Annotated in this window: 93 protein-coding genes and 1 pseudogene; 48 read left to right on the top strand and 46 right to left on the bottom strand. The window is 70.9% G+C overall.

The window, feature by feature from the left end; genetic code table 11:
* From VFA06_RS04955 to VFA06_RS04940, 4 genes are all read right to left on the bottom strand, one after another.
* On the bottom strand, positions 1-1,029 hold a 1,029-nt coding region (locus VFA06_RS04955; protein WP_324839195.1), incomplete at its 3' end, for an ABC transporter permease.
* Positions 1,022-2,056 (bottom strand): ABC transporter permease, encoded by a 1,035-nt coding sequence (locus VFA06_RS04950; protein ID WP_414639825.1) that lies wholly within the window; start codon positions 2,054-2,056, stop codon positions 1,022-1,024. The genes VFA06_RS04955 and VFA06_RS04950, both read right to left, overlap by 8 nt.
* A gap of 35 nt (positions 2,057-2,091) precedes the next feature.
* Complete coding sequence (locus VFA06_RS04945) at positions 2,092-3,678, bottom strand: sugar ABC transporter ATP-binding protein (protein WP_349260051.1); 1,587 nt, start codon at positions 3,676-3,678, stop codon at positions 2,092-2,094.
* A 275-nt stretch (positions 3,679-3,953) separates the two neighbouring features.
* Positions 3,954-4,979 carry a LacI family DNA-binding transcriptional regulator gene (locus VFA06_RS04940; RefSeq protein ID WP_349260049.1) on the bottom strand — a complete coding sequence of 342 codons (1,026 nt, stop codon included), beginning with the start codon at positions 4,977-4,979 and terminating at the stop codon, positions 3,954-3,956.
* A 274-nt stretch (positions 4,980-5,253) separates the two neighbouring features.
* Here VFA06_RS04940 and rhaI point away from each other — a divergent pair, with 274 nt between their 5' ends.
* The 6 genes from rhaI to VFA06_RS04910 are packed head-to-tail and all read left to right on the top strand — an operon-like array spanning position 5,254 to position 12,733.
* On the top strand, positions 5,254-6,420 hold the full coding sequence (gene rhaI, locus VFA06_RS04935; protein WP_324839192.1) for an L-rhamnose isomerase: 1,167 nt from the start codon (positions 5,254-5,256) through the stop codon (positions 6,418-6,420).
* On the top strand, positions 6,417-8,498 hold the full coding sequence (locus tag VFA06_RS04930) for a bifunctional aldolase/short-chain dehydrogenase (protein ID WP_324839191.1): 2,082 nt from the start codon (positions 6,417-6,419) through the stop codon (positions 8,496-8,498). Before rhaI ends, VFA06_RS04930 begins: the two co-directional genes overlap by 4 nt.
* Positions 8,495-9,895 (top strand): rhamnulokinase family protein, encoded by a 1,401-nt coding sequence (locus VFA06_RS04925; protein ID WP_324839190.1) that lies wholly within the window; start codon positions 8,495-8,497, stop codon positions 9,893-9,895. Before VFA06_RS04930 ends, VFA06_RS04925 begins: the two co-directional genes overlap by 4 nt.
* A complete protein-coding gene (locus VFA06_RS04920) occupies positions 9,886-10,605 on the top strand; it encodes a (Fe-S)-binding protein (protein WP_324839189.1) in 720 nt (239 codons plus the stop codon). Before VFA06_RS04925 ends, VFA06_RS04920 begins: the two co-directional genes overlap by 10 nt.
* Positions 10,602-12,086, top strand: a complete 1,485-nt coding sequence (locus tag VFA06_RS04915) for a lactate utilization protein B (protein ID WP_324839188.1) — start codon at positions 10,602-10,604, stop codon at positions 12,084-12,086. Before VFA06_RS04920 ends, VFA06_RS04915 begins: the two co-directional genes overlap by 4 nt.
* Positions 12,083-12,733 (top strand): LutC/YkgG family protein, encoded by a 651-nt coding sequence (locus VFA06_RS04910; protein WP_324839187.1) that lies wholly within the window; start codon positions 12,083-12,085, stop codon positions 12,731-12,733. Before VFA06_RS04915 ends, VFA06_RS04910 begins: the two co-directional genes overlap by 4 nt.
* 50 nt (positions 12,734-12,783) lie before the next feature.
* On the opposite strand, the gene VFA06_RS04905 is transcribed toward VFA06_RS04910, so the two are convergent.
* Positions 12,784-13,836, bottom strand: coding sequence for a LacI family DNA-binding transcriptional regulator (locus tag VFA06_RS04905; RefSeq protein ID WP_324839186.1), 1,053 nt, complete (start codon positions 13,834-13,836; stop codon positions 12,784-12,786).
* 102 nt (positions 13,837-13,938) lie between these two features.
* Here VFA06_RS04905 and VFA06_RS04900 point away from each other — a divergent pair, with 102 nt between their 5' ends.
* From VFA06_RS04900 to VFA06_RS04885, 4 genes are all read left to right on the top strand, one after another.
* Entirely contained in the window at positions 13,939-15,708 is a 1,770-nt protein-coding gene (locus tag VFA06_RS04900; protein WP_324839185.1) for a cellulase family glycosylhydrolase, read from the top strand.
* Between the two features lie 215 nt (positions 15,709-15,923).
* Entirely contained in the window at positions 15,924-16,940 is a 1,017-nt protein-coding gene (locus tag VFA06_RS04895) for a zinc-dependent alcohol dehydrogenase family protein (protein WP_324839184.1), read from the top strand.
* Positions 16,937-17,062: a hypothetical protein gene (locus VFA06_RS04890; protein WP_324839183.1), complete on the top strand. Its 126-nt coding sequence runs from the start codon at positions 16,937-16,939 to the stop codon at positions 17,060-17,062. The genes VFA06_RS04895 and VFA06_RS04890 overlap by 4 nt, the downstream gene beginning before the upstream one ends.
* Complete coding sequence (locus tag VFA06_RS04885) at positions 17,059-17,826, top strand: SDR family NAD(P)-dependent oxidoreductase (protein WP_324839182.1); 768 nt, start codon at positions 17,059-17,061, stop codon at positions 17,824-17,826. Before VFA06_RS04890 ends, VFA06_RS04885 begins: the two co-directional genes overlap by 4 nt.
* A gap of 7 nt (positions 17,827-17,833) precedes the next feature.
* Here VFA06_RS04885 and VFA06_RS04880 read toward each other — a convergent pair whose 3' ends face one another.
* A complete protein-coding gene (locus VFA06_RS04880) occupies positions 17,834-18,613 on the bottom strand; it encodes a maleylpyruvate isomerase family mycothiol-dependent enzyme (protein WP_324839181.1) in 780 nt (259 codons plus the stop codon).
* Between the two features lie 153 nt (positions 18,614-18,766).
* Here VFA06_RS04880 and VFA06_RS04875 point away from each other — a divergent pair, with 153 nt between their 5' ends.
* Positions 18,767-22,021 (top strand): ATP-binding protein, encoded by a 3,255-nt coding sequence (locus VFA06_RS04875; protein ID WP_324839180.1) that lies wholly within the window; start codon positions 18,767-18,769, stop codon positions 22,019-22,021.
* Here VFA06_RS04875 and VFA06_RS04870 read toward each other — a convergent pair.
* From VFA06_RS04870 to VFA06_RS04835, 8 genes are all read right to left on the bottom strand, one after another.
* The gene (locus VFA06_RS04870; RefSeq protein ID WP_324839179.1) at positions 21,999-22,787 is read right to left on the bottom strand and encodes an ABC transporter permease; all 789 of its coding nucleotides are present in this window, start codon (positions 22,785-22,787) and stop codon (positions 21,999-22,001) included. The genes VFA06_RS04875 and VFA06_RS04870 overlap by 23 nt on opposite strands.
* Complete coding sequence (locus VFA06_RS04865; protein ID WP_324839178.1) at positions 22,784-23,848, bottom strand: ATP-binding cassette domain-containing protein; 1,065 nt, start codon at positions 23,846-23,848, stop codon at positions 22,784-22,786. The genes VFA06_RS04870 and VFA06_RS04865 overlap by 4 nt, the downstream gene beginning before the upstream one ends.
* Positions 23,849-23,951: 103 nt before the next feature.
* Positions 23,952-24,728, bottom strand: coding sequence for an SDR family oxidoreductase (locus VFA06_RS04860; protein WP_324839177.1), 777 nt, complete (start codon positions 24,726-24,728; stop codon positions 23,952-23,954).
* A 17-nt stretch (positions 24,729-24,745) separates the two neighbouring features.
* Positions 24,746-25,474 (bottom strand): SDR family NAD(P)-dependent oxidoreductase, encoded by a 729-nt coding sequence (locus tag VFA06_RS04855; RefSeq protein WP_324839176.1) that lies wholly within the window; start codon positions 25,472-25,474, stop codon positions 24,746-24,748.
* Positions 25,475-25,504: 30 nt separating this feature from the next.
* Positions 25,505-25,765, bottom strand: a complete 261-nt coding sequence (locus tag VFA06_RS04850) for a hypothetical protein (protein ID WP_324839175.1) — start codon at positions 25,763-25,765, stop codon at positions 25,505-25,507.
* 29 nt (positions 25,766-25,794) lie between these two features.
* The gene (locus VFA06_RS04845) at positions 25,795-26,811 is read right to left on the bottom strand and encodes an RNA polymerase subunit sigma-70 (RefSeq protein WP_324839174.1); all 1,017 of its coding nucleotides are present in this window, start codon (positions 26,809-26,811) and stop codon (positions 25,795-25,797) included.
* Between the two features lie 53 nt (positions 26,812-26,864).
* The gene (locus VFA06_RS04840; RefSeq protein ID WP_324839173.1) at positions 26,865-27,608 is read right to left on the bottom strand and encodes a class I SAM-dependent methyltransferase; all 744 of its coding nucleotides are present in this window, start codon (positions 27,606-27,608) and stop codon (positions 26,865-26,867) included.
* Between the two features lie 87 nt (positions 27,609-27,695).
* Entirely contained in the window at positions 27,696-28,721 is a 1,026-nt protein-coding gene (locus tag VFA06_RS04835; protein ID WP_324839172.1) for a hypothetical protein, read from the bottom strand.
* Positions 28,722-28,882: 161 nt separating this feature from the next.
* Here VFA06_RS04835 and VFA06_RS04830 point away from each other — a divergent pair, with 161 nt between their 5' ends.
* Positions 28,883-31,543 carry a LuxR C-terminal-related transcriptional regulator gene (locus VFA06_RS04830; RefSeq protein WP_324839171.1) on the top strand — a complete coding sequence of 887 codons (2,661 nt, stop codon included), beginning with the start codon at positions 28,883-28,885 and terminating at the stop codon, positions 31,541-31,543.
* A gap of 41 nt (positions 31,544-31,584) precedes the next feature.
* On the opposite strand, the gene VFA06_RS04825 is transcribed toward VFA06_RS04830, so the two are convergent.
* The 4 genes from VFA06_RS04825 to VFA06_RS04810 form a co-directional block, all read right to left on the bottom strand.
* Complete coding sequence (locus tag VFA06_RS04825; protein ID WP_324839170.1) at positions 31,585-32,988, bottom strand: NAD(P)(+) transhydrogenase (Re/Si-specific) subunit beta; 1,404 nt, start codon at positions 32,986-32,988, stop codon at positions 31,585-31,587.
* Positions 32,985-33,323, bottom strand: a complete 339-nt coding sequence (locus VFA06_RS04820; RefSeq protein ID WP_324839169.1) for an NAD(P) transhydrogenase subunit alpha — start codon at positions 33,321-33,323, stop codon at positions 32,985-32,987. The genes VFA06_RS04825 and VFA06_RS04820 overlap by 4 nt, the downstream gene beginning before the upstream one ends.
* Positions 33,320-34,537, bottom strand: coding sequence for an NAD(P)(+) transhydrogenase (Re/Si-specific) subunit alpha (locus VFA06_RS04815; RefSeq protein WP_324839168.1), 1,218 nt, complete (start codon positions 34,535-34,537; stop codon positions 33,320-33,322). Before VFA06_RS04815 ends, VFA06_RS04820 begins: the two co-directional genes overlap by 4 nt.
* Positions 34,538-34,602: 65 nt before the next feature.
* Positions 34,603-34,869 carry a DUF1876 domain-containing protein gene (locus VFA06_RS04810; RefSeq protein WP_324839167.1) on the bottom strand — a complete coding sequence of 89 codons (267 nt, stop codon included), beginning with the start codon at positions 34,867-34,869 and terminating at the stop codon, positions 34,603-34,605.
* A gap of 241 nt (positions 34,870-35,110) precedes the next feature.
* On the opposite strand from VFA06_RS04810, the gene VFA06_RS04805 reads away from it, so the two are divergent.
* The 3 genes from VFA06_RS04805 to VFA06_RS04795 all read left to right on the top strand — a co-directional run bounded on the left by VFA06_RS04805 (position 35,111) and on the right by VFA06_RS04795 (position 40,180).
* Entirely contained in the window at positions 35,111-37,900 is a 2,790-nt protein-coding gene (locus VFA06_RS04805; RefSeq protein ID WP_324839166.1) for a cation-transporting P-type ATPase, read from the top strand.
* Between the two features lie 74 nt (positions 37,901-37,974).
* Complete coding sequence (locus tag VFA06_RS04800; RefSeq protein ID WP_324839165.1) at positions 37,975-38,589, top strand: CBS domain-containing protein; 615 nt, start codon at positions 37,975-37,977, stop codon at positions 38,587-38,589.
* 217 nt (positions 38,590-38,806) lie between these two features.
* Positions 38,807-40,180: a hypothetical protein gene (locus VFA06_RS04795; RefSeq protein WP_324839163.1), complete on the top strand. Its 1,374-nt coding sequence runs from the start codon at positions 38,807-38,809 to the stop codon at positions 40,178-40,180.
* Between the two features lie 43 nt (positions 40,181-40,223).
* On the opposite strand, the gene VFA06_RS04790 is transcribed toward VFA06_RS04795, so the two are convergent.
* The 5 genes from VFA06_RS04790 to VFA06_RS04770 all read right to left on the bottom strand — a co-directional run bounded on the left by VFA06_RS04790 (position 40,224) and on the right by VFA06_RS04770 (position 43,311).
* Entirely contained in the window at positions 40,224-40,691 is a 468-nt protein-coding gene (locus VFA06_RS04790) for a DsrE/DsrF/DrsH-like family protein (RefSeq protein WP_324839162.1), read from the bottom strand.
* A gap of 93 nt (positions 40,692-40,784) precedes the next feature.
* Positions 40,785-41,102 carry a TusE/DsrC/DsvC family sulfur relay protein gene (locus tag VFA06_RS04785; RefSeq protein WP_324839161.1) on the bottom strand — a complete coding sequence of 106 codons (318 nt, stop codon included), beginning with the start codon at positions 41,100-41,102 and terminating at the stop codon, positions 40,785-40,787.
* Positions 41,103-41,137: 35 nt separating this feature from the next.
* Positions 41,138-42,379, bottom strand: coding sequence for a type III sulfide quinone reductase, selenoprotein subtype (gene sqr, locus VFA06_RS04780; protein WP_324839160.1), 1,242 nt, complete (start codon positions 42,377-42,379; stop codon positions 41,138-41,140).
* 194 nt (positions 42,380-42,573) lie between these two features.
* The gene (locus VFA06_RS04775) at positions 42,574-42,846 is read right to left on the bottom strand and encodes a metal-sensitive transcriptional regulator (protein ID WP_324839159.1); all 273 of its coding nucleotides are present in this window, start codon (positions 42,844-42,846) and stop codon (positions 42,574-42,576) included.
* 66 nt (positions 42,847-42,912) lie between these two features.
* Positions 42,913-43,311: a DUF302 domain-containing protein gene (locus tag VFA06_RS04770; RefSeq protein WP_324839158.1), complete on the bottom strand. Its 399-nt coding sequence runs from the start codon at positions 43,309-43,311 to the stop codon at positions 42,913-42,915.
* A 131-nt stretch (positions 43,312-43,442) separates the two neighbouring features.
* Here VFA06_RS04770 and VFA06_RS04765 point away from each other — a divergent pair, with 131 nt between their 5' ends.
* Both VFA06_RS04765 and VFA06_RS04760 read left to right on the top strand, forming a co-directional pair.
* A complete protein-coding gene (locus VFA06_RS04765) occupies positions 43,443-44,108 on the top strand; it encodes a hypothetical protein (RefSeq protein WP_324839156.1) in 666 nt (221 codons plus the stop codon).
* A gap of 653 nt (positions 44,109-44,761) precedes the next feature.
* On the top strand, positions 44,762-45,199 hold the full coding sequence (locus tag VFA06_RS04760) for a hypothetical protein (RefSeq protein ID WP_324839155.1): 438 nt from the start codon (positions 44,762-44,764) through the stop codon (positions 45,197-45,199).
* Positions 45,200-45,222: 23 nt separating this feature from the next.
* Here VFA06_RS04760 and VFA06_RS04755 read toward each other — a convergent pair whose 3' ends face one another.
* From VFA06_RS04755 to VFA06_RS04740, 4 genes are all read right to left on the bottom strand, one after another.
* On the bottom strand, positions 45,223-45,879 hold the full coding sequence (locus VFA06_RS04755) for a hypothetical protein (RefSeq protein WP_324839154.1): 657 nt from the start codon (positions 45,877-45,879) through the stop codon (positions 45,223-45,225).
* A 21-nt stretch (positions 45,880-45,900) separates the two neighbouring features.
* Positions 45,901-46,671, bottom strand: coding sequence for a polysaccharide deacetylase family protein (locus VFA06_RS04750; RefSeq protein WP_324839153.1), 771 nt, complete (start codon positions 46,669-46,671; stop codon positions 45,901-45,903).
* A 283-nt stretch (positions 46,672-46,954) separates the two neighbouring features.
* Complete coding sequence (locus VFA06_RS04745; protein WP_324839152.1) at positions 46,955-49,612, bottom strand: cation-transporting P-type ATPase; 2,658 nt, start codon at positions 49,610-49,612, stop codon at positions 46,955-46,957.
* Positions 49,613-49,847: 235 nt separating this feature from the next.
* Positions 49,848-50,474: a hypothetical protein gene (locus VFA06_RS04740; RefSeq protein ID WP_324839151.1), complete on the bottom strand. Its 627-nt coding sequence runs from the start codon at positions 50,472-50,474 to the stop codon at positions 49,848-49,850.
* Between the two features lie 296 nt (positions 50,475-50,770).
* Here VFA06_RS04740 and VFA06_RS04735 point away from each other — a divergent pair, with 296 nt between their 5' ends.
* The 3 genes from VFA06_RS04735 (at position 50,771) to VFA06_RS04725 (ending at position 53,414) form a co-directional block, all read left to right on the top strand.
* Positions 50,771-51,250 carry a hypothetical protein gene (locus VFA06_RS04735; RefSeq protein ID WP_324839150.1) on the top strand — a complete coding sequence of 160 codons (480 nt, stop codon included), beginning with the start codon at positions 50,771-50,773 and terminating at the stop codon, positions 51,248-51,250.
* Positions 51,251-51,376: 126 nt separating this feature from the next.
* Positions 51,377-52,396 carry a C40 family peptidase gene (locus VFA06_RS04730; protein ID WP_324839149.1) on the top strand — a complete coding sequence of 340 codons (1,020 nt, stop codon included), beginning with the start codon at positions 51,377-51,379 and terminating at the stop codon, positions 52,394-52,396.
* Between the two features lie 67 nt (positions 52,397-52,463).
* A complete protein-coding gene (locus VFA06_RS04725; protein ID WP_324839148.1) occupies positions 52,464-53,414 on the top strand; it encodes a hypothetical protein in 951 nt (316 codons plus the stop codon).
* Positions 53,415-53,431: 17 nt separating this feature from the next.
* Here the strand turns inward: VFA06_RS04725 and VFA06_RS04720 are convergent, their stop codons facing one another.
* Complete coding sequence (locus VFA06_RS04720; RefSeq protein ID WP_324839147.1) at positions 53,432-53,821, bottom strand: DUF2218 domain-containing protein; 390 nt, start codon at positions 53,819-53,821, stop codon at positions 53,432-53,434.
* 21 nt (positions 53,822-53,842) lie between these two features.
* Positions 53,843-54,502 carry a class I SAM-dependent methyltransferase gene (locus VFA06_RS04715; protein ID WP_324839146.1) on the bottom strand — a complete coding sequence of 220 codons (660 nt, stop codon included), beginning with the start codon at positions 54,500-54,502 and terminating at the stop codon, positions 53,843-53,845.
* 92 nt (positions 54,503-54,594) lie between these two features.
* Here VFA06_RS04715 and VFA06_RS04710 point away from each other — a divergent pair, with 92 nt between their 5' ends.
* The 4 genes from VFA06_RS04710 to VFA06_RS04695 all read left to right on the top strand — a co-directional run bounded on the left by VFA06_RS04710 (position 54,595) and on the right by VFA06_RS04695 (position 57,792).
* Positions 54,595-55,173, top strand: coding sequence for a TetR/AcrR family transcriptional regulator (locus VFA06_RS04710; protein ID WP_324839145.1), 579 nt, complete (start codon positions 54,595-54,597; stop codon positions 55,171-55,173).
* 108 nt (positions 55,174-55,281) lie between these two features.
* Entirely contained in the window at positions 55,282-56,490 is a 1,209-nt protein-coding gene (locus tag VFA06_RS04705) for a low temperature requirement protein A (protein WP_324839144.1), read from the top strand.
* Positions 56,480-56,869, top strand: coding sequence for a thioesterase family protein (locus tag VFA06_RS04700; protein WP_324839143.1), 390 nt, complete (start codon positions 56,480-56,482; stop codon positions 56,867-56,869). The genes VFA06_RS04705 and VFA06_RS04700 overlap by 11 nt, the downstream gene beginning before the upstream one ends.
* 50 nt (positions 56,870-56,919) lie before the next feature.
* Positions 56,920-57,792, top strand: coding sequence for a YwqG family protein (locus VFA06_RS04695; RefSeq protein ID WP_324839142.1), 873 nt, complete (start codon positions 56,920-56,922; stop codon positions 57,790-57,792).
* Positions 57,793-57,835: 43 nt separating this feature from the next.
* On the opposite strand, the gene VFA06_RS04690 is transcribed toward VFA06_RS04695, so the two are convergent.
* The gene (locus VFA06_RS04690) at positions 57,836-58,453 is read right to left on the bottom strand and encodes a hypothetical protein (protein WP_324839141.1); all 618 of its coding nucleotides are present in this window, start codon (positions 58,451-58,453) and stop codon (positions 57,836-57,838) included.
* An 89-nt stretch (positions 58,454-58,542) separates the two neighbouring features.
* Here VFA06_RS04690 and VFA06_RS04685 point away from each other — a divergent pair, with 89 nt between their 5' ends.
* A complete protein-coding gene (locus VFA06_RS04685; protein WP_324839140.1) occupies positions 58,543-59,055 on the top strand; it encodes a GNAT family N-acetyltransferase in 513 nt (170 codons plus the stop codon).
* Between the two features lie 75 nt (positions 59,056-59,130).
* Here VFA06_RS04685 and VFA06_RS04680 read toward each other — a convergent pair whose 3' ends face one another.
* Both VFA06_RS04680 and VFA06_RS04675 read right to left on the bottom strand, forming a co-directional pair.
* Positions 59,131-59,595 carry a MarR family winged helix-turn-helix transcriptional regulator gene (locus VFA06_RS04680; RefSeq protein WP_324839139.1) on the bottom strand — a complete coding sequence of 155 codons (465 nt, stop codon included), beginning with the start codon at positions 59,593-59,595 and terminating at the stop codon, positions 59,131-59,133.
* Between the two features lie 46 nt (positions 59,596-59,641).
* Complete coding sequence (locus VFA06_RS04675) at positions 59,642-60,232, bottom strand: thioesterase family protein (protein WP_324839138.1); 591 nt, start codon at positions 60,230-60,232, stop codon at positions 59,642-59,644.
* Between the two features lie 208 nt (positions 60,233-60,440).
* Between VFA06_RS04675 and VFA06_RS04670 the strand changes: the two genes are divergently transcribed.
* Positions 60,441-61,628, top strand: coding sequence for an MFS transporter (locus VFA06_RS04670; RefSeq protein WP_324839137.1), 1,188 nt, complete (start codon positions 60,441-60,443; stop codon positions 61,626-61,628).
* Between the two features lie 170 nt (positions 61,629-61,798).
* On the top strand, positions 61,799-62,164 hold the full coding sequence (locus VFA06_RS04665; protein ID WP_324839136.1) for a cupin domain-containing protein: 366 nt from the start codon (positions 61,799-61,801) through the stop codon (positions 62,162-62,164).
* 81 nt (positions 62,165-62,245) lie between these two features.
* Here VFA06_RS04665 and VFA06_RS04660 read toward each other — a convergent pair whose 3' ends face one another.
* From VFA06_RS04660 to VFA06_RS04640, 5 genes are read right to left on the bottom strand one after another with little or no spacing between them, the layout of a single operon-like run.
* The gene (locus VFA06_RS04660) at positions 62,246-62,476 is read right to left on the bottom strand and encodes a ferredoxin (protein ID WP_324839135.1); all 231 of its coding nucleotides are present in this window, start codon (positions 62,474-62,476) and stop codon (positions 62,246-62,248) included.
* Positions 62,473-63,834, bottom strand: a complete 1,362-nt coding sequence (locus VFA06_RS04655) for an NADH-ubiquinone oxidoreductase-F iron-sulfur binding region domain-containing protein (protein ID WP_324839134.1) — start codon at positions 63,832-63,834, stop codon at positions 62,473-62,475. The genes VFA06_RS04660 and VFA06_RS04655 overlap by 4 nt, the downstream gene beginning before the upstream one ends.
* Positions 63,831-64,931 (bottom strand): ferric reductase-like transmembrane domain-containing protein, encoded by a 1,101-nt coding sequence (locus VFA06_RS04650; protein WP_324839133.1) that lies wholly within the window; start codon positions 64,929-64,931, stop codon positions 63,831-63,833. Before VFA06_RS04650 ends, VFA06_RS04655 begins: the two co-directional genes overlap by 4 nt.
* A complete protein-coding gene (locus VFA06_RS04645) occupies positions 64,928-65,881 on the bottom strand; it encodes an FAD:protein FMN transferase (RefSeq protein ID WP_324839132.1) in 954 nt (317 codons plus the stop codon). The genes VFA06_RS04650 and VFA06_RS04645 overlap by 4 nt, the downstream gene beginning before the upstream one ends.
* Positions 65,881-66,177 (bottom strand): hypothetical protein, encoded by a 297-nt coding sequence (locus tag VFA06_RS04640; protein WP_324839131.1) that lies wholly within the window; start codon positions 66,175-66,177, stop codon positions 65,881-65,883. The genes VFA06_RS04645 and VFA06_RS04640 overlap by 1 nt, the downstream gene beginning before the upstream one ends.
* Positions 66,178-66,667: 490 nt before the next feature.
* On the opposite strand from VFA06_RS04640, the gene VFA06_RS04635 reads away from it, so the two are divergent.
* From VFA06_RS04635 to VFA06_RS04625, 3 genes are read left to right on the top strand one after another with little or no spacing between them, the layout of a single operon-like run.
* Entirely contained in the window at positions 66,668-66,850 is a 183-nt protein-coding gene (locus VFA06_RS04635) for a hypothetical protein (RefSeq protein WP_324839130.1), read from the top strand.
* A complete protein-coding gene (locus VFA06_RS04630) occupies positions 66,847-67,641 on the top strand; it encodes a cytochrome b N-terminal domain-containing protein (protein WP_324839129.1) in 795 nt (264 codons plus the stop codon). Before VFA06_RS04635 ends, VFA06_RS04630 begins: the two co-directional genes overlap by 4 nt.
* Positions 67,638-68,579 (top strand): hypothetical protein, encoded by a 942-nt coding sequence (locus tag VFA06_RS04625; protein WP_324839128.1) that lies wholly within the window; start codon positions 67,638-67,640, stop codon positions 68,577-68,579. Before VFA06_RS04630 ends, VFA06_RS04625 begins: the two co-directional genes overlap by 4 nt.
* Here the strand turns inward: VFA06_RS04625 and VFA06_RS04620 are convergent.
* Positions 68,542-69,687 carry a zinc-dependent alcohol dehydrogenase gene (locus tag VFA06_RS04620; RefSeq protein ID WP_324839127.1) on the bottom strand — a complete coding sequence of 382 codons (1,146 nt, stop codon included), beginning with the start codon at positions 69,685-69,687 and terminating at the stop codon, positions 68,542-68,544. The two genes, VFA06_RS04625 and VFA06_RS04620, sit on opposite strands and share 38 nt — an antisense overlap.
* 128 nt (positions 69,688-69,815) lie before the next feature.
* Between VFA06_RS04620 and VFA06_RS04615 the strand changes: the two genes are divergently transcribed.
* From VFA06_RS04615 to VFA06_RS04590, 6 genes are all read left to right on the top strand, one after another.
* Positions 69,816-70,412 carry a TetR/AcrR family transcriptional regulator gene (locus VFA06_RS04615; protein WP_324839126.1) on the top strand — a complete coding sequence of 199 codons (597 nt, stop codon included), beginning with the start codon at positions 69,816-69,818 and terminating at the stop codon, positions 70,410-70,412.
* A 133-nt stretch (positions 70,413-70,545) separates the two neighbouring features.
* Entirely contained in the window at positions 70,546-70,932 is a 387-nt protein-coding gene (locus VFA06_RS04610) for a PadR family transcriptional regulator (RefSeq protein ID WP_324839125.1), read from the top strand.
* A 173-nt stretch (positions 70,933-71,105) separates the two neighbouring features.
* Complete coding sequence (locus VFA06_RS04605) at positions 71,106-72,077, top strand: hypothetical protein (RefSeq protein WP_324839124.1); 972 nt, start codon at positions 71,106-71,108, stop codon at positions 72,075-72,077.
* Between the two features lie 105 nt (positions 72,078-72,182).
* A complete protein-coding gene (locus tag VFA06_RS04600; RefSeq protein WP_324839123.1) occupies positions 72,183-72,590 on the top strand; it encodes a YciI family protein in 408 nt (135 codons plus the stop codon).
* 7 nt (positions 72,591-72,597) lie between these two features.
* Positions 72,598-73,743 carry an RNA polymerase sigma factor gene (locus VFA06_RS04595; protein ID WP_324839122.1) on the top strand — a complete coding sequence of 382 codons (1,146 nt, stop codon included), beginning with the start codon at positions 72,598-72,600 and terminating at the stop codon, positions 73,741-73,743.
* 272 nt (positions 73,744-74,015) lie between these two features.
* Complete coding sequence (locus VFA06_RS04590; protein WP_324839121.1) at positions 74,016-74,594, top strand: DUF1062 domain-containing protein; 579 nt, start codon at positions 74,016-74,018, stop codon at positions 74,592-74,594.
* Positions 74,595-74,715: 121 nt separating this feature from the next.
* On the opposite strand, the gene VFA06_RS04585 is transcribed toward VFA06_RS04590, so the two are convergent.
* Positions 74,716-75,192, bottom strand: coding sequence for a hemerythrin domain-containing protein (locus VFA06_RS04585; protein ID WP_324839120.1), 477 nt, complete (start codon positions 75,190-75,192; stop codon positions 74,716-74,718).
* A gap of 43 nt (positions 75,193-75,235) precedes the next feature.
* Positions 75,236-75,586, bottom strand: a complete 351-nt coding sequence (locus tag VFA06_RS04580; protein ID WP_324839119.1) for a DUF7455 domain-containing protein — start codon at positions 75,584-75,586, stop codon at positions 75,236-75,238.
* Between the two features lie 126 nt (positions 75,587-75,712).
* On the opposite strand from VFA06_RS04580, the gene VFA06_RS04575 reads away from it, so the two are divergent.
* From VFA06_RS04575 to VFA06_RS04565, 3 genes are all read left to right on the top strand, one after another.
* Positions 75,713-75,958 (top strand): BON domain-containing protein, encoded by a 246-nt coding sequence (locus VFA06_RS04575; RefSeq protein ID WP_324839118.1) that lies wholly within the window; start codon positions 75,713-75,715, stop codon positions 75,956-75,958.
* 112 nt (positions 75,959-76,070) lie between these two features.
* Positions 76,071-78,173, top strand: coding sequence for a phosphate acetyltransferase (pta, locus tag VFA06_RS04570; protein ID WP_349260050.1), 2,103 nt, complete (start codon positions 76,071-76,073; stop codon positions 78,171-78,173).
* A 184-nt stretch (positions 78,174-78,357) separates the two neighbouring features.
* Complete coding sequence (locus tag VFA06_RS04565; protein WP_324839115.1) at positions 78,358-78,519, top strand: hypothetical protein; 162 nt, start codon at positions 78,358-78,360, stop codon at positions 78,517-78,519.
* Between the two features lie 3 nt (positions 78,520-78,522).
* Here VFA06_RS04565 and VFA06_RS04560 read toward each other — a convergent pair whose 3' ends face one another.
* The 4 genes from VFA06_RS04560 to VFA06_RS04545 form a co-directional block, all read right to left on the bottom strand.
* Positions 78,523-78,882, bottom strand: coding sequence for a hypothetical protein (locus tag VFA06_RS04560; protein WP_324839114.1), 360 nt, complete (start codon positions 78,880-78,882; stop codon positions 78,523-78,525).
* Positions 78,883-78,888: 6 nt separating this feature from the next.
* Entirely contained in the window at positions 78,889-79,632 is a 744-nt protein-coding gene (locus tag VFA06_RS04555) for a 2,3-bisphosphoglycerate-dependent phosphoglycerate mutase (protein WP_324839113.1), read from the bottom strand.
* A 103-nt stretch (positions 79,633-79,735) separates the two neighbouring features.
* Positions 79,736-79,960, bottom strand: a complete 225-nt coding sequence (locus tag VFA06_RS04550; RefSeq protein WP_324839112.1) for a hypothetical protein — start codon at positions 79,958-79,960, stop codon at positions 79,736-79,738.
* A gap of 161 nt (positions 79,961-80,121) precedes the next feature.
* On the bottom strand, positions 80,122-80,613 hold the full coding sequence (locus VFA06_RS04545) for a universal stress protein (RefSeq protein WP_324839111.1): 492 nt from the start codon (positions 80,611-80,613) through the stop codon (positions 80,122-80,124).
* A gap of 190 nt (positions 80,614-80,803) precedes the next feature.
* Here VFA06_RS04545 and VFA06_RS04540 point away from each other — a divergent pair, with 190 nt between their 5' ends.
* A complete protein-coding gene (locus VFA06_RS04540; protein ID WP_324839110.1) occupies positions 80,804-81,526 on the top strand; it encodes a sigma 54 modulation/S30EA ribosomal C-terminal domain-containing protein in 723 nt (240 codons plus the stop codon).
* Between the two features lie 18 nt (positions 81,527-81,544).
* On the opposite strand, the gene VFA06_RS04535 is transcribed toward VFA06_RS04540, so the two are convergent.
* Positions 81,545-81,709, bottom strand: coding sequence for a hypothetical protein (locus tag VFA06_RS04535; RefSeq protein ID WP_324839109.1), 165 nt, complete (start codon positions 81,707-81,709; stop codon positions 81,545-81,547).
* Between the two features lie 494 nt (positions 81,710-82,203).
* Here VFA06_RS04535 and VFA06_RS04530 point away from each other — a divergent pair, with 494 nt between their 5' ends.
* The 5 genes from VFA06_RS04530 (at position 82,204) to VFA06_RS04510 (ending at position 85,133) form a co-directional block, all read left to right on the top strand.
* Positions 82,204-82,791 (top strand): L,D-transpeptidase family protein, encoded by a 588-nt coding sequence (locus VFA06_RS04530; protein WP_324839108.1) that lies wholly within the window; start codon positions 82,204-82,206, stop codon positions 82,789-82,791.
* A 229-nt stretch (positions 82,792-83,020) separates the two neighbouring features.
* Positions 83,021-83,482: an SPW repeat protein gene (locus VFA06_RS04525; RefSeq protein ID WP_324839107.1), complete on the top strand. Its 462-nt coding sequence runs from the start codon at positions 83,021-83,023 to the stop codon at positions 83,480-83,482.
* Positions 83,483-83,718: 236 nt separating this feature from the next.
* The gene (locus VFA06_RS04520) at positions 83,719-83,997 is read left to right on the top strand and encodes a hypothetical protein (RefSeq protein WP_324839106.1); all 279 of its coding nucleotides are present in this window, start codon (positions 83,719-83,721) and stop codon (positions 83,995-83,997) included.
* 131 nt (positions 83,998-84,128) lie between these two features.
* Positions 84,129-84,749 (top strand): nitroreductase family deazaflavin-dependent oxidoreductase, encoded by a 621-nt coding sequence (locus tag VFA06_RS04515; protein WP_324839105.1) that lies wholly within the window; start codon positions 84,129-84,131, stop codon positions 84,747-84,749.
* A 12-nt stretch (positions 84,750-84,761) separates the two neighbouring features.
* Entirely contained in the window at positions 84,762-85,133 is a 372-nt protein-coding gene (locus tag VFA06_RS04510; RefSeq protein WP_324839104.1) for a NifB/NifX family molybdenum-iron cluster-binding protein, read from the top strand.
* On the opposite strand, the gene VFA06_RS04505 is transcribed toward VFA06_RS04510, so the two are convergent.
* Positions 85,122-86,414 (bottom strand): acyltransferase, encoded by a 1,293-nt coding sequence (locus VFA06_RS04505; protein WP_324839103.1) that lies wholly within the window; start codon positions 86,412-86,414, stop codon positions 85,122-85,124. The two genes, VFA06_RS04510 and VFA06_RS04505, sit on opposite strands and share 12 nt — an antisense overlap.
* A 134-nt stretch (positions 86,415-86,548) precedes the next feature.
* Here VFA06_RS04505 and VFA06_RS04500 point away from each other — a divergent pair, with 134 nt between their 5' ends.
* The 3 genes and pseudogenes from VFA06_RS04500 to VFA06_RS04490 all read left to right on the top strand — a co-directional run.
* Positions 86,549-88,363 carry a long-chain fatty acid--CoA ligase gene (locus tag VFA06_RS04500; protein WP_324839102.1) on the top strand — a complete coding sequence of 605 codons (1,815 nt, stop codon included), beginning with the start codon at positions 86,549-86,551 and terminating at the stop codon, positions 88,361-88,363.
* A 1,028-nt stretch (positions 88,364-89,391) separates the two neighbouring features.
* Positions 89,392-89,601, top strand: a pseudogene (locus VFA06_RS04495) (RICIN domain-containing protein); the annotation flags it as partial.
* A gap of 206 nt (positions 89,602-89,807) precedes the next feature.
* The coding region (locus VFA06_RS04490) for an alpha-L-fucosidase (protein WP_324839101.1) at positions 89,808-91,286 on the top strand (1,479 nt) is incomplete at its 3' end.

The following is a 91,286-nucleotide window of genomic DNA, read 5'->3' as shown; positions in this document are numbered from 1 at the left end:
GGCCGCGGGCGTTCGGGCCCGTCGTCGGCGCAACGCCTCGGAGATCTGCCGCCCGGCGCGCGGCCCGAGCACCGAGGCGATCAGCAGCAGGCCGGTGACGATGGTCTGCGAGTCGGCCGAGACGCTCTTGAGGCTCAGCAGGTTCTGCACGGTGCCCAGCAGGAACACTCCGGCTACCGCGCCGCCGATCGTGCCGCGCCCGCCGTCGAAGTCGATGCCGCCGAGCAGCACCGCGGCGATCACGGACAGTTCGAGGCCGGTGGCGTTGTCGTAGCGGGCGCTGGTGTAGTGCAGCGCCCAGATCACTCCGGCGCCGCCGGAGACCAGCCCGGTGACGGCGAACATGATCAGCTTGGTGCGCTTGACCCGCACCCCGGCGAAGAACGCCGCCTCGGGGTTGGCGCCGATCGCGAACAGCCTGCGGCCGAACGGCGTGGCGTGCAGCACGATCGCGGCGACGGCCAGCAGCACGAGGTAGAGCACGAAGATGTTCGGGATCGCGGTGCCGCCGATGCGCCCGGTACCGAAGTCCAGGTAGCTCTGCGGGAAGTCGGAGACCGCGTTCGCGCCGAGCACGATCTGCGCGACGCCGCGGAACAGGGCCAGGGTGCCGATCGTGACCGCGAGCGAGGGCAGGCCGAGCCGGGTGACCAGCAGCCCGTTGAGCAGGCCGCCGGCCAGGCCGACCAGCAGGCACACCGGGATGATCAGCTGGATCGGCCAGTTCGCGTTCCACAGCGCGCCCATCAGCGCCCCGGACAGGCCCGCCATCGAGCCGACGGACAGGTCCACCTCCCCGGCGGCGACCAGCAGCGTCATCGGCAGGGCGACGATCGCGATGGTGGTGGTGTTGCCGAGCAGGAAGGAGATGTTCAGGGTGTTGCCGAAGGTGCTCTCGGTGCTCAGGCCGTAGGCCACGAGCAGCACCAGCAGCGCGGCGACGGCGATGTCCCAGCGCGGGTGCAGGGCGCGCCTGCGTGGCCCGAGGCCGGGGCCTGCGGCCGTAGCGGACAGTCCACGGTCAGCCATGATGCGGGCTCCTCTCGCGCAGCGCGCTGGTGACGCGCCCCGCCACGATCCGGTCGACGGCGATGGCGACCAGGAGCAGGAAGCCGTCGATCGCCTCCTCCCAGACCGAGCTGACATTCAGCGCCGGCAGCACGCTGTTGATCGAGGTCAGCAGCAGGGCGCCGAGGGCCGCGCCGTACACGCTGCCCACTCCCCCGGTCATCGCGACGCCGCCGACCACGACCGCGCTGATCACGGTCAGTTCGTAGCCGCCGCCTGTGGTCGCGTCGACATACGCGAAGCGGGCGACGTACAGCGCTCCGGCCAGGCCGGCCAGCGCCCCGGCGAATATGTACGCTGCGACGACCCGCTTGCGCAGCCCGATTCCGGCCAGGCGCGCGGCCTGCGCGTTCGAGCCGATCGCGTAGAACTCCCGGCCGGAACGGTAGCGGGCCAGGTAGTAGCCGACGGCGACGGTCGCCGCGGCGGCGATGAGCGCCAGGTACGGGATGGGGCCGAGGCCGCCGTGCCCGAAGTCGGTGTAGCCGGCGGGCAGGCTCTGCGAGGTGATCTCGCGCGGACCGACCCAGATGGAGTCCAGGCCGCGCACGACGTAGAGCATGCCGAGGGTGACGACGAGGGCCGGCACCTGACCGAAGCTGACCAGCAGGCCGTTGACCAGGCCGAAGCCCGCGCCGAGCAGGATCGCGGCGGCCACCGCCCAGGCCGGGTTCGCGCCGCCGGCCAGCAGGTCTGCGGCGGCGAAGGCGCTGATGCCGAGCACGGAGCCGACGGACAGGTCCACGTTGCGGGTGATGACCACGACCGCCTGGCCGACCGCGACCAGCATCAGGATCGCCGCGTCGAGCAGCAGGTCCTTGATTCCCTGGCTGCTGAGGAAGCGGTGGTTGTCCAGCTCGGTGGCCAGCAGCAACAGCACCAGCACGACGAGGATCGCGGCCTGGCGGGCGCGGCCGATGAGGGCGACCAGGCGGCGCGGCGCGGTGTCGGCCACGGGCGCGGATGCGGTGCCTTCCGCCGCGGCCAGCGTCCGCGAGGTCCTGGGCGTCGCAGAAGTCGAGCTCACTGGGCCACCCCCGCGCCGCCCTGGCCCGCAGCGGGCTCGGATGCGGACCTGGCGCCGGTGGCGGCGGCCAGCACCGCCTCCTCGGTGGCGCCCTCGCGCGGCAGTTCGGCGGCGAGGCGTCCTTCGTGCATCACCAGGATCCGGTCGGCCATGCCGAGCACCTCGGGCAGGTCGGAGGAGATCATCAGCACCGCGACTCCGTCCGCGGCCAGCTGCGAGAGCAGCCGGTGCACCTGGGCCTTGGTGCCCACGTCGATGCCGCGGGTCGGCTCGTCCACGATCAGCACCTTCGGCGCGGTGGACAGCCACTTGCCGAGCACGACCTTCTGCTGGTTGCCGCCGGAGAGGGTGGCGACCGCGTCGGAAAGGCGGCCGTACTTGAGCTCCAGCCGGGCGGCCCAGTCCGCGGCGCGGCCGCGTTCGGCGGCGCGGCTGACCAGTCCGCCCCGGGTGAGCCCGCGCACCCCTGTCAGGGTGCTGTTGCGCTCGATGGAGTGCATCATCACCAGGCCCTGTGCGCGCCGGTCCTCGGGCACCAGCGCCAGCCCGGCCGACATGGCGGCGGAGGGAGATCCGGGGCGCAGGGTCCGGCCGTCGACCTGCACGCTGCCCGCGTCCCGGCGGTCGATGCCGAAGACGGCGCGGGCGACCTCGGTGCGTCCGGCGCCGACCAGCCCGGCCAGCGCGACGATCTCGCCGCGGCGCACTTGGAAGGAGACGTCGGTGAAGACGCCTTCGCGGGTCAGCCTGCGCACGTCGAGGGCGACCTCGCCGATCTGCGCGTCCTGCTTGGGGTAGAGCGAGTCCAGGTCGCGGCCGACCATGCGCCGCACCAGGTCGTCCGCGCCGAGGCCGGCGACCGGCTCGGTGGCGATCCAGCCGCCGTCGCGCAGTGTGGTCACCGTGTCGCACAGGTCGAAGATCTCGTCGAGCCGGTGCGAGATGAACAGGATCGCGGCGCCCTGCGCCTTGAGCGCCCTGGCCACCGAGAAGAGCCGGTCCACCTCGGCCGGGGTGAGCGCGGCGGTCGGCTCGTCCATGATCAGTACGCGGGCGTCGAAGGAGAGCGCCTTGGCGATCTCCACCATCTGCTGGTCCGCGATGGAAAGGCCGCGGGCCGGCTGGTCGGGGTCGAGCGCGACGCCGAGGCGGGCGAACAGGTCCGCGGTCCACCGGCGCACCTTGGCCCGGTCGATCCGGCCGAAGGACGTGCGCGGCTGGCGGCCCATGTAGATGTTCTCGGCGATCGACAGGTGCGGGAAGACGGTCGGCTCCTGGTAGATCACCGCGATCCCGGCGCCGCGCGCGTCGGCGGGGCCGTGGAAGACGGTCGGCTCGCCGTCCACGAGGACCCGGCCGCTGTCCGGACGCAGCACGCCGGCGAGCACCTTCACCAGGGTCGACTTGCCGGCGCCGTTCTCGCCGGCCAGCGCGTGCACGGACCCGGGGGCCAGAGCCAGCGAGACGGACCGCAGCGCGCGCACGGCGCCGAACGACACGCTCACCGCGTCGAGCGCGAGGATCGGCGCGGTCGGCGCCGCGGACGGACCAGAGCCCGGCGGCGCAGCGGCCGCCGCTTCCAGGTTCACCGCCTCGGGGCCGGCCGCGGTGCGGCTCACCTCGGTTGAATCGTTCACTCGTATCTCCACCTGGGCGCTTGGAGCGCGACTTGCCGCGGGTTTCCGGCCTTTAAACGTTTCATTCAACGTGCGAGCAACGTAAGACCGGGTTCACGGGCCCGTCAAGGGATGGGCGCGGCCCAGTTGGTCACGATGCGATCACGGGCGTGTCAGCGCAGGTCGGCGTATGGACCAGCCGCCCCCGGCTCACCAGACGATCGGCTCACCGGACTGGCGGCTCACGGACGCGAAGGGTGGCCGGTGGACTCGCGCGCGACCAGCTCGGGCTGAAGGACGACGCGCTGGTGGATGTGCGCGTCGGCGTCGTCGCCGGTCTCCTCAAGCAGCAGCGTCGCAGCGGTACGGCCCATTTCGACGGCGGGTTGACGCACCGACGTCAGCGGTACCGCAGCGGCCGCGGCGAACTCGATGTCGTCGTACCCGACGAGCGCGACGTCCTCAGGTACGGCGATTCCGGCGGCATAGAGGGCCTGGAGTACGCCGAAGGCGAGCAGGTCGTTCGCGCAGAACACGGCAGTCGGGCGGCGGGAGAGGGCGAGCAGCCGCGCTCCCGCCTCGCGGCCGGCGTCTACGTCGAGCCTGGGCACCTCAATGTGCGTGAGCGCGTCCTCGGGCAGCTCGCGGTCTTTCAAGGCGGCCAGCGCTCCGGTGCGCCGGTCGCGGCACTGCGCGAGGTGCATCGGTCCGCTCACGTAGGTCAGCGCGGTATGGCCCTTGTCCAGCAGGTGGTCGGCCGCGAGGTGGCCGCCGGCGACGTCGTCCACCGAGACCGAGCAGCACTCCCCCACCGGCGCGGAGCGGTCCACCAGCACGAACGGGATCTCGCGGCGGCGGAAGGCGGCGAGGTTCGCCCCGGTCGGGTCGGCCGGCGTGACGAGCACGCCGCGCACCCGCTGCTCGGCGAACAGGGACAGGTACTCGGCCTCCTCGGACGGGTCCTGCGCGCTGTTGCACAGCATCACCCCGAGGCCCGCGGCCCGCGCCTCGCGCTCGGCGCCCCTGGCCACCTGCACGAAGAACGGGTTGGCCATGTCGAGCACGAGCATCGCCACGATCCGGCTGCGCCCGGCCCGCAGCTGCCTTGCCGACTCGCTGCGCACGAAGCCGAGCAGGTCGATGGCGGCCTGCACTCGCGCTCGAGTCTGCTCGGAGACCAGGTCGGGCCGGTTGATCACGTTGGAGACCGTGCCGACCGACACGCCGGCCTGCCGCGCGACGTCCTTGATGCCCACCATGCGCGCCAAGGCAGCTCCTCACCAGGTCGTCCAGCTCATGCGCGCGCCCGCGTCCGGCGGGTCGCGTCCGCTCACATGGTAGGGCCGGACCCGGACCGGACCGGCCTTTTGAAAGGGTCAAAGCGAAAGAGGCCCCGTAGTCGGCCCGCGGCTCCTTGACAGGCTCGGGCACTGGATCTAGGTTGCGTCACTGAAACGATTCATGCAAGCGCGGCGCAATCGCGGCCTTCGCGACCCCCGATGCGCACCGGGCGGCTTTCGGCGACAGGGCAGGGTGACGGTGATGGGTGACCGGTCGACGGTCAAGGCGCGGCTGGCCGCGCTGCAAATCGAGCTGCCGTCGTGGGCGTTCGGCAACTCGGGGACCCGCTTCCGGGTCTTTCCGCAGCCGGGGGTGCCGCGCGATCCGTTCGAGAAGCTCGCGGACGCGGCGCAGGTGCACCGGTACACCGGGGCCGCGCCGACCGTGTCGCTGCACATCCCGTGGGACCGGGTGGAGGACTACGGCAAGCTCGCCGATCACGCCGCCTCGCTGGGCCTGCGCATCGGGATGATCAACTCGAACACCTTCCAGGACGAGGACTACAAGCTCGGCAGCGTCTGCCATCCGGACCCGAAGGTGCGCCGCAAAGCCTTGCGGCACCTGCTGGACTGTGTGGACGTGATGGACGCCACCGGCTCCTCCGCGCTCAAGCTGTGGTTCGCGGACGGCACGAACTATCCAGGTCAGGATGACATCGCGGCGCGCCAAGACCGGCTGTTCGAGGCGCTGACCGCCGTGTACGAGCGGCTTGGGGACGGGCAGCGGATGGTGCTGGAGTACAAGCTGTTCGAGCCGGCCTTCTACCACACCGACGTGCCGGACTGGGGAACTGCCTACGCCCACACGCTCAAGCTCGGCGAGAAGGCATCAGTGGTCGTGGATACGGGGCACCACGCGCCGGGCACCAACATCGAGTTCATCGTGGCGTTCCTGCTGCGCGAGCGGAAGCTGGGCGCGTTCGATCTGAACTCCCGCTTCTACGCCGACGACGACCTGATGGCCGGCGCGGCGGACCCGTTCCAGCTGTTCCGGATCGTGCACGAGGTGGCGCGCGGCGGCGGGTTGGAGCCGGACGCGAATGTGGCGTTCATGCTCGATCAGTGCCACAACATCGAGGAGAAGATCCCGGCGGTGATCCGCTCGGTGATGAACGTGCAGGAAGCAGTGGCCAAGGCGCTGCTGGTCGACGTGGACGCGCTGCAGACGGCGCAGCAGGCGGGCGACGTGCTCGGCGCCTATGAGGTGTTGATGGACGCGTACGACACGGATGTGCGCCCGTTGCTGGCTGAGCTGCGCGAGGAGCAAGGGCTCGACCCGGCTCCGGTCGCGGCCTACCGGGCTTCCGGCTGGCGGGAGCAGATCGTCGAGCAGCGCGTCGGCGGCACGCAGGCGGGGTGGGGAGCATGAGCGAGGCAGCGCAGGGCCCAAGCGCAACGAAGAACTCGAACACTGGCGCGCACGTCGTCCAGGAGCTGCTGGAGCGCTCCAACCGTCTGGGTTCTGATCCGCGCAACACGAACTACGCCGGCGGCAACGCGTCGGCGAAGGGCACCGCGACCGACCCGGTGACCGGTGCCGACACCGAGCTGCTGTGGGTCAAGGGCTCCGGCGGAGACCTGGGCACCCTGACGAAGGCGGGACTGGCGGTGCTGCGGCTGGACCGGGTGCGCGCGCTCGTCGACGTCTATCCGGGCGTAGAGCACGAGGACGAGATGGTCGCGGCGTTCGACTACTGCCTGCACGGCAAGGGCGGCGCGGCTCCGTCGATCGACACCGCGATGCACGCCCTCGTGGACGCCCCGCACGTGGACCATCTGCACCCTGATTCCGGGATCGCGCTGGCGACCGCCGCCGATGGCGAGAAGCTGACCGCGCAGTGCTTCGGCGAGACTGTCGTGTGGGTGCCCTGGCGGCGCCCCGGCTTCCAGCTCGGCCTGGACATCGCCGCGATCAAGCGGGAGAACCCGGACGCGATCGGCTGCGTCCTCGGCGGGCACGGCATCACCGCCTGGGGCGAGACCAGCGAGCAGTGCGAGGCCAACTCGCTGCACATCATCCACACCGCGCAGCGCTTCCTGGACGAGCACGGCAAGCCCGAACCCTTCGGCCCGACCAGCACGGGCTTCGAACCGCTGCCCGAGCCCGAGCGCCACGAGCGCGCCGCCGCGCTCGCACCGGTCATCAGGGGCCTGGCTTCGAGCGATCACCGGCAGGTCGGCCACTACACCGACAGCGAGGTGGTGCTCGACTTCCTCGCGCGCGCCGAGCATCCGCGCCTGGCCGCGCTCGGCACCTCGTGCCCGGACCACTTCCTGCGTACCAAGGTCCGGCCGCTCGTGCTCGACCTGCCCGCCACCGCCCCGCTCGAGGAGGCGATCGCGCGGCTGAAGGAGTTGCACGCCGCCTACCGCGAGGATTACGCCGCCTATTACGCACGGCACGCGGCGCCGGACAGCCCGGCGATGCGCGGCGCGGATCCGGCGATCGTGCTGGTGCCCGGCGTCGGCATGTTCTCCTTCGGCAAGGACAGGCAGACCGCGCGGGTGGCCGGCGAGTTCTACGTCAACGCGATCAACGTGATGCGCGGCGCCGAATCCGTGTCCGCCTATGCCCCGATCCCGGAGTCGGAGAAGTTCCGGATCGAGTACTGGGCCCTGGAGGAGGCCAAGCTGCAGCGGATGCCGAAGCCCAAGCCGCTGGCCGGCCGCATCGCGCTGGTTACCGGCGCGGGCAGCGGGATCGGCAAGGCGATCGCGCACCGGCTGTCGGCTGAGGGCGCGTGCGTCGTCGTCGCGGACGTCAACGCGCAGAGCGCCGCAGCGGTCGCCGAGGAGCTGGGCGGGCGCGACAAGGCCGTCGCGGTGCCCGCGGACGTCACCGACGAGCAGCAGATCGCCGCCGCGTTCCAGGCCGCGGCCCTCGCCTTCGGCGGCGTCGACCTGGTCGTGAACAACGCGGGCATCTCGATCTCCAAGCCGCTGCTGGAGACCACCGCCGGCGACTGGGACCTGCAGCACGACATCATGGCGCGCGGCTCCTTCCTCGTCTCCCGCGAGGCCGCGCGCGTCATGGTCGGTCAGGGGCTCGGCGGCGACATCGTGTACATCGCGTCCAAGAACGCGGTGTTCGCCGGGCCGAACAACATCGCCTACTCGGCCACCAAGGCCGACCAGGCGCACCAAGTCAGGCTGCTGGCTGCCGAGCTCGGCGAGCACGGCATCCGCGTCAACGGCGTCAACCCGGACGGCGTGGTGCGCGGCTCAGGGATCTTCGCGGGCGGCTGGGGCGCGAAGCGAGCCGCGGTCTACGGCGTGCCAGAGGAGAAGCTCGGCGAGTATTACGCCCAGCGCACCCTGCTCAAGCGCGAGGTGCTGCCCGAGCACGTGGCCAACGCCGTCTTCGCCCTGATCGGTGGCGATCTGAGCCACACGACCGGGCTGCACGTCCCCGTCGACGCCGGCGTCGCCGCCGCCTTCCTGCGATGAGCCAGAGCACCGACGGCGACGGCGCGAAGGCTTTCGCCGCGATCGACCTCGGCGCCTCCAGCGGACGGGTGATCCGGGGCGTGGTGGGACCGGGTCGGCTCGACGTGGTGGAGGTGCATCGCTTCCGCAACGAGCCGCGGTTCGTCCGTGAGGCGCTGCGCTGGGACTTCGCGGCGCTCGAGGCCGGGGCGCGCGAGGGTCTGCGGCTCGCCGGGCCGGTCGACGGGATCGGGATCGATTCGTGGGCCGTGGACTACGGCCTGCTCGACGCGGACGGCCACTTGATCGACGATCCGGTCCACTACCGGGACGCGCGCACGGATGGTGTGCCCGAGCAGGTCTTCAAGCTGATATCGGCGCAACGGCTGTACGAGCTGACCGGGATTCAGAACCAACCGTTCAACACCATTCACCAGCTCTACGCGACGCAGCAGAACGCGGAACTCAAGACAGCCGCGCGCATCCTGTTGATCCCGGATCTGCTGTCCTGGAGGCTGACCGGCGTCGCCGGGACCGAGGTCACCAACGCGTCGACGACCGGGCTGTTCGACACCGACGCGCGCTGCTGGTCCCGCGAGATCTTCGAAGCGCTCCACCTCGATTCCGACCTGTTCGCGCCGTTGCGTGGCCCGGGCGAACCGGCCGGTGTGGCGCGGGATTTCGCAGCGCCCGTGTTCACGGTCGGCTCGCACGACACCGCCTCGGCGGTCGCCGCCGTGCCCGCCGACGGCGAGAGCTTCGGCTACATCTCCTCCGGCACGTGGTCGCTGGTGGGTGTCGAGCTGAGCGCGCCGATCCGCACCGAGGCGTCGCGCGCCGCGAACTTCACCAACGAGATCGGCGTCGACGGCACGGTGCGCTACCTGCGTAACGTCATGGGGTTGTGGCTCTTGCAGGAGTGCCTGCGTGAGTGGGGGCGCGAGGGCGATCTGCCCGCGCTTCTCGGCGCGGCCGCGCAGGTTCCCGCGCGCCGAAGCCTGGTCGATGCGAGCGACCCGGTGTTCCTCGCCCCCGGCGGCATGCCGGAGCGCATCGTCGCCGCCTGTCAGCGCTCTGAGCAGCCGGTTCCGCGCGACCACGCGGAGATCGTGCGCTGCATCCTCGACTCGCTGGCCGAGGCGTACCGCACGTCGTTGATCGAAGCGGCCGAGCTGTCCGGGAGGCGCATCGACGCCGTGCACATCGTCGGCGGCGGTGCGCTTAACGAGCTGCTCTGCCAGTTGACGGCGGACGCGGTCGGGCTGCCGGTGTTGGCCGGTCCGGTGGAGGCCGCCGCGATCGGCAACCTGCTGATACAGGCGCGGGCGGCGGGAGCGATCGCGGGTGACCTCGCGGATTTGCGCGCGCTGGTGGCCCGCACGCAGCCGGTGCGCCGATTCGAGCCCTCATGCGGGTAGCCCTGTTCGTCACCTGCGTCAACGACCTGGCGTTCCCGCAGGCCGGGATCGCGACGGTAACGCTGCTCGAACGCCTCGGCGTTGAGGTGGAGTTCCCGGCGGCGCAGACCTGCTGCGGTCAGATGCACTACAACACCGGTTATCCGGATGAGGCGCGGCCGCTGGCGGAGAAGTTCGCCCGCGACTTCGCGGGATACGACGCCGTGGTCGCGCCCTCAGGTTCGTGCGCGGCGTTCGCCGAGCACATCCATCCCGAGCTGGCCCCGTCGGCGGTCGGCGGAACGCCTCCGGTCTACGAGCTGACCGCGTTCCTGACCGACGTGCTGCGCGTCGAGGACGTCGGCGCCTACTTCCCGCACCGCGTGGTCTACCACCCGACCTGCCATTCGAGTCGGCTGCTCGGCCTCGGCGAGCGGCCGCTGCGGCTGCTGCGCGCGGTGGAAGGGCTGGAACTCGCCGAGTTACCCGGAGCGGACGAGTGCTGCGGTTTCGGCGGGACCTTCGCGGTGAAGAACCCTGACGTCTCGACGGCCATGGGCCGGGACAAGCTCGCTCACGCGGTGGAAGCCGGGGCGCAGTTCCTCACCGCGGTGGACAACTCGTGCCTGATGCACTTGGGCGGCCTCGCGCGGCGCGTAGGCGAGCAGCTGACAACCATTCACCTGGCCGAGATCCTGGCCAGCAGCACGAGATCTGGATCGGGGCGATGAGCGGTACGTTCGTGGGTATGCCGGCGTTTCCGGTGGCGGCGCGGGCCTCGACGCGGGATGCGGTGTTGCGGGCGAACCTGGCCCGCGCGACCCACACCATCCGGCACAAGCGGGAGCAGGCGGTCGGGGAGCTGGCGGACTGGGAGGCGCTGCGCGCGGCCGGCGCCGCGATCAAAGACCGCACCCTGCGCCACCTGGATCACTACCTGCTGCAAGCCGAACAGCAGGTCACCGCCGCCGGCGGGATCGTGCACTGGGCCCGCGACGGCGAGCAGGCCAACCGGATCGCCGCCGACCTGATCCACGCCACCGGGCAGCGCGAGGTCGTCAAGATCAAATCCATGGCCACCCAGGAAATCGGCCTGAACGAAGCCCTCGCCGCCGCGGGCATCACCGCCTACGAGACCGACCTGGCCGAACTGATCGTGCAACTAGGCGGCGACCGCCCCTCCCACCTGCTGGTGCCCGCCATCCACCGCAACCGCACCGAGATCCGTCAGATCTTCCGCGAGCAGATGGGCGCCTGGGGGCGCCCGGCCCCGCAGGATTTGACCGACGATCCCGCCGCCCTGGCCGAGGCCGCGCGGGTGCACCTGCGCGAGAAGTTCCTGCGCGCCCAGGTCGCCGTCTGCGGCGCCAACTTCCTGATCGCCGAGACCGGCACCCTGGCCATCTTCGAATCCGAAGGCAACGGCCGCATGTGCCTGACCCTGCCCCACACCCTGATCGCGATCGTCGGCATCGAGAAACTCATCCCCACCTGGCGGGATCTGGAAGTGTTCAGCCAACTGCTGCCGCGCTCCTCCACCGCCGAACGCATGAACCCCTACACCAGCTTCATCACCGGCACCACCCACGGCGACGGCCCCCAAGCCTTCCACCTGATCCTGCTGGACAACGGCCGCACCCACGCCCTGGCCGACCCGATCGGCCGCCAAGCGCTGCGCTGCATCCGCTGCTCGGCCTGCCTGAACGTGTGCCCCGTGTACGAACGCGCCGGCGGACACGCCTACGGCTCGGCCTACCCCGGCCCCATCGGCGCCATCCTCACCCCCCAACTACGCGGCCTGACCAGCGCCCTGGACGCCTCCCTGCCGTATGCCTCCAGCCTGTGCGGCGCCTGCTACCAGGCCTGCCCCGTCGCCATCGACATCCCCCAAGTCCTCATCCACCTACGCGCCCAAGCCACCACCCGACCCGGACACCGCGCCGAACGCGCCGCGATGCGCGCCACCCGCTGGCTGATGCTGCGCCCCAAACCCTTCGCCGCCGCCGCCCGCCTGACCGCCCGCACCCGCCGCCTGCACCCCACACGCCTGCCCGGACCCGCCGCCGCCTGGAGCGCCACCCGCGCCCTACCCCGCGCGCCCGAGCAAACCTTCCGCGACTGGTGGGCCAAGAACCACACCCCACCGGCCCCGCGGGACACAACCACCCCGACACCCCGGCACGACACCCGGCAACAGCAGGAGGGCGCGTGAACGCCCGCGAGGAGATCCTCCAGCGCATCCGCACCGCGCTGCACGACGTACCCGGCGACGAACAACCCCAGGACGCCCCCGTCCCGCGCCACTACCTCACCACCCACACCCCCCAGGACCCGCACACCCTGGTCGAGCTGCTGGCCGGCAACCTGACCGACTACCGCGCCCACGTCCACCACACCACCCCCACCCAGCTACCCGCCACCATCGCCCACCTGCTCACCGCGCGCGGCGCCACCAGCCTCGCCATCCCCGCCGACCTCCCCGACAGCTGGCTGACCGCGCTGCCCCCCACCCTGCGCATCACCCCCGACACCCCACCCCTACCCCCCACCACCCTGGACCAGATCGACGCCGTCCTGACCGGCGCCTGCCTGGCCATCGCCGAAACCGGCACCCTGATCCTGGACACCGGACCCACCCAAGGCCGCCGAGCCCTCACCCTCATCCCCGACCACCACCTGTGCGTCATCCACACCCACCAGATCGTCGCCTCCCTCCCCCACGCCCTGCCCCGCCTTAACCCCACCCGCCCCCAAACCTGGATCTCAGGACCCTCCGCCACCAGCGACATCGAACTGAGCCGCGTCGAAGGCGTCCACGGACCCCGCCACCTCGACGCCATCATCGTCAACGGAGACTGAGGCGATGATCAAGCGGGCTTCGAGAAAGTTTCGCGCGGGCGCCCGCTGAGTCAGTGCTTCGGCGGCGCCGTGCTCGACCGCACGGTCAGGGTCGTGGCGATCTCCAGCCCGATCTGCGGCGCCTGCTCACCCCGGCCGAGCGTCAGCGCCAGCTCGGTCGCGGCCACCGCCATCTCGGTCAGCGGCTGGTGCACGGTCGTCAGTGGCGGGTCGGCCCACGCGACTACCGGCAGGTCGTCGAACCCGACCACGCTGAGATCCTCGGGGATGCGCAGCCCGGCGTCGCGAGCCGCCTGATAGGCCCCGACCGCTTGCAGGTCGTTCGACGCGAAGATCGCCGTCGGGCGCTCCGGCAGGGCCAGCAGCGTCCGCGCCGCCGAGCAGCCGCCCTCGCGAGTCAGGTCCGCGTGTACGACGAACCGTGATTCGGACGGCAGGCCGGCGGCCGCGAGCGCCGAACGGTAGCCGTCGAGCCGCGCCGCGCAGAACAGCACGTGTTCCGGCCCCGCGATCATCGCGATGCGCCGGTGGCCCAGCTCGATCAGGTGCCTGGCCGCCGCCCGGCCGCCGGACCAGTTGGTGGCGCCGACGAACGGCACGTCGTCCGGCAGTTCGGTGGTCGGATCGAAGACGACGAACGGGATGCCCTTCGCGGTCAGCTCCGCGCGCTCAGCCGCCGAGAGCTGCGCCACCGACAGCACGCACTTCGGCCGCCGCGAGACCGTGTCGTCCCAGCCCGGAGCGGAATCGTGCAGCCCGAATTCGGAGACCATCACCCCGACCCGGTGCTTTCGCGCCGCCCGCTCCACCCCGCGGATGATCTCCACCGCCCACATGCTCTCCAGCTCGCGGAATACGAGCTCGACGACGTTGCTGCGGTTCGATCCGGACGGCTTGCGGTACCCGTGCCGGTTGATCAGCTCCTCGATCAGCGCACGCTTCTCGGCGGAGACCCCTGACTTGCCGTTGAGCACCTTCGAGACGGTCGGCACCGAGACCCCGGCCGACTCCGCGATGTACGCGATCGTCACCGGCCGCGAGGAGTCGCCGGGAACGTTCTCCCGCCCCCGGTCGGCCGCGTCGTCAGGTCCGTGCTGCGCCAAGATCGCCTCCCGGGCCGGTGGTATTCGATTGCGTTCGATGTTACGTTCTCCCGCGCGCCGAGCGAAAGTTTCCCACCACCACTGTCTTGGAAGGTGCGCTCGATGACGAGTCTCGCACGGTTCCTCCCCCGCGAACGCCGATCCTCGCGACACGCCGCGCGGTTCACGGCGCTCGCCCTGACGATCGCGCTGCTTCCGGCGATGCCCGCCGTCTCTCACGCAGCGGCCGCTGCGACCACTGCCGCCACCGACGGTCCGGTCCTGCCCGCGCCTTCGAACGCTGCGATGGACGCCGTGGCCGCGATGCAGCCCAGCACGAACATCGGCAACACCCTGGACGCCATCCCAGACGAGACCTCGTGGGGCAATCCGCCGATCACCAAGGCGCTGTTCGACACCTACCGCGCGCAGGGCTTCCGCAGCGTTCGACTCCCGGTGACCTGGGATAGTCACAGCTCGGCCACGGCCCCCTACACGATCGATCCGGCCTTTCTGGCCCGAGTGAAGCAGGTGGCCGACTGGGCGCTCTCCGACGGGCTGTACGTCGTGATCAACGTGCATCACGACTCGTGGGAGTGGATCTCCAACATGACCACGGACCACGACAACGTCCTGGCCCGCTTCGACGCGCTGTGGACGCAGATCGCCGCCGAGTTCAAGGGCGAGCCGCGCAAGCTGCTGCTCGAGAGCGTCAACGAACCGCAGTTCAACAACGCCACCGACGCCCAGAAGGCGCAGTTCATGGACGAGCTCAACAGCTCGTTCGTCAACATCGTGCGCCAGTCGGGCAGCCGGAACGCGACCCGCCTGCTGGTGCTGCCCACCTTGGGCGACACGCCGGATCAGACGTTGATGGACAACCTGTCCGCCGAGATGGCCGCGCTCAAGGACCCGAACCTGGTCGCCAGCGTGCACTACTACAGCTTCTGGCCGTTCAGCGTGAACATCGCCGGATTCACCACGTTCAACGCGCAGACGCAGCAGGACCTGCTCGACACCTTCGGCAGGCTGTACAACACGTTCATCGCCAAGGGCATCCCCGTCTACATGGGCGAATACGGCCTGCTGAACTACCCCGACTACACCAACCCGAACAACATCGTCGAGCCCGGCGAGGCGTTGAAGTACTTTGAGTTGCTCGGCTACGAGGCGCGGATCAACCACGTCACCACCGCGCTGTGGGACGCGGGCAACTACCTCAATCGCAACACCCTGCAATGGCGCGTCCCCACGCTGATCGACCAGATCAAGTCAGCCTGGCGCACCCGCTCCGGCACGGCGGCCTCCGACCTGCTCTTCGTGCCGAAGTCCGCTCCGATCGCCGCCCAGACCGTCGCCCTGAACCTGAACGGCACCGAGTTCCGCTCACTGCAGGTGAACGGCGAGGAGCTGCGCAAGGGCCGGGACTACGCCGTCTCCGGCGACCAGCTCACCCTCACCGCCGCCACGCTCAGCTCGCTCGTCGGCGACCGAGCATACGGCGTCGACGCGACCCTGGACGTCCGCTTCTCCAAGGGTGTGGCGTGGCAGATCCACGTGATCAGCAACGACACCCCGGTGCTCGCCGCCGCCACCGGCACCACCAGCGCCTTCGAGATTCCGACCCAGTTCAACGGGGACGTGCTGGCGACCATGGAGGCCAAGTACGACGACGGTAGCAACGCCGGGCCTGCCAGCTGGACCTCCTACCAGCAGTTCACCACCGCCTTCGCGCCCGACTACCCGAACAACGCGATCGCCCTGACGCCCGCGTTCTTCAACTCCCTCACCGACGGTGCGCGCGTCACGCTCACCTTCCACTTCTGGAGCGGCGCCCTGGTGACCTACCACGTGACCAAGACCGGCACCGCGGTCACCGGCACCACCGGCTGATCACGCCGCCCAGCCGGCCGGTCGGTCGGCTGCTTGCCCAGCTGGCCGGCCGACTGGTCGGCCAGCTGGGCGATACGCGCGGCGCCCGACCGTACGCCGCCCGCGTCGCGTCAGGGATGCCCTGCCAGTACACCTTTCATCAGAGACTCCCTGTCCGGCGATGAAGCGGGTTTTCTGGGTAAGGGTGGACCGCTCAAGACATATGGAGGACGACTATGCGCGGCGTCGTGATGCACGCACCTGGTGACGTGAGCGTCGAGGACCTCAAGGATCCTGCGATTACCGCCCCGACCGATGCGATCATCCGCCTTTCGGCGACTTGTGTGTGCGGCTCGGACCTGTGGCCGTATCGCGGGTCCGATCAGGTGACCCAGCCCACCCCAATGGGCCACGAATACGCCGGCATCGTCGAGGAGGTGGGCGACGAGGTCAGGAATGTCAGTCCCGGACAGTTCGTGGTCGGCTCGTTCTTCGCCTCGGACAACACCTGCGAGATCTGCCAGGCCGGATACCAGACCTCCTGCGTACACCGCGAACCGGTCCGCGGGGCGCAGGCGCAGTACCTGCGCGTGCCGCTAGCCGACGGCACCCTGGTGGCCACGCCCGAGGTCCCCGACGCCGACCTGGTCCCCAGCTTCCTGGCCGCCTCCGACGTGCTGGGCACCGGCTGGTTCGCCGCGGTCGCCGCGCAGGCCGGTCCCGGAAAGACGGTAGCGGTCGTCGGCGACGGCGCGGTCGGGCTGCTCGGGGTGCTGGCCGCCCGGCAGCTCGGGGCCGAGCGGGTCATCGCGATGAGCCGGCACGCGCCCCGGCAGAAGCTCGCCCTCGAGTTCGGCGCCACCGACATCGTCACCGAGCGCGGCGACGATGGCGTGGCGCGGATCAAGGAGCTGACCGGCGGGCTTGGCGCACACTCGCTGATCGAGGCGGTCGGCACGCAGGAGTCGATGATGCAGGCCATCCGCTCCACCCGGGCGGGCGGGCACGTCGGGTACGTGGGCGTCTCCCACGACGTCGCGCTCGATGGCCGGGAGCTGTTCTACTCCCACGTGCACCTGCACGGCGGGCCGGCTCCGGTGCGCGCTTACCTGCCCGAGCTGATCGACCTGATCTGGAGGCGGTCCATCGAGCCGGGCAGGGTCTTCGACCTCGAAGTCCCGCTCGACGAGGCCGCCGAGGCGTACCGCGCCATGGACGAGCGCCGGGCCATCAAGGCGCTGCTGCGTCCGTGAGCGGCAACGCGGTGCCCCAGAACCTCATGACTCGCCTCGCGATCTGGGAGGGTCCCGGCCCTGACGCCGGTGCGGAGACCGTCTGGGGCGAGCACGTCACCGACGATGAATACGGATCATGATGCGCGTCTTCATCACCGGCTCCGTCGACGGGCTCGGCCGCGCCGCCGCCAGCACTCTGATCGAGGCCGGGCACGAGGTGGTGCTGCACGCCCGCAGCACCGCCCGGGCCGGTGACTTCGGCGAGCTGGCGAAGCGCGCGGCCGCCGTGGTCGTCGGCGACCTCTCCAGCGCGCGCGAGACCCGCGAGGTCGCCGACCAGGTCAACGCTGTCGGGCCGATGGACGCGGTCATTCACAATGCCGGCGTCTATACCAGCTCTAGACGCGTCGCCACCGCGGACGGACACGCGCAGACCCTCGCCGTCAACGTCCTCGCACCGTACATACTCACCGCGTCCATCCGCCGCCCGGCGCGGCTGGTCTACCTCAGCAGCGGCATGCACCGCGGTGGTGACGCCTCGCTGCGTGACCTCGACTGGACCGCGCGGCGCTGGAGTTGGATGCAGGCCTACTCGGACAGCAAACTGTTCGTCACCGCGCTCGCGCTCGCTGTCGCGCGCCGCTGGCCTGAAGTGTTCAGCAACGCGGTCGACCCCGGGTGGGTGCCGACGAAGATGGGCGGCCGCGGGGCGCCGGACGACCTCGAACTCGGTCACCGCACTCAGGAATGGCTCGCCACCAGCGAGGATCCCGACGCGAAGGTCAGCGGCGGCTACTGGTTCCACCAGCGCCGCCAGGACCCGGCGCCGGCCGCAGCCGACGAGGACTTCCAGGACCGGCTGCTGCTCGAGCTCGCTCAGCTGACCGGAGTTCGTCTGCCCTAAGCGATGCTCACTCCGGCTCCCAGGCGAAGAGCTGGTCGAAGATGCGGCGGTCGCCGTCTACCTTCAGGGCGTCCGTTGGAATGCGGCCGTACAGGAAAAGAACCAGGTCGCTGGCCGTGCCTTGGGCGGAGGCATGGGCAGCGGCCGGGTCGGCGGCGGTGCCGGGGTCGGCCAGGCGGGCGGCGCGGGCGCCGTCGGCGGAGAGCCAGAGACGCCAGGAACGGCCTTCGGTCGCGTGATAGTCCACGACGGCGGGTTCGTGCGGCCAGGGATCCGTCGTCGCGCAGCAGGTGAACTGGAAGTCCTCGACGCCGTCGAGCGCCACCTCGTCCGGCAGCGGCTGGGCGGCGCCCGCGGTCAGCTGCGCGTCGTAGGTGTGCACCGCGACTTCCTGGAGCTGGTGCCGGGCGACGGCGCCGCAGGTCTTGGGCGACTGCGACGTGCCCCACCACGTCCAGCAGCCGCGATCCGGTCCGGCCTGCCGTAGCGCCTCCAGGAGCAGGCCCGTCGATTCAGCCAACCAGGCCAGCAGCGCCTCGCGCTCCCGGGGCGCGGGCGTGGAGTCCTGCGGCGCGGCTTTGCTGGTAGCTTCGGGCCCCGCGGCGACGGTGGCGGCCCAGGCGCGGCGGCCCACTCCGATGTGCTGCGCCAAGTCGAACAGCGTCCAGTCGGGGCAGGTGGGCACCTGCGCGTCGAGGCTGGGCGCGGCGGCGATCGCGGCGCGGAAGGCGGTCGCGCGCTCGTCGATCCATCGCAGCAGGTCGGGGAAGTCCAGAGTGTTTTGCACCCCGGTTGTCTACCATCACCCCGGGCCGCAGGACAGCGATTTTCCCGCCGGCCCGGCGGCGGCCGCGGGTTCCCGTTGGCGGTCCGGGCCGCGACGCAGCTGTCAGCGCTCGACGCTGAGATCGCCGGCGCGGCGACCGGCTAACCTGCTGCGGTGAGCGTTGAGCTGGTCCTCTTGCCGCGAGTGGCGTTTCGCGGACGCGAGATCGCCGGATCCCGGTTGGGCGGCCTGCTCGCGCTGCTCGCCGACGACCTGCGCGCGGGCTGCAGCACGACGCGGCTGGTCGAGGGGCTGTGGCCGGAGGAGCAGCCGGAGCATCCGACGAGGGCGCTTCAGGTGCTCGTTTCCCGGGCGCGGGCGCAACTGGGCCCGGACGTCATCGCCAGCACACCTGTCGGCTATCGGCTCACTCTGACGGACGAGCAGGTCGATGCCGCCGCGGTGCTCACGCGCGCATCGGCCGCCGCGCGGTGCGCCCAAGCCGGCGACTACGCGGGCACGCTCGCACGGGCCGAGGCCGGTCTAGCGCTCTGGGACGCGGCGCCGAACGGGGCAGCCGAGTTCGGTGATCCGCTGTCCGAGCTTCGCGCGGCGCGCGCTTCCACGTACGCGGCTCTGGTGCGAGCCCGCGCGCTGGCGCTCTCCCGCCTCGGCCGGCACGCCGAGGCCGCCGAGGTTCTCACGGTCCTGATTCGAGACCATCCACGCGACGAGGAGGTCTTGGCGCAGCTGTTGCTGTGCGAGGCTGCGACCGTTGGCCCCTCCGCGGCGCTGGTCAGATACGACGCCTACCGACGTGGGCTGCGCGAGCAGTTGGGCAGCGAGCCCGGCGCGGAACTGCAGCGGGCGCATCGGCAACTGCTGGAACGCGAAAGGCCCGTCGTCCGGCGCGGCATTCCGCACGAGCCCAACGCGCTGCTCGGCCGAGACGGCGACATCGCCGCGGTGATCGAGCTGCTGCACTCCTCCCGGGTCGTCTCGATCATCGGGCCCGGCGGCCTGGGCAAGACCAGGCTCGCGAACGCCGTCGCCTCCCGAGCCCCGCAGCGCGTTGTCCACCTGGTCCCACTCGCCGGGGTCACCGCGGACGGCGACGTCATCGACGAGGTCTCATCCGCTCTCGGCGCCGGCGAGAGCGGGCGCGCGCCGGTGGGCGGCTACGGCGGGTCGACGGACGCGGTCGCCGGCATCGTGGCCGCGCTCGGCCCCGGACCGGTGCTGCTGGTTCTGGACAACTGCGAACACGTCATCCACGGCGCCGCGGAGTTGGTGCGCGACCTGGTGGCGATGAGCCGGGATCTGCGGATCCTGACGACCAGCCGAGCGCCGCTCGGACTTTCGTCAGAGTCCGTGTACCTGCTGCCCGAGCTCAACCTGGTGACCAGCGTGGAGCTGTTCCGGCAGCGGGCCAGCGCCGCGCGACCTGGGGCCGATCTGCCCGAGGAGACGGTGCGAGAGCTGTGCGGCCGGCTTGACGGGCTGCCGCTGGCGGTGGAGCTGGCGGCGGCTCGGGTGCGGGTGATGTCGGTGGCCGAAATCGCCCGGCGCCTGGACGACCGGTTCGCCTTGCTGCGCGGATCCGCGCGTGACGCCCCGGAGCGGCATCGCACCCTGCACGCGGTCGTCGACTGGAGCTGGCACCTGCTCGCGCCGGACGGCCAGGCGGCGATGCGCGCCTTGTCGGTCTTCCCGGGCGGATTCACGGTCGACGCGGCGCAGTACCTGCTGGGCGGGGGCGACGTAGCCGTCGTGGACGATGTAGCCATTGCAGACGACGTAGACGTGCTGTCCGTCCTGGAGCAGCTGGTCGGCCAATCGCTGCTCCAGACAGCGGATGCCGCGTCGGGAACGCGTTTCCGGATGCTTGAATCCGTCCGCGAATACAGTGCGGCACGCTGCCGGGAGGCCGGCGAGAACGACCTGGTAGTGAGCCGGTTCCTCGCCTGGGCCCGCGATTTCGGCAAGGCGCACCATGAGTCGATCCTCGGGCCGGACATGGTCACCTCGGCGACGCGGGCCAGGGACGAGCAGGAGAACCTGCTGCTGGCGCTGCGGCTCGGGATCGAGCGCGGCGACGGCGCGTCCGTCGCGGCGGCTTTCTCCGTGCTCAGCGCGCTGCGGATGTTCGAGGCCGACTTCGCGCGCCTGGCCGCGCTGATCGGGCAGAGCGCGGGGCTTCTCTCGCACCTGCGGCTAGAACCGGATCTGGTCGAGCTCGGCCGGACCGCCACGGCGCTCGGTGCCGTCAGCGCCCTGATTCTCCAGCATCCCGCCGCGACCCGCATTCTGGTGGGCCTGCGGCGGCTGCCCGCAGCCCCGCCCGACACGCCGGCGCGGGCGATCGCGGCCGTGCTCACCGCCCTCGCCGAGTCGCGCGGCGAGTTGCTCCCGACACTTCGGCTGCTGTGCGACAGCGACGAGCCGCTGCTGAACGCGATGGCGAACTCCGTGGCCAGCTTCGTGTACCAAACCGTCAACGATCCGGAAAGCGCGCTGAAGGCGGCGCGGCGGACACTGACCGCATTCGACGGCTACGAGAAGCAGTTCCCGTGGTTCCGGTTGGCGACGCACAGCCGGATCGGCGAGCTGTGCATGGATCTGGGCCGCGGCGACGAGGCGCACGAACATTTCGCGGCGACGCTCTCGATGGTGGACGAACTCCCGGAGCTCAACGCGTTCCAGACCGGATCCAGCGCCTCCCGGATCCGCAGCGCGATGGTGTTCGTCAATCTGCAGCGCAACGCCCTCGACGAGGCAGAGCGTTGGCTGGAGCTGACCCTGCGCGAAGACGGGGACGAGGGCGCCGGGCTGCCGATGTTCGGCATCGTGGCCCGGGCGCAGATCCTGCTGGCCCGCGGCGAAACCGAGGCCGGACTGCGCCTGTGGCGCCAGGCCGTCGACGCGCTGCGGGAGCCGCAGGTCCAAGCCCGCACCCGCGAGCTGGTTCACACGCAGACCTGGACTCTCGACGTCGAGGCGATGGCCGTGGTCGCGCACGCGCAGGAAGGACAGCTCGCGCTGATCGGGCAGCTCGCCGGCCGCGTTCCGCGAGCCGCCGTGAAACTGATCCTTGACGCCGTCGAAGGCTCGGCGATGTCGTACTCGGACTTTCCGTTGTGCGGCCGGCAGCTGCTCGCCCTCGCCCTGCTGGATCTCGACCGCGGCCGGCGGACCGGTGACCCGCGCGCCACCAGGTCGGGCGCTCGGATGGTCGCCCTGGCGGAACGTTTCCACGTGCAGTCGGCGACGCCGAACGACCGGATTCGCCGACTGGCTGAAGAAGCAGACCAGCCGGCGTACGCCGAAGCGGTCTCGGCGTGCGCCGGCCTTGACGCCGACGCCCTGCGTGCGGCCGCGGCCGCGGCCGTGCGGGCACGGGATCAGTTCACCGGACCGCGCCCTTCCTGAACAGCGCGCCCGCCCAGAAGTATCCGAGCACTGCGAGTCCGACGCACCAGGCGACCGCGATGATGCCGCTGTGCCCGATCGGCGTGCCGGTCAGCAGCCCGCGCAGGGTGTCGATGACCGGGGTGAACGGCTGGTTGTGCGCGAACCAGCGCACCGGGCCCGACATGGTGCCGGTCGGGACGAAGGCGCTGCTGATGAACGGCAGCAACTGCACGATGAGCGTGAAGCCGCTGGTGCCCTCGGCGGTCGGGGCGGCCAGGCCGATCGCGACCGCGAGCCAGCTGAGCGCGAACGCGAGCAGCGCGACCAGGCCCGCGGCCGCGAGCCACCGGCCGGCGTCCGCGCTGGAGCGGTAGCCCATCAGCAGCGCGACTCCGATCAGCAGGACGCAGCTCGCGACGGTGCGGATCAGCGCGGCGACGACGTGCCCGGTCAGGACCGAGCTGCGGGAGATGGCCATGGTGCGGAAGCGGGCGATGATGCCCTCGGTCATGTCCCGGTTCACGGCCAGCGTCGTGGAGGAGGCTCCGTAGCCGATGCTCATCAGCAGGATGCCGGGCACGACGTAGTCGATGTACTTGCCGCCCGGTGGCGCCGCTCCGAGGCCGGCCCCGAGCGCGCCGCCGAAGACCCCGACGAAGAGCAGCAACAGCAGGGCGGGGATCGCCAGCGCCACGATGATGGTCACGGGGTAGCGCACGGAATACCGCAGATTGCGCTTGAGCATCGTTGCCGAGTCGCGGGCGGTGTAAGTAAGGGTGCTCATCGGACAGACTCCTTCTGCTCGGACGCGTTCTCGTTCGAGGTGGGTGCCGTGTTGTTGGTGGGTGCCGTGTTGTTGGTGGGTGCTGCGTCGTTGGTGGATGTGTTGTGGTCAGCGGACGCGGTGTCGGCGGCCGGGCGGCCGGTCAGGGCGAAGAAGACGTCGTCGAGGTCCGGGGTGTGCACGGACAGCGTTTCGGCCTCGATCCCCGCGTCGTCGAGCCGGGTGAGCAGGGCGCGCAGCGCGTGGATCCCGGCGTCGCCGGGCACGTTCAGCGACAGGCCGTCGCCCCGCGCGGCGCCGTCGAGGAGGCGTTCGGCCGCCGTCAGGGCGGCGGCGTCGGCGAACTGGAGCCGGACGTGACCGCCCGGGACGCGGCGCTTGAGCTCGGCCGGGGTTCCGGTCGCCACGATGCGGCCCTGGTCCAGCACGGCGATCCGGTCGGCCAGTTCGTCGGCCTCGTCGAGGTACTGGGTGGTCAGGAAGATGGTGACGCCGCGGCCGACCAGGCTCCGGACGATCTGCCACATGGTGCGGCGGCTGCGCGGGTCGAGTCCGGTGGTCGGCTCGTCGAGGAAGATCACCCGCGGGTCGCCCACCAGCGTCATCGCCAGGTCGAGCCGGCGGCGCATGCCGCCTGAGTAGGTCGCCGCCCGCTTGTCGGCCGCGTCGGCCAGCTCGAACTCGGCGAGCAGTTCGGCGGCGCGGCGGCGGCCTTCCGCGCGCGGCAGGTGGCGCAGGTCGGCCATCAGCTGCAGGTTCTCCCGGCCGGTGAGCAGGCCGTCCACGGCGGAGAACTGGCCGGTGACGCCGATCACCGCGCGCACGGCGTCGGGGTCGCGGGCCGGGTCGCGCCCCATGACCCGCGCCTCGCCGCCGTCGGCCCGCATCAGCGTGGACAGGATGTGCACGGTGGTGGTCTTGCCGGCCCCGTTCGGGCCGAGCAGGCTGAAGACCGTTCCCTCGGCGACGCTCAGGTCGATGCCGTCGAGCACGACCTTGTCGCCGAAGCATTTGCGCAGCCCGCTCGCCGTGATCGCCGGGCTGGAAGTTGTGGGTGACATCGCGCTCCCTCCGTGGACGCGGCCGGTGCGCCGCGCAGGGAGAGAGTGCGCGCTGGGGGATTCACCGCTGTTTCACGCCGCTTTCACGCGGCTTCGCGCGCTGTCAGCGCAGTTCGTGCAGGCCCGCGCCGCTGAGCCGGTAGGCGGGGGCGAGGCGGTCGGCGTCCGCCTGGGCGAGTTCCAGCAGTGCCTTGCCCGCGGTCTGCGGCGTCAGCGGATCGCCGAGCTGCCGCAGGTAGTCCGCGACGGGCAGTTCGGCGCGTTCCGCGTAGGCGTTCACCGCGGCGAGGCCCAGCTCGGTCGCGGGTGTGAGCTGAGGCAGTACCGCGGTGAACGCGATTCCCAGCTCGGCGCGCCGGGCTTCGTCTTGGGCGTATCCGGTGATGAAGCGCTGGGTGGCCTTCGCTCCCGCGTATCCGCCGCTGAGCGGCGATCCGTTCAGCGCGGCGCCGCTGCTGACCACGATGACGCGGCTGCCGGGCGACAGTGGCTTGAGCAGCGCCTCGCGCAGCCAATGGAACGCGATCCGGACGTCGGCGTTCCAGTTGACCGAGAACGACTCCCAGGTCAGTTCGTGCAACGGACCGATCGCGGGCCTGGCACCGGCCACCACGATCACGTTGTCCGGCCGGTGACGGTCGATCAGAATGCCGGGGGTCGCGGCGTCGGACGCATCGGCGACCTCCGGCGTGATGCCGCCGGTCGTCGCGGCGAGTTCGGCAAGGGCCGGGGCGGTGCGGGCCACGGCGACGACGGGCGCGCCGGCCTCGGCGAAGGCGACGGCGATGCCGCGGCCGAGTCCGCTGCTGGCCCCGACGACGAGCGTGGTGCGCTCGGAGACTGCGTTCGTGGAGACTGCGTTGTTGGAGACTGTGTTCACGATGTCCTCCTTGTTTGTCAGCCCTGGACTGCTACGGACCGCACGGCGGCGGCGTTCTGCCGCTCAAGCGCCTTGATCGCGCCGCCGCGCCACGCTTCGGCGATCGCCGCGGACACGGGGTCGGGGAAGATCTCCTCGTCGCCGGCGCGGACGCCGTCGAGAATCGCGCGCGCGACGGCGGCCGGGTCGGTCTTCGGGATGTCCCAGTCGCGGATCATGTCGGTGTCTACGGGTCCCGGCAGGACCACGTGCACGGTCACGCCCTGGTCGGCCAGCAGGGCGCGGAGCGACTGCGACATGGAGAACGCGGCCGCCTTCGAGGCCGCGTAGGCCGGGGTGACCGGGACGGTCGCGAGAGCCGCGAGCGACAGCACGTTGACGACGGCGCCCCGCGACTGACACAGCGCCGGCAGGAACGCGTGCGTTACCGCGTGCGTGCCGAACAGGTTGACCGCCAGGTGCTGCTCTAGGGCGGCGCGCTCGCCGAGGTCATCGACGAGCGCGATGCCGGCGTTGTTGACAAGGACGTCGAGAGACTCGATGCGTTCGGCAGCTGCCTGGATCTGCGCCGCATCGGTCACATCGAGCGGCACGGTCGTGACCCGGGTGTCCGGGTGGCTCAGGGGCTGACGGGTGGCGGCGTACACGCGCCGCGCCCCGCGCCTTAGCGCCTCTTCGACCAGGCTGCTTCCGAGTCCTCGATTCGCGCCGGTCACCAGGATGGTCTTGTCCGCAAGGCTTGTCACAGCGGGTCCTATCCGTTGGATTCGGTGGGGTCACTCGTGTGACGCGCGCCGGCGCGAACAGTCATCGGTCGGCACAGATCGCGCCGCCAGGGAGAGAACCAGCGGCGCGGAGCCTGGATTGCGCAGGCGCCGCACCGGCAGTCCGGCGAAGGTCAGGATCGCGCCGGCGGCGAACCTGGCGCGCTGCCCGCTGCGGCATTCGACTTCCAATTCGCCGCGCTCGACGATCACCAGCGCGTCGGCCCAGTCCGCGGCGGCGTAGTCCGCGGCGCCGCCGGGATCGATCCGCACCGTCCACCGCCGGACCCGGTCGCCGGGCATCACCCGGCGGGGTTCAGCGAGGGGGCCAGATCGAACGCGTCGAAGAGTTCGGGCTGCGCAAAGAGCGCGATCTCGGCGATGGCGTCCCCGTCGACCCGGAGCACCCCGATGGCGAACGCGCGGTACGCGTCGTCGCCTGGCCGCCGCCAGTACAGGGCGAAGGCCGGTTGGCGGTTGGCCGCCGTGGGTCGCAGCAACCAGCCGGTGCCCATCTCTCCGAATACGTGCTCTGCGATGAACGCCCCGATGTCCCCGCGCCCCGAGAACCAGGTGGTGCCCGGCGGCATGATCAGCCTGGCGTCGTCGCGCAACAGCCCGACCAGCGCCGTGACGTCGCCGTCCGCCCAGGCCGTGATGAGGCGGTCCAGCGCCTTGCGCTCCGCGGCGGTCGGGTTCGCGCGCCATTCGGCGCGGCGCCGCGGCAGGTGCGTGGCCAACGTCGCGTGTGCCCGTTGCAGAGCACTGTTGACGGCCGCCTGGCTCAGGTCCAGCACGGCCGCCGTGTCCTTGACCGACCAGTCCAGCGTGTCGCGCAGGATCAGGACGGCGCGCTGGCGTGCCGGCAGCCGCTGGATCGCGGCGAGGAAGGCGAGCTCGATCGTCTCCTTCGCGGTGACCAGGGCCTCCGGCTCGTCGCGGGCCGAGGCGGGCGGGTCGAGCAGTCGGTCCGGATACGGTTGCAGCCACGGCAGGTCGAGCCCGGCCAGCTCGTAGCGACGCGGATCGGCCGGTCCGGCGAGATCAGTCGGCCAGGACCGGGCCTTCCTTCGCCGTAACGCGTCCAGGCACGCATGGGTCGCGATGCCGTACACCCATGCCCGAAACGACGCGCGCTCGGCGTAGGAGTCGAGGCGGGTCCACGCCCGCAGAAACGTCTCCTGCACCGCGTCCTCGGCGTCTTCGATCGAGCCGAGCATGCGGTAACAGTGGATCTGCAGCTCACGCCGCAGCGGCTCGATAACGCGCGCGAACGCGGTCTCATCCCCGGCGCGCGCCTCCGCCAACACTTGGTCCATACCTAATGTGACGTACCGAGCGCAGCCGAGTCATCGGTACCGAACGGAGCGGACTACTGGTCCTCGCGCAGCCGGTAGACCGAGACGTGCGAGGACGAGGAGGCGGTGAAGGCGCCTGCGCTCCAGTCGCCGTGCCTCGACTCGAGTTCGAATCCCGCGATCTGCGCCATGAGATCCAGCTCCGCGGGCCAGATGTAGCGGTGCGGGCTGCGGGAAAGCCTGGCCTGCTCGCCCTCGTCGAACCGGAAGTGATGCGAGACGATCCGCTGGTTGACCACGTCGAAGGTGTCCATGCCCAGGTAGCCCGGCTCGTCGTGGAAGACCACGACCTGCGCGGCCGGCGGACGCGGCGGCAGTTGGGGCACCCACAGTTCGATCACGAACCGGCCGCCGGGCAGCAGATGCCGCGCGGCGTTGCGGAAGCACTCGATCTGCTCGGCCTGGGTGAGCAGGTTGGAGATCGTGTTGTAGACCAGGTACACCAGCTGGAAGCTGCCCGGCACCCGCGCGGTCGCCATGTCTCCGACGACGACCGGGATCGTCGACTCGTCGGCCTTCGACCGCAGCTGGCCGATCATCGGCTCGGACAGTTCGATGCCTGCCACGGGCACGCCCCGCCGGGACAGCGGTACGGCCACCCGGCCGGTTCCGATCGCGAACTCCAGCGCGCGGCCGCCCTCGGCGAGCTGCGCGAGACGTTCTACGGTCGGCCCGAGGACCTCGGGCGCGAACATGCCCTCGTCCTCGCTGTCATAGCGCTCGGCGGCATCCTGGTCCCAGATCTCATCCTGACGCACAACCGGAATGATCTCCGCCGGCGGTGGCGGCGTCCACCGAATTGCGGGCCGCGGGGCGTGCGGTCCCGGCGTTCGACCGGCGCTGGGTCAGTGCCCTGGTTCGCCGTAGTTGAGCGGGAGGGCCTGGAGCCGATTGAGCGGGATGCCGACCAGCACGAGGTAGCGCGAGAGGCTTTCGGGGATGATCCCGGTGCCGGTCGGGTCGAACAGCTGGTTGTACGGGTCGACTCCGCCGTTGCCGGCCTCCAGCGGGCGCGGGTCCTCGGCCTGGGTGACCAGGGCGCCGGCGGTGTCGGTGAGCACCAGGCCGTATTGCTGCATGGCGCGGGCGATGGTGCGCGCGGCCGGGTCGATCAGTGTGTTGACGTTGAACGTCGGGTCGAGGCGGAACCGCTGGCCCTCGCAGGGGATGTCCGCTCCCGGGGTGTTGCCGTCGTCGCGGGTGGCCGGCCAGGAGAAGCAGTTCGCCTGCGTGCGCACGGTCTCGAGGTTGATGGCGTGGTCGATGTGCCCGCGCCGCAGTTCGTCGGCGCGGATCAGGTACGCCCCGAACGGCAGGCCGGAGGCGGAGGCGCCGAGCGGGTTGGTGAAGGTGCCGGGGTTGGTGCTGTAGTGCTCGATCTTGCCGCCCCAACAGGCGGACCAGTGCCCGTTCGCGTCCTGCTGGGCTCGCCAGAAGTCCCAGTAGGTGTCGGTGGAGGGCTGGTAGATCGCGACGGACGCGTCAGTTCTCTGCGATACCAGCAGGCCGGGCGGCGTGGGCACGGAGGCGAGCGAGTCGGCGATCACCGGGGCGAGCTGCGGCAGATTCTGGCAGTCGGAGTACGTCCACTGCGTGCGCGGCGTGTCCGGGCCGACGTAGTAGATCGGTGCGGAGTAGGTGTCGGTGTTGATCGCCCACAGGCCGCCGTTGTTCTGCTTGTCCTGGATGAGGTTGTTGACGATCGCCTGCGAGTTGGGTGCCAGCGGCACGTTGGCCGGCAGCGGGGTGTTCCACGGGCCGGTGGCCGCGAATCCGTTGTCGGGCGCGGGATTGACGGCGTCGGCGCGTGCGGCCGCGCTGGATCCCTGTGCGGGCAGAATGATCGAGAGCGCGGCTGCGCCACTGACCATCCAACGGGCGGAACGCGCTGGTTGACGCACGGCGTTTGGTCCCTTCGTGTCAGAGTTCGGATCCGAGGATGGGCCAGGTGCGCGCCGGCGTCGAGAGTGGCGAGTACTCAACGCCGCAAGCGAGACCACTCACACGCGGCGGACGGGTACGCTGCGCCGGTATGAACCCCTCTGCGACGCGCCCGATCGACGCCGCAGCGGGCTTGGCTTTGGCTGGTCAGTGGCCGTTCGTTGGTCGCATCGTGGAGACGGCGACCCTGGAACGGATACTGGTCGGCGACGCCGCAGTTAAGGGGGCGGTCGTCTGCGGTCCGGCGGGTGTTGGCAAATCCCGGCTGATGCGACACGTGGCGGCTCGGTACGAAACCGCGGGCAACGCGCCGTGGTTTCTGAGGGGCTCCGACTCGACGCGGCCTGAAACCTTCAGCGCGCTCGGTGTTGCTCCAGGCGGGTCGGGCAGTGCGCAGGGCGGGTCGGCCGTTTCTCCTAACGCTGACTCGCCGCGGCTGCTCGTCCTCGATGATGCGAATCTGCTCGACGACGTCTCGGCGCTCGTCGTCGAGCAGTGGTTGACCGCGGGCCGGGTGCGCCTGCTCGCCACGGTGCGCGCCGGAGCTCACCTTCCAGACGCGCTGCGTGCGCTGCTCGCGGCAGGGCTGCTCGGCCGCGTCGACCTGGATCCGCTCGGGGAACACGAGGTGACCGACCTGCTGGCCGGCGCGCTGGGCGGCGAGGTCTCCCCCGGGACGACGCGCGAGATTCACCGGCTCAGCGCGGGCAATCCGCTGTTCATCAGGGAGCTGTTGCTGGACGCGGCGTCGGCCGGCACGTTGCGGCGCGCCGAGGACGGGTTCTGGCGGCTCGAGCGGATCGCCGGCAACTCAAGCGGCCTTATGCAGCTGCTGGAAGGGCGCCTGACCGGGCTGAGCGGTCCGCAGCGCGCCGCACTCGAACTGGTGGCCCTCGCTCCGGGGGTGGGCCTGCGGCTGCTGCTCAGCCTGGTCGAACGGCCAATCGTCGAGGCCTTGGAGCGGCGCGGCCTGATCGAGGTCGAGCGGACGGATCGGCGGCTGCCGACGCGCATTTGCCACCCGCTCTATCGCGAGCTGATCGCCCGCTCGACCCCGGTTTCGGCGCGGCTGGGTTACGCGCGGCAGTTGGCTGACGCGCTTGAGGCCACCGGCCTGCGGCGGGGCGAGGATCTGCTGCGCTGGGCGGTGTGGCGACTGGAGGGCGGCGGGGCGCCCGATCCGGAGAAGATCGCGGCCGCGGCCAGACGTGCGGCCGCCGTGCGCACCGAAGCCGGGCTACGCGAGCGTGTCGCTGCGGCGGCGTTCGAGTACTGCCGTGACGTGGGCAACGGCCTGCTGCTGTACGAGGCCATGGTCGACGCGGGCCGCTTCGAGGCCGCGCGCGTCTTGCTGAACTCACTCGGCGAGCTGGCCTCATCCGACCTGGAGCGGGCGGCGCTGGCTGCGGCGCACGCATCCTGGATCAGCTGGATCACCGGACGGCTCGACCAGGGCCTGGCCATCCTCGAGACCGCGGTCCGCACGGTCGCGCAGGCGCAGCCGGCAGCGCAACTCGCGGCACACCGCGGCCTGCTGCTCGCCGTCTGCGGCAGATTCGACGCCGCGGTCGGCGAACTGGAGCCGCTGCTCGACGCGCCGTGGCCGGAAGTGCGCGGCTTCGCCGCAGCCGGTGCCGCGATGGCATACCCGATCCTGGGCGACTTCCGTGCCGGGCTGCGCGCCTTCGACCTGACCATCGCCGAACGCCGGCAGCATGATGACGCAGGGGCCGCCGCACCGTCGCTCGTCGCCTTTGCCGCGCGCGCGATGAGTGACTTCGGGGATCCGCAGGCGGCTCTCGCCCGCGTGCGGGCCGCGCTCGACGACGCGCTCGACCGCGGCGACTTGGTCGGCCAGGCCTGGGCTCGGGCGGGGCTGGCCAGCGTGTGCCTGGGTGCCGGGGATCTGCCTGCGGCCACCGCTCAAGCCGCCGAGGCCGCGCGGCTGTTCGAGAACGCACCGCACGACCCCAACGGCCGCCTCTGGTGCCTGGCCACCGGCCTGTCCGCGGTGGCGCAGCGCGGTGATCGGGTACAGGCGCGGCGGCTGGCCGAGGTCATCTCGTCCATGCCCGTGCCGACGCAGTTGCGCGCGCTGGGCACCGAAGTGGTCCGCGCCTGGTCCTGGCACGACTGCGCCTGCGGAAACGCCGAGAAATCCGGGAAGCAGCTGGAGCAGGCGGCCCACGGCTGGACCGACGAGGGCATGGTCGCGCCCGCCGTTCTGGGCGCGCTGGATCTGTTCCGGCTCGGCTTTCCTCAGGCGGCGGCTCGGCTGCTGGACCGGGTCACGCTCCCCGCCGACTGGCCCTTGGGCGCCTGCATACGCCGGCTGATCGACGCTATCGGCAAGCCAGCCGCGCTGCGCGAGGCGGCTGACGCACTGCACGCGCTCGGTTTCACCCTCTACGCGGCCGAGGCGTATGCAGCGGCCGCGCTGGCCACCGGAGAAAGGCCAGGTGGTCGCGCCGCTCGTGACGCGCGGACGGCCTCACGCGCGTTGGTGCTGGCCGCCGAGTGCGATGCACGTACGCCGCTGCTCAGCCGGCTCGGCCCGCTGCGCACCCTCACCTCGCGCGAACGGCAGATCGCCGGGTGCGCCGCGGACGGCCTGAGCAACCGTCAGATCGCCGATCAGCTGCGGCTCTCGGAGCGGACGGTCGAAAACCACCTCGGACACATCTACGGCAAGCTCGGCGTGGCAGGGCGCGCCGAGCTTGCCGTAGCACTGCGCCGCGGATCGACCAGCTAGCCGAGAAGCCTGGCCGCTCGCGGCGCGGCCTTCGTGCAGTGTTAGGAGCCGACCAGCGTCTTGACGGCCGCGGCGAGCCCCGCAAGGGCCTTCTTGGCGTCGCTGAAGAGCATTCCGGTCTTCGGGTCCGTATACAGCTCGTTGTCGATGCCCGCGTAGCCGTGGCCCATCGACCGCTTGATGACCACGACGCTCTTGGCCTTGTCGACGTCGAGGATCGGCATGCCGGAGACCGCGTTGCCGGGGCGGCGCGCGGCCGGGTTCGTCACGTCGTTCGCGCCCACCACGAGCACGACGTCGGCGCGGGGGAACTCGGTGTTGGCCTCTTCCATCTCCTTCAGCTGCGGATAGGGCACGTTGGCCTCGGCCAGCAGGACGTTCATATGACCTGGCATCCGGCCGGCCACCGGGTGGATCGCGTAGTCCACCTCGACGCCGTGGCGCTCGAGCAGTTCGCCGAGCTCGGCGGCCTCATGCTGCGCCTGCGCCGCGGCCAGGCCGTATCCGGGCACGAAGATCACCTTGCTCGCGTAGGCCAGCTGGATCGCGACGTCGTCGGCGGTCACCTCGCGCACGGAGCCCATGCCCGCGGTGACCGGGGCCGCGGAGTCGCCGGTGCCGAAGCCGCCGGCCACGATGTTGCCGATCGAGCGGTTCATCGCGTCGGCCATCAGCTTGGTCAGGATGCTGCCGGACGCGCCGACCAGCGCTCCCGCGGTGATCAGCATGGTGTTCTCCAGCACGAAGCCGGCCATCGCGACGGCGGTGCCGGTGAAGGCGTTGAGCAGTGAGATCACCACCGGCATGTCGGCTCCGCCGATCGGCAGGACCATGGTCACGCCGAAGCCGAGGGCGGCGACGGTCATCAGGATCAGCGCCGCGGTGCTCTTGGGCTGCGCGATCAGCCACACCGCGGCGCCGGTGAACACCGCCGCAATCAGCGGGTTGGCCAGGCGGGAGCCCGGGAAGACCAGCGGCCGGCCCGGGATCAGGCCCTGCAGCTTCCCGGCCGCGATGAGCGAGCCGGTGAAGGTGACGCCGCCGATGACGATGTCCAGCGCGCCGGTCACCGCGACCCGCGGGATGACGTGCGCGGAGCGCACCAGGTCGTCGATCGCCAGCAGCGCCGCGGCGCCGCCGCCGACCGCGTTGAAGATGCTGACCAGCTGCGGCATGGCGGTCATCTGCACGGTACGCGCGGAGTAGAGGCCGGCGCCCGCGCCGCAGACGGCTCCGGCGACGAGCACGGCCCAGCCGGTGCCTGTGATGGTCTTGTCGTGCACGATCACCACGACGGTGGTCACCACGGCGACGATCATTCCCGCGGCGGAGACCTGGTTGCCGCGCCGGGCCGTGGCCGGGGAGTTCATCAGGTGCAGGCCGAGTACGAAGCCGACGGCCGCGGTGAGGTAGATCAGCCGGACGACGGTGTCGAAGACGCTCACCGGGGACCACTCCCGTCGCCCCGCGCCACGGCGCGCCTGCCGTCGGCGGCGGCCGGCCTGGAGCGGAACATCTGCAGCATCCGGTCGGTGACGAGGTACCCGCCGGCCACGTTCATGCCGGCGAAGGCCATGGCGAAGAAGGCCAGCACGTATCCGAGCGGCCCGTGCACGCTCGCCGCTATCAGCATCGCGCCGACCACGACGATGCCGTGGATGGAGTTGGCTCCGGACATCAGCGGGGTGTGCAGCGTCGCCGGCACCTTGCTGATGACCTCGAAGCCGACCAGCAGGCTCAGGACGAACACGGTCAGATCGGACAGCAGGTCGGCGCTCATGCGGGGCCTCCGGTTTCGATGGGCTGGCGAGGGGTTTCCGGCGCGGCGCCGGCGAGCGCGGCGGCGCCGTGCGGTTCCGGGTGGGTGAACGCGCCGTGGTGTCCGATCACGATGGCGTTCTGGATCTCGTCCTCGAGGTCGACCGTCAGGGCGCCGTCGTGGACGAACAGCGCGGCAGTGGCGGCGATGTTGCGTGCGTAGGCGGCGGACGCCGCGGCGGCCATCGAGCAGGGCAGGTCTCCGGCGCCGATCAGGGTGACCCCGTTCTCGACGGTGAGGGTCTGTCCTGCTTCGCAGCCCTCGACGTTGCCGCCGTACGGTCCGGCGGCCAGGTCGACCACGACGGAGCCGGGCCGCAGCGCCTTGAGCGCGTCCCGGGTGACCAGGACCGGAGGCCGGCGGCCCGGCACCTGCGCGGTGGTGATGACGACGTCGAACTCGGCGATGCGTGCTTGAAGGGCCGCCTGCTGCGCGGCGCGCTCGTCGAGGGACAGCGCCCGGGCGTAGCCGCCTGCCGCGCCGCCGTCGGCGACCGCGGCGCCGAGGTCGAGGAACCGCGCGCCGGTGGAGCGCACCTCGTCGGCGGCTTCGGGCCGGATGTCGTATCCGGTGGCGATCGCGCCGAGCCGCCGGACGGTGCCGAGAGCGGACAGGCCGGCCACGCCCGCGCCGAGCACGAGGACGCGGGCCGGCTGCGCGGTTCCGGCCGCGGTGGTGAGCATCGGGAAGAAGCGTTCGTAGGTGGCTGCGGCGAGCAGGACGGCGCGGTATCCGGCGATGTTGGCCTGGGAGGTCAGCGCGTCCATCCCCTGCGCCCGGCTGAGGGTGCGCGGCAGCAGGTTGAGGCTGGCCACGGTGACTCCCGCGCGGACCCAGGCGTCCATCAGGGTTTTGTCATCGAGCGGGTCGAGCAGCCCCAGGATCGCCTGGCCTTCGCGAAAGCCGGCCGCGCGGTCGCCGACCGGTGCGCGCACGCACAGCAGGAGATCCGCGCGGGCGTCCAGTTCCGCCGCGCCGACGATGGCCGCGCCCGCGTCGGCGAACGCGTCGTCCGGTGCTTTCGATGCGGCACCGGCGCCGCGCTCGACGAGGACCTCGGCGCCGCACGCGCGCAGCCGCGCGATCGTCTCGGGTACGGCGGCGACCCGCCGCTCGCCGGGTGCGCTCTCCTTCATGACGCCGACCTTCATGCCGCCGATCCGCACGGCCGTCATTGCTCTTCACCTTCCGTTTCAGGCTGCTCGCGGGTGGGTCTGTGCCGGGCGGCTCGGGCAGATGGTCAGCTGCGCAGCCCGGTCGGGTGGACTCCGACTCCTTCGAGGTCCTCCGCGGCGGTGCCGATCAGCTTGCGGCCGAGGTCGACCAGCGCCCGTCCGACGGCGAGCTCGTCGCCGATCTCCGGGACGTCGCCCTCGCCCGGGTGGCAACGGGCGACGCCGTTGCCGTGCAGCGTGTTCTCCCCCGTGCTGAGCACCACGTCGGCCCGCGTCTGGCCGTCCTGTTCGAACAGGAACACCTCCGCGTGCCACTTCCTGGTGTGCAACATGGCGATCGCCTCCTGGATCCGCACGGCGCGGCGCCTCGGTGCGCCGGCCCATTCCGGCGCACCGTCAGACCGGCCGCGCCCGATAGCACTGCCTGATTCGACTGTCCGGCGGCCAGGGCGGCACGGTCAGGGCCGCAGGTCCTCTCGGACGCGGGCCCGCCGGCCCTGGGGACGCGGCCCGGCCGGGTCAAGCCTGGGTCTGAATGACGCGCGGCGGACCTGTCCGAACGGAGCCGAGCCGATGGCGCAGCCGACCCTGAGACCCCGTCACCCCGCGGCCGGAGGCCAGGCGGTGCAGCAGGTCGCCGCGGATCCGCGCGAACCGCTCGGCGCCCTGTTCGCGGATCTGGGCAGCTCGCCCGACGGGCTGTCGGAGCGGGAGGCGGCGCGCCGGCTGATCGCGTACGGACCCAACAGCCTGATCCGGCGCGGCGGGCGGCGCTGGCCGGGCGAGCTTGCGCGGCAGTTCACCCACCCGCTCGCGCTGCTGCTCGCCCTGGCCGGCGTGCTGGCGGCGGTCACCGGCACGCCGAATCTCGCGGCGGCGATCGGCGCGGTGATCGTGCTGAACGCGATCTTCGCGTTCGTGCAGGAGATGCAGGCCGAGCGCGCGGTCGAGGCGCTGGCCGCGTTCCTGCCCGAGCAGGCGCGGGTGGTGCGCGACGGCCGGCAGCTGGAGGTCCCGGCCGAGCAGCTGGTCCCGGGGGACCTGGTGCTGCTCGACGAGGGCGAGCGAGTGTGCGCCGACGCCCGGCTCTGCTCCGGCAGCCTCGAAGTGGACCTGTCGGCAGTGACTGGGGAGTCCGTGCCCGTATATCGGGCGGCCGATCTGCAGGACGCTGACGGGCCGTTGCTTTACAGCCGGGATCTGGTGTTCAGCGGCACCGTGTGTACCGCAGGCCAAGCGCGGGCCGTAGTGACCGCCACCGGCATGGCCACCGAGCTCGGGCGGGTGGCGGCGCTGAGCCAGCGGGTCAAGCACGACGAGAGCCCGCTCGAACGCCAGGTCAAACGTGTCGCGTGGTTGATCGCCGCGGTCGGCCTCGGGGCCGCGGTCGCGTTCCTGCCGCTCGGCCTGCTCGCCGGCCTCTCGCTCAGCGCCGCGGTCAGCTTCGCGATCGGCCTGCTGGTGGCGAACGTCCCGGAGGGCCTGCTGCCCACGATCACGCTGGCGCTGGCCGTGGGCGTGCGCGATCTCGCCAGGCGCGGCGCGGTGGTCAAGCGGCTGTCCGCGGTGGAAACCCTCGGCTCGACCACGGTCATCTGCACCGACAAGACCGGGACGTTGACCGAGAACCGAATGACGGTCACCGGGACGTGGACCCCCTCCAGTTCGTCCCGATCCGCCGCGACCGCTGCCGCAACAGCCAATCCGCCGGACGCACCGTCCGTCCTGCACGCCGCGGCGCTGTGCACCACCGCGGTGCTGGAAGGCGGACCGGACCGACCGGCCCTCGGCGACCCGACCGAGCTGGCGCTGCTCGAGGCGGCGCTCGCCGCCGGCGCCGCGGTCGACTCCTCCGAACGCGACGCGCGGCGCTGCGGCCTGTTCCATTTCGATCCCAGGCTCAAGCTGATGACCACCGCGGACCTCGCCGCGCCGACGCGGCCGCCCGGCGCGGGCAATACGGCCGCGGCTGCGTGGGTCGCGCACACCAAGGGCGCCCCCGAGGTGGTGCTCGAGCGGTGCGGCTTCGTGCTCGACGGCGGCGTGCGCAGGCCGCTGACCGGAGGCGATCGCGCGGAGGCCGCGCGCGCCGTCGACCGCTGGGCCCGGCGCGGCCTGCGCGTCCTCGCGATCGCCGACCGCCCCGCCGCTCCGGGCGAGCCGGTTCCGCACGAGCGCGACGCGGTCGAGCGGAACCTGTGCCTGCTGGGCCTTGTCGCCCTGCTGGACCCGCCCCGGCCGCACGTCGCCTCGGCGATCGAACGCGCGCACGGCGCGGGCATTCGCGTGCACGTGGTCACCGGCGACAACGGCCTGACCGCCGCCGAGATCGCCCGGCGAGTCGGCATCGGCGGCGCCCGGCCCGGCGTCGTCTCGGACGGCGCGCTGGAGTCGATGAGCGAGACAGAGCTCGACGAACTGCTCACCTCGCCCCGGGAGCTCGTCTTCGCGCGCAGCGCCCCGGAGGCGAAGCTGCGCATCGCGGACGCCCTGCGCGACTTGGGCCAGGTGGTCGCCATGACCGGCGACGGGGTGAACGACGCGCCCGCGCTGCGCCGCGCCGACATCGGCATCGCGATGGGCCGCTCCGGCACCGAGGTGGCCCGGCAGGCCGCCACCATGGTGCTGACCGACGACGACTTCGCCAGCATCGTCGCGGCGATCGAGGCCGGCCGCCGCGCCTATGACAACGTGCGCAAGTTCATCACCTACATCTTCGCGCACCTGCTGCCCGAGCTCGTGCCCTTCGTGGTGTTCGCGTTGTGCGGCGGGGCCGTCCCGTTGCCGTTGACCGTGATGCAGATCCTCGCCATCGACCTGGGCACCGACACGCTCCCGGCGCTCGCGCTCTCCCGCGAACCGGCCGAGCCCGGAATCATGGAACGCCCCCCGCGCAGACGCACCGACGGCGTCATCGACAAGGCCCTGTTGATGCGCGCATGGGGCTTCCTAGGCGTGATCTCAGCGAGCCTGGTCATGGCCGCGTACTTCGTCACCCTGCTGCGGGCGGGCTGGCATGCTGGCGCCGCGGTGGGCGCGGGAACGCCCTTGCATCGCGCCTACCGGCAGGCCACCACGACGGCGTGGCTGGGCATCGTGGCCTGCCAGATCGGCGCGGCCTTCGCGGTGCGCACCGACCACGCCTCGCTGCGCGCCGTGGGCGCTTTGTCGAACCGGCCGCTGCTCGCCGGGATCGGCGTCTCGCTGCTGTTCGCCGCGGCGTTGATCTACCTGCCGCCGCTGCATGCCGCCTTCGGGACCGCGGCGCTCGGCCCGGCGCAGCTGGCCACGGTGGCCCCGTTCCCGTTCCTGGTGTGGGGAGCGGACGAACTGCGCAGGTACCGGCGCCGCCGCGCCCGGTGAGCGGCAGGTCGGTACGAACGTCCCTACTCGCGTGCCGCGCGCCGCCGGACACTGAAGCTGTTCGGGAGGTGACGATGAACGCGAAGGTACGCGACGTCATGACCAGCGACGTCGTCTCGGTGCACTGCTATACGCCGTTCAAGGACATCGCGCGGGCGCTGTTCGACCGCGAGATCAGTGCCGTCCCGGTGCTCGACGACACCTGTCACGTGGTCGGCATCGTCTGCGCGGCGGATCTCATCGAGCAGCAGGCACGCCGGCTCGCCGGGGACGCGACGCACCGGATGCGCGCGGTTTCCGCTCAGACGCTGATGACCAGCCCCGTGGTCACGGTCACGCCGCTGACCGAGGCCGCGACGGCTGCTCGCTTGATGCACCGCAACGCCGTCAAGCATCTGCCGGTGGTCAACGCGACCGGACGGCTCGTCGGCATCGTGAGCGAGAAGGACCTGCTCAGCATCTTCCTGCGGCCGGATCCCGACATCCAGGACGAGATCCTCCGCAGCGTGATCCTGGCCGAGCCCGGCGAGGAGCTGCGCCGGATCACGGTCGGGGTGCGCGACGGGATCGCGACGCTGAGCGGTTCGGTCGACGACGAGGACCTCGCCCGCCGGGCGGTGGACCAGGTCGCCAGGATCGACGGAGTCATCGAGGTCGTCGATCAGCTGTCGGTCGGCGCGCCGCGTTGAGTGCCCGGGCCGCGCGGCGATCCGGGTCTATGGGCCCTGGTTCCGGCCCACGGCGTGGCGCGAGGATCGTGCTATGTCCACGCAGGAAGCGACACTGACGGAACATACGGCGGCTGTGGCGCGTAGCGCGCAGGCGGATGCCCTTCCCGGCCCCAGAGCGTCGAAGCACTCTGACAGCGCGGCGCGGGCCGGCGGGTGGCCGGCGGCGGATCCCGGCGTGATCGCCACGACCCGTAGGCTCGCCTGGGCGCTGACCGGCGTGCCCGACGCGCTCTCGCCGATCTCGCTGGCCCAGACCCTGCGCGAGCGCGCGGGTACGGCGCGGAAGGTCGGCCTTGCCGAGGCCGCGGCCGCCTTCGAGGCCGCCGAGCACTACGTGGCGCGGGCCCTGGACGCTCATTGGCCGCCGTCCGCAGGTGCCGAGGCGGCGTGGCCGGGTCCGGGCCGGCAGCAGTTGTACGCGGCGGCGGTGCGGCAGGTGTTTCGCGCTTATGGTTTGTCGGGCGACAGCCCGGTGGCCGGTCTTCGCGCGCCGGCCAGCCCGCCCGATCCCGAGCTGATCGAGCAGCCTTCGGCGCTGATCGACGACTTGTGCGCGCTGCGCGACTGGAGCGGACTGAGCACGGCCGCCTTCGTCCTCGGGGCGCAGCGGGCCGGAGTGCCGGTGACCGAGCGGCAGCTGCTCGCGACGCTGGAGGGCCGCAGATTCCCCACGCCCGGCGTGGTGGAGGCGATCGCGCGGGGCAGCGGGCTGCCGGACGCGCAGTGCTTCGCCTGGCTGGCGGCGCGCCACCGCGCGGCCCGGGTGTTCCTCTCAGCACGGGCGGGCGAACCGCGGCTCGCCCACGCGTCCGCCGCGGCGCTTGATCCGCGCGACGCCGAGACGCCGGCCCAGCTCTCCGCGCTGCTGACCGAGCTCAAGGCCCGGCGCGGCCTAAGCCTGAGCCAGATCCAGCTGACGGCCAGAGGCGCGGGGCACCCGGTGAGCTGGTCGCGGCTGTCCGCGGTGGTCGCCCGCTCCACCTTCCCCACGCCGCGCACGCTGGAGGCTTTCGTGTCGGGCTGCGGCATCGACCCGGTGGAGCGCGAAGCGTGGCTGCTGGCCCGCGAACGCATCGTGGCCGGCCGCCGCCGTACCCGGCAGGTCACCCGCCGGCCGGTGTCCGCCCCGGCCTTCCGGCCCGGCGGGCCGCCCGATCCGCGCGCGGTGCGAACCTGGGCGCAGTTCGCGGCGGCCTTGGAGGGGCTGGTGCGCTGGGCCGGAGTCGATCTGGCGACGATCGCGCACCGGGCGCTGGACCGCGGGATCCCGGTCACGACGGACGCGCTTCGCTACACGCTCGCGCACCGCACCCTTCCGGCGGAAGCGACCTTGCAGGCGTTCACGATCGGATGCGGGCTTTCGACGCGCGAGCAGTTCGACTGGCGCGCGGTGCGCGGCCGCTTGGCGATGCTGCCGGAGTCCACGCAGGTCATGCCGCCTCGTGCGGCCCGCCCGGTCGTCGGCGCGCGGTCGCTGGCCCGGTCGGTATCCCGGCCGCTGGGCACGCTCGGCTCGGACGACAGCGCGGCGTGGTCAGGCGCCGCCTGACCACGCCGGGTGCCGCTGAGGGGTGTCAGCTGGATGATCCGCCCTAGGTGTAGATGATCTGCCCGCCGGCGGCCAGTTCGTAGAACTCGCCGACCGTGATGATGCCCTTGACCTGAGGCAGCAGGTCCTTCTCGGCGAGGCCGAACAGGTCGGCCGAGGCCTTGCAGGCGTAGAGGCCGGCGCCGGTGTCGGCGATCATCTCGATGAACTCCGGGATCGGCGGGATGTCCAGCTTGGCCATCCGGCGGCCCATCACCCGGGTGAAGAGGGCTGAGACGCCGGGCAACGCGCCGAGCAGGGTCGGCAGGTGCAGGCCGGGGTTGCCGACCGTGCCCAGCCTGATGTGCGCGTGGCGGCGCGGGTTGATCGCGTCGAGGCCGAAGAAGGTGAAGAACAGGTTGGCCTCGATGCCCTCGGCCCGCGCCCCGTTGGCCATGATCAGCGCCGGATAGACGCCTTCCAGCGAGCCCTTCGAGACGATGATCGATAGCTTCTCAATGCCCTCACTCATGGCAGTGCCTTTCACTGAGCGCACCGGTCACGGTGCGGCGCTCGCGCTCCTGGATCAGCAGCTTTAGTTGCGGCCGATTCAGTTGCGGCTGATTCAGATGCAGCCGCGGGGCTTGGGGATGCCGGCGATCTTCGCGGCGGTCTTCGCCGGGCCCTTGGGGAACAGCTCGTAGAGCTCCTTGACGCTGACCCCGGAGCTCTTGCCGAGCACCCGCACCGTGGGGCCGGTGCCCTTGGCGGCGTATTCGGCGCGCATGAACTTGATGACCATCCAGTGCGCCTCGGTCAGCTCCCCGATGCCCGCGGCCCGGGCGATCTCCGGAGCCATCTGCTCAGTCCACTGCGACGGATCGATGAAGAAACCGCCGTCGTTGACCTCGACGCTCTGGCCGCAGTAGGTGGCGGTCGACATGATCGGATTCCTTTCGGTAGCGGCCCGCGCGGGGCTCAGCCCAGTCCTGCGGCGCTCTTGCCGCGGGTGGGCATATCGGCGGCGATCCCAGGCAGGTCCCGGCCGGAGAGCAGGGCGCGCCAGTAGACCTGCTGGAAGGCGAGCTTGCCCAGGTGGTTCAGGCGCGACTGCTTGAGCAGCGGCAGGCCGAGCGCCGCGGGATAGTGACCGGGCAGCGGCTCGGTCTCGTAGTTGAAATCGATCAGCAGCGCGCGGCCGTATCCGGTCTCGACGAAGCAGTTGGCGTGTCCGTCGAAGCGCGCCGGCAGCGTGCGGCCGGCGAGGAACGCGCGCACGTTGCGTTCCACCGTCTCGCCCTCGAAGTGGGCGACGGATCCGGCCTTGGACGCGGGGACGTCGGTGGCGTCGCCGAGTGCGAACACGTTCGGCTTGGCGAGGGACTGCAAGGTGCCCGCGTCGACCCGGACGAACCCGAGTTCGTCTCCGAGGCCCGGTGAGCGTTCGATGTAGGCCGCGCCGCCGTGCGGCGGCACGACCACTGCCAGGTCGAACGGGACCTCGCGCTGGTCGTAGGAGATCAGGCGCCCGCGCTTGCCGTCCACCTCGCCGGTGTTGAACTCGGTGACCAGTTGCACGTCCTTCTGTGCGAGCAGGCCGCCTAGGGCGCGCGAGGCGACGGGCTTGGTGAACGCGCCGTCGAGCGGGGTGACGTAGGTCAGCTCCACCCGGTCCCGGATCCCGCGGCGGTGGAAGTACCAGTCGGCCAGGAAGCAGAACTCCAGCGGCGCCACCGGGCACTTGATCGGCAGGTCCACCACGTTCACCGCGATGCGGCCGCCGTCGAAGCGTGTCAGTGCCTTGCGCAGGGACTCGGCGCCTTCGGGCGTGTAGAAGGTGAAGACCCGCTCGCCCCAGCCTTCGCCGGTCAGCCCTTCGGTCTCCTCCGGCAGCAGCCGCGCGCCGGTCGCGATGACGAGCGCGTCGTAGTCGAGTGCCGAGGAGTCGTCGAGATAGACCCGGTCGGCGTCGAGATCGACCCGGTCGATCCCAGCCTCGCGGAAGCCGATCCCCGCGTGCAGCTGGGCGCGGCGCGGGCGCACGAGCGAGCGCGGCTCGGGCGACCCGAACGGGGTGAACAGCAGTCCGGGCTGATAGACGTGCGCGTCATCCCGGTCGACCACGGTGATCTCCGCCTCGCGCATGCTCGGCGCGCGACGCAGCCGGTTGGCCACCAGCGTGCCGCCGGTGGCACCACCCAGAACCACGATTCGCTTCATGCCGCAAGCATGCCCCCGGGGGTATGTCGCGAGGCAGGGGCATTCGTCCCTTTCCATCGCAGACCTTGGTCTGGACCGAAGGCGGCCAGAAACGACCCCCGGCCGCCACATGAGGTGTGGCGGATACAGTGCGGCGCTGATTCAGCGCGGCGCTGATTCAGTGCAGCCCTGAGGCGGGCAGGCCGGAAGGAGGGCTAGGCGAGGGCGAGGAAGAGCTTCTCCATCTGCTCGCGGTCGATAACCGCCTGCCCGGAGCCGTCGCGCTCCTCGAGGATGCACTGCTGCAGGCCGGTGGCGATGATCTTGAAGCCGGCGCGGTCCAGGGCCCGGGAGGCGGCGGCGAGTTGCGTGACGATGTCCTTGCAGTCCCGTCCGTCCTCGATCATCTGGATAACGCCGCCGATCTGGCCCTGGGCTCGGCGCAGCCGGACGATCACGTCGGCGAGCGTGTCGGTGGCGATCTGCATGTCTCCTACCGCTTCTTCCTTGAGTAAGGGCGTCGCCCCGGCGCGGCGGGTCGCCGGTTCCCGCGCTCAGCCGTCGAGCGCGGCGAGCGCGGCCTCCAGCTTGGCGGCGGCTTCCTGCGCGATGGGCTCAAGCTCGTCGCGGCCGGTGACCGACACCATCGTGCGCGGCTCGAGCGCTTCGACGAGGGTCGCGTCGCCGTCGGCGCGCACCACCACGTTGCAGGGCAGCAGCAGGCCGATCCGGCGCTCGACATCGAGCGCGCGATGGGCCAGCGGCGGGTTGCACGCCCCGAGGATGAGGTACGGCTCCATCTCCTCGCCCAGCTTTTCGCGCATCGTCGCGCGCACGTCGATCTCGGTGAGCACGCCGAAGCCCTGCTCCTTGAGCGCCGCGCGCACCCGGTCGACCGTCTCGCTGAACGGACGGCTCAGCCGGACACTCGTCCCGTAGCCCACAACCGCCATGTGATCGCCTCCGTCGCCCGGCGCATCCGGTATCCGTCATCATACCCGAGGGGGTATAGAACGGAATGCCCGTGACCGGTCGAGCGTTGCCCCTTTATACCCAGCGGGGTATCAGAACGAGGAGGCGTACCGTGACAGCGCAGTCCACCGAGAGCCCGATGGCACGCGGGCTCGAAGACGCCGGACGCCGCCTGGGCCGCGACGTGGTGCGCACCACATGCGGACGCGAATTCACGGTCAGCGGCTTGCGGCTGGAGAGGCTCGCGCATCCGGCGGCCCGGGTCTCGCTCAGCACCAGCCCACTGCCGCAGGACGGCGACACGCTCTGGGCGAGCTTCACTCCGCAGGAGGCGCGCCGGCTCGCCGCCCACCTGCTCGCACACGCCGCGGCCGCCGAGAGCGATGCGGCGTCCGCCGTGCGGTCGACCGACGTGGACTACATCGACTCGCGGCAGTACGCGGTGCACGTCGGCGGGCGGCACCTGCTGCTCGATCCGGTCGGCGGCCCGTCCGGGCACGACGCCGTGTCGGACCTGCTCGCCGCGGCCCTCGCCGTGGAGCTGACCCGCCGCGCCGAACGCTTCCTCGCGCGGCACGAGATCCGCCGCGACGGCCTGCGCGTCTCGGTGAGCGCCGCGGACCGCGGCGCGGGCCGAACGCTCACGGCGCTCGTCACCACTCCGCCGAGCCTGGGCGGCGAGCGCAAGAACGCGTTGCGGGCGCTGCTGACCAGGAGCGTGCTGCGCGAGGCGGCGCACTGCCGGCCCGCGATCGAGATCGAGATCGACGTGCGCTGACTCACGGGGCCGCCTCGCTCCCTCGTTGCGGGCGCGAGGCGGCGGAAACCGTTTTCGCAGGGTGCTCCTATTCGGCTTGGGAAACGCGGGCGTGTGCGGCTTTCGAAACCGGCTTTACGTTTTCGAAACAAGCCGAGTTTTCGAAACTCCGCGCTCACGACTCGTCACATCAGTCACAGCAGCAAGATCAGTCACGCCAGGTAAACTCTCTTGCGGCGGTCCGGTAAACGGCGGTCAATTCTCATGAAACCCTCATCATTCTTCTTGACGGGTCATGATCCGGTCGCCTACCGTCGAAGCAGTGTTCTGGGAAAGGCGCTGCCACCCTGTTCCGGGACACTTGATTTATGCACGTCAACAGGCTGCCGCCCAACAGCCTGAACCACCCTGCGTGCCGCCGTGTGCTGGTTCGCGCCCCGGGGCGGGCGCGCGGATCGAGCCGCCGGAGGCAGCGATAACCGCACACCTGTCAACCGCAGCGTTCGACGGAATCGGCGACGCGCGGGCACTGCGCCATGCGCGCGTGCTCTCGCGAATAAGCCTCGGAATTCCGCCTTCATAGCCACGACGGAAAACGAGCGCTGCCCCCCGAGGTGGTCGGCCCGGCATTCCGTGCGGGAGCCGCCGCCGCGCCCACGCGAGGAGAACGCGCCATGGTCGAGTTGCAGGAACGCACCGTCGAGACCGTCCAAGCCACCGCCGTCGACGCCGCCCGCAGGGCCACCGCCGCCCTGCTGTGCCTGGGCGTGAGCGTCATCCACGTGATCGATCAGGGCGGCATACCCGGCAGCAAGGAGCCCTCGTACGTCGGCGCCGGCTACTACGTGCTGGAGATCGTCGGCGTCCTCGCGGCGCTGCTGCTGATCCAGTCCAGCTCCGTGCTCGGCTGGCTGCTCTCGCTCGGCGTCGCCGCCGGGCCCATCGTCGGCTACATCCTCTCGCGCGGGCCCGGCCTGCCCGACTACTCCGACGACAAGGGCAACTGGAACGAACCGCTCGGCGTCGTCAGCCTCATCGTCGAGGGCTTCCTGCTCCTGCTCACGCTCGTCCCGATCCTCACCGCGCGCAGGCGCACCCGCGCGTCGGCCTAGCCGCGGCGCCCGCGAACCGGCGGTCACACCGCGCTGACCGCCGGTTCGCTCGCGAGCATCTCAGCCCTCTGCTTGATGCCGTGCAGCATCTTGCGCTCCATCACCAGGCTGCCCGGCTCCATCACGTACATGTCGAACGCCGCGGTGACCGGCGTGCGATGGGGCCGGGTGATGCGGTTGCGGCTGACCAGCCGGGTGCTCTCGCCCTGCGGGTAGAGCCCGAAGGACCACACCCAGGCGCCGTCGTCGGAGCGGAAGACCAGGGCCCGCTCGGGTTCGAGCACCGCGAGGCGCAGCACGGGACCTTTCCTCCCGAGCCGCTGTGCGTCGCCGACCTGCGGGTGCTGGAACTCGGGCAGGATCTCGTCGACGCTGTGGATGCCCAGGCCGAGCAGGTTCTCGATCCAGTCGTAGCTGTACGCGCCGCCGCGGCCGGGACCCATCTGCACCAGCCACGGCCAGACCGCGGAGGCCGGGGCGTGGATCGTGATGGCCCGGGTCGTGACTACGGCGGCCGAGGGCAGCAGGTCGTCGCCGGGCATCTCACGCACGCGCTCCTCGTGCGTCGCGCCCCAGGTCAGGCAGCGCTTGCGCAGCAGCGCCGGGTAGCTGACGGTGGCCAGGGCCACGCTTTCGGCCACGTGCCTCGTGGTGTGCCGGGTGTGTCTGATGTCCGACATCGGTGCTGCCTCCGCTTCAGCTCAGAGCGCGTCGAGGGTGACGAAGCCGTACCCGCGGGCCTTGAGGGTCTGGATGATGCCGCTCAGCGCGACGGCGTCGAGCGTGGTGTGGTCGGTGGGGTTCGAGCCGCAGTGCATCAGCACGATCTCGCCGGGTTGCAGGGCGTTGACGACTCGGTCGCGCACGATCTGCGCGGTGATGCCGCCGCTGGTGCCTTTCCAGCCGAGGGTGTCGACGGTCCAGCGCACCGGCACGTAGCCGGAGGCGTTGACCGCGGCGATGGTCGAACTGTTGCGGTCACCGAACGGGAAGCGGAACCAGGGGTGCGGGTCCTTGCCGGCCACCGCGCCGATCGCTTGGCGCGCCCGGGTCAGTTCGCTGGTGATCTGGGCGCCGGTGAGCTTGGTGAAGTACGGGTGGTCCATCGAGTGGTTGCCGACGCGCTGGGCCGAGGCGATCTGCCGGGCGGCCGCAGGGAACTGATTGACGAAGTCGCCGGTCAGGAAGAAGGTGGCCGGCACGCCCTCGGTGCGCAAGGTGGCGAGGATCGAGGAGACGCCGTCCGCGTTCGCCCCGGCGTCGAAGGTCAGCGCGACGACGTGGCGCGTGGTGGGGATGCGTTCCCAATCCGTCCCGGCCAAGCGCGCGGGGAACGGCGCGGCCGTCGGGGGCGGCGCCGGGCGCGAGGTCGTGCGCTGCGGCGCGCTCGGCGACGGCTTGCCGGACGGCGCCGCCGATGTGTGCTGCGGAGCCGCGGGCGAACTGCGCGCCGTGGACGGGACAAGGGGCACGGTCGGAATCGAAGGCGAGCTCACGGTGGTCGCGGGCGCGCCTAAGGTGTCCGTGCTCCCGCTTCCACATGCCGCGACGGAGGCGACGGTCAGCGTGATGCACGCCGTGAATCCAATGCTCAGGAATGACCGAGCAGACATTTTCCTCACCGCCTGGGGCAGCCGGACGCGTCAATGCGACGCATCGGTGAACGATGCGACTGCCGCACGCCCTCAAGCTCAGTTTCCGTCCAGACGTAGGCGGCCTCATCGGGCCGAGGGTCACCGGTAGGAGAGCCGATCGTCACACGTGCCGACGGGTCGGCTCCGGTTCCGCGGGTGATCTGGACGGAATGAGCCGATCAAGCTTGAGCGCGATGTAACCGAGGATGGACAGGCCGCCGACCATCAGCAATTCGAATGCCGTCAGCGGCTGCGTTCCCAGCAGGTCGCGCAGCGGGGCGAGGTAGAGCCCGGCGAGCTGCAGGGCGAGCGCGCCGAGGATCGCGATCGGCAGCAGCGGGTTGCTACGCGTTCCCGGCCTGGCCCGCGACGCCAGACCGACCGCCAGCTGTGTGGTGCCGAGTGCGAAGAACGCCATGCTCTGCCACGGGCGGCCGGTCGCGTGTCCCCACAGCGCGACACCGAGCGTCACGGCACTGATGACCGCGCCGATGCGCAGGATGCGCTGCCACAATCCCGCGCCGAGCACGCTCTCAGCCGGCGGGCGCGGCGGACGGCTCATCGCGTCCGGGTCCACCGGCTCGCTGCCCAGCGCGACACCCGGCAGCCCGTGAGTCAGCAGGTTGATCCAGAGGATCTGCGAAGGCAGCAGCGGGAGCGCAAGCCCGACCGCCGGGCCGACGAGCATGACCGCGATCTCCGCGCTGCCGCCGGCCAGGCCGTAGAGCAGGAAGCGGCGGATGTTGGCGTAGACCCGGCGCCCCTCCTCCGCGGCGGCGACCACGGTGCCCAGCTCGTCATCGGCCAGCACCAGATCGGCTGCCTGCCGGGCGACCTCGGTGCCGCGCCGCCCCATCGCCACGCCGATGTCCGCCCGGCGCAGCGCCGGGGCGTCGTTGACCCCGTCGCCGGTCATCGCGACGACGTCCCCGGCCGAGCGGTGCGCCTCGACGATCGCGAGCTTCTGCTCCGGCACCGCCCTGGCGAACACCCGCGCCGCGCGCACCGCGGCCTGGTCCATCGCGGACAGCTCACGGCAGTCCACCACGTCGGTGCCGGGCTCGAGGATGCCGAGATCGGCGGCGATTACCCGCGCGGTGGCCGGGTGGTCGCCGGTGATCAGCAGCGGGACGATACCCGCGGACCGGCACGCGGCGACCGTGGCCGCGGCGGAGGCTCGCGGCGGGTCCATGATCCCGATCAGTCCCGACAGGCGCAGGCTCTGCTCAAGCTGGGCCGGGTCGGTCAGGTCGGGCGAGAGCCTGTCGCTTTGCGCGATGGCGAGCACCCGCAGGCCGTCACGGGCGTAGTCCTCGGCGCGGCGCAGCGCCTCGTCGATCACCGCGCGGGGCTCGTCGAGGACCGGGAAGCGCAGCACGGTCTCGGGAGCGCCCTTGCAGATGACGCGGACCGCGCCGCCGGACAGTGCGTGCACTGTGGTCATTCGGCGCCGGTCGCTGTCGAACGGCACCTCGGCGAGGCGGGGATGCCGCTCAGCCAGCATGCTGACATCGACGCCGAACTTGCGTGCCGCCGCCAGAAGCGCCGCCTCGGTCGGGTCTCCCAGCGCGCTCCACGCAGCGTTCTGGCCGTCGTCCGGCGGTCTCAGGATCGCGTCATTGCACATCGCCGCCGCGGCCAGCAGGTCCGCGGCGTCCGCGTCGTGCTCGGCACTCAACGTGAGCTGACCCCGCGTGATGCTGCCTTCGGGGGCGTAACCGGTGCCGCTGATCGTCGCCGCCCCACCGCTCGGGGTCCACAGCGCGCGGGCGACCATGACACCCTCGGTCAGCGTCCCGGTCTTGTCGGTGGCGAGGACCGTGACCGAGCCCAGGGTCTCGACTGCGGGCAGGCGGCGCACGAGCGCCTGTCGGCCGGCCATCCGGCGTGCGCCGAGTGCGAGCGCGAGCGTGACCACGGCGGGCAGCGACTCGGGAACCGCGGCGACCACGAGGCTGATCGCCGTGACCACCATCAACTCCACCGACTGTCCGCGCGCGAGCCCGAGCGCCAGTACCACGGCGCACAGCACCACCGCGACGATCGCTAGTGCGCGGCCGACGCCGACCAGACGGCGCTGCAGCGGGGTGAGCACGGGACCGCTCGCCATCAGCGCGGCGATGCGTCCCATTGCGCTCTGCGTCCCAGTCGCCGTGACCACGGCCAGTCCCCGGCCCCGCACCACGACCGTTCCCGCCGAAAGCGCCCAGCCCGAGCCATCCGACTCGGGATCCGAAGCGGAGTCACTCTCAATCTCCGGCACCGCGCCCTTGTCTACGGGCACTGATTCGCCGGTGAGCGCGGATTCGTCCACCAGCAGCGCCGCGGCTTCGACCAGGTCGGCGTCGGCCGGGACGATCTCCCCCTCCCCCAGTACCAGCAGATCCCCGACCACGACCTCGGCCGAGGCGATCTGGCGCTGTTGCCCGTCGCGCACCACCCGGGCGTGCGGCGCGGTCAGCGTCCCCAAGGCGGCGATCGCCTGCTCCGCCTTGACCTCCTGCGCGACGCCGACACTGGTGTTGACCACGATCACCAGCAGGATCACGCCGGCGTCGGTCCAGTCGCCGGTACCGATGGTGAGCGCGGCCGCCACGAGCAGCACCGCCACCAGCGGGTCACGCAGCTGCATCAGCACCCGCCGCCACAGCCGCACCCGCCGCGCCACAGGCAAAGCGTTCGGACCGTCGGCTTCCAGCCGCCGCGCCGCCTCGGCGCTCGAAAGGCCGGCCGCGCCGTGGCGGTAGGCGGAACGCGTGCGCTCCTCGATCGCGGACATGACGACCGCCCTTCGCCGCGAACCGGATCTCTCAAGGCCGGGTGCGGGCGTGAAGCGGCACCGGGCCACTATGTCGAGTCTTGTCCGGGTCCGAGCGCGCTACTCGGGCCGGTCGGCCTCGGCTCGAGGGGCCGTACGGCCGTTGCCGGCCCGCCGTCGCGGCGGCCAGGTCAGCCGAGTAGCGCACGGTCGGGCCAGCATCGGGCGATTGGCCGGGGATTTGGCTTGAACGCGGTCAGCCGAGGGCCGCGAAATCCAGGTTCTGGGGTGCGGACGGGAGGTCCGGTCCAGCGTTGCCGCCGGTCACCGGAACCGAGGCGTCGACCTGACGCAGGCTCACGTCGGCCAGGTCCACCGCCCCGCCGCCGACCAGGAGGAGACCGAAGCTGATGGCGACCGCCTGCTCGGCGACGTCGAGGACCACTTCGGCCTCGGTCCAGTCGCGGGTGCCGCGCGGCGCCCGCTCCTGCCCGTTGTCGAACGCGAGCACGCCGTGCTCGCCGTCCACGCGCAGCCAGAGGTAGGCCCAATCGACCGCGTGGGTGCGGATCGCGCCGCGGAAACCCAGCCGCGCGCCGGCGAATTCGGTGGCTGCGATGCGTTGGGCCATGGTGCCGAAGCCGCGGGCCCTGCCCACGTCGGGGCGCAGCCGCAGCCGGGCGACGCGGCGGTCCTGCTCTTCGGTGTCGTTGCGGACCAGGCCGAACTCGTAGTCCGCCGCCCGGTCGCCCATCATCGTCCAGCCGGGCAGCGGGGTGAGCGGCGCGCGCATGAGGATCTGCGCCAACGCCTCGGTGTAGCGCTCGCCGGTCGCCGCCATCCGCCCGCGTACCAGCCGCTTGAGGTCTTTGTTCTCCGGCATCGTGTCTGAACCTCCGCCCTCGAAGGCCGCCCCAGCCCGGCCCGCTGACGGGATTCGGTGCACGCTGCGTGAGATCAGCCCGGGAGTACGCCCCCCTTCGCCGCGACAGGGCCGCTGGGGACAGGCCGTCGGGCTCGGCGTCGGACGCGCCGTACTCCCATCGTGGATCAGTGGCGTGCGACACGTCAACCGCAACGAGCCCCGTGGATCTTTGCCGACGCTTTGCGCTGTGCTCCGGACAGTCGGTTAGGCTGACGCTCGCGCCGTCACGGCCGCGCACGGAAAGGAGGGGCCGAATGCAGATTTGCGACACGCCCCCCGTGCGCACGAGCCGCACGCCGCGACCGCGACTGCTGTCCCGGTGGCAGTTGACCGTGCTGATCACCGTGCTCGCAGGGTTCATCCTCATGCACGGACTCTCCGGCGCCGACGCCTGCGTCCCCAGCGCGCTGGACCGCGCTGTCGCGCAGGACGCTGTCGTCTCGGCGTCAACGAGCAGCGCGATGGCACCGATGAATGCGACGAGCGCATCGGCCGGGACCGAAGCGGTCCCCGCCGATTCGTGCTGCGCGGTGATGGGCACGATGTGCGTCCCGCTGCGTCCGCAGGACAGCACGTTGCTGCTGACGCTTCTGCTGCTCGGACTCGCCACCCTTCCCACGGGCTCGGCGTGGACACGATTCATAGCCGCGGCCATGCGCGGCATTCGCGGCGCGCGTCTGCGGTCCTTCGGCGGCCCTCCCGTATGGGTCCTGGCCTGCGTCAGCCGGACCTGACCGGCACGAGCCGGACCTGACCGGCACCGCAGTCACCCCCGTACCTCACGCCGAAGCGTCGGCGAGTGTATTCACCGCTCTCACGCTTCGGTGTCTCCCGCTTGATCGAAGGAGTCGTACTCCCCCATGGCCTCCCATAGACGCGGCAAGACCACCATGCGCACCGCGCTCACCTTGACCACCACCGGCGCGGCCGCCGCTACCGGCGTCGCGCTGACCGCGAACACCGGCCACGCCGCCTCGGTCGCCGAGGTGCAGGCGCAAGTCAAAACCCTGCAAGCGCAAGCCGAGCAGGCCACCAACCGATACGACGCCGCGGCCGAGCAGATGGCCGAGTTGCAGCGGCAGGTCGACCTCATTCAGAGCCAGGCCGCCACTACCCAGGCGTCGATGAACACGCTGCTCTCGACCCTGGGCCCACTGGCCGCGGCGCAGTACCGCACCGGCTCGGTCGATCCCTCGCTGACACTGATGCTGTCGCAGAACCCTGACCAATACTTGCAGAAGGCGCTCGCGACGAAGCAGTTCGGCCAGAGCGAGGCGATGATGCTCAAGTCGCTCAGGCTGCAGCAGGCGCAGCTGGCCGTACTCAAAAAGCAGGCAGCCGACCGGCTCGCCCAGCTGCAGCAGGAGCAGTCCCAGGCCGCGGACCTCAAGTCGCAGATCCTGGCGAAGAACCGGCGGGCGCAAGCGCTGCTCTCCAGCCTGACCGTCGCGCAGCAGCAGCAGATCGGCACGGGCGCGGTGAACTGGAACATCACCGCCGCGCAGATCGCCGCCCTGCCGCAGGTCTCCGGGCGGGCCGGCACCGCGGTCGCGTTCGCCAAGTCGAAGATAGGCGTCTACTACCAGTGGGGCGGCATCGGCAACCCCGGATACGACTGCTCGGGACTGACCCAGGCCGCGTGGAAGGCCGCCGGCGTGCAGCTCGGCCGCACCACGTACGACCAGGTCAACGACGGATACGCAGTCGCCCCGGCACTGTCGAACCTCCAGGTCGGCGATCTGATCTTCTACGACGGCAACGAGCACATGGCGATCTACGTCGGCAACGGACTCGTGGTGCACGCGCCCACGACGGGACAGCAGATCCAATACGCCCCGTGGAACATGCTCCCGATCGACGCGGTGCGCCGCGTCATCTGACCTCCGGGCGCTGACTGCCCATCACGCTCACATCGTGCACGCACTCTTGTGAAAGCAGCCCTACACCATGCTTACGTTTCACGCTGCCCGGCGCACCTGCGCCGTGCTGATCACCGCGGCGCTTGCCGCAACCGCAGCAGCCTGCTCCTCCTCCAGCACCACCACAGCTAGCGCGTCCGCCTCCACTGCCGGTAACTCAGCCTCAATGCCGGGCATGGGCATGGGCCCGTCAGCCTCGCCGAGCGCCACAGCCGCCGGCATGGCCGGGATGGGCATGGCCGGAGACGACCCGATGTACTCGGGCACCGGCCTATCCGCGACCAGCGGAGGCTTCACCTTCGCGCCGACCACAACCCGCCTTACCGCCCATCAGCCGCAAGCGCTGCATTTCAAGATCAGAGACGCACAGGGCGCGGTGATGACGGCCTTCGTGCCGGATCAGACGAAAATGATGCACTTCTACTTGATCCGATCGGACCTGACCGGCTTCCAGCATCTGCATCCCACCATGGCCGCCGACGGCACCTGGACCGCGAGCCTGGCCGCGCTCGCGCCCGGCGATTACCGGGCGTACGTCGCGTTCAACGCCAAGAACACGTCCGGAACAACGGTCGCCGAAGTGCTCAGCAGTGCATTGACGGTTCCGGGTACGGCCGCGGCAACAGCCCTTCCGGCTGCCGCGACCACCACGAGCGTCGACGGCTACACGCTGACCGTCAGCGGCGAGGCGATGGCCGCGATGAGCCATATCCTGACCATCACCGTCACCAAGAACGGCAAGCCGGTGACCGATCTACAGCCGTATCTGCAGAACTACGCCCATCTGACCGCGATTCACGCCGGCGACCTCGCCTTCGCCCATCTGCACCCCGAGGGCGCCGCCGCGATGACCGACGCCGGAGGGCCGACGCTGACCTTCAACACCCTGCTGCCGTCGAGCGGCGACTGGCGTTTCTTCATCCAGTTCCAGACCGGCGGCGTCCTGCACACCGCCGCGATCACGCTCCACGCGAGCTAAGCGGCGATCGGACGCCCTCAGCCCGCGTCCGCGGATCCCTGACTCCACGCCACGCTCAGCCGGTCGCGCCGGCCGATGCGTTCGACGCGCGCCGCGACGCCGTCCTGGATGCGCCGCAGGCCCTCCTCGGAATCGGCCTCGGCGCGCAGCACCAGCTCCGTCGCGCTCGCGTGCACGACGCAGCGGCCCCATCCGAACTCGATCACGCCGTCGGTGTCGGTGGCTCGCGCCTCGCGAACCTGCGGCGGCGCGGCGCCCGGTTCGCGCTCGTGGCCTCCTACGTGCCCGTGCGCGAACCGGCCGCGGCGGTGCAGCGCGGACAGCCGCATCCGCTGGCCATGGCTGCACAACTGGGTCAGGTACCGGCTGGCGCGGTCGGTCGGCACGCGGGCCTCGGCTGCGGGCATGGGTTTGCTCCTTCGGGATCGCTAGTGACGGGTGCAGGTGAGAAGCCAGGCAGCCACGCCGCCGGGCAGCAGGGCGGAGTCACAACGGGTCGCGCTGACGGCGTCCAGGCTCCATCCACCGGCGAACCAATGCTCGATCTCGTCACGGCTGCGCCGGTGCGGCACGCCTGTGTCCGGCGGCTGGCTGTCGCTGTAACAGAGTGCGAACAGCCGGCCGCCCGGTCGCAGCACCGCGCGAAGCGCGTCGAGGTAGGCGATGCGGTTTTCTGGCGCGAGCGCGTGCAGGAACAGCGAGTCCAGTGCGGTGTCGAATTCTTCGCCCAGCTCCGTCAGCGCCAAGGCGTCGTACCTCAGGAACCGCGCGGCCAAGCCGCGTTCGCGGGCCTTGCGCTCGGCGATCTGGAGCCCGGTCGACGATAGGTCGATTCCGGTCGCGTCGAGGCCGAGCGCCGCCGCCATCAGCGCGTGCTCACCGGTCCCGCAGCCCACGTCCAACACCCGGCCCCGCAGCTCGCCCTGCTGCGCCAGCTGCACGAATGCCGGCTGCGGGCGGCCGATCTCCCATGGCGGACAGCCCGCGTAGAGCGTGTCGAGGTCGGCTGTTGCGCGGTGACCGGATGCGGACGGCATGATGCTCCCCCTTAAATCCGTCGACCTGGCGATATCGCTGCTCGGTGTCACGGCTCAGTTTGGGTCACTGGTCAGTTTTGCGAGACAGATTGTCTTTGTCAATACAAGTCGTCTCCGATACGACCACGGCGTATCCTCGAAGCGTGCCGAGACTGTGGACCGAGACGATCGCCGCGCATCGCGACGCCGTGCGCGACGCCACCCTCGACGCGACCGCCGCCCTCGTCGCCGAGCGCGGACTGACCGGAGTGACGATGTCTCAGGTCGCCGAGCGCAGCGGGATCGGACGCGCCACGCTGTACAAGTACTTCCCGGACCTCGAGGCGATCCTCGCGGCCTGGCACGAGCGGCACATCGCCGGTCACCTGCGCCGTCTGGCCGAGGTCGGCGCGAGCGTGGCGGACCCGGGCGAGCGCCTGCGCGCCGTGCTGCGGGCCTACGCGGCGATCGCCGGCGAGCATCGCGAATCCGGCGAACTCACCTCGCTGCTGCACCGCGGCGAGCACGTCCAGCGCGCACAGCGCGAGCTGCGAGCGTTCATCACGGAGGTGATCCGCGACGCGGTTGAGGACGGTCAGGTGCGAGGCGACGTGCCCGCCGAGGAGCTGGCCGGTTATAGCCTGCACGCGCTGACCGCCGCCTCCGGCACGCACTCCGCCGCCGCGCTCGACCGACTCGTCACCGTCACCCTTGCGGGACTCCTCCCTCCAGCGGAGCGGTAGCGGCCCGCACGAGCGGCGGTCTGTGCGATCGTGTTCCCTTCCGGGCCGCAATCGGGCAAGGGGTTGGTGTTGAACCTGTTCGTCTCTTGACGTGAGGGCTGGACGCTGATGGCACAGAGCGCGGACGCGGAGACCGGGCACGAGAGCGCCGCGCGCCTGGTGTCCCGGATGCGGGCCCGGCGCCGGGATGAGGCGCACCGCGCCGCCACGCCGCTGGAGCTGTTCTTCGACCTGTCGTTCGTCGTGGCGGTGGCCCAGGCCGGGCAGCAACTGGTACACGCGGTAGCCGACGGACGGTCCTGGCACGGCCTGAGCGGCTACCTGCTGGTCTTCTTCGCGATCTGGTGGGCGTGGGTCAACTTCACCTGGTTCGCCTCCGCCTACGACAACGACGACGTGGCGTATCGGCTGGCCACGCTGGTGCAGATCGCCGGGGTGCTGGTGCTGGCGGCGGGCGTGCCGCGGGCGTTCCAGCGCGGAGACTTCGCCGTGGTGGTGCTCGGATACGTGATCATGCGCGTCGCGCAGACGGGGCAGTGGTTGCGCGCCGCTCGCGGCGAGACAGGAGCGGCGCGCACGGCGGCGCGGACCTACGCGGCGGGGCTGGTCGTGGTGCAGGCCGGCTGGGTGCTGCTGCTCCTGGCGCCCAAGGACGCCTGGCTGTGGGGGTTCGGGCCGCTGGGAGTCGCCGACATGGCCGTGCCGGCGATCGCGGAGCGGATCCACCCGACCTCGTGGCATCCGCACCACATCGGCGAGCGCTACGGCCTGTTCACGATCATCACACTCGGGGAGAGCGTCTCGGCGGCCACGATCGCGGTGCAGACCGCGCTGGATGACCAGGCCGACCTGGGCGCGCTGCTGCCGATCGCGGCCGGCGGACTGATCATCGTGTTCGCGGCCTATTGGATCTACTTCGCGGTGCCGATCCACGATTACGTGCAGTCGAATGAGCAGGCCTTCATCTGGGGCTACGGCCACTATGTGATCTTCGGATCGGCCGCCGCGATCGGCGCGGGAATCGCGGTCGCCGTGCAGCAGGCCACGCATCACGCGCGGATCTCGACGCTCGCGGCCGCCCTCTCCGTGACCATCCCGACCGCGCTGTACCTCGTCGCCGTGTGGCTGGTGCACCTGCGGCCCTTCAAGAACGGGCTCGCGCGGCAGGCGGTGCTGCCGTGCGGCGCGCTGCTGGTGCTTGCCGTCTCGTTCGCGGGGCACTGGGCAGAGTTCGCGGCCGGCCTTGTGGCCGCCGGTTCGGTCGCTGTCGGCGTGATGCTGGCGGCGCGTACGTTGAGGAGGCCGGATGCGGCATGAAGTGACGGACGCTGACACGGCGGTGGCGCTGGGCAGCGGCGATGTGCCGGTGCTCGCGACGCCGAGGCTGATCGCCTGGATGGAGGCGCAGACCGTGCAGGAGGCGCAGCCGTTGCTCGGCGACGGCCGGACGACGGTCGGCACCGCCGTCCGCGTCGAGCATCTTCGCGCGACGCCGGTCGGAGGCTTCGTCGAGGTGACCGCGACGCCGCCGATCGAGGTCGACGGCGGAAGGCTGACGTTCAGCGTGCTGGCCGTCGACGGCTCGGGACAGATCGCCGCCCAGGGCGAGATCGAGCGGGCGATCGTGGACCGGGCGCGCTTCCTGGCCCGCGTCTCAGCGGCCGATAAGGGTACAGACGCGGACACCAGCCGCTGAATTCGCCGAGGCCGTACCGGTGTAGCCGCCGGTTTGGGAGCATGTCCGCCATGCAGATCAGCGAATCACCGGTGGCGCAGGCCGGGCGCCAGTATTTCAGCGAGCAGGACGCCGAGACCTGGGCGGGCCTGCTGCGGCCCGGATTCCAGCTGCGGGCGCTCGAATCCGAGGGCTCCGTGGCGGCCTACCTCGGCGGCGACCCGCTGCTGCCCGAGGAGGTCGAGTGGCCGGTGTGGGAGGGGCACGGCCCGCTGCACTTCGTCGGCGCGGTCGACTGCGGCCAGGTGCCGAGCCAGGAGCTGGACATCCCGCTGCCCGCGTCCGGGCAGCTGCTGTTCTTCTACTTCGACGGCCTTGGCGACAGCTCGGTCACGGCCACGGATCCGGACAGCGTCAGCAACGGCACCCGCGTGATCTACATTCCGGCGGAAGCCGAGATCGCCCCGCGCACCGCGCCCGAGGGGGCCGCGCCGTACCCGCGCCTACTGCTGAGCGGGGATGTGATCGCGACCGCGCCGGACAACGAGAACGCCGCGCTGATCGCCGCTTTCGGCGACCCGGACGACCCGTCCGGTTACTGCGACTATCCAACCACTGACCCGAATGGTAGCGGGTTCTGGGAGGCACTGACCGCGTACCGGCGCGATCACCAGCCGCATCATCAGATCGGCGGCTACGCCCTGCCCGTGCAAGGTGCCGTGGAGCGGGAGGGCGCGCAGGTCGTTTACCCCGGCGAGGATGAGGCCGCCATCGACGCGCGTAAGCAACTCACCTCGCAACTGGTGCTGCTCGCGCAGATCGACAGCGACTCGCGCAGCGGCATGAACTGGGATGACGCCGGGCGGTTGTACTGGATGATCACCCGAGAAGACCTAGCCGCCGGGCGGTTCGACAAGGCGACGTTCACCTGGCAGTGCGAATAGCGGAACGCAGAGGCGGAGCGAGTGAGCAGTCGCCTGAGCGGGCTTAGAGGAAGTCGCGCCAGAACGGCACTGTCGCGTGTGCCTGCTGTAGCGCGCCTTCTTGCACTACACCACGGCCACCGAATTCGCGGTGGATGTAGTCGGCCAGATCGGCGCCGTAGTAGATGATGTCGGTCTGGTACATCGACAGCACGGGATGCCCGTATGTGCCGTGTCCGCCGGGCAGGAACCGGTGGCCGTAGATCGGGACCATGCGGGGAACCGTAGCCAACCTTTGCGCGGCGATGTGCAGTGCTTCGGCCGGCTCGTCGGGTCTCGCGCCCCAGTCCTGGTCCCAGAACGCGTTGTGTTCGACGTCGAACAGCACCCCTTCGACCGGCCACGCGAGTCGCCTGCGCAGTTCCTCCGGGGCGCCGTCGCGCCAGTCCGGCCAGGGCCGGGCGTAGGCGTGGATGACGCCTTCCTGCTCGGGAATCGGCGTGTTCACGGGGAGGCCGGCGGCCAGGAACGCCCGATGGTCGTCGGCGAACTCGAAGCCGTATTCCTGCTCGACCCGGCACAGTTCGCGCTCGGTCATCCCCGGGCCGATCTCGCACTGCCCGCTGGCGGCCAGATCGCGCGCGGCCCGCGCGCCGAGGCGAGCCCCATCCGTATCGATCACGCGGACACGTTAACGCCCCCGGCATGGTGCCGGCGGCGCATCGTCTGCGACGGACGGCAAAATAGGGGCATGGTGAAGAGGGACGGGCGATGAACGCCCCCACGCAGGCCACGGTGCGCGTCGCCGCCATGACACCGGACCATGCCGCCGAGGTGCTGGCGATCTATCAGACCGGCATCGACGAGGGGAACGCCACGTTCGAAACCTCCGCCCCGGATTGGGCCGGGTTCGACGCCGCGAAACTGCCCGAGCACCGCTTCGTCGCACTGGACGAAACCGACGCGGTGCTCGGCTGGGCCGCCGTCGTCCGGGTCTCGGACCGCTGCGCCTACTCCGGCGTGGTCGAGCATTCCGTCTATGTCGCCGCGCGGGCGCGCGGGCGCGGTGTCGGCACCGCGCTGCTGAACGCACTGATCACCTCCACCGAGGCCGCCGGGATCTGGACGATCCAGTCCGGGATCTTCCCGGAGAACACCGCGAGCCTCGCCCTGCACCAGCGGTGCGGCTTCCGCGTCGTCGGCACCAGGCAGAAGGTCGGCCGCCATCACGGAGTGTGGCGCGATGTCGTGCTGGTCGAGCGGCGCAGTCCGGTCATCCTCTGATTGCCGCACGCCGCTTGGCCTCGTCGCTGCGACAGCGATTTGAGGCCGCGTCATATGGCAGAGCGCACGCGCGGGTCAGTCCACGTCGACGTCGTCGAGCCCTGCGAGCAGCGTCGACAGCACGCGCAGGCACGCGTCGATGTCGTCCTCGCTGATGTGCTCGCCGACGCGCCGCAGGTTTTCGGCCTCGCGGGCGAGCACGGCGTCGATGGCGGAGCAGCCCAGCTCGGTCAGCCGGATGAGCGAGGACTTCTTGTGCGCCGGATTCGCGAAAGACTCGACCAGCCCGCGCGCGGCGGCCTCGTTGACCATCCGCTGCACGAACTGCCGGCTGATCGCCTGGGCGCGGCCCATCTGCGGCACCGTCATCGGGCCGTGCCGGTACAGCATGCTCAGCACCGCGCGAACCCCGACCGACAGGCCCTCGGCCGGCACGTCGAGCTCCACTCTTCGCTGGGCGCGCCGGTAGAGCGGGCCGACGAGGTCGTAGACCTCGGCGAGCCGGTCGGCCAGGTCGGGGGCGGCAGTCGGATCGTTCACCCTGCCATCATGACACCTGGGTTGCCAAAAACCGTCCCGGCGCGGGTTACTCGGCCGGTTCCGGCCTGTGGGCAAGGGCGCCGCCGACGATCGGGTTCCCGTCGGTGCGAGCGCTCAGCCGGTTGCGCCATTCCTCGGGCCACGGCGCGCTTCGCCGGCTGTCCCTCGGAACGTGCACGGTGACGTAGCGGCCGCGCGCGGCGAGGCGGCGCGGGGCCGTCTCGTCCTGTTCGCCCCAGACCTCGAAGCGGAAGGCCAGCGAGGAATCGCCGATCCGCTCGAGGACCAGCGTGGTCGTCACCTCCTGGTCGAACCAGAGCGGCGCGGTGAAATCGACCTCGAAGCGCACGCGCGGCGCCGCGCCGAAGTACTCCAGCAGGCCGCGCTCGCGCATGAGCGTCGCTTCCGCCGCCTCGACGAAGCGCGTGATGGAGGTGTTGTGGTGGTGGCCCGCGGCGTCGGTGTCCATCCAGTCGACCCGGCTGCGGTAGACCGCCTGCGCAACGACCGGACCGTCGAACGGCTTGGTGCGCAGTGTGTCTTGTGCTGACGCCGTGTCTTGCGCTGACGCTGTGTCTCGCGCTGGCGCGGGGTCACCGGGCGCCGTGCGGCGCGCCTCAGGCTGCTGCGTGCTCATCAGAGGGTGTCCATCGAAGGTGTAGGGCCTTGTCAGTGTTGTCGTTTCCACCCCGCACTAGTGCGAACCGCAGGCGTCTCGGCGGTTAGTCGACGCCGACGTGCCGTTGTACGATCAAAAGCAGAATCGGGATCGTCAACGCGCCGGTGGCTGGGTAGCGCGTCCCTTCGACGTACCCGATGGAGACGCGTTGTCTTACCGCCGTCTTGTGCAGACTGCCGGCGTTGGTTTCTTCCCGCTGAGCCTGTTGGCGAGGCTCCCCTACGCCATGTCGTCGCTCGCGACGCTCATCCTCGTGCAGACCGTCACCGGGAGCTATGCCTTCGCGGGACTTGCCGCCGCCGCGCAGGGGCTCTGCGGCTCAGCCGGGGCACCGGTCGTCGGCGCTCTGGCTGACCGGTACGGTCATCGCAGGATCGCCGCGGTCAGCACGCTTGCCAATATCGCCGCGCTGCTCTTCCTGATCGCGGCGAGCCGGGCCGCTCGCACCGAGTTGCTCGCGGCAGCGGCGCTGGTCGGGTTGACCCAGCCTCCCGTCGGCGTGCTGGTGCGGGTGTACTGGTCGCGGCTGGCGCAAGTCCGCGCTCTGCCATCGCTGTTGCCCTCCGCGATGGCGTACGAGGCGGCCGCCGACGAGACCAGCTTCGTCGCCGGGCCGACGCTCGTCGGGCTGCTGGCACCGATCGCGACCTCCCTCGGGCCGATAGCGCCGATCGCCGCGAGCATCGTGCTGCTGTGCGTGGCGGCGCTGCCTTTCGCAATGCTCTACACCGACCGCAGTCCGATTGAGCGGTCATCACACACCGAACCCCAGGCTCGGCTGCCACGGCGGGCGCTGGTCGCGATGTTCTTCGCGATGGCCGCCATCGGCGCCGTGTTCGGCGCGGTGCAGACGGGCGTGACCGCGTACGCGCACAGCATCGGTCGTCCCGGTGCCGCCGGACTGATCTATGCGATCTTCGGTGCCGGAAGCGCCCTGGCCGGTGCGGCGTGCGCGTGGTTGCCGCGCGGATTCGCGACGCGCCACCGGTATCCGGCTTTCGCCGCCGCACTCGTGGCCGGCATGCTTGCCCTCTACGTCGGCGACCGGCTGCACGCCGTCGTTCCCGCCGTGGCGATGGCGAGTATCACGGTCGCGCCGTACATGATCACCTTGTACACCCTCACCGAGCGGATCGCGCCGCCCGATCGCACGGCCTCCGCGATGACGATCCTCTGCGCGGGAGGCCCACTCGGCACGGCGGGCGGCCAGGCGCTGGCCGGTTATCTGGCCCAAGGCGGCGGCAGCAGCGGGGCGTTCCTGCTCGCGCCGATCGCGGCCGCGGCGGCACTGCTGCTCGCCCTGGCGCTGACCGCCGCCGACCAGGGACGCGGCACATGGCTCGCCACCGGGTGACCTGACGCGCGCCTGCGGCACCGACATCCGGCGCTGCGCGCCAGGCCCGAGCTATGCCCCGGATGCCGTAGTGACACCGCCGGACTACAGGTCTTGAGTTGACAGAGCGGGCGGCCCGTGCAACGTCGTCGGCGGGCCGCCGGTGCCAGACGCAAGGAGGGAGAAGAGGGATGACGGGCGTCGAGCACAAGAACTTCGACAAGGCGGACGAGACCCGGCTCTTCGAGGACGGCATGGGCCGCCTGGAACTGGTCAACACGGAAGCCGGCCCGGTGGGCCTGGCCACCTTCGAGCCCGGCTGGCGCTGGTCGCAGCACGTCAAGCCGATCGCAGGCACGGAGAGCTGCCAAGCAGAGCACACCGGCTATTGCATATCGGGCCGGATGCACGTGCGGATGGACGACGGCGAGGAGTTCGACTTCGGCACCGGCGACTACGCGCACATCCCACCCGGCCACGACGCTTGGATCACCAGCGACGAGCCGTGCGTCGTCGTGGACTGGCAGGGATTCGCGGACTACGCCAAGCGCGTCTGATCGCGCCGCGCCCGGGAGGCCGTGAATATCAGACCCAGCAAGTATCGGACGCGGCGAGTATCAGACGCGGCGCGCAGCGCGTCAGCGCCGCCCGGCCGTGGAGTCGGTGAGCAGCAACGCAAGCGTGGGGCAGGCCTCGACCGTGCGCTTCGCCAAGGCGAGCAAGCGGTCGGGGACTGGCTGCTCGGACACGACGGGATAGCCCCACGGGTCGCGGCCGATGAGCTCGGGCAGCATTTCGATGCAGACGCCATGTGCCTTGCAGGCGATCGGGTTCACGCGCAGTCGCGTCGTGCTCGTGATGGCGGTCATCGGTAGACCCCAACAGTCGCGGCGGGCAGCGGAAGGATGGGAGCGCGCCGGGCGCCTGTGCACGGTCCGCGATGCAAGTGCGTGCGGACATCGGCGGCGAACACCGAGAGCGCGCTGGCGATCAAACGGGTCGCGCCGTCGGGATGACGGCAGGCGCCGCGCCCTGCGACGTAGGGAGTCAGGTTCTTGATGTACTCCGGGGCGCGCCGGTCACCGCGCGCCGCCAGCGCCTCGAGCGCCTGCGCCAGTGCGGGCAGTCCGTTGATGCACGGGCCGCACTGTCCTGCGCTCTGCTCGGCCAGGTAGCGGGCGACACGCGCGGTTTCGGCCAGTGCGCAGGACTCACCGGGCAGCGCGACGAAGATCCCGGCGCCCATCGCCGCTCCGGCTGCGAGCAGGTCCGGCGCCGTAATGCGGGCACTGTGGAAGCGCTGTTCAGGGAGCCAGGCCCCGAAGTATCCGCCGGCAAGCACGGCCTGTATCGGCTGCCTGCTTCCTCCGGCCGTGGCCAGCAGTTCGGCGCCGGTGATGCCGAGCGCAATCTCGTAGACGCCGGGCCGGTTGACCGCTCCCGTGACGGTGACCAGCGCGGTGCCTGGGGCGTTCGGGGTTCCCGTCGCGCGAAACCAGGCGGGGCCGTGTCGTGCGATCAGGGCGGTGTGCGCGAGCGTCTCGACGTTGTCCACGAGGGTCGGTCGGCCGTCGACGCCCCGCTCGAAGGGCCGCGGCGGGGTGAAGCGCGGCAGCGCCGGTCCGCCGTCGATCAGCTGGATCAGTGAGGTCTCCTCACTGGCGACGTATCGCTCGGGGACCCGTGTGATCTCTACGTCAGCTGTCTGCGCCCGGGCGCCGCGGCGCTCGTCGAGGGCGCGCCGCACCGCTTGAATGGTCGCGTCGTCGTTCTCGTGCAAGCACAGGTGCACACGCTCGGCACCGACCGCCCGCGCGGCGGCAGTGATTCCGTCGAGCACGAGGTGCGGCGCGCGGGTGAGCAGGGTGCGGTCCTTGGCGCTGGCCGGTTCGCCTTCGCAGCCGTTGGCGACGAGCACGGTGCCGCGTTGCCTGGCGGACCGGCGAGCGCGCGCCGCGTCAGCGACGGCGCGCATCTTGCGGCCGGTCGGGAACGCGGCCCCGCCACGGCCGGTCAGGCCGGAGCGCTCGACCGCGTCCAGGATCGTCGCCGCGTCGTAGTCGGGCAGCGGTCCATGCCAGCGCACATGCCCCGCGAGGTCGGCCGGTCCGCCCAGCAGCCGCTGGTCCGACTCAGTGGCCTGACCTGCGTTGACATCGGCTCCGGGGCCGGCGCCGTACTGTCGCGCGGCCTGCGGCTCCCACCGGGTGCTGTTCGCTTGCGTCACTCGTCGCTCCCAGATCGCGCGGCGGCGTTGAGCGTGCCGGTCACCGACTGTCCGTTGATGGTGAGGTTGAGGGTCAGCCGGATCGCCGCGCCGGTCTGGTCGGTGACCGACGCGGTGATGTCAGAGCCGTTCAATCCGGTGACCGCGCCGCTGTAGCGGCCGGGTTGTCCGCTCGGGCCGAAGGTGACCCGGCTGGAGGACATCTGCACACCGCCGCCGGGCAGCGCCGGCCCGGTGATGACGACTTGGAAGGCCACCGCGCTGCTTCCGGTCCCGGCGATGGTGACCGAGCTTTGGCCGGAGGCCGTCGTGGCCGTGTTGATCGATCCGGTGATGGTCGTGGTCAGCGGCAGCGCCGGCAGCGCGGTGACCGGGCCGGCGGCCCCGTTGGCCGTCGCGGCGCCGTTCGCGCGGGCGAGCAGCGCGGGCGGGGTGCCGGCGCGCGCCGCCCAGTCGGATTTGAGCGGACCGGACGCCGTCCACGCCGTCGCCGCGATGAGCGCCACGGCGCTGGCGGCGCCCGCGGTCAGCCGCAGTCCGCGATGCACGGGCCAGCCAGAGACCAGGCGCCAGGCGGCCGCTACGACGACCGCGGCGACGCACACGACGGTGAGACCGAGGATCGCCGGAGCCTTGGGATCCGTGCCGGTGCCGAACCCGTGCACGACAGCCAGCGGCCAGCAGGCATAGGCCGCCCAATGCACGGCACGCCAGGCGCGGTGCCCCACGCGGGAACGCAGAAGGCTGGTGATGGTCAGCGCCAGCAGCAGATCGAAGGCGACCGTGCCCAGTCCGAGCCATAGCGGCCGGTATGCGGACACGAATGGGATGACCAGGGAAGGCCAGCCGACCGGGGCGTAGGAGTCGAGCAGCGCGGTGCCGATGTGCACCGTGAGGAAGGCGAGTACCAGCAGGGAGAGATTGCGGTGGATGCCGATGGTGACGAACCGGGGCCAGCGCTCGGTGGCGAAACGGACGGTGATCAGGATGCCGAGCACCAGGCTCATGGTCAGCAGCACCAGCGCGACCACGCCCGTGGCGCGGGTCGCGTACCAGAGCGGCGTGGTGGACGTGATCACGGTCGACGCGCTGGTCATGACGCGCCGCCGCCGGAGTCTGGGTCGGCTGGCCAGGAGGCGATGGTGACCACGGTCCCGTCGGCGCGCACCAGCCGGGCGGGCAATCCGTGCGCGGCCAGCCATCCGGGTGCTGATTCGCCGCGCACGATCGCCGCGGTCGCCGCGGTGTTGGCCGTGACGCAGTCGATCGCGGCGACGCTGACGGTGCGCCAGCCGGCTTGGGCCGGCAGCCCGGTGCGCGGGTGGATGATGTGGTGCAAGGCCGCGTCGCTGGCGTTCCACCTGCGGACCGTCGTGCTGGAGGTCGCCAGGCCGCCGTCGCGCACGGTCACGGTCTGGCCGGGGCTGTCGTCCGCGCCGCGGTGGTCGTCGGTCACGCGCACGCGCCAGCCGCCGTCGGGCGTCGGGCCGCGGACCGACAGGTCGCCGCTGAAGCTGACCAGCACCCCGCCGCCCAGCTTGTCGTGCACGTCGCGGGCGGCCAGGTCGGCGGCCAGTGCCTTGGCGGTCGCGCCGAAGTCGAGGCGCGTCCCGCGCTGGAGCGTCACCACGCGCCTGGCCGGGTCCCAGCGCACCGTCCGCCAACCCGGGATCGGGCGCGGCCGGGGCACGGTCACGGTGACGCCGGAGAGCCGCAGCTCGTCGAAATCCCGGTCGTATCCGGTGGCGATCAATGCGTCGCCGCAGGTCGGGTCAACGTCCCCGTCGGTCAGTTCCGCCGCGCGCAGGGCGGTCTCCAGCGCCCGCGCGAACAGGGCGCTGACCTCGACCGGGCGTCCGGCGGCCTCGTTCACCCGGCACAGTTCGGAATCCGGCCGGAACCGGCTGCACGCCTTGTCCACCGCCCTGATGTGCTCGCGCACGATTGCTAGCGCGTCGTCGAGCGCGCCCGGTTCGGTGGTCAGCACGACGGCTGTGCCGCCGAACGCCGCTACTTCCGCGCGCGCCGCGGCGATGCCCAGCGTCATCACGACCCGCCGGACTGTACCTGCGACGGCCCGGATCCTCCTCCGCCCGGCGCGTTGTTCGGGCCCTGCAAGCCACCGGAGCCGTTGGAAGAGCCGCTGCCGCCACTGCCGCTCCCGCTGCCACCGCCGTTGTCGACGTTGAGGTGCGGCAGGTGGGTGGGGATCAGATGGGCGAAGCCCGCGGCCGCGATCACGGCGCCGGCCACCGAGGCGACGCCGATCAGCCGGGTCGCCCTGCTCACGCGCACCAGGCCGGCGTCACGGGCGGACACGGCCTTGCGCGTCTTCGGATCCATGCTTCACCTTCCTCTGCGGCCTCCCTTCTACAGTCGCGCGCGGCCTGCGCGTGAACGGTTCAAAACCTGCTCAGAACCGGTAAAGATCTCGGCGCTCGCCGTCTGAGCGGACGTTCTGCGCGCCACAGCGACCTGCACGCGGCGTGGCGGTTTCGTCCTCGGCGACGCGGACATGTTCGGCAATCAGTTCAGAACCTGCTCAGAACTCGCAAAGATGCGGCGCCGCCGGCCGCGGCCGGGCTATACCGGCAGCGCGGCCCAGCGCGGTGAAGGCGAGCTGATTCGGCAAAGGCGGCCCGATCAGCACACCGCGCCGGGCCGCGCTGGCACGGTCCCCCCTCAACCGCGCCGCGCGGCGGCAGCACCGGGCACCTGATCCGTCTCCGGGGCTGATCGGCCCGAAGGACCGGGACTTATGGCCCTGAGTCAAGCACCCGCCCGGCGAGACCATGCACGGGAAACGCGTGCTCACACCCGGCATGGAGGTCTCATGATGTTGAGCAAGGTGTCCGCGGCAGGCGCCGCGCCCGTCGATCTGAACGGCCCCGGCCACTACGTGCATTGGGGTGTGATTCAGGTATCCGTCGCCAATCTCGTGGTCGTCGGGATCATGGTGGCCGTCTTCATCCTGGCGCTCGTGCTGCCCTTCCCGAAGGGACGTGGCCGCAAATGAGCGAGCACGCGATCGCCCCGCTGCCGACTCCGGAGCCCTCGCCCGTCGCCGGCGCCACCGACGGCGAGCTGACCGGGGGATGGACCGGAGCCGTGCGCCGCAGCGCAGTGCGCGCGCTGCCTCCGGACAAGCTGCTGCCGGACACGCAGCCGAAGCACGTCGCGTCGTGGATATACGTCTTCGGCGTGCTGACCCTGGCCGCCTTCCTGGTCGTGCTCGGCAGCGGCGCGGTACTCGCGCTCAAAGGGCCGGCCTGGTGGCACGTGTCAGCGGTCGGGCACTACTTCAACAGCCTGCACCTGTGGAGCGTCGAGCTGTTCATGGCCTTCATGGTCATCCACCTGTGGGGCAAGTTCTTCATGGCGGCCTGGCGCGGCCGGCGCGCCCTGACCTGGATCACCGGCGCGGTCTCGTTCCTCGGCTCGGTCGGAACCGCCTTCACCGGCTACCTGGTCCAGCAGAACTTCGACTCGCAGTGGATCTCCACCCAGGCCAAGGACGGGCTGAACTCGGTCGGCATCGGCGCCTTCTTCAACGTGACGGACTTCGGGCAGATGCTCATGTGGCACATCGTGCTGCTGCCCGCCGTCGTCGGCCTGATCGTCGTCCTGCACATCCTGATGGTGCGCCGCCGCGGCGTGGTACCGCCGATCGCACTGCGCTCCGCGTCCGCCGAACCGGCGGAGAGCACGGTTGTGGGGAGCACGGTTGTGGGGAGCACGGTCGTGGGGAGCACGGTCGTGGGGAGCACCGTCGTGGAGACCGCGCCCGAGGAGGAGGCCGCGCGATGACCAGCCACTCCCTGCACGCCGAACCCGATCCCTACTCCTTCGGCTCGCGTCGGTACGACCTGGTCAAGGAGTTCACGATCGCGCTCGTCGCGGTGCTGGCGCTGACCTTCGTACTCGCGGCGGTGTTCTCCTCCCCGGACGAGAAGCCGATGACGATCGCCTCCTGGTCCAAGGCCGATCCCGGCGACTTCACCGCGACCGCGCTCGCGGAGCTCGACGGTTCAAGCGGCACGGCCAGTTATGGGCCGCCGTACAACAGCGCCGCGGACGGCCAGAAGCTCGGGCCGCTCGCGCTGGCGAAGGCGGCCGGGGTCACTCACCCGATCGACGCTGCGCAGGCCTTCGTCCTCGGCCCGCTGGCCGCCGCGCCGCAGGGTCCGGCCGTGACCTCCGCGCTGAGCACGTATAACGCGGCGAGCGCCGATCAGCAGGCGAAGTGGACCGGCGCCTACTCGGACGCGCTGACCAAGGCGAACAACGATCCGGCGAAGGTCGCCGCCTCCGACACGTTCGGACCGGTCCCGGTGCTGCTCGGGCGACTGCTGCAGCAGGCGCAGACCGGATCGCTCGACGGCGCCCTGCTCTCCGAGGGCGGCTTCTATCAAACCGATTACACCCTGCCGCTGCTCTTCCTCGCCGACGGCTCCGACCTCGCGGCCCGGGCCGACGCCCAGCACCTGAGCGGCGACCAGTGGGGCATGATGAACGAGACCGGGAACTTCCCGGGCCAGGCCTGGCTGTGGCTCTACACCTTCTGGTACCAGATCTCGCCGTTCAACAGCTCGGACAACGCCGACGCGCTGGTCTGGGGCGTCATGGCGGTGCTCTCACTGGTGTTCGTGTTCGTGCCCTTCATCCCCGGCCTGCGCTCGATCCCCCGCCTGGTGCCGGTCTACCGGCTCATTTGGCGCCAGCATTACCGCGAGTTGCAGCAGTGAACCAGCCATCGTCTGCGGGCTCGTCCGGTTTCGCCGGGCGGGCCCGCGGTTTTCTGCCGAATCGTCCGCGCGACGCGGCCGGCGGCGCAGCGGGGCGCGAGGGCAGGTCCCGGACGAAGACGGGCTTGAGGCGGTTCTCGGGCAGGGCGTCGGGCAGTTGCTCCCAGTCGAGCACGTCGGAGACGACGCGCTCGGGATTGACCTCGGCGCTCTCGGCCAGGGCGAGGGCGTCGGGGATGTGAGCGCGCACATTGTCGCGGGCGACGCGCAGCGTGACGCCGGTCAGGTACATGTCCAGCAGCGGCAGTTCGCCGGGGCGGAAGTGGTTGCCGGCGCTTTCGCAGAACCCTTCCGGGGCCAGGCACTTGAGCGCCGCGGCCAGCTCCTCGACGCGGCCGGTGGCCTCCACGGCCAGGTCGAAGCCGTGGCGCACCGGGTCGAGGGATTCGGCGGTGCGGGCCCCGAAGCCCTCGGCGATCTTGCGGTGCGCGGGGTCGGGATCGACGTACAGCACGTCGCCGGCGCCGAGCGCGCGGGCGATATCGCATACGTACAGTCCGATGCTGCCGCGCGCGACGACTAGGACCCGGGAGCCGGGCCTGGCCTTCAGATGCGGGGCGACCAGGCGCCAGGACAGCGACCAGTTGTCGCTGGCCGAGGCCATCGCGACCGGGTCGAGTCCGGCGGGCAGCGGCACCAGCATCGCGTCGGCCCACGGCACCAGCACCAGGTCGGAGAACAGCCCGCCCCAGGAACCGCCGAGCGGCGCGCCGTACATCGCCATGTAGGGCACTGATTCGCAGTGCGCGGTGAACCCCGCCCGGCACCGGTCGCAGCGGCCGCAGGAGATCGCCCAGGGCACCACCACCAGGTCGCCCGGGCTCACGTGGGCGACGGTGTCGCCGACCTCGACCACGCGGGCCACGCACTCGTGCCCGATGGGGAACGGCGGCGGGATGAGGCCCTGTCCGGCCAGGATCATCGCGTCCACGTGGCAGCTGGTCGCCGCGACCGGAGCGACGATCGCGTCGCTGTCGGCCTGCAGCCTCGGATCCCTGGTCTCATGCCAGGCGACCGTCCGCTTCGCGACGTAGATCAGCTCACGCACCCGCCCCCACCTTTCACACCCCGCACCGCGCCATCGCCCGCGGCACCGTCTATGACGCTGTTATAGAAGCAGCCAGGCTAGAGTATATCGATCGTTATAGCCAGGGCTGGAGAGGAGTGATGCGCGAAATGACCACCGCCAGGCACCAGCCCACGGCCCGGCAGAAGATCGTGGCCGGCGCGGCCGACATGATCAGCAGGCGCGGACTCAACGCGACCAGCGTGCGCGAACTAGCCAAACACACCCGGGCCCCGCTCGGCTCGACTTACCACTACTTCCCGGACGGCAAAGCGCAATTGGCCACCGAGGCGGTGCAGTACGCGGGCGCGAAGGTCGCCGAGGTGCTGCGCAGGCGGATTCACGCGGGACCCGTCGCCGGGCTGCGCGCCTTTCTCAAGCATTGGCGCGGTGTGCTTCTGGAGAGCGACTTCCGGGCCGGCTGCGCCGTGCTGGCCGTCGCTGTCGAGGAGCCCTCCGGTGAGCAGAACCCGCCGCCTATCGCGGCCGCAGCCGCAGCCTTCGAGGAGTGGCAGCGGCTGCTCGCCGACGTGCTACGCGAGCAGGGCACCGACCCGGCTCAGGCCGCCGCCCTCTCCGCCCTGATCGTCGGGGCGGTCGAGGGCGCCGTCGCGATGAGCCGCGCCAGCCAGAGCATCCGGCCCTTCGACCAGGTCGCTCGACAGCTCGAGGCGCTGATCACGGCCGCCGTCGACCACCCGGCCTGAGACCGGTAGCGGTCGGTATCGGCGGCTCGATCATCAGCAAGCTGCTATGACGGCGGGCGCGCCGGCCTCGATCGCGCGATCTCCGGCGCACCAGCCCTTGCCCTATAACTCGTGAGACGATATATATCGTCACATGAAATCCTCCACCAGGACGGAGCAGGTCTTCCTGATCCTCACCGCCCTCGCCGACCAGCCTCGGCACGGATATGGGATCGCTCAGGAAGTAGCCCAGCTTTCCGACGGCCGCACCCAGCTGAAAGTCGGCACGCTCTACGGCGCGCTCGAACGGCTCACGGACGAGGGGCTGCTCGAGCCGGACCACGACGAGGTCGACTCGGGCCGGCTGCGCCGCTACTACCGGCTCACTGACCAGGGGGTCGCCGCCCTGGCTGAGGACACGCAACGTATCGCGGCCAACGCGAAGGCCGCGGCGCAGCGGCTGCAAGCCCGCGGGGTACGCATCCAGATCAACGGTCTGAAGCACGGTCCGGGCACGGCAACGGCGGGAGCGGGAGCATGAACACGCACGGGGAGCGTCAAGGCTCGAATGGCGCGGGCGCGGCGAAGCCATCGGATACGGCGAAGCCAACGAACGCAGCGGAGCCAGCAGACGCAGCGGAGGCGGTGGCGCGGCGGTATCGCAGAGTTCTAAGCCTTCTGCCGCGTGCCTTCCGCGAGCAGCGCGGCGAGGAAATGCTCACCACCATGCTGGACGGCGCGGCAGACGCGGGCCGGAAGCGTCCGTCGTTCGGCGAGTGGCTCAGCATGCTCGGCCTCTCGCTCCGGCTGCGCAGCGGCGCCCCCGGAGCGAGCCCACGGGCGCGGACGGCCGGTGAGAGCCTGCGACTGATCGCACTGCTCGGGCTGGTGCTGCAGGCGGGCACGCCGCGGCAGTCGATCACCCTCAACGGCGAGCCGGGGATCGGCGCACTCTTACAGCACCTCGGTTTTCACTCCTGGGAGCCCGCGAGCCTTGCCGCGTGCGGCCTGCTGATGCCGTGTCTGGCCGCGGCGGCACTCCTGCGCGGACGGCGCCGAACCGGATTGCTGCTGATGACCGCCAGCTCGATGCTGTTCCTCGCCACGTCCCCATGGGTGTTCGGCATCGGACCTGACGCGCGGTGGGCCAACCCGTGCGCCATGCTGGTGTTGTGTGTCATCCCACTGATTGCGGGGCTGCTGGGCTTTCATCGTGACGCAGCACAGGTCTCGCAGCCGAGATGGTGGTCGGCGGCGGTGGTCCTCACCGGCATCTCGCTGCTGCTAACCGGCGACGCCCTTGTGCAACTGGCGGGTCATCCTTCCTACACGTTGATCCAGAGCGTGTGGCTACCTTCGCGTCTGTTCGAGCTCGGCTGCGTGGGCGTCGTCGCCGCGATGATCCTGCGTCAAGCGCGCCGTAGCGTCGGCGGCCTGGTCGCGTGTCTCGTCGTCGCCGCCCCGCTGCTTCTCGTGCTGCCGAGCGCCGCCGACGCCCTGTCCATCAACACTGGGTTCCAGGTGATAAGGCTGCTGGGCTTCGACGTCATCCAGCGCGCGGCGTTCACTCCCTACCTCTGGATCGGGGCTTACCTGCTCGCCGCGGAAGTCCTGCTGATCCTCACCTTGGCCGTCCGGCCGCGGCGGCCGAGGATCGCCGCAGCGGCATCGAGCGGTGCAAGCTGACCGGGCGGAAAAATCTTGGGCGGCGATGTCGAGAACCGGCTCTGCGCTCCGTCCCCGGGGTGAAGGCGGCCACAATGGGTCGCACCAGCACCGAGGAGACGCACGATGGCCAAGTACCTGCTGCTCAAGCACTACCGCGGCGGCCCGGCGCCGGTCAACGACGTGCCGATGGACAAGTGGACACCCGAGGAGATCTCGGCGCACATGCAGTACATGCGTGACTTCGCGGCCCGGCTGGAGCGGACCGGTGAGTTCGTCGACGCTCAGGCGCCCTCCCCCGAGGGCACGTTCGTGCGCTACGACGGCGAGGGGCGCCCGCCGGTCACCGACGGCCCGTTCGCGGAGACCAAGGACCTGATCGCCGGCTGGATGGTGATCGACGTCGACAGCTACGAGCGCGCGCTCGAGCTGGCCGGCGAACTGTCGGCCGCCCCCGGGGCGGGCGGCAAGCCGATCCACGAGTGGCTCGAGCTGCGTCCGTTCCTGGCCGAGCCGCCCACGGTGACGGAGTAACGGCCGCGTGAACGAGTCGCTGCTGCGGGAGCTCGTGCCCGCGGTGATCGCCGTCCTCGTCCGGCGCGGCGCGGATTTCGCGTCGGCCGAGGACGCCGTGCAGGAAGCCCTCATCAAGGCGCTGGAGACCTGGCCGAAGGACCCGCCGCGCGACCAGAAGGCGTGGCTGGTCACGGCCGCCTGGCGCAGGTTCCTCGACGCCGCCCGCGCCGAGAGCTCGCGGCGCGGGCGGGAGCTGGTCGTGCACGAGGAGCCGCCGGCCGGCCCGGCTCCCGCCGTGGACGACACGCTCCAGCTGTACTTCCTGTGCGCGCACCCGTCGCTGACGCCGGCGTCCGCGGTGGCGCTCACCCTGCGCGCCGTCGGCGGTCTGACGACGCGTCAGATCGCTGAGGCGTATTTGGTTCCGGAGGCGACCATGGCTCAGCGCATCAGCCGCGCCAAGCGCACCATCGCCGACGTGCGGCTCGACCAGCCCGGGGACGTCGCCACCGTGCTGCGCGTCCTGTATCTGGTCTTCAACGAGGGCTACAGCGGCGACGTCGACCTGGCCGCCGAGGCCATCCGGCTCGCCCGGCAGCTCGCGGCCGCGATCGCCCATCCCGAGGTGGCGGGGCTGCTCGCGCTGATGCTGCTGCACCACGCCCGGCGCGCCGCCCGGACCGCGCCCGACGGCAGCCTGGTGCCGCTCGCGCAGCAGGACCGCGGCCGTTGGAACACCAGGCTGATCGCAGAGGGCATCGACATCCTGCAAGCGGCACTCGCCCGCGACCAGCTCGGCGAGTTCCAGGCGCAGGCCGCTATCGCCGCCCTGCACGCTGACGCGCCCACCGCGGCGGAGACTGACTGGGTGCAGATCGTCGAATGGTATGACGAACTGGTGCGGCTGACGGACAGCCCGGTCGTCCGGCTCAACCGCGCGGTCGCGGTCGGTGAGGCCGACGGACCGCGGGCCGGCCTGGCGGCCCTTACGACGCTGGACGCCTCACTCCCCCGCTACACGGCCGTCGCGGCGTACCTGCACGAACGCGATGGAGATATGGAAACGGCAGCGCGGCTGTACGCGGAGGCCGCCCACAAGGCGCCCAACCTCGCCGAGCGCGACCATCTCACCCGCCAGGCCGCCCGGCTCAATGCGCGCCAGCCTCGCTGAGGGTCACGTTCGGCCCGGTTCGCCGCGGTCTCGGCAGCCGCGAATCCCCGCGGCGGCGGAAAATGAGTTGCCCACGTCTCGCCGACTCCCCCACGATGGCCCGCATGGATCTGTAAGCGCTGCCACGTACTGCAGTTGACTTGTCGCGCGTTCGACCCCGGAGCCTGACCACTCGGCCCGGCCGGTCGTCGCGTCCGCGTGTGCACCGCCGGATCCCGGGGGCCGCGGCCTGACCGCGAGCGCTCCCGCTGAACCCTGAAATCAATCAATAGGTGAATACTGATCGCAAGGCGCTGTGGGCCGTGCGCGAACTCGGCCTGCCCGCCATCGTAAAACCCTGCGTCGACTGCCCCGGAACGCGCCACCGCCCCTCGGGCAGGTTCCGCGTCAACGCGAACGGCAAGCTCCTCGACGTCTGGCTGCTGCTGTGCTGCGAGGCCTGCGGCAACACCTCGAAGGTGCCCGTCCACGAACGGCGCCACGTGCAGCAGCTCGAGCCCGCGCGCCGGTTGGCGTTCGAGAACAACGACCCGGCGATGGTGCGTGCGCTGGCGATGAACGCGTCGCTGGCGGCCAAGAGCGGATACCGGCTCGACTGGACCGGCACCTGGCGGCTGGAGACGGACCTGCCGTTCTACTCGCCGCAGGACCCTCACTCGCTCACCGTGTTCGTCGGCTTCGAGCTGCCCGCGCCGATCCGCGTGGAACGACTGCTCATGTCCGGACTCGGCCTCAGCCGCGGGGAGGTGCGGCGCATGGTGGCATCAGGGCGTATCCGCCTGCCGCTGAACCTGGAGACCAAGGCGCATCAGGACTTCGCGTTCACCGTCGAGGCCGGTTCCGGCTCATGACGCGCGCGAGGTCTCCGCAAGCCGCTCGCGCAGGCCCGCCGACGCTTCGTCAGGCGACAGCGAGTTCGACCGGCTGAGGGTGGCCCGGCCGCATTGTTCGGCCGGGCCTTCTTCGGCGAGGTCAGGCGCCGACGGGGTGCGCCAGCTTCGAGCCGATGCGGTCGCGCACCGCATCGAGGGCCTCCCAGTCCGCGGTGTGCAGCGTCGCGAGCGCGGCCGGGAATACCCCGTCCTGCTCCTTCAGAACGTGCCACTGCAACAGGTCGAGGGCGCCGAGAATACGCGCCGCCCACGAGCAGTCCCACAGCGGCACGTCGCCGGCCCCGGCCAGCACCGCGCTCAGCGCAGCGTGCTCACGACGCAGCGAGGCGACCTGCTCGGGGAACTCCGCCGCGAGAGCCGGGAACAAACCCTCCTCCTCGACCGCGAAGTGCGGGGCGAGCAGGTCGGCGATCCGCTGCGCGATGTGCGCCATCCGCGCCAGGTCGCCGTCACGGTGCGCCACGCGCGCCTGGGCGACCAGCTCCAACGCCCGCTCGTGCTCGTCCGCCAGCTCGCCGATCGCGGGCACGCTCTGGCAGCCGCAGTACTCGCACATGGCTCCTCCTTCGCCTCGCACGCCGGCACCGCACCCGCACGCGTCAAGCTGGCAGCCGCACCAGAACATCGCCCGCGTCGAACACGACCGCCCCGGCCGCCGCGAGCGCGGCGCGCGAGACGCGGAAATGGTGCCCGCACAGCAGCAGATCGGTCGGCTCGCGCTCGGAGTCGGTAACCGGCATCACGAACCTGACAACCGGCTGCGCGCAACAGCAGCACGCCGGATTCGACGTTTGCAGCGGTTCGAACGCCCGCCACACGTCGCCCTGCCCCGTCGCGGCAGCGGCGGCCGCGGCGATCGCGGCGTCTGCGACACGCTCTAGCGTTTCGGTACCAGGTTTGCCGTCCACGCCATGAGCGTCGCATCGGGCCGGGCGGCGCAGCAGGGCCAAGGTTACCGCCGGCCGGGGGCCGAAGGTCCCGTACGGCGGCGCCGGGCGACCCCGCGAAGCGCGCGACCGCGGCTGCGGGGACCATCGCCCCTGTCCGCACGGGCGGCGCGGCGTTGTGCTGTAGTCATGAACGCGATATCGCCCACCGATGATGAAATCCGCAGGCGCGTGGTCGACCGGGTGATCGACGTCGGCGGCGAGGTCCTGGACGTGAAGGTCGCGCACGGCGCGGTCCGGTTGCGCGGACGGGTCGGCGAGCCCGGGGAGATGGCGCTGGCCGGAAAGCTCTTACGCCAGGTCGACGGCGTGGATAGCGTAGTCGCGCAGTTCACGTTGCTCGACGAGGTGAGCAAGGAGCCGACCCGTGGTTGACCGGCCCGCCGAGGACAGTGCCGAGGAAGACGGTGCCGTCGAGGACAGCGCCAAGGGCAGTGCTGCCCGAGACCATGCCGCCGGGGACGGTGCCGAGGCGGCGCGCTGTCGCGTGGTCTGCGTGGCCGGGGTCGGCCCCGGCGACGGGCGCACGCTGATCGAGCTCGGCGTCACGGAGCTGCTTGCCCGCCATGCCCGCCGGATCGGGGTCTTCCGGCCCGTCGGGCGCAGCGGCGGCGATCCGGTGATCGAACTGCTGCGGGCGCGATACCGCGTCTCCGCCCCGCCCGAACTGCTTTACGGATACTCGTACGAACAGGCGGCCGTGATCCGGGCCGAGCAGGGCGCCGACGAGCTGGTGCGGCTGCTGGTGGACCGGCTGCGGGACCTGTGCCGCCACTGCGACGCGGTGCTGGTGCTCGGCACCGACTTCTCGAGCGGCACCATTCCCGATGAGGTAACGCTCAACGCCAGCCTCGCCGCCGAGTTCGGCGCGCTGCTGCTGCCGGTCGTCGGCGGACGAAAGCAACAGGCCGCCACGGTCGTCGCCGAGGTGCGCAACGCCCATCGCGTCTACACCGATCTGGGGTGCGCCGTGGTCGGCGTGATCGCCAACCGGGTGGACCCGGAGGACGAGCAGGTCGTCTCACGGCTGCTGGGTGAGCAGTGCCCGGTGCCGGTCTTCGTCATCCCGGAGGAGCCTTCGCTGCGGGCCCCGACGGTCGCGGAGGCCGTCGCGGCCACGAGCGCCGAGGTGCTGTTGGGCGACCAGGACGGACTGGCCCGGCTGGTGCGCGGCTACGTTTTCGGCGGCGCCGCGCTCCCCCGCTTCTTGGCAGCTCTCGGCGAGGGCCACCTCGTGATCGCGCCCGGTGACCGGGCCGACCTGCTGATCGGTGCGCTCGCCGCCCATTCGGCCGGTTCGCCGCCGATCGCGGGTGTGCTGCTGACGCTGGGTCAGCCGCCCGGCGAGCAGATCCTCCGGCTGGCCGAGCGGCTCGCGCCGGGCACGCCGGTGGCGCTGACGGCCTCGGACAGCTTCGTGGCGGCCACGACCCTCTCCGCGCTCAAGGGCGACGTGGCGGCGGCCGACCCGCGCAAGGTCGACGCCGCGCTCGGGCACTTCGAGCTGCACGTGAACACCACCGCGCTCGCCGAGCGGATCGCTCTCGGCCGGGTGCAGCGCGTCACGCCGATGATGTTCGAGCGCGAACTGATGGAGCGGGCGCGAGCCCCGCGGCTGCGCGACATCGTGCTGCCGGAAGGCTCCGAGGAGCGCATCCTGCGCGCGGCCGAGGTGCTCGTGCGCCGCAACGTGTGCAACCTGACCCTGCTCGGATCGCCGGACGCGATCCGTCGCCGCGTCGCAGAGCTCGGCGTGGACCTGCGCCTCGACGTCGACCGGGGCGAGCGCGAGGCGCGGGTGCGCATCCTCGACCCCGCGGCGTCGGTTCTGCACAAGCGTTTCGCGCGCACCTACGCTCGGCTGCGGGCGCACAAGGGCGTCACGGAGGCGCAGGCGCGCGACATCGTCTACGACCCCGGCTACTTCGGCGCGCTGCTGGTGCACGAGGGCCTGGCCGACGGGATGGTCAGCGGCGCCGCGCACTCCACGGCGGCCACCCTGCGACCGGCCTTCGAGATCATCGGAACCGCACCACAGGTCGCGTTGGCCTCCTCGGTGTTCTTCATGTGCCTGCCGGACCGTGTGCTGGTCTACGGCGACTGCGCGGTCAATCCGGACCCGAACGCCGAGCAGCTGGCCGACATCGCGATGCGCAGCGCCGGGACCGCCGCGCGCTTCGGCATCGAGCCGCGGATCGCGCTGCTGTCGTATTCGACCGGGGACTCGGGCCGCGGGGTCGATGTGGAGAAGGTGCGCAAGGCGACGCAGCTCGTCCGCGCGCTGCGCCCGGACCTGCCGGTCGAGGGGCCGATCCAGTACGACGCCGCGGTCGAACCGGACGTCGCGTTGACCAAGGCGCCCGGTTCGATCGTGGCCGGCCACGCGACCGTGCTGATCTTCCCCGACCTCAACACCGGCAACAACACCTACAAGGCCGTGCAGCGCTCGGCGGGCGCGGTCGCGATCGGGCCGATCATGCAGGGCCTGAACAAGCCGATCAATGATCTGTCACGGGGAGCCTTGGTCGAGGACATCGTGACGACCGTGGCGATCACAGCCATCCAGGCGCAGCCGGGCACCGACGGCTGACCGCCGACGGCTCATCGCGGGCCGATCACGGGCTGCCGATCACGGGCTGCCGGTCGCGGACCATCGGACCGGCAGCTCGGGCCTTTCGACAGGATGCGCACCGCCGGATCGCGAGCAGCATGGCCGTTAAGACGGTCCGACCGCCCCGCAGTGCCTCCGCGACTCCCGAGAAGGGCGAGTCACCATGCCTCTCGTTTTCATCTTCGTCGCCGTGCTGTTCTGGCTGACCATCCTGACCGTCTTCGCGGTCGGGTGGTTGCTCAAGATGATGTTCCACATGTTCGCCGCTCCGGTATACGGGGCGCGCGGGCTGATCTACCGGTCCCAGGGCGGGGCCCGCAGGTGAGCTCTACTGATCCGGGTGGCGGGTCCGCGCGATCCGTTTCCGGGAGTGCGGCGCCCGCTGCCGAATCAGCCTGTTGTAGAGCTGCTGACGCGCGAGGTCCACGCATTCGCGCACGCTGTCGCCGGCGGCATGCGACTGCACCGGACGGCCGTCCAGGTCGATCGTCGCGCTGAGCTGGACGGGATGCACCGCTCCGGGATTGCCGGAGACCACGACGGTCACGTGCACCCTGCGCAGCGGCCGGTGTGCATAAGCCGCCAGGGCGTGGAACTTCTCGACGGCGTAGCGCCGCTCCTCGCGGGTGAACGGCCCGGTCATCTCGACGAGTATCGACTCGGCGTTCTGACTTGCGTTTCTGGACATGTGTCCTCACTTTCCGCGCGATGGGGCGCCGACGAGGAACACTCCGCCCGGCACGAGGGGCTTTCCGGCCGCGTCGAGAAGGTAGAGCAGCGGACGCGCGGTCGGTACCTCCAGCCGGGTGATCTCCGCGTCGGAGATCCCGTCGAGCCACTTGATCAGGGCGCGCAGGGTGTTGCCGTGCGCCACGATGAGCACCACCCGGCCGGCGCGCAGCTCCGGGGCGACTGCGTCGCTCCAGTACGGCAGGAGCCGCGCGGTGACGTCCCGCAGGCTCTCGGTGTGCGGCAGCACCCGGGGCGGCAGGGCGGCGTAGCGGGGATCGGCGAGGTTCGGGTCTTCCCGTAGCGCGGGCGGCCGCCCGTCGTAGGAGCGGCGCCACCGCTGCACTCGTTCCGCGCCGAACTCCGCTCGCACGAGGTTCTTGTCCTTGCCCTGGAGTGCACCGTAGTGCCGGCCGTTCAACTGCCAGGAGCGGTGCACGGGTACCCAGGGGCGGTCGGCCGCGGTCAAGACCAGGCGCGTCGTCGCGACTGCCCGCTGAAGCAGCGAGGTGAAGGCGACGTCGGGGCGGCACCCGGCTGCCGCGATGGCCTGCCCGGCCTGCACCGCCTCGAGTTCGCCGAATCCGGTCAGCGGAGGGTCCGCCCAGCCGGTGAAGCGGTTGGCGGCGTTGAACTCGCTCTGCCCGTGTCGCAGCAGGATCAGCCGGCAGCCCTGGAACTCCGCGCTCGCCGAGCTCACCGGATCCATCGCACCCCTCCCCCTTCTCCTGGCCCCAGCCTTGTGCGCGCCCGCCACGGCCGACAGGGTCTCAAGTCCCGCCGCGAGGATGGAGGCGGCAGCTTCCCGTGACTCAGTACGGCAGCGTCCGGCGCCCGGACGGGGTGCGCAGGTCCAGTTCGGGAAGCTCTCGGCGCGCCCGGCGGCGTCTGATCACGCGCACCCGCTTCGACGCGTAGACCTGCGGGGCGATGCGTGTCGACGGAACCTGCTTCATGATCGCCACCTCGGAGGGGTCGCTGATCCGGTCGCCCTGCGCGGCCGGTACCAGCAAACCCTTGTCGAAGCCGGCGATCACGGCACGGGCCGAACGGCCCGGGCCAGCAGGGCCGTGCGGGCACCGTTCAGCGGACCTTCTTGGCGGAGCCTCCGCGACCTCGGCGGCCACGGGAAATCCACCGCGCGCGACCAGGAGCACGACCGGGTCGGCTCTGCGCAACGCGGCGGAGCCGAGCGGCCTCAGCCGCGATTGGCCGCAGTTTCGTGCTCGAACCTGCTCCACAAGTCCGGTTGCCGGCGACGCCAGAGCCGGCGTCCCCGCAACTCGCGGGCCAGCGGCGGAGGCGGTACGACGAGCAGTTCGCAGCGCGCCTTGCGGATGCAGGCGAGCGGTACCGATCCCGACCACAGCGCGTGCCACAGGCCGCCGCCGCTGCTGCCGATCACCAGCAGGTCATCGGGTCCGTCCGCGTATTCGGCCAAGGCCGAGGCGACCGGCGGAGGCTGAATGCTGCGCAGGATGGTCAATCCGGCCGGAACGCCGCCGAACGCGTCTTTGAACGCCGCGTCGATCTGCTTGGTGTCGGAGTCCGACCAGAGCGCCTCGACGCGGACCGCGTGCAACGGCACCCCGCGCCAGGCGGCCTGGGTGGCCGCCGCTCGCAACGCCGCCAGACCCTGTGGCGATCGGTCCACACCCACGATCACCCGCGCACTGCGTTCGGCGTTCACGGCGACACCTTCTCTCGTAAACGCTCACCTTCAGTCTTGTCACCCGGCGCTGCCGCACCAGGGCATTGAGTCCCTGTTCCGTCCCGCGCTGCCGTCGCCGCGGGGGCACGAGGCGGCGCGGGACCAACGACTCTGGTCGGGGTCCAGCCGGGCGGCGACGCTGCCGGTGACTCGATCGGAGGACGGCTTCATGGTCTTGGCGGTGGGATATCGCGGAACCCGGCAGGCGGCGGATCTGACGGAGCGGTTGACGGATCAGGTGTCGACCGCGCTCGCCGAGCCCGCCTGGGATGTCAGCGATCTGCGGGTGCGGGTCAGGGCTTCCGAGGACGGCCGCGGCCCGATCGTCGGCCAGGTGAACTTCACCGCCCTCGGATGGGCGCTTCGGTCGCAGGCCGCATGCGATCACCCGGAGGAGCTCGCCGAGCTGCTGGTCGCCCGGATCGCGCGGCAGCTGGTGGTGCCGAGTTCGGGTGTGTGGGTGCGGCCCTGGCCGGATCCGCTGACCCGGGTCTCACCGGTGCCGACCGGGCCCGCCGTGATCAGCCGCCGCAAGCCGGTGCGGCTCAAGCCGCTGACGTCGATGGAGGCGATTCTGGCGCTCGACGCCCTCGACTACCAGGCGCACATGTTCCGGGATCCGCAAACCGGCACCGAAGCGGTCGTATGTCGGGACGGCCCCTGCGGTTACCGGATGGCCTGCATCGAACGCGCCGAGTCGTCCCGATCGGCGCCGGCTGTTCTGGTGACTGACCTGTACCCGCCACCGCGGCTGTCTCTCAGCAGCGCCTTGACACGACTGACTGCCTTTGGTGAAACGCACCTGTTCTTCACAGATGCCGCTGCGGGTCGCGGCCGCCTGCTTTACGCGCGCTATGCCGGCGGATACGGGCTGATCGAGACGGTTGCCTGAGCGGTGCGCGGCGCTCGGTTATCGCGCGGCATGGCCGAGTTCGCGGCGGCCGTCGCCTGCCAGCCACGTCGCGAAGTCGCGTTCATCGGGTTGTCGTCCGGCATTCGCGGGACGCCCGTACCAGTCGTCCAGGAATTCGGTCAGGTGCCGCTGGATCAGGTGGCGCAGTGTTCGCTCCGACATGGTGATCGCTCCCTCGCGGATGCCGTGGTGGCGGCCTTCTCGGCGATCCTGCTCCGCGCGGGGGCGCCCCGCAGGGGCGCAAAGGCCTCGACTGGGATGGACCAACGACGCGGCAATTCTGCGCCGAGCTCGGGCCTTGAGCCCGGCAGGGTAGGGCCCAAGGTCCTGTCGCGGGATCGTCGTGTGACGCCTACGGTCGAATTGTGAAGGCTCGTTGTGGCGTCCGGACCGCGGCGGCGACTCTGCTGGCCGCTGCGGCCCTGTTCATGTCGGCAATCGCCGGATGCGCCGGCTCGTCAGGGAACGCAGGTGCGCAGCCGCAGAACAGCATAACCAACGCCGGGCCGGCGCCGGTCCCGTCGAGTCCGCGGCCCAGCCCCACCGTGACCACCTCGGCCCCGACCGGTTCCGGTTCGCCGTCGCCAACCGCAGGTTCGCCAGCCCCCACCGCTTCGAGGACTCCTGGCACGACGGCGCCCGGCGGCCAGTCGATAATGCGTCCCGGCGACAGCGGCCCGGCCGTGCTGGCGCTTCAGCGGCAACTCGGCTCGCTCGGCTACTGGCTCGGAACGCCTGACGGAACATACGGCGACCTGACGCGGCAGGCGGTGGTGGCCTTGCAGAAGGCCGCGGGCCTGCCGCGCGACGGAGTGTTCGGCCCGCGTAGTGCCGCGGCGCTGGCACGCGCGATCCGGCCGGCGGCACACAGCAGCTCCGGGCACGTCATCGAGATCAACCTGGCCCGGCAACTGCTGCTGCTGGTGACGAACGGCCACGTCGACACGGTGCTCGACACCTCGACCGGCAGCGGCGCGGCTTACACCGTGGGCGGCTCGACGTACATCGCCGTGACTCCGACCGGTAGCTACCGCATCTTCCGGCAGGTCGACGGCAGCGACCACTCGCCGTTGGGCGTGCTGTGGCGGCCGAAGTACTTCAACGGCGGAATCGCGATCCACGGGTACCCCGACGTACCGCCCTACCCTGCGTCACACGGTTGCGTGCGCGTCAGCAACGCGGCGATCAACTGGATGTGGGCCGGCAATCTCGCGCCCATCGGAACCAGCGTGCTCGTGTACTGACCCGGCCACTGCCGCCCTGGTTCCCGGGAGCCGAACGGCCTGAGCGAACGTCCAAGCATGAGGTACCGGCGCGGACGGCGTCCATCGAAACCCGCACGGGCCTTGAGCCTCTAGGCCGCGCCCGCCGGCGGCGCTTGGGTGGAAACCGAAAGGGCCGCTTCGGCCGCCCGACGCTCGCCGCCGGGCGGAGGAGGGGCCGAGTTCCCGGTTTCCCGAGGAGGTGGTCACCTTGACCACTCCGATCAATCAGCCGGACATCGGACGCCACCCGGACCTGCTGGACCTCGGCGCGCGCTTCGAGCGCGCGACCGCCACGCCGAGCGTGCAGGGGGCCGAGGCGCTCGGCATCCTGACGGGCTTGTACCTGGCGGCGTCGCCGTGGATCGCCGGATTCAGCGGCTTCTCCACGCTCGCGGTCAACGACCTGATCACCGGCATCGGTTACACGCTGCTCGTGGCGGGCTTCGGCTCGGCCTACCAGCGCACGCACGCCATGGCCTGGGCCGCGACCCTGATCGGCGTCTGGACGGTTGTCGCGCCGTGGGCGGTGGCCGGAAGCGTGCACACCACGCGCACGATCACCAGCAACTGCATCGCCGGAGGCGTGGCGGTGCTGCTCGGCCTCGTGATCGTCGGACTGGCCGGCTTCGGCCGCGGCAGGATGCGGGCGACAGGTCCCGTACCGCGATAGCCGCGAATAAGCACGCTGACACCGCGACGGCGGCAGCCTCACCTCGAGCAGCCGCCGTCGCGGCCTTCCCTCACAACGGGCATCGCCTGTCGTCCTTGCCGATAGGCGTGAGGCTTCCCGCCGAGGCTACTTTCCATGCGCCGCCTGGTGACCATGACGGGTCGAACGGCCCTGGTCACGCCAGGTCCGGCGCGGGATGCTGTGATCCACCGGGACCGAGAAGGGAGGCGGGCACCGTGAGCGGCACCTCCTCAGAAAGCCACCACGCTGGCACAGAATCCCGCCGGGAGACCGTCAGCAGCACCGGACACTCGGGCACGGATACGCGCTACAACGCCATGCTGCGCTACCTGCGCGGCCTCTATGTCAGAAGCCCGCAAGCACCGCAGAAGGCGAGCGCGCCGACGGCGCAGAGTCAGCCAAGCACCGAGCCCGAAGCGCCGGCAACCGAGCCGGACGCGCCCGCAGCCGAGCCCGTCGAACCCGCCGAGCCGTCGGCTGAGCCGAAGGCCTGAGCGCTCGCCGCGCAGACGTGGCCTCCGACGACGCGATTCGGCCACCTGGATCCGGGGTCCTTATGCCCTGGGGCCGATCTGCGCCCGGTGCGAGCCTGACGGCAGGGGCATTGAGGAATGAGGCGATCGCAGTGTCGGATCAGAGCACGTCCGAACAGAGCACGTCGGAACAGGGGATCTCGGAACAGGGCGGCTCGGAGCAGAGCAAGCAGGGTCCGGACGTTGACCAGGCGGCCGCCAACGGTCATGTGCCTGACGGCCAAGCGGGCTCCCAGACTGCCCCGCCGCGAGGCGACCAAGTGTGGCCGACTCGCCGCTACCAGCCCGGCCGCCTGCGCCACGTGGAGAACGCGTTCACCAGCATCCTCGCGCGCGCGGGCCTGATCCCGCACACCTACCTGCTCACGACCAGGGGCCGCAAGACCGGCCGCCCGCGCCGGAACCCCGTGATCCTGGTGGTGCTCAACGGGCAGCGTTGGCTGGTCGCCCCGTACGGACCGGTCTCCTGGGTGCACAACGCGCGCGCTGCCGGCAAGGTCGAACTGACCCGCGGCCGCACGACCCACGTGTACGAGGTCCGCGAACTGCCGGCGCAGCAGGCCGGATATGTGCTCAAGCACTACGTCCGCATCGCCAAAGTCACGCAGCCGTACTTCCGCGCCCGGCCGGACTCCCCGGTCGAGGACTTCAGCGCCGAAGCCGCCCTGCATCCCGTCTTCCACCTGATCAGAGCCGATCAGCCCGCCGCTTGAGGAGGGTGCGCGATGCGGATCTGTATTCCCATCACCGGAGATGACCAGGTCGACGGGCGCTGGGGGCGGGCCCACCAAGTCGCGGTCGCGGACATCGACGACGGCGAGATCACCGGCTGGTGGGAGCACGAAGTGTGCTGGGACGTCCTGCACGACACCGGCAGCGAGGGCGCGCACCACGCACGCGTGGCGCGGTTCGTGCGCGAGCAGCACGTCGGAGCCGTGGTGGCCGAGCACATCGGGCCCGGCATGATGCGGATGCTGCGCACCATGGGCATCACCGTGTACCTCGGCGCCCACGGCGACGCGCGCCAAGCCGTCACCGTCGCCGCGGACCTCGGCGCCGCCCGAGCGGGCACCGGTTCGGCACCGTCAAGACGCTGAATCCGGATCGGGTGAAGCATCCGGCTCGTCGGTGGCGCGCCCGCTGAACAGCGTCGCCACAAGCCCAAGGCCGCCCAAGAGCAGGGTCCACACGGGCAGTTGTCCCGCGGGCGCGAACCCGCCGATAGCCAGTCGCGCCAGTGCCACCGAGGCCGCGATGAGTCCGGCCAGCAGCAGGATCGGCGACCAGCGACCAGGCGGGCCAAGGCCGGAGGGAAGACGCAGCATCGGGCGTTCCGCCCACATCACCGCGGCAACCAGCGGCACCAGCACCACGGTCAGCAGCGCCCACCACACCGGCCGCAACTCCCACCACTGCGCGCTGCCGATCGGCGGCTGCGGCATGACCTTCGTGGGATAGAAGGCCACTGCGATGACGATCGCCGGCACGAAATGCCACAGGTACACCGTCATCACGGTGCCGTTGAGCCGCCTTACCGCGTGCCAGAGCCGCACCCGGACCGCCAGGATTCGGGACATCCACGGCTCGGCCAGCAACACGAGGCCGCACTGTGCCGCGGCGAACGCGAGCAGCGCGATCGACGGCGGGTTCGTGTTCCCGGAGCCGACCATGTCCACCTTGAAGGACCGCGAGACGACCAGCGCGGTCAGCAACACGGCCCCGGCCGCAGTCAGCGCGTACAGGCGCCACCGCGGCGTGGTGAGGCTCCGGTCCTGCCAGGCGAACCCCCACTGGTGGATCGAACCCCATACGAAAAAGTAGTTGGCATATCCGACGGCGGGTGGATGCCGCCCCGTCAGGACCACGCTGACCGACCCGGCCGCCGCGGCCATGACGCAGGGCACCGCCAAGCCCCAACCCCGATGCAGCGCCAACATGATCGGAGTGAGCGCGATGAGCGTCAGGTAGACCGGCAGGAACCACAGCTGCAGCGCGACCAGCCAGGCCGACTCCGCAAGTTCCGCCGACGGCACGCGCGCGGCCTTTGCCGCCATGACGGCGAGGAGGGCGACCACGACGAACGCGCCCGTGGGCCACAGCAACCGCAGGGCACGCTCGCGGACCCACCGCGTCCAGGTCTCGCCGCGCTCGTGATGGATGCTCCAGGACTGCGCGTTGACGAATCCACCCACGAGGAAGAACACCGGCATCACCTGGAACAGCCAGGTGACCCAACGTCCCCAGCTGACGTAGTCGACGGCGTCCAGGCCCGAGAGTCGCCCGTTCCGGTAGGTCGCCGAGATCAGGAGCCAATGGCCGTAGACGACACCGCCAATGGCCCCGACCCGCAGGAGGTCCGCGTAGCGATTGCGCACCATGCCGCGACCTGCAACTCCCTCGCCGATTTATGCCGCGGACCGCCGCGGTGCCCTGGCGCCTCGGGACGAATGGCCCGCGCGGATGGCGAACTAAGACCCGTGCCGCCCGGAGCCGGGCGCAGGACGCTGGAAGCGTGGCCGTCTCATCCCTGAATCTACAGTCGTCCACGCCGGCGCGGTTCACCGTCGGGCCGGCGCGTAACACGTCGGACGACATCTTCGACTGGGCCGCGCAGCGCCCTGACCACCTTTCGTTCGCGCGGAAGGCCGGCGGCAGCTGGCAGTCCGTGACCGCGGGCGAGTTCGTCGATCAAGTGCTCGCCGTGGCCGCCGGTTTGATCGCGTCCGGCGTTCAGGCCGGTGATCGCATCGGGTTGATAGCGGATACCAGCTACGAGTGGGTCGTGTGCGATTACGCGATCTGGGCTGCCGGAGCCGTCACCGTGCCCGCCTATCCCACCGCCGCGCCGACACAGATCGCCGGCATACTCACCGACTCCGGCGCGACCGGGGTGTTCGTCAAGGGCGGCCAGCTCGCCACGGAGGTAGCAGAGGCCTGCGGATCGCTCGCCGACCGCATGTGGACGGTGGACGACGCCGGATTCGCCGCGCTCTCGGCTTCCGGCGCGGCGATAACCCGCGACGAGGTGGAACGCCGCAGGCGCTCCGCGACGGCGGACTCGACGGCGACGATCGTCTACACCTCGGGCACGACTGGCCGGCCGAAGGGCTGCGTGCTGACGCACGGCAACCTCGTGGCGGAGGTCAGCAGCATTCTCGAGGCCGAGGGCATCGCCGACCTCGTGCTCGTGGAGGACTCGTCGATGCTGGTGTTCCTGCCGCTCGCGCACGTGCTGGCCCGCGTCGCGACCCTGGCCGGGGTGCGGGCGGGCATGCGTATCGGCTTCACCAGCGATCTGGACGACCTGCCGCGGGAGCTTGCCGGATTCCGGCCCGAGGTGACCCTGGTCGTGCCGCGGATCCTGGAGAAGGTCTACAACCGCGCCGAGCGCAAGGCCGAGCAGTCCGGCCGGGCGCGGCTTTTCCGCGCCGCCGCGGAGACGGCCGTGGAATACAGCCGCGCACTGGACGACGGATCGCCGTCGTGGCGGCTGCGGATGCGGCGGGCCCTGTTCGACCGGCTCCTGTACGCGCGGCTGCGCGCCGCTTTCGGCGGACAGCTGCGGTACGCCGCCAGCGGCGGCGCTCCGCTGGACGCCCGGCTCGGGCACTTCATGCGCGGCGTCGGAGTCAACGTGCTGGACGGCTGGGGCCTGACCGAGACGGCCGCCCCGGTCACGCTGAGCCTGCCCGCCGCGCTGCGGGTCGGCACCGTCGGCCGCCCGCTGCCCGGCAACACCGTGCGGATCAACCCGGACGGGGAGGTGCTGGTCAAAGGCCCGGCGGTGTTCCGCGGCTATTGGAACGATCCGCAGGCCACTGACGAGGCTCTGGACGCGGACGGATGGCTGCACACCGGCGACCTCGGCGAGCTGAACGACGGATACCTCTCCGTGATCGGGCGCAAGAAGGATCTGATCGTGACCGCGTCGGGCAAGAACGTCGCCCCCGCCTTCCTGGAGGACCGGCTGGCCGCACACTGGCTGATCGAGCAGTGCGTCGTCGTGGGTGACCGGCGGCCGTACATCACGGCCCTGGTCGCGCTCGACCCGGAATCCTTCGAGGAGTGGAAGGCGGAGCACCACCTGCCGTTCTCGGCCACCGTGGCGGACCTGCACGAGGACCCCGCGCTGCGCGAGGCGGTGCAGGGCGCGATCGACGAGGTGAACGAGGAAGTCTCCCGCCCTGAACAGATCAAGCGCTTCCGCATCGTGCCGGGATACTTCACGGTCGGCGACCAGTTGACGCCGACTCAGAAAACGCGGCGGCAACACGTCCTGACGCAGTTCGCCGGCGACGTGGAGGCGCTGTACGCCGAGGACGCGTGACGCCGACTTGAGCGACTCGCGCGGCGCGGCGGCTCCACCCGGACAGCCCTGCGCACGGTACGGGCGCCGCGGCGATCCGTCCCTCAGCCGTCGGCAAGGGTTCGCGCCCCAGCGGATATCCGCGAGAGTACGAGCTCTTCGTCGAGTTGCGCGACTGCGGGAGGATCAGGGTGCGCCCCATCCTGCCCGGCGACGCTTACCGACGCGATCATGGCCCTGGACCGTACGCAGGTTGGCGCGATCATCAGTCGGCTGGCCTCCCCCGCGACCACCGCTGCATCCGCCAACGCAGCAACTACCAACGCAGCATCCACCAGCGAGTCCGCCGCCGCGGCCACCCGCTGACTAACGCCGCCGGGCGATCGCCCAGGCTGCCGGGACACGCGACCCGGACGAGGTTAGGTCACCCGTGCGAGCAACTTGCCATGCTTCGTCGCGGCAACTTTCATAACCGTTCACCGGCAGGGGCAGCGCGCGGGTCCACCCGATCGGCCTTCCCGAAACGATTCGCGAGATGGCGTCGGGTGCGCGCCAAGACGGGCAATTGATGGGATGGATAGAGCAACGAGGCGGAATGAGTATCGCGCTCCATGCCCGCTGGCTGAACCACATGGACACCAAGGCTCCCCGGAGTGCCTCTGTGTCACGTTGTCGACACCCTGCCTGCTCAGGGAGCGATGCGCGTGATGCAGCGATTCTTCCCGACTGATCGAACGGGATCGCCTGCTGAGTCTGGGATAACGGACCGTTGCTTGACAGTGACCAGAAGTGGTCCTACGTTTCGCACCGAATCGATTCGCGCCGCCGGGAATTTGGGTACCAGCGCGGCGCGCGTCACGGTGCCGCGGTGTCTCAATCGCGCCTGTTTCGTGGGATCGAGCGCGCAACAGTAAGCGCAACCGGAAGAGAAGGCAAAGCACCAGAATGCTGAGACCGACGTTGTTCTTGCGCATCAGCGTGGCTTTGGGCGCCGCACCGCTCCCAGTCGCTGGCCTGTCGCGGGGGCCCGCCGCGAGCGCGGCGACCGCGGCGCGGGCGCCAGTCCGGGGACCAAGGCCATCATCTGGACCTGCAACGGCCAGCCGAATCAGCAGTGGAACCTCAACTCCAACGGCACGATCACCGGTGTGCAGTCAGGACTCTGCCTCGACGTGACGGGTGCCGGAACCGCCGACGGCACCCCGATCGAACTGTGGACCTGCAACGGCGGCAGCAACCAGCAATGGTCTCTGGGATAACGCGTCACGCCCCCAACAGCCGCCTTCTCGCGCCTTCCCCAACCCACTTCGCAGCCAGCCCACATGGCTGCACGTCTAGAAAGGACCCTCCCGTGTATCGCGCGAATCCGCACAAACGAACGCCCGCAGCGCCCTCAGCGGGCGTTGCCTCGCGCCGCACGCGCGCTGCGCTGTGTGCGCTCGGCCTGGCCGCGCTCACGCTGTCCGTGACGAGCCCGGCGCACGCGGCGACCCCGGGCGAGGTGATCGCCGTGGCGCCGTCGGACTCGCCCGCCACGATCATCGCGAACGCGGCGAACGTCGTGCCGTCGTCCCGGCAGCTGGCCTGGGAGAACCTGGAGGAGACCGCATTCCTGCACTTCGGGGTGAACACCTACGACGGGCGGGAGTGGGGCACCGGCACCGAGGACCCGAACATCTTCCAGCCCACCGGCCTGAACACCGACGAGTGGGCCAGCGTGCTGAAGGCCAACGGGTTCAAGGAGGCGATCCTGACCGCCAAGCACCACGACGGCTTCCTGCTCTTCCCGTCCAAGTACACCAGCTTCAGCGTCGCGTCCTCCTCCTGGGACAACCACCAGGGCGACGTGGTCAAGAGCTTCACCACCTCGATGCACAACGCCGGGCTCAAGCCAGGCATCTACCTCTCACCCGCCGACATCCACGAGAACCTTTCCGGCGGACGCTTCGCCAACGGCAGCGCCTTCAAGCCGGTGACCATCCCCTCCGATCCGTCGGAGGTCGTCAACGGGGTGACGTTCCACTTCAACTCCGACGACTACAACACCTACTACGAGAACACCCTCTACGAACTGCTGACCCGCTACGGCGAGATCGACGAGATCTGGTGGGACGGCGCCAACCCGACCGGCCGCTATCAGCCCTATGACTTCAGCGACTGGATCAGCATGGTGCGCACGCTGCAACCCAACGCGGTCATCGAGAACGACGGCGGACCGGACGTGCGCTGGGTCGGCAACGAGTACGGCAACGCGCGCACCTCCGAGTGGTCGGTCGTGCCGTACAACGGCAACCCCGCCACCGCCGCGGACAACGTCATCAACCCGCCCGGCGGACCCAGCGCCTCAGACCTGGGCAGCGACGCGCTGCTGTCCCAGCGCAACTCAGACGGCACCAGCGCATGGAACCTGCTGCGCTGGGCCCCGCCCGAATGCAACCTGACCCTGTCGGCCGCGCACAACTGGTTCTGGCATCCAGGGGACACCTGGCTGAGCGAGTCGTCCCTGGAAGACAGCTACTACAACTCGGTGGGCCGCAACTGCAACCAGCTGCTGGACATCGGCCCCGACCAGCAGGGCGTCTTCGACCCGACCGCGGTCACGGCGCTGAACACGTACGGCGCCGCGATCTCCTCCACCTTCGCCACCAACCTCGCCTCCGGCGCGAGCGCCGCCAACGACAGCGGCACCTCGAACACCAGCGGCCACACGCCAAACCTGGCCGTGGACGGCAATACCAGCACCTCCTGGCAGCCGAACGGAAACACCGGGGCGCTGGTGCTCACGCTTCCCTCAGCCAAGACCTTCGACGTGATCTCGGTGCAGGAGGACCTGGGCATCGGCCAGCGCGTCGAGTCCTACGCGGTGGACGCGTGGAACGGTAGCGGCTGGAACCAGATCGCCAGCGACACCACGATCGGCCACAAGAAACTGATCCGCCTGGCC

It is taken from the genome of Actinocrinis sp., assembly GCF_035653575.1.
Taxonomy (GTDB): domain Bacteria; phylum Actinomycetota; class Actinomycetes; order Streptomycetales; family Catenulisporaceae; genus Actinocrinis.
Note: the sequence above shows the minus strand (reverse complement) of the source record. Positions and strands in the feature narration are given on the sequence as shown.

Coding starts and splice junctions, on each gene's coding strand:
- rhaI (WP_324839192.1), top strand. CDS start 5,254: ATGGGTGACCGGTCGACGGTCAAGGCGCGGCTGGCCGCGCTGCAAATC.
- VFA06_RS04930 (WP_324839191.1), top strand. CDS start 6,417: ATGAGCGAGGCAGCGCAGGGCCCAAGCGCAACGAAGAACTCGAACACT.
- VFA06_RS04925 (WP_324839190.1), top strand. CDS start 8,495: ATGAGCCAGAGCACCGACGGCGACGGCGCGAAGGCTTTCGCCGCGATC.
- VFA06_RS04920 (WP_324839189.1), top strand. CDS start 9,886: ATGCGGGTAGCCCTGTTCGTCACCTGCGTCAACGACCTGGCGTTCCCG.
- VFA06_RS04915 (WP_324839188.1), top strand. CDS start 10,602: ATGAGCGGTACGTTCGTGGGTATGCCGGCGTTTCCGGTGGCGGCGCGG.
- VFA06_RS04900 (WP_324839185.1), top strand. CDS start 13,939: ATGACGAGTCTCGCACGGTTCCTCCCCCGCGAACGCCGATCCTCGCGA.
- VFA06_RS04895 (WP_324839184.1), top strand. CDS start 15,924: ATGCGCGGCGTCGTGATGCACGCACCTGGTGACGTGAGCGTCGAGGAC.
- VFA06_RS04885 (WP_324839182.1), top strand. CDS start 17,059: ATGATGCGCGTCTTCATCACCGGCTCCGTCGACGGGCTCGGCCGCGCC.
- VFA06_RS04870 (WP_324839179.1), bottom strand. CDS start 22,787: ATGAGCACCCTTACTTACACCGCCCGCGACTCGGCAACGATGCTCAAG.
- VFA06_RS04865 (WP_324839178.1), bottom strand. CDS start 23,848: ATGTCACCCACAACTTCCAGCCCGGCGATCACGGCGAGCGGGCTGCGC.
- VFA06_RS04845 (WP_324839174.1), bottom strand. CDS start 26,811: ATGGACCAAGTGTTGGCGGAGGCGCGCGCCGGGGATGAGACCGCGTTC.
- VFA06_RS04835 (WP_324839172.1), bottom strand. CDS start 28,721: ATGGTCAGTGGCGCAGCCGCGCTCTCGATCATTCTGCCCGCACAGGGA.
- VFA06_RS04830 (WP_324839171.1), top strand. CDS start 28,883: ATGAACCCCTCTGCGACGCGCCCGATCGACGCCGCAGCGGGCTTGGCT.
- VFA06_RS04820 (WP_324839169.1), bottom strand. CDS start 33,323: ATGAGCGCCGACCTGCTGTCCGATCTGACCGTGTTCGTCCTGAGCCTG.
- VFA06_RS04815 (WP_324839168.1), bottom strand. CDS start 34,537: ATGACGGCCGTGCGGATCGGCGGCATGAAGGTCGGCGTCATGAAGGAG.
- VFA06_RS04810 (WP_324839167.1), bottom strand. CDS start 34,869: ATGTTGCACACCAGGAAGTGGCACGCGGAGGTGTTCCTGTTCGAACAG.
- VFA06_RS04805 (WP_324839166.1), top strand. CDS start 35,111: ATGGCGCAGCCGACCCTGAGACCCCGTCACCCCGCGGCCGGAGGCCAG.
- VFA06_RS04800 (WP_324839165.1), top strand. CDS start 37,975: ATGAACGCGAAGGTACGCGACGTCATGACCAGCGACGTCGTCTCGGTG.
- VFA06_RS04790 (WP_324839162.1), bottom strand. CDS start 40,691: ATGAGTGAGGGCATTGAGAAGCTATCGATCATCGTCTCGAAGGGCTCG.
- VFA06_RS04785 (WP_324839161.1), bottom strand. CDS start 41,102: ATGTCGACCGCCACCTACTGCGGCCAGAGCGTCGAGGTCAACGACGGC.
- sqr (WP_324839160.1), bottom strand. CDS start 42,379: ATGAAGCGAATCGTGGTTCTGGGTGGTGCCACCGGCGGCACGCTGGTG.
- VFA06_RS04775 (WP_324839159.1), bottom strand. CDS start 42,846: ATGCAGATCGCCACCGACACGCTCGCCGACGTGATCGTCCGGCTGCGC.
- VFA06_RS04770 (WP_324839158.1), bottom strand. CDS start 43,311: ATGGCGGTTGTGGGCTACGGGACGAGTGTCCGGCTGAGCCGTCCGTTC.
- VFA06_RS04760 (WP_324839155.1), top strand. CDS start 44,762: ATGGTCGAGTTGCAGGAACGCACCGTCGAGACCGTCCAAGCCACCGCC.
- VFA06_RS04755 (WP_324839154.1), bottom strand. CDS start 45,879: ATGTCGGACATCAGACACACCCGGCACACCACGAGGCACGTGGCCGAA.
- VFA06_RS04745 (WP_324839152.1), bottom strand. CDS start 49,612: ATGTCCGCGATCGAGGAGCGCACGCGTTCCGCCTACCGCCACGGCGCG.
- VFA06_RS04740 (WP_324839151.1), bottom strand. CDS start 50,474: ATGCCGGAGAACAAAGACCTCAAGCGGCTGGTACGCGGGCGGATGGCG.
- VFA06_RS04735 (WP_324839150.1), top strand. CDS start 50,771: ATGCAGATTTGCGACACGCCCCCCGTGCGCACGAGCCGCACGCCGCGA.
- VFA06_RS04730 (WP_324839149.1), top strand. CDS start 51,377: ATGGCCTCCCATAGACGCGGCAAGACCACCATGCGCACCGCGCTCACC.
- VFA06_RS04725 (WP_324839148.1), top strand. CDS start 52,464: ATGCTTACGTTTCACGCTGCCCGGCGCACCTGCGCCGTGCTGATCACC.
- VFA06_RS04720 (WP_324839147.1), bottom strand. CDS start 53,821: ATGCCCGCAGCCGAGGCCCGCGTGCCGACCGACCGCGCCAGCCGGTAC.
- VFA06_RS04705 (WP_324839144.1), top strand. CDS start 55,282: ATGGCACAGAGCGCGGACGCGGAGACCGGGCACGAGAGCGCCGCGCGC.
- VFA06_RS04700 (WP_324839143.1), top strand. CDS start 56,480: ATGCGGCATGAAGTGACGGACGCTGACACGGCGGTGGCGCTGGGCAGC.
- VFA06_RS04695 (WP_324839142.1), top strand. CDS start 56,920: ATGCAGATCAGCGAATCACCGGTGGCGCAGGCCGGGCGCCAGTATTTC.
- VFA06_RS04685 (WP_324839140.1), top strand. CDS start 58,543: ATGAACGCCCCCACGCAGGCCACGGTGCGCGTCGCCGCCATGACACCG.
- VFA06_RS04675 (WP_324839138.1), bottom strand. CDS start 60,232: ATGAGCACGCAGCAGCCTGAGGCGCGCCGCACGGCGCCCGGTGACCCC.
- VFA06_RS04665 (WP_324839136.1), top strand. CDS start 61,799: ATGACGGGCGTCGAGCACAAGAACTTCGACAAGGCGGACGAGACCCGG.
- VFA06_RS04660 (WP_324839135.1), bottom strand. CDS start 62,476: ATGACCGCCATCACGAGCACGACGCGACTGCGCGTGAACCCGATCGCC.
- VFA06_RS04650 (WP_324839133.1), bottom strand. CDS start 64,931: ATGACCAGCGCGTCGACCGTGATCACGTCCACCACGCCGCTCTGGTAC.
- VFA06_RS04645 (WP_324839132.1), bottom strand. CDS start 65,881: ATGACGCTGGGCATCGCCGCGGCGCGCGCGGAAGTAGCGGCGTTCGGC.
- VFA06_RS04640 (WP_324839131.1), bottom strand. CDS start 66,177: ATGGATCCGAAGACGCGCAAGGCCGTGTCCGCCCGTGACGCCGGCCTG.
- VFA06_RS04635 (WP_324839130.1), top strand. CDS start 66,668: ATGATGTTGAGCAAGGTGTCCGCGGCAGGCGCCGCGCCCGTCGATCTG.
- VFA06_RS04630 (WP_324839129.1), top strand. CDS start 66,847: ATGAGCGAGCACGCGATCGCCCCGCTGCCGACTCCGGAGCCCTCGCCC.
- VFA06_RS04625 (WP_324839128.1), top strand. CDS start 67,638: ATGACCAGCCACTCCCTGCACGCCGAACCCGATCCCTACTCCTTCGGC.
- VFA06_RS04615 (WP_324839126.1), top strand. CDS start 69,816: ATGACCACCGCCAGGCACCAGCCCACGGCCCGGCAGAAGATCGTGGCC.
- VFA06_RS04610 (WP_324839125.1), top strand. CDS start 70,546: ATGAAATCCTCCACCAGGACGGAGCAGGTCTTCCTGATCCTCACCGCC.
- VFA06_RS04605 (WP_324839124.1), top strand. CDS start 71,106: ATGCTCACCACCATGCTGGACGGCGCGGCAGACGCGGGCCGGAAGCGT.
- VFA06_RS04600 (WP_324839123.1), top strand. CDS start 72,183: ATGGCCAAGTACCTGCTGCTCAAGCACTACCGCGGCGGCCCGGCGCCG.
- VFA06_RS04585 (WP_324839120.1), bottom strand. CDS start 75,192: ATGTGCGAGTACTGCGGCTGCCAGAGCGTGCCCGCGATCGGCGAGCTG.
- VFA06_RS04575 (WP_324839118.1), top strand. CDS start 75,713: ATGAACGCGATATCGCCCACCGATGATGAAATCCGCAGGCGCGTGGTC.
- VFA06_RS04565 (WP_324839115.1), top strand. CDS start 78,358: ATGCCTCTCGTTTTCATCTTCGTCGCCGTGCTGTTCTGGCTGACCATC.
- VFA06_RS04560 (WP_324839114.1), bottom strand. CDS start 78,882: ATGTCCAGAAACGCAAGTCAGAACGCCGAGTCGATACTCGTCGAGATG.
- VFA06_RS04555 (WP_324839113.1), bottom strand. CDS start 79,632: ATGGATCCGGTGAGCTCGGCGAGCGCGGAGTTCCAGGGCTGCCGGCTG.
- VFA06_RS04540 (WP_324839110.1), top strand. CDS start 80,804: ATGGTCTTGGCGGTGGGATATCGCGGAACCCGGCAGGCGGCGGATCTG.
- VFA06_RS04535 (WP_324839109.1), bottom strand. CDS start 81,709: ATGTCGGAGCGAACACTGCGCCACCTGATCCAGCGGCACCTGACCGAA.
- VFA06_RS04530 (WP_324839108.1), top strand. CDS start 82,204: ATGCGTCCCGGCGACAGCGGCCCGGCCGTGCTGGCGCTTCAGCGGCAA.
- VFA06_RS04510 (WP_324839104.1), top strand. CDS start 84,762: ATGCGGATCTGTATTCCCATCACCGGAGATGACCAGGTCGACGGGCGC.
- VFA06_RS04505 (WP_324839103.1), bottom strand. CDS start 86,414: ATGGTGCGCAATCGCTACGCGGACCTCCTGCGGGTCGGGGCCATTGGC.